The organism is Streptomyces uncialis, from assembly GCF_036250755.1.
In the GTDB taxonomy this organism is placed as follows: domain Bacteria; phylum Actinomycetota; class Actinomycetes; order Streptomycetales; family Streptomycetaceae; genus Streptomyces; species Streptomyces uncialis.
Window position 1 is genome coordinate 804955 of the sequence record NZ_CP109583.1, and the last position, 115343, is coordinate 920297.

Below are 115343 nucleotides of genomic sequence, written 5' to 3' on the forward strand. Positions count from 1 at the left end.
CCCACGATCCGCCACTTCATCGACGAATTCACCGGCGCATCGGCGGCAATTCCCCCCCGGGTCACCTGCTACGACCCCGACCGCCCGCGCACCGGCGGATCGAATTCCCGCCAAATGCTCCGCGGTGTGCGCGGCTTCAGCCATTTGGGGCAGGCGGTGGGCGTGGGGGCGCACGACTGTGCCTGTCGCGCTCTTCCGTTGCTCCCCCGTGCATCCGGCCACCAGTCAATTCCCGGTGAATCGGACAGTATTGGCATGGCACCACTGATGTGCTGGGGGTGAAGGTTGATCGAGAAGAGACCCGACGGGTACCGATCGGCGGGACTCACGGGAGATTGTGTCGAGGAGCAGCTCATGACGAAGGTTCTGCTGGTGCACACGGTGTCCCTGTGGCGGGCGTCCTTGGCTTCGCTGCTCAGCAGGGACCCTGGCCTCAAGGTGGCGGCCACCGACCTGGACGGTGTGCCCGCGGCCCTGGCGGAGTCACCCTCGGACATAGTTCTCACGGATCTCGACTGTCCGGATTCCCGGGACATCATGAGGCTGGTGGAATCCTTGCGCGGCGGCCGCCAGGGGCAGCACATCGCCCTGGCCGTGCTCGCCCGCCGGAATCGTATCGGGGATCTCCGTACCGCGTTCGAGGCGGGGGCCACCGGATACATCGACAAATTCGGTCCGGTGGATCACCTGTGTGAAGTGGTGCGGAAAGTCGGGGCGGGTGGCCGTCATATCGACGAATCCCTCGCTTTCACCCTTCTCCAGGCCTCGGAGGTACCGCTTTCCTCGCGTGAGTTGCGAGTTCTCTCGCTGGCCGCGGACGGTGAGTCGGTGGCGTCGATAGCGCGTTCCCTGTGTCTGGCGAGCGGTACGGTACGCAATTACCTCGCCGCGGCGATACGTAAGACGGGGGCGCGCAACCGGCTCGACGCGATAAGGCTCTCCAAGGAATGCGGGTGGTTGTGAACCGCCCTCGCGCGATGCGGCCCACCGGGGAACCGGTCGGGTCCGGGGCAGCCGTGGCACCCGGCCGTGAGCGGTCAGGGTGGCGGCCATGGCCAGGCTCCTATCGGGGTTGGGGAATCCGGTGGTCGGGTGCCCAGTGGCCCGCGAGGTCCCGGTAGCGGGCGGAGCGGGCGAGGAGTTCGTCCGGGGTGCCGTACTCGGTGGCCGCGCCGTCCATGAGCAGGACACGGTCGGCCCGCCGGGCGGACGCGAGACGGTGGGCGATGACGACGAGGGTCCGGGGGCGGCGGGCGAGCGCGTCCTCCGCCCGCGCCTCGGCCGCCGGGTCGAGATGGCTGGTTGCCTCGTCCAGGACGAGCAGCGGGACGGTGGTGAGATGTGCGCGCACCAGCGCCAGCAACTGCCGTTCGCCCTGGGACAGCCGGGCGGGGCCCACCGGTGCGTCGAGCCCGCCGACCCGCTCCGCGAGCCGGTCCGCGCCCAGCTCGGCGAGGGCGTCGGTGATCTCCCGGTCGGTGGCGCCGGGACGCAGATAGCGCAGATTGTCGCGGAGCGTGGCGGTGAAGATGTACGCCTGCTGCGGCAGCAGGGTGCGCAGGGCGGTGGGTTCCGGGCCGTCCGGGGACGCCGCGGGCCGTCCCAGCCAGCGCACCTCGCCCCGGGTCGGGGGCAGCACCCCGGCGAGGAGGGCGGCGAGCGTGGACTTGCCGCTGCCGCTCGGGCCCACCACGGCGAGCCGTTCACCGGGACGCAGGCCCAGGTCGAGCCCGTCGACGACCGGCCGGGCGGCGGGCCCGTACGCGAAGCTCACGGAGCGCAGTTCGGCGGTGAGCGGGGCTTCGGGCAGGGCGTGGCCGTGGCGGGGGTGCGCCGCGGGCGGGGACGGCAGGGAAAGCGGCCGGGTGAAGCGGTCGAGGACGACCACCAGTCGTCCTCCGGCGGTCCCGAGGACGGTCAGCAGCGCGTGCACGGCCGGTGCGAGCGACTGGGTGAGATAGGTGAAGGCGCCCAGCAGCCCGCCGGTGGTGAGTCCGTGGTCGAGCAGCCAGGGCGCGGTGAGCAGCAGCAGGATCGGGGGCAGCGCCCCGCAGAGTCCGAGGGCGACGATCCGGGCGGCGGCCCAGCGGGCGAGACTGCGGGCGGCCCGTGTCTGGTCGTCGGTGAGCCGGGCGGCCCGTTCGCGCACCTGCGGGGAGCCGCCCGCCGCCGCGATGTCGGTGAGGGCGCCAGCCGTCGTACCGGTATGGGCGGCGAACGCCTCGTCGGCGTCGAGGTAGGCGCGCTGATGGACGGCCATGGGGGCGAGGGTGACGGCGAACAGGGCGATCCCGGCGAGGAGCGGGGGCAGCACCACGAGCAGCAGCCGGGGGGACAGTACGGCCATCCCTGCCAGCGCGCCCACGGCGGTGAACACGAACGAGCGGAGGGACAGCACGAGTCCGCCCCATCCGTCGCGGGCGATCTCGCTCTGATGGGTCACCCGGGACACGGACCGGCTGTCGGCGGGGCCGCCGTCCAGGGCCTCCCCCAGCCCGCGGGTGACGGCACGTCGTACCAGGCCGTCCCGCAGGGGTTCGACCAGGTCGGCGAGGCCCGCGAAGACCCCCCGGGTGGCGAGCGCGGCGGGCAGCACCGCGAGAGCGGCGACGGCCAGCCACAGCAGTCCTACGGCCGGGGCGCCGTCAAGGAAGCCCCGGTCGAGGGCCTGGGCGACGGCGTATCCGCCGATGAGGGTCTGGCCGAACTCCAGCAGCGACCAGGCCGAAAGCCGGCCCATGGGTCCGGTGCGCGCGCGCAGGAACGGCCGGGCCTCACGGGTGACCCTGCGCAGGGAGCCTTTGGTGGCGGCGGTGGCGCTGACGGTGGCCGCGGTGGCGGGCCGCTCGGTGTCGGGGGCCGTGCCGGTGTCGGCGGGCCGCTCGGTACCGGGAGCCGTAGCCGCGTCGGGGGACGTGCCGGTGTCGGGAGCGTCGGCGGGCCGCTCGGTGCCGGGGGAGGTACCGGGAGCGGTGCCGCCCGAGGTATCAGGAGCGGTGGCGGAGGGGCTGCCGGAGGGCGTGCGGGGGGCGCTCATCGGGTGTCGTCCCCTGTTCCGGTCCGGAACACCGCCCGGTAGCCGGGGTCGGCCCACAGTTCGGTGTGCGGGGAGTGGGCGCGGACCCGGCCGCCGTCCAGCCAGATCACGCTGTCGGCGTCGGCGGCCGTCGACACCCGGTGGGCGACCACGATCCGGGTGCGGTGGCCGGTGCCGTGGATGAGCGCCCGCTGGACGAGCCGTTCGGTGACGGTGTCGAGGCTGGACGTCGCGTCGTCGAGGACAAGGAGCCGCCCGGGGTGGGCGAACGCCCGTGCCAGACCCAGGCGTTGCCGTTCACCGCCGGACAGCGGGGCCCGGTCGAGGGGGGTGCGGTAGCCGTCCGGGAGCAGGGCGATGAACTCGTCGGCCGCCGCGGCCCGCGCGGCGGCGCGGACGGCCGGTCCGTCGGGTGTGACGGCGCCGAAGGCGATGGTGTCGCCGACGGTCGCGCCGAGCAGGGCGGGGCGGGCGAACGCGAAGGTCACCTCGGTGCGCAGCAGCAGCGGGTCGACCCCGTCGAGGGGGACGCCGTCGAGGGTGACCGTCCCGGTGTCGGGGTCGAGGAGCCGTCCGGCGACCGCCGCGAGCAGGGACTTGCCGGAGCCGGAGGGTCCGACGACGGCGACCGTCGCGCCGCCGGGCACCGTGAGGTCGACCCCGGTCAGCAGGGGGCGGCCGTCGCGGACGACGCCGACGTCCCGCAGCCGGAGTTCGCCGGGGCCGTTCCCGGGCAGGACGCGGCCGTGGTGCGCGAGCGGGGGCAGCCCGCGCAGTTCGTCGAGACGGCGGTCGGCGGCCCGGCCCCGGGAGATGGCGCCGAGCGCGCCGGTCAGCGCGCCGAGGCCGACCGCGAGGACCGCGTACCGGGCGACGGCGAGCAGGTCACCGGTGGTGAGCGCGCCCTGGGACAGACGCAGTCCGCCGACCGCCAGGACCAGCAGGGTCAGCAGCGGCAGCAGCGCGGCGGCCCCGCCGACGGCCCGGCCCTGGACCTGCCAGGTGCGCCGTCCGTGGGTGGCGAGCCGGTCGAGGGGTTCGAGGGCGCGGGCCCGTTCACGGTCGGCGGTGGCGGCGGCCCGGACGGTGGCGATGCCGTCCAGCGCCTCGCTGAGCCGGGTCGCGATCGTGGACTGTTCGCGCTGGTAGTCGGCGGCGGCGGTGGCCGTGTCCCGGACCAGTGCGCGCAGCAGCAGGGCGAACAGCGGCAGTCCGGCCAGCAGCGCCAGCCCGGTCCAGGGGTCGATGAGGAACAGGCAGAGCGCTCCGCCGAGCGGGAGCAGGACGGTCCCGGCGGCGGTGGCGATGGTGACGGGGACGGCTCCGGCCTCACCGGCGTTGGCGGTGAGACGGGTGGTCAGGTCGCCGGGGCGGAAGCGGTCGGCGTGGTGCGGGGCGGCGTCCAGCACCCGGTCGAGCACACCGCGGCGCAGGAAGGCGGTGTGCCGTGCGGTGGTGGTCCCGCCGATCACGGCGACGGCGCTGTCGAGCAGGATCTCGGCCGCGGTCAGGGCGGTGGCGAGCAGCAGTCCGGCCCAGGGGACGCGACGGGTGGCCAGCAGGGTGTCGAGGGCGGCGCCCAGTACGGCCGGCAGGGCGAGGGCCGCTCCGGCGGCGGCCACGGAGCACAGCGTGACGGCGGCGAGCGGCAGCCGTCCGGCCCGCGTCCGGTCCTCCCGGTGCGGCCCGGGCCCGGTCGCGGGGGGCCCGGCGGGGCCGGGGTGGTGCTGGTGGCGGGGGCCGCCCGTGGTGGGTGGGCTGGTGTTCACGCCGGGGTCCTTCCGGGGAGCCGGTCGCACGCGACCGGTCCCGGGCCACGAGGGCCCGGGACCGGGGAATCACAGCCGGGAGTGACGGGCGGGTGCGTCGGCCGGACCGGCGCAGCGGCTCATCGAGCGGACTCCCGGCGGATCATCACGGGGTGCAGAGCAGCGCGCTCAGCGAGCTGTACTCACACACGATCAGGCTGACCTGGCTTCCCGTGGCGGTGTCGCCGAACTCCTCGGTGGGGGTGTCCAGGGCCTGAAGGTCGAGAAGAGCCATGATTGATCCTTTCTGGGGACGGATGGATCTCATTGGGTTTCGGCCCCTGGCTGGGGCCGGTCTGTGGGCCGCGTGAGCGGCGGGAGGAACGGCAGCGCGGCGGGTTCGTCGCCGAAGGCGCTGCCGAGGGCGAGCAGGCAACCGGCGGTGCCGGTGGCGAGGTCCATGGAGCGGCGCAGCATCTGCTCGCCGGGGAACGCGAGGCCGCCCGCGTAGGGCACCGCGTGCAGGGCGAGCAGCCGGCTGTGCCGGAGGATCACCCGCTGCCGTTCGGCGGGGTCGCCGAAGGGGGTGCGGGCGAGGAGCAGGACCAGTCCGGCGGCTCCGCGGAACAGACCGGGCTGGATGTAGAAGGAGGAGCGCAGTCCGGGCTCGATCCGCAGCCGCGCGTCATGCATCCCGGGGTCGTGGCGGTGCGCCAGGTAGTCGTCGAGGACGAGGGCGAGGCCCGCGCTGCCGCCGCCGAGATAGGGCAGGGTGCGTTTGCCGTCGAGGACGAGCAGGGCGTCCTCGGGGCCGGTGCGGCAGCGTGCCAGGTCCTGGCGCAGCGCGGTGGCGGCGAGGTCGAGGTACGCGGGGTCGCCGGTGCTCTCGTGGCGGCGCAGGAACAGCAGCGCGAGGCCCGCGGCGCCGTGGAGGAGTCCCGTACGGCGGATCGGGGTGGTGGAGTGCAGGGCGCGTACGGCGAGTTCGGTGCAGCGGTCGGCTGCCTCGGCGAGTTCGGCGGCCTCGGCGCCGGTGGCGGCGCGGGCCAGGTCGCCCAGTGCCAGGGCGATGCCCGCGTGTCCGCTGTGCAGGTCGGCGGATCTGCCGTCGAGCGGCTGGCGGGCGATCAGTCGCGCGGTGGCGAGTGCCTCTTCGGTGCGGCCGAGGCGGTTCAGGGTCCAGGCGATGCCGGCGAGGCCGTCGTAGAAGCCGATCGGGGTGCCGGAGGCCGGGTCCTTGACGCGGTCGAGGAGCCATTCGAGGCTCTGGGGGCAGACCGGGGCGCCGGTCTGCTGGAGGGCGTACAGGACACCCGCGGCGCCATAGCCGAAGCTCTGGCCGCCGACCGGGGACGCGAACTGGGCGATGTCGCCCGGGAAGCACCGGTCGTCGCGTTCGGGGGTGCGGGAGGCGAGGATGGCCTGTGCGATCGAGTCGCGGCTGCGCGGCCAGTCGGCGGGTTCGGGGACGTCCCAGTCGTCGGTGACCGCGTCCCGGGGTCCGGCCGTGTCGGCGGCGGTGTTCCGGGCGGCGGGCCGGGGCCCGGTGACGGGTGCGCCGTCGGGGTTGCGCAGGATCTCGGCGAGGGCGGGCGCCAGTTCTTCCTCGGTGACGGGGAAGGTCCGGGTGATCTGGCGCACCAGATGGCGTGCCTTGACCCGGTCGATGGCGAACAGCATCGTCAGCGGGGTCAGCAGCGCGATCCGCAGACAGGCCAGCGCGTACCGGTCGATGTCGACGCCGCGCCGGTCGGCGGGGGCGACGAAGGACGGGTTGGCGACGATCTGCCGCTGCCGCTCGTCGGCCTGGGAAGCGGCCTCGAAGTCCAGCAGGACGACCCGTGAGTCGTCGTCGCTGACGATGACGTTGGCCATGTGCAGATCGCTGATCACCAGGCCCCGGTCGTGCACGGCGTGCACCGCGTTCTCGACGAGGCCGTACATGTGCCGTGCCCACGCCGCGTGTTCGGCGAGTTCGGCTTCGGTGACCTCGGAGCGGGCCAGCGGATAGCGGCGGGCCAGTACGGTGCTGAGGGTGGTGCCCTCGATGTGTTCCAGCGCGAGGAAGCGGTGTCCGTCGATGTCGAAGGAGTCCAGCAGCGCGGGGACGCAAGGGAGCCCGGCGAGCTGTTCGAGTGCGGCGCGTTCCCGTTCGAGCCGGGCGACCGCGTCGGCGCCGTCGGCGGCGAGTCCGGCGTGCGGACGGCCTTCCTTGAGGACGACACGGTCACCGGACCGGTTGTCGCGGGCCAGGTAGACACCGCCGCCGTTGGAGAAGTGCAGGGCGCCCTCGACCGTGTACGGCATGACGCCGGCGGAGGCGGAGCGGGCCGCGACATGGGGTTCCAGGAAGGCGGGCACGGTGACCCAGGAGGGGACCCGGAAGGAGGGTCCGCGCAGATCGGGTACGAGGGTGCCCTCGGGGTCGGCCACGGCGGGTACGGTGCGGCCGTCCGTGTCGATGCAGAATCTGCGGGCGAAGGCGCCGTAGCGCACGTACACGGGTCCGTCGCCGCAGCGCAGATCGCTCAGTACGTACGGTCCCGGCTCACCGGCGAGCAGCTCCGTCAGTTCCTCGACGATCGCGGGGAACTGCTCCTCGGAGTGCGGGTAGACGGTGATGAACTTGCCGCTTCCGGCGCGGTCCGCGTACTTGGCGTTGCGCAGATGCAGCAGCCGGGGCCCGGGGACGAACTTCATGGGCAGCCGGTGGGTGACACAGACGGCGAGGACCCGGCGCAGCACGCTCTCGGCGTTGTCGAGCCCGGCGGAGACATGGATCTTCCAGCCCTGGGCGGGCAGTCGGACCCCGGGCGGGGTGAAGGACAGCCAGTCCCCCCGCGACTCGGCTTCCCAGCCGTCCGGGGCGCCCTCCCGGGCGGGGCCGAACAGCTCGGGCCCGCCGGTCGACCCGCCGCCGCTGTGGGGGGCGTCGTAGAAGTCGGGGTCCGTCTGGCAGTACGCGGCGTACTCGGGATTCATACTCGCTCCTCACAGGTTCCGAAGTTCCGGCTGGATGTTCCGACCGGCTGATGGGAGAAACGTTTCCACAGTGTTGCGGCGCGGCACAGTCGTCGTTGTCACCTCTCGCCGGCACGTCGCCGCCGTGCGAAGTGCACACGGTGGACGTGGACTTCACACCCTCCCGGTGTGCGTCATGACCGGGGCCGGGTCGAGTGCCACCACCCGCCGACGAGGGCGACCGTGACGCGATCCGTCCAGGTCAGCACCTGTCCGCCGACCAGGCGCGGCCCGACGGCCCGACCTGGGTGCCGGGCGGAACGGTGAGAAGGCACAGGCGGGAAGGGCGGCGAACGCGCGTCCGGGATGACGACGTGCACAGGGCGTTCCGCATGTCCGGGTGAGGTTCCGCGTCATCTCCATGACGTTCCGCGTCTCCGTGACCCGGGGCGGGTGGCCGGGGTGGCCCGGGGTGGCCCGGGGGACGGGGTCACCGCCGGTGGCGGGTGGCGGGTGGCGGGTGGCGGGTGGCGGGTGGCGGGTGGCGGGTGGCGGGTGGCGGGTGGCGGGTGGCGGGTGGCGGGTGGCGGGTGGCGGGTGGCGGGGAGAACGGCCCACCGAGGTCGCGGCGGAGGGCCTGCCGGGTCCGGGCGGCGACAAACCGGGTTCGCCGCCGACGCGGTCGCCGCCACGCGTCGGACGTGGATCACGTCGGACGGGATCGCGTCGGGTGTGGATCGCGTCGGGCCAGGGCGCGGGAACCGCCCGCTCGGCCGACCCACGGGTACCGGCTCGGCCGAGCGGCCGTGGGAGGCCAACGCAGCCGGGCGGCCGTGCGAGCCCCGCGCTACCGTGCGGAGGCTCGACGCACCGCCTGACCTGGTGTCACGAGGCGTCCGCAGTGCCTCGGCGCTGCCTGTCGCGGTAGCGTCGGGCCTTCACGATGCTGCCGCAGGCACGCATGCTGCACCACCGGGCCGTGCGGCTGCGCGACCCGTCGTAGAACAGCCATCGGCACTCCGGGTTGTCGCACGACTTCAGCCGCGTCCATGTCCCCGTGAGCACGGCCTCGTGCACGGCGGCCGCGAGCCGTGCGACAACACCCCCGGGGCCGTCCTCGCACGGCTCCAGCGAGGCGGCCGTCGCACCACTCCCCACGTCGAGGCGGACCGAGGCGGCGTGCCGTGCGGCGAGGCCGTTGAACGTGTCGACGGCCCCGTGGGGCGGCTGCTCGCCCAGGGTGTTGGCCGCGGCCATCGTCCGTAGCGCGTCGCGCAGGTTCCGCAGCACCGACAGGTCAGGTGCGGTCATCGACGGGCCCTTGTCCAGCATCCCCTCGGCGACCAGCCATTCGGTCGCGGCCGTCACGTCGGCCAGCGCGTCGCGGCCGTTGTAGATGTCGTCGGTGTCGACGAACCTGCGGACCGCTTCCAGCGCCCCGGGCGCCGCGTTGCTGGGGTCGTTGTGCATGTCGGAGCCGTTGTCCACGTCGAAGCCTCCTCGGTCGCGGGCCCCTCGTCGTCGCGTTCCGCTTGACGATGTCGACCCGCCCTCCTAGCGTCACCATCGTAACCCGTTTGATGGTGACGATCGAGAGGGCGCCGCGGGCACCGGCGGTGCGCGCGCGGAGGGAAGGTCTGCGATGACCCAGGACAAGGACACGCTCAGCGACGTGCGCGCCGACCGGTCCGCGGCACCGCCCACCCGTCGAAGGCTCGGGCTGCTGGTGATCTGCGCCGCGCAGTTCCTGGTGGCGCTGGATCTCTCGATCGCCAACATCGCCATGCCGCGTATGACCACCGAACTGGGCTTCGCGCCCGCCTCGGCAGGTCTCGTGCTGTCCACCTTCGCGCTGGCCTTCGCCTCGACCCTCCTGCTGGGCGGCCGGGTCGCCGACCTGTACGGGCGCCGGCGGGTCTTCATCACCGGCCTGCTGGTACTGGGCGCCGCGTCGGTCCTGGCGGGCGCCGCGTGGAGTCCGGCCGCCCTGCTCACCGGGCGGGTCCTCCAAGGGCTGGCCGCGGGGTTCATCGCGCCCTCCGCCCTGGGTCTGCTGACGGCGACCGTTCCCGAGGGACCGCGGCGGGAGCGGGCGTTGGGGATCTTCGGCGCGATCATGTCCGCGGGATTCGTCAGCGGCATGATCGGCGGCGGCGTGCTCACCGAGTTCCTGGACTGGCGCTGGACGATGTACATCAATGTGCCCGTGGTGATCGCGGCGGTGGCACTGGCGTCGCGTTTCCTGCCCGAGAGCCGTGTCGACGGAGCCGGGCGCCTGGACGTCCTGGGCGGTCTGCTGTCGGCGGGAGCGATGCTGTGCGTCGTCCACGCGCTCGAAGAACTCGGAGCCGGTACGGCGTGGGCGTCCACGTCGCTGTTCCTCGCCGTCGGCGTCTGCCTGGCACTGGCGTTCGTCAGGGTCGAGCGCCGGAGCCCCCACCCCCTCCTGCCCCTGTCGCTGTTCCGGACACGGGCCGTGGGCGCGGCGAATCTCATCGGTCTGGTGATGGTCGCCGCCTACGGCGGAATGCTCGTCATCGTGACCCTGTATGTGCAGGAGGTGCTGGGTTACGGCGCGCTGGCCACCGGAGCGGTGTTCGCGGTCTCGGGCGTCATCGGCATCGTCAACAGCGTGCTCACCGGCAGGCTCCTCCAGCGCCGACGGCTCGACCGGATGCTGCTGGCCGGCATCGTCATCGCGACGACCGGGCTGCTGCCTCTCGCCTTCCTGCCCGAGCGGGGCGGGTGGTGGCTGGTCCTCATAGCCACCTCGGTCAACGCCTTCGGCCATATCGTCGTGCTGGTCGTCTCCAGCGTCGCCGCGAACGACGGTGTGCCCGCCGACCACAAGGCCGTCGCCGGGGCCGTGATGAACACCGGCCAGCAGTTGGGCATCGCCCTGGGGGTGGCCCTGCTGACCTCACTGGCCGCCACGGTCACCGCCGCCCAGCCACGGCCCGAGACCGCGGCGGCGCTGGTCACCGGCTGGCGGTGGGCCCTGGCACTGAGCGCGGCCATGGCGTTGTCGACCGTTCCGATCGCCCTGGCCCTGCGCGGGAGGCTGCGGACATGACTCCTGTCCCGGTGCGGTCCCGGAAATGACGACTGGCAAAGGAGAGACACCCTCATGACGGATTTCACGACCCGCCCGCTCGCACCCGGGACCTGGAAGGACTTCGAGCGCGTCATGGGCTCGAACGGAGGCGCGCGCGGATGCTGGTGCATGCACTGGCGGCTCCCGTTCAAGGAATGGCAGGCCGGCGCGGGCGACGGCAACCGGGACGCGCTGCGCACCCGCTCGGCACAGCGGCCACCACCCGGGCTGGTGTGCTATCTGGACGACGAGCCCGTGGGCTGGGTGGGTATCGGCGCACGCCCGGAGTACCCGCGCCTGCGGCGTTCACCGGTCACCAAAGCTCTCGATACCACACCGGTCTGGGTGATCAACTGCTTGTTCGTCCGGCGCGACCACCGCCACCGAGGGCTCCAGACGAAGATGATCACCGCCGCGTGCGGCTTCGCCGCAGAGCACGGACAGCACACCGTCGAGGGCTTCCCTGTCGACCCCGCGTCAGGCAGGACCGCCGGCGCGGACAACACGATGACCGGCATCGCGTCCGCGTTCCGGGAAGCCGGGTTCACCGAGGTGGCCCGCCGCAGGAAGGACCGCCCGGCGATGCGCCGTACGGTCGACGGCACTTGACGGCCCTGACCGGGCAGCCTTGTGCGCACACCCGGAAGGGCCGCCTGGTCCCATGGGATTCAGGCCAGGACGACGGGGTTGCTGAGCGCGGCCATATGTCCTCCGGGGTGGCGTACCTCGACCCGGACGAACGCCGAGTCCGCCGCGCTGACGCGCCACTCCACCACGGCCGCTCCCGAGCCGGTGAGCGGGGCGCGGTGCGCCGTTCCCTGTTCGGTGTGGAAGCTGACGGTTCCGGACGGCACACCGCGTACGTCGACCCGGGCCACGACCGGCTCGCCGCCGGTTGCCAGCCGTTCACCGATCCCGGCGCTCCGGTCTCCCGCGGAGGCCGTGAACGACAGCTCGACCGCGGTGGATCCGGCGATCCAGCTCCGGCCCGCGCGGATCGCCGCGAGGATCTCGTCGGCGCTCAGTTCCTCGGCCAGCACGACGGTGTGCGGCACACCGAGCTGGCCCTTGAGGTGGGTGTCGCTGTTGCCTGTCGCGGGCCGCCACCGTCCCTGGTGGAGGTCCGCGGCCAGGCTTCGGCCCCATTCGGCCAGGGCCGCCTCGTTGTCCGCCTGCCATGGCACGTCCGAACTCCAGGGCCCGTTCCACACCTCGACCGCGTCGAACCCCTGGTACGGGTACATGAAGGTGCCCGAGGGGTAGGGCGCGTGCGGGTGGGCGGCGATACAGAGTCCCCCGGCCCGGTGGACCTCGGCCAGCTGCCGCTCGATCACGTCGTCCCGCACCCCGTAATGCCAGTCGACCACATGCCCCGGCGGGAGTCCCAGGGCGAGCCAGTGTCCGGTGCGGGTGACGACCTCCTGGCCCAGGATCACCAGCAGATCGCCGTCCGCCTGACGGCTCCAGGTGTCATGTGTGGCGGCGGTGTTGTGCTCGGTGGCCGCGAGGAAGTGGAGTCCCGCCGCACGCGCGTCGGCCACGACCTGCTCCGGTGTCAGCTCGCCGCCGCTCGACGCCAGCGAGTGCAGATGGCAGTCACCCCGGTACCAGCCACGCCCGGGGCGGACCGGCGCCGGTGCGGTCCCCGCTCCCGCCGCGCTCTTCGGGACGCGCATCGGTCACACCTCCCGGTCCGGCGACACGGAGCCCCGGGGCTCCCCCGCCGCGCTCAGCTCGCGCAGCGTCCGCGCGGTGAAGTCGTCGAGCGGGTAGAACAGCTCGATCGCCAGTTCTGACAGGGTGACGTCGGCCGGGGCACCGAATGTCGCCAGGGTGCCGAACATGGAGAGTTCACCGAGCGGGCTCCGTATCCGCAGCGGCACCTGGATGGGCCCCGGCACGGCGGCCGGGGGCGCGTCCGTGTCCTGGCCGGTGGGGTGCGGATAGCCCAGCACCTCCTCATGGAGGGCGCGCAGCTCACCGTCCCCGGTGGCGACGGCCTGACGGCGCAGCCGTTCGAGGAAGAGTTCCCGGACCTCGGTGCGGTTGGCGAGCCGGGGTGCCAGTCCGTCGGGGTGCAGGGTCAGCCGGAACACGTTCGGCCGGGGCTCCAGCACATGGGACGGGATGCCGTCCATGAGCACGCCCGTCGCGCGGTTGGCGTCGACCACGTTCCACCAGCGGTCGACCACCACGGCGGGAAAGGGCTCATGGGCCCTGAGCATGGTGTCGATCGCGGACCGCACCGACGCCATGTACGTGTCGTCCAACCCGCTCTCCCGGTACGCGGGGGCGTGACCGGCGGCCAGCAGCAGGGTGTTGCGTTCCCGCAGCGGGATGTCCAGTGCGGTGGACAGCCTCAGCAGCATCGTGCGGCTCGGGCGGGCCCGGCCGGTCTCCAGACAGGACAGATGCCGGGCGGAGATGTCCGCGAGCAGGGCGAGGTCGAGCTGGCTGTACCGGCGCCGGGTGCGCCATTCACGCAGCAGGACACCCGACGGGGAGGACTGGTGCTGTTCCATGGCCGCGAGCGTAGTCACGGGGGACGGTCGGGGCCCATGACCTGTGAGGTCATTGAGCTGATGAGGTGCGCGGTGCGATGGTCGGGGCCGGACCGGGCGGTGTCCCGTCCCGGCCCCGACCATCGACCCGGAGGAGTACCCCATGACCGTCCCGGCCACGACCGGCGCGCGACCGGTGCGCCCCGTCTCCGCCCCGGATCTGCTCCGTACCGGTCTGCGGGCCGACGCCTGGAGCACCGCCGTCCTCGGCGCGGTCCTGCTCTTCGGTGGCGAGCGGATCGGTGACCCGCTCGGCCTTCCGCTGCCGTGGTCGGTGGCGTTCGGGATCGGCATGCTGGCCGGGGCCGTCGTGCTCGCGCTGATCGCGCGGCGTCGGCCGATTCCGGCGGGGCTCGGCTGGACGGCCGTCACGGTCAACACGGTGTGCGCCGCGGCGATGCTCGTCCTCGCCTTCGTGGACGTCCTGCCGCTCACGGTCGCGGGGAAGGTGTTCATGGTCGTGGGAGCGCTGGTGGTGGGCGGCTTCGCTGGCGTCTACGTCGTCGCGCTACGGCGGTCGGCCCGCTCCGGCGGATAGGCCGGGCGGCCGTCCTACCCGACGGGCCGCCGCTTGCCCGGCACGGGCGGGAGGGGGATCAGGCGACCACCGGGGCGAACCTCGCGGATGCCGTGGTGCGCTCGGCGCGGGCGGGGCTCAGGCCGACCACGTCGGTGGTGTCGCTCTCGGCGTCCGACGCTCGGCGCGGGCGGGGCGTCAGGGAGAGCGCGGACGCGGACGACACGCTCGCCGAGTGCGCTCCGGGCGGGGGCGGGGCTCAGGCGGCGTGCGGCTCGGAGCCGGTCGGGGCGGCGGTGGCGGCGGGGGCCGCCCGGGTGGGGCGCGGCAGGGTGGCGGGGCGCGGACCCCGCGCGGGCGGACGCTGACGGGCCTCGGACCACTCCATGACCAGCCGCTGGTACTCGCGCCGCTGTTCGGTGCTCAGTCTGCCGCCCGCGCGTGTCCACAGCGCGCGGATGTCCTCGTTGACCTCGGCGGCCGTGCGTGGCGCCTCGGTCCGGTGGGCCGGGTCGGAAGTCGTGGACATACGGCGAATCATACGGTTTTGGTTGTGAGGATCTCGTCAGATTTACGCGGGTTCTTGATCTTGACGTACCGTCGGCCCGGCGTGAGCCCGGGCACCCGGCACGGTCACCCGCCCGGCCGGTTGCCTCCCGGCACGATGTGACCGTACGAGCCGGGGCCCGGGTCGGTCGCGTCCGGTGGTCCCTTCCGGAGAGGGCGGCCGGTGTCGTCGCGGACGCGCTACGGGAGCGGCCGACCGGGAGCCGCACCGGGGAGTGCGTCCCGGTACGGGTCAGGAGGCCGCTATACGGCGCAGCCGTTCCTCGTCGCTCGTGCGCGGACAGGTGGCACAGGCCTCCGCCGGGCGGATCGTGTAGTAGAGGCAGCAGCCGAGCCGGGTTCGGGTGGGATGGGTCCGGCCGTCGGCCGAGGTGAGATTGCGGAACGCGGCGCCCCCGGGGTAGGGGGAAACGGCGCCGGGAAGCACCGCGTCCGCCTCGCGGACCCCGCGGTCCTCCTCGTCGAGCATCCGGCCGAGGTACCAGATGGCGGAGACCAGGTCGTCGCTCACCATGCCCCACAGCGCGCGGGGACCGCGGCGTACCCGGGGACCGGTCGCCGCGAGCAGCGGTCGGACGTGGTCGGCGAGGGCGGCGCGCAGTTCGGCGCGCAGCGACTCCTCGTCGGGCAGCACCCGGACGCCGGGCAGTCCGGCGGCGGGGTCGCCGGGCAGGCAGGAGAAGCCGCCGGGGACGATCTCGTAGCGGTCGCTCGTCCGGCTGATCCGCAGATCGGCGGGGCGGACGCGGGGCACCCGCCGTTCGAGGTACCAGGGGCCGCTGATGAGCAGCGCCGCGGTCCACAGATAGCCGTGCAGCGCGCGGGAGGCGACGACATCGGGCCGGGCCTCGTGGTCGTAGCGCAGGCGGACACCCGCCGCGTGGTTGTCCAGCCAGGCGTGGAGGAAGTCCTCACGGCACGCCAGTTCCGCGCCGTCGAACCATCCCTGACGGACCGTCGCCGAGGGTTCGGCGGTGTGGACGTCGAGGGCGGGACAGTAGGCGATGAGGCGCTGGTAGGTCGCGGTCAGCAGGGCGGAACAGCTCACGGCAGGGGCGGGCGGGGCCGACGCCGGGGCCAGGAACACGGACACTCCTAGAACACCGTCAGGGAACGGGGGTGGGGGGCATGAGAAAATCGGGGTGACGGACGGCGGCAAATCCGTCGGGCTAAGGAAAGGCTCACCTTACTAGCACCGGTGGGGTGACACGCCAATCAACATGACGCCAGGACGAATTGACATTCTTAGGCATGCCTAACCTAAGCTCTCGGCTCGTGTTCCCGATCATGAGGATGTACCTGCTCGCGCTGAACCCCACCGACTCCGTCACCGAGGGGTTCCTCCCGGCCGCGCGGACCCTGGGTCTGGGGGTCACCGTGCTCACGGACCAGCCCGCCGCGCACCGCGCGCGGTACCCGGACACCGAGGTCCTGGAATGCGATGTACGGGACTTCCGGGCGGTGATCGCCCTGATCTCGGCCCGGCGTCCCCCGGACGCGGTGTTCACCAACAGCGACCATCTCCAGACCCAGGCCGCGCTCGCCGCCGAGTACTTCGCACTGCCCGCGAAGGACTGGCGGGCGGCCCTGCGCACCAAGGACAAGGCCCTGCTCAGACGGCATCTCGCGGCGGCCGGGGCGGACCGGGTGTTCTCCCTGGAGATCCCCGGCCGCACCCCGCCCGCCGAGGTCCTGGCCACCACCGGCGAGCCGCCGTTCCCCTGTGTGGTGAAACCGCGCGAGGGGGTCGCCAGCGAGGACGTCGTCATGGCCGGTACGGCCGGGGAGCTGCTCGCGCGCTGCGAGGAGATCCGGGCCCGCCGCCCCGGGGCCGCGCTGGTGGTGGAGGAGTTCCTGGAAGGCGAGCTGTACACCCTGGAGACCCTCGGTGACGGGCGGACCAGGCATGTGCTCGGCGGATTCCGCACGGAGCTCTCCCCCGCCCCGTACTTCATCGAGGAACGTCTGAGATTCGTCCCCGCCCATCCCCCGGACGTGGTGTCCCGGATAGTCTCCCAACTCGACGCCCTGGGTGTGGGCTTCGGTTCCTGCCACACCGAATTCGTGGTGGGTCCGGACGGCCGCGCCCGGATCATCGAGGTGAATTACCGGGCCATCGGGGACCAGTGCGACCTGCTGCTCGCCGAACTGCTCGGCATTCCGCTCTTCGAGCATGTCCTGCGCACCCATCTGGGTGAACCACTGCCCGCCGACCTCGGCGCCCGCACGGACGGCGCCGCGCTCCTCGACTATCCGTACGCGCGCCACCCCGGCACCCTCACCGCGGCCCCCGGCCCCGCCGATCTGACCTTCGGTGACGTCCGGCTGACGTACCGTCCGCTGCGGGAGACCGGTGAACGGCACGACCTGTACCACACCAACCGCGACATCCTCGGTGTCGTCCGGGCGACCGGCCGGGACCAGGGCTCCGTGGACACCGCCGTACGGGACTTCCTGGCCGCCCAGCAGTGGGAGATCACACCGTGACCGAACGGACCGCCACGGACGAGGACCGGCATCTCGTCCGGGTCCTGAGCGCCCTGCTCCGGGAGGACGTGGCCGGGCTGCGCACCCGGACCACCCGGGTGGAACGGGCCGACGGGAGCTGGCTGCGGCTGCCGCTGCCCGCAGGCGGCTCATTGACCCTGCCGGTGGAGCCGGACGGCTTCCAGTGCGAGCTCGCCGCCCGGCTGCCGCTGCTGCGCCACGAGGACGGCGGGGGCGTACCGGCCGACCTGACCACCACCGACGCGGTGCTCGGCGCGCTCAAGGACCTGGCCGACCCGCCGGACCGGCCCGGCTTCGACGCGTTCGCCGAGGAGTGCCGGCTGTCCCTCACCGCGGAGCTGCTGCACCGCGACACCCGTGACGAGATCGCCGCGCGGCTCAGCGGCACCTACGGTCCCGACCCCGCCCGCTGGACGGACCCGCTCCCCTTCGACGCGCTCGCCGCCCGGCTCGACCACCCCGTCTACCCCACCGGGCGCGGGCGCAGCGGGCTGACGCCCCGGCAGCTTCGCTCCTACGCGCCGGAGTTCCATCCGGCGTTCCGGCTGCGCTGGCTGGCCCTGCCCCGGACCGCCGTGACCGACGAGGGACTGAGCACGACACCCGGCTGGCCGTCACCGTCCGAGCTGGGGCTCGACCGCGCGCTCGACGACGACCATGTCGCCCTGCCCGTCCATCCCCTGACCCTCGGCCGCCCACTGGCGGACGCCCTCGCGCAGCGGGGGCTCACCGGCCGGGCGCGGCTCGCCGACCGGCCGCACACCGAGGTCGTGCCGACCCTGTCCATGCGGACCGTGGCCCTCACCGGCCGACCCGGGGTCCATCTGAAGCTGCCGCTGGCGACCGCCACCCTCGGACGGCTCAACCGGCGCACCATCAAACCCGGCACCCTGCTCGACGGCGCCGTCTGCCAGCGTCTCCTCGCGGCGGTCACCGCACGCGAACCCCGGTTCGCGGACACGGTGCTGCACGCCGACGAGACCCGGTACGCACACGCCGGGCATGAGCTGCTCGCCGTGCTGCGCCGTGGCTGGCCGGACGGACTGGACGGTTCGGTGGTGGTGCCGATGGCCGCGCTGACCGCCCCGGAGCCGGGCGGCGCCCTGGTGATAGACCGGCTCGCGGACCGCTTCCACGGCGGCGACCCGCTCGCCCTGCTCGACGCGGTCCTCACCCTGCTGTTCGACTGGCAGACCACCCTCTTCGGCTACGGCATAGCGCTGGAGTCGCATCAGCAGAACATCTCGCTGGCCTTCGACGACCGCCCCGGACGGCCGACGCTGCGTCTGCTGTTCAAGGACAACGACGGCCCGCGCATCCACACCGGACGGCTGCGCGCGGCGCTCGGCCGTGATGCCGGCGCTCTCACCGGCTTCGACGACGCCCGGATCACCGGCGGCGACGACCGTCCCGTGCTCGACCTGTTCACGACGATCACCGTCCATCTGTGCGCGGGTTCCTGCGCGTTCGGACTGGCCCGGCACGGGCGCGCGCCGCTGGAGCGGCTGCTCGCCCTGGTGCGCGACCGGCTCGGTGAGGCCGTCGAACGGCTGGGCACCCGGCCGGGCCAGCCCGGCGCCGCGCTGCGCGCCCATGTACTGGACGCCGCGAAGCTGCCCGTGAAGGCGATGGTGACGGCGGGAACGCTGCTCACCAAACAGCGCTCAGGGGCGTCCGACATCAACAAGCACTACACCACCGGTCCCAACTATCTTCTGCGAGGGGCGTAACCCGCCGATGCCCAGCACCATCCCCGGCCGGCCGGACGCTCCGGCCCCTGTCCCGGCGCTGCCCGGCGCGGATCTGGCCGTGGCGCACACCCTGCTCAACTGTCTGCTCCGCGAGGTGTCGGGGCCCGAACGGCAGGCCGCCGTCATCGGCGGTCATCTGCTGCTGAGACTTCCCCGCCGGGGCGTCCTGCTGCGGGTCGCGCTGCGCCGCACCTCGCTGCTGGGCTCCCACCGCTTCACCGGCCCGGTCACCGAACGGCTCGCCGGGCCCGGCACCGAGGAGGGCGACGGGTACGGCGCCTGGTCCGAGGTGGACTGGCTGCGGCTGGCCGAGTACACCCGCGCCGAACTCTCGCTGCGCACCGGGACCGACAACGACGAGTTCCTCGGCCAGGTCACCGCGAGCCATCGCGGGGTCAGCGCCGCGCTCGCCGCGCCCCGCCCAGGCGCCGCCACCCGGGGCGGCGACCCGCTGTCGGTGTACCTCGACTCCGAGCAGTCCCTGCTGTTCGGCCACCGGTTCCATCCCACGCCGAAGGCCCACAGCGGCGACCCGGCGAGCTGGGCGGCCTACGCCCCGGAGGCCGGTGCGTCGTTCCCGCTGCGGATGCTGGCCGTCCGGGACGCGCTGCTCGCCGAGGAGCGCGCCGACCCCGACGCCACCGGTCCCGTCGACCGGCTGCGGCCGGTCCCCGCGGGCTACCGGCTGCTGCCCGCCCATCCCTGGCAGTACGAGATGCTGGGCGGGCATCCGGCGCTGCGCGCGGCCCTCGCCCGGGGCGATGTCCTCGATCTCGGCGCGGGCGGCGAACACGTGCGGCCCACCGCCTCGGTACGGACCCTGCACACCGGCGACGCCTTCCTCAAGTTCAGTCTGAACGTGCGCATCACCAACTGTCTGCGCAAGAACGCCGCCTACGAGCTGACCGGCGCGGTCGCGCTGACCCGGCTGCTGGCCCCGGTGTTCGCGGACCTCGCCGCCCGTTTCCCCGGTACGGCGGTCCTGCGGGAACCCGCGTACCGCTCGCTGGCGCTGCCCGGCCCCGACGGGCGGCCCGACCGGACCCTGCTGGAGGGCTTCGGGGTCATCGTCCGCGAGGGGCTGGAGCGTCATGTCCGGCCCGGTGCGACCCCGCTGCTGGCCGCCGCCGTCGCCGACGAGTACGCGACGGGCCCCGCCCAGGTGTCCCGGCTGCTCGCGGGCGCCGGACCGGGCGCGGCGCTCGCCTGGTGGTCGGCGTATCTGCGGCTGCTGGTGCCACCGGTCCTGGCTGCCTATCTGGACCACGGGGTCGTCCTGGAGCCGCATCTCCAGAACGTGATCGTGTGCGTGGACGGCGACGGGACGCCCGTACAGATCCTGTTCCGCGACCTGGAGGGCACCAAGCTGCTCCCCGGGTACCACGCCGACGCCCTCGCCGCGCTGCCGCCCGAGGTCGCGGGTCCGCTGACCTACGACGCCCGGCGCGGCTGGGACCGGGTGGTGTACTGCCTGCTCGTCAACCACGCCGCCGAGATCCTCGCGGCACTCGCCGATCTGCACCCGGACCATGAACGCGAACTGTGGGCGCGGCTGCGGGCCACCATCGAGGAGTACGCCCGGGGCCACGGCTGCCCGCCGCCGCTGCGAGCGCTGCTCGCGGGGGTCCCGCTGCCCGCGAAGGCCAATCTGCTGGCCCGCTGGGACCGTTCCGCCGACCGTGACGCCGGATACGTACGGCTGCCGTCGCCGCTGGCGGAGGACGTCCTGTCCGGGGCCAGCCGTACCGACACCGACTGGAGTGCCCGGTGACCGCGCCCACCGAGCCGGTCCGCGCGCGGGCCCTCGCCCTGCCCGCCGACCGGCTGCCCGCCTATCTCTACGACCTCGACGCGCTGCGCGACCACGCGGCGGCCGTCCGGGACGCGCTGCCGGGACGCGTCGAGCTGTACTACGCGGCCAAGGCGAACCCCGAGCCGCCGGTGCTGGCCGCGCTGGCGCCGTTCGTGGACGGCTTCGAGGTGGCGTCGATCGGTGAACTCACCCATGTGGCCGGGGCCACCGACCGTCCGATCGCGTTCGGCGGGCCCGGCAAGACCCCGGCGGAACTCCTCGCGGCCCTGGACCGCGGGGCGCCCGGTACGTCAGCGTCCGAACGGCCCGTGCACCGGTTCCATGTGGAGAGCGGACACGAGCTGCGGATGCTCGCGGACCTCGCGGCCCGGGTGGCGCCGGGGGTGCGGGTGCCGGTGCTCACCCGGTTCAACCTGACGGTCGGCGGGGGCGCGCTCAGCGGCGGGGCGCTGGCGATGGGCGGCGGGCCGACCCCGTTCGGGATCGACCCGTCCGAGGCCGACGACGTGCTGCGGGACCTCACCGACGGTACGTACCCCCAGCTGGAGTGGTGGGGCACCCACGCCCATCTGGCGAGCGGGCTCGCCGCGCCGGAGCTGGCCTCCGTCGCCGGTGAGGTGGTCCGCTGGTCCGCCGCGCTCGCCGCCCGGCACCGGGTGCCGCTGCGTGAGGTGAACGTGGGCGGCGGGATGGCCGTGGACTACGCGCGCCCCGGGGACCGCTTCGACTGGGCGGGCTACGGCGCCGCGCTGCGCCGGCTGCTCGCCGCCCACCCCGGTCCGACGCTGCGGATCGAACCGGGACGGGCGCTGACGGCGTACTGCGGCTGGTACGCGACGGAGGTGCTGGACGTGAAGCGCAGTCACGGCGAGGACTTCGCCGTCGTACGCGGTGGCACCCATCATCTGCGGACCCCGGCGACCAAGGGCCACGACCAGCCGTGCGTGGTGCTGCCGGTCGACGAGTGGCCGCATCCGTGGCCGCGCGGGGCGGCGGCCGGGGAGCACGTCACCCTCGCGGGCCAGCTGTGCACCCCGAAGGACGTCCTCGCCCGCCGGGTCCCCGCCGCCGGGCTGCGGGCCGGGGACCGGGTGGTGTTCGCGATGGCCGGGGCGTACGCCTGGAACATCTCCCACCATGACTTCCTGATGCATCCCAGGCCCGGCTTCCACTTCCTCGGCACGGGCGGTGACCCCGGCGACCCGGGGTGACCCCCGGCGACGGCCGTCCGGGCCCACCGCGGCTCCGGACGGGCGGCCGCCGACGAGTGGCGCGGCCCGGGGCGTCCTACGATGGCGGCGACCGCGCCGACGCGTCGGTGACCCGGACCCCGGAGGGTTCTCGCCCATGAGCAAGCTCGGTCTCCCGGACACCATCACCGCCTGTCTGTTCGACCTGGACGGGGTCATCACCCGGACGGCCGTGGTGCACGCCGCCGCCTGGAAGGAGATGTTCGACGCCTTCCTGCGGGACCGTGACGGCGCCGGGTTCCGGCCCTTCTCCCAGGACGACTACGACCGGTACGTCGACGGTCTCCCCCGCGCCGACGGGGTGCGCGCGTTCCTCGCCGCACGCGGCATCGAACTGCCGGAGGGCACCCCGGACGATCCGCCGACGGCCGGGACCGTGTGCGGGCTGGGCAACCGCAAGAACGAACTGCTGCTGGCCCGGATCAGGGAGGGCGGCGTCGAGGCGTACGAGGGATCGCTGCGCTACCTCCACGCGGTCCGCGCGGCGGGCCTGCGGACCGCGGTCGTGTCGTCGAGCACCAACTGCCGGGACATCCTGCGGGCGGTCCACGCCGAGGACCTCTTCGACGTACGGATCGACGGGGAGGTCGCCAGGCGGCGCGCCCTGCCCGGCAAACCACGGCCCGACACCTTCCTCGCCGCGGCGGCCGACCTCGGCGTCACGGCGGGGCGGTCGGCGGTGTTCGAGGACGCGCTCGCCGGGATGGACGCGGGCCGTTCGGGCGGCTTCGGCTATGTCGTCGGCGTGGACCGGGTCGGCCAGGCCGACGCCCTGCGCGCGCACGGCGCGGACACCGTCGTCGAGGACCTCGCCGAACTGGGGGCACCCGCGTGATCACCCATTCGTCGTACACCGTCGAACCCTGGTCGCTGCGCGAGCGCGCGCTGAACCTGGAGGTGCTGCCGCAGAGCGAGTCCGTGTTCGCCCTGTCCAACGGGCATGTCGGCTGGCGCGGCAATCTGGACGAGGGTGAGCCGCACGGACTGCCCGGCTCCTATCTGAACGGGGTGTACGAGCTCCATCCGCTGCCCTACGCGGAGGCCGGGTACGGCTACCCGGAGTCGGGGCAGACGGTCATCAATGTCACCAACGGCAAGATCATCCGGCTGCTGGTGGACGACGAGCCGTTCGATCTGCGCTACGGACGGCTGGTGTCCCATGAACGCACCCTCGATCTGCGGACGGGACTGCTGACCCGTACCTGCGAGTGGGTGTCCCCGGCGGGCTGCCGGGTCCGGGTGCGCTCCACCCGGCTGGTGTCGTTCACCCAGCGGGCCATCGCGGCGGTCCGCTACGAGGTGGAGCCCGTCGACTCCGAGGTACGGATCGTGGTGCAGTCGGAGCTGGTCGCCAACGAGCAGCTGCCGGGCGCCGACGGCGACCCGCGCACGGCGGTGGCCCTGGAGTCGCCGCTGGACGCGGAGGAGGACTTCGCGTCGGGCAACCGGCTGAAGCTGGTGCACCGGACCCGCGCCAGCGAGCTGCGGGTGGCCGCGGCCGCCGACCATGTCGTCACCGGACCCCGCCCGACCACGACGAGCTGCGAGAGCCGCGCCGATGTCGCCCGGCTCACCATCGCCTCCGCGCTGGCGCCGGGCGACACCCTGCGGCTCGACAAGATCGTGTCGTACGGCTGGTCCAGCACCCGCTCGCTGCCCGCGGTGAGCGACCAGGTCGACGCGGCGCTCGCGGCGGCGAAGAGCGGCGGCTGGGACGGTCTGGTCACCGAACAGCGCGCGTATCTGGACGACTTCTGGGCGCGCTCCGACGTCGAGATCGACGGCGACGAGGAGATCCAGCAGGCGGTGCGGTTCGCCCTGTTCCACGTCCTCCAGGCGGGAGCGCGCGCGGAGCAGCGGGCGATCCCCGCGAAGGGGCTGACCGGCTCCGGGTACGACGGGCACGCCTTCTGGGACACCGAGATCTTCGTGCTGCCGCTGCTCACGTTCACCTCCCCGCACGCCGTGGCGGAGGCGCTGCGCTGGCGGCAGAACACCCTGTCGGCGGCCCGGGAGCGGGCCGCGCAACTGGGCCTCCAGGGCGCGGCGTTCCCCTGGCGGACCATCGAGGGGTCGGAGGGGTCGGCGTACTGGCCGGCGGGTACGGCGGCGTTCCATGTGAACGCGGACATCGCGGACGCGGTCGTCCGCTATGTGACGGTCACCGGCGACGAGCTCTTCGAACGGGACACCGGCGTCGAACTCCTCGTGGAGACGGCCCGGTTGTGGCGTTCGCTCGGTCATCACGACCACCATGGGAAGTTCCATGTGGACGGGGTGACGGGGCCGGACGAGTACAGCGCGGTGCAGGACGACAACACGTACACGAACCTGATGGCGCGGGCGAATCTGCTGGCCGCCGCCGACGTGGTGGAGCGGCATCCGCACAGGGCGGCGGAGCTGGGGGTGGACGACGAGGAGAGCGCGGCCTGGCGGGACGCCGCCGACGCGATGAACATCCCGTACAACGAGGAACTCGGGGTGCATGAGCAGTCGTCGGGGTTCACCCGGCACCAGGTGTGGGACTTCGCCGCGACCCGCGCGGACCAGTATCCGCTGATGCTGCACTTCCCGTACTTCGACATCTACCGCAAGCAGGTCGTCAAACAGGCCGATCTGGTGCTGGCGATGTACAAGTGCAGCGACTGGTTCGACGACGAGCACACCGCCCGCAACTTCGCCTACTACGAGCCGCTGACGGTCCGGGACTCGTCGCTGTCGGCGTGCAGCCAGGCCGTGATCGCGGCGCAGTCGGGGCATCTCGCGCTCGCCTACGACTATGTGGCCGAGGCGGCGCTGATGGACCTGGAGGATCTGGAGAACAACACCCGGGACGGCCTGCACATCGCCTCGCTCGCGGGGACATGGATGGCGCTGGTGGCCGGGTTCGGCGGGATGCGGCTGAGCGGCGGCACCCTGGACTTCGCGCCCCGGCTGCCGGAGCGGTTCAGCAGACTGGCGTTCACGTTGGAGGTGGTGGGGCGGCGGCTGCGGGTGGAGATCACCGGGGACTCCGCGTCGTACAGCGTGCTGTCGGGCGAGCCGCTGCGGGTGACGCACTACGGCAAACCGCTGCTGGTGACGCGGGGTTCGCCGGAGCGGCGCGGGATCAGGCCGGTGCCGGTACGGCCCGCGCCGGAACAGCCGCCGCACCGGGGCCCGGCGCGGCGGCACTGAGCGGACGGGCCACGAGGGCGCGGGGTGCGGGGTGCGGGGTGCGGCGGCGGGCCGGATATCCGGTGGACGGGGCGGGGCCGGAGTCCGTAGGGTGCGCGGCGTGAACAGCCCCGAGTCCGACAGAGGCTAGCCACCGGCCGTCCGGTGGCTTCCCCGCCCTTCCCCCGCGCCATCGGCGCCAGGGGTGTGCGCGCTGCCATGCGGACCGCCGACCGGTTTCCCTTGCTGGATCTCGAATCGGCTGTGGAGTTCCGCGGTGCCCTTTGCCCTTTACATGCTCGGACTGGCGGTCTTCGCCATGGGCACGTCCGAGTTCATGCTGTCCGGACTGATTCCGGACATCGCCCATGACCTGCATGTCACCGTCCCGGCCGCCGGGTCCCTGACCTCGGCCTTCGCCGTGGGCATGGTGATCGGGGCGCCCCTGATGGCGGTGATCGGCATGCGCTGGTCCCGTCGTGACGCGCTGCTGCTGTTCCTCGTCGTCTTCCTGGCCGCCCATGCGATGGGCGCGCTCACCGACAGTTTCGACGTGCTTCTGATGACCCGGGTGCTCTCGGCGCTCGCCAACGCGGGATTCCTGGCGGTGTCGTTCACCGCCGCCGCCGGGATGGTCCCGCCGAACGCGAAGGGCCGGGCCGCCGCCGTCCTGCTGGGCGGGGTCACACTCGCCTGTGTCGCCGGGGTGCCCGGCGGTGCGCTGCTCGGGCAGTACTGGGGCTGGCGGTCGGCGTTCTGGGCGGTCGTGGTGCTGTCCGCGCCCGCCGTACTGGCCGTGGCGCTCACCGTCCCGGCGGGCCGCGGGGACGGACCGGTGCCCACCCTGCGGGACGTCCGGGCCGAACTCGGGGTGCTGCGCCGCCGTCGACCGGTACTCCTGCTGGCGCTGTGCGCGCTGGTGAACGGCGGCACGTTCTGCACGTTCACCTATCTGGCCCCGCTGGTCACCGGGGTGAGCGGCATCCCGGACGGCTGGGTGCCGGGGGTGCTGACGCTGTTCGGGCTCGGCTCCTTCGCGGGGGTCAGCGCGGCCGGACGGCTGGCGGACACCCGGCCGGTGGCGGTGCTCGCCTGGGGCACGGCCGTCCTCGCGGTCGGCTGGGCCGTGTTCGCGCTGGGCGCGGCCCGTCCGGAGGTGGTGCTGCCGCTGGTGCTCCTCCAGGGGGCGCTGGCGTTCGCCATCGGTTCGACGCTGGTGACCCAGGTGCTGTACGCGGGCGCCGACGCGCCGACCCTGGCGGGGGCGGGCGCGACGGCCGCCTTCAATGTCGGCGCGAGCCTCGGACCCTGGCTCGGGGGTGTCGCGATCGCCGCCGGACACGGGTACCGCTCACCCGTGTGGGTGAGCGCGGGGCTGGTGTCGGCGGCGCTGGTGACGGGGGCGGTGGCCCTGGCCGCCGGGCGGCGGGGGCGGCGCGCGGCCGACCGGCCGCGTGAGGCGGACGAGGCGGGCCGCGAGGCGGGCGAGACGGCTCCGGCGGGCTGACCGGTCCACCGTCCGGTTCCTTCGGGGAGCCGGACGGGTGGCGGGTCCGGCGGGCGGGGTACGGCGGGCCAGGTAAGGGGCGGGTTCGGGCCGGGTGCCAGGTGGGCGGAGCGGGTCCGCCAGGCACCCGTTCCCGGCCCCGGGGACCCGGCGACAAGGGCCACGGAAGGGGCGGGAACAATGATCGGCGAGTGTTCGTTGTAGGGAACACGCTGATATCGACCACCTACAAGGAGTGGCCACTTTGTCCGCCCAGAAGACGGACCCTGATCCTCCGGGACATAGTCCCGGACCATCCCGCCCTCTTACGCGTGATCGCGGCATCCGGCGGGGTGGTGTTCGGTGAATGCCGCACTCGGCCTGGTGGCGGTCCTTCTGCTGACCGTCGGCACAGGCTATTTCGTCCTCCAGGAGTTCACCTACGTCTCCGCCGACCGGCTCGCGCTGGCGCGTGAGGCGGAGGCCGGTGACCGGCGCGCGGCGCGTGCCCTGAAGGTCATGGGACGGCTGTCCTTCATGCTGTCCGGCGCGCAGCTCGGCATCACGGTGACGGGCCTGATCGTCGGTTTCCTCACCGGGCCGTCCGTGTCGGCGGTGCTCAAGCCGCTGGTCTCCGGGGTCGGGGTGCCCGATGGTGCCGTCGACGGGATCTCGGTTGCGCTGGCGTTCGTCGTCGCGACCGTGATCCAGATGGTGCTGGGCGAGCTGGCGCCGAAGAACCTCGCCATCGCGGTGCCGGAGCGGCTCGCGAAGTCGCTCGCGGGGTCCACGCTGGCGTATCTGAAGGTCGTCGGCCCCGTGGTGCGGATCTTCGACAACGCCGCCGCGCGGCTGCTGCGGATGATCGGTATCGAGCCGGTCGAGGAGCTGCACCACGGCGCGACCCTGGAGGAGCTGGGACAGCTCATCGGGGAGTCCCATGAGCGGGGCGCGCTCCCCCGGGACACCGCCGAGCTGCTGGACCACGCCCTGGAGTTCTCCGAGCGGACCATGGGCGAGGTGATGGTGCCGCGCGCGGACACCGTCTTCGTCCGTGCGGACGCCACGGCCGCCGAGGCGGTGGAGCTGATCGCGCGGTACGGCCATTCGACGTATCCGGTGCTCGGTGACCATCCCGACGATGTCGCCGGGGTGCTCGGGGTGCGGGAGCTGGCCCGGCTGCCCGCCGAGCGGCTCGCCGTCGCCACGGCGGGTGAGCTGGCCCGCCGTCCCCTGCTGCTGCCCGACACGCTTCCGCTGCCCGGGGCCGTCGCGCGGATGCGTGAGCTGGACGACGAGTTCGCGGTCGTGCTGGACGAGCACGGCGGTATCGCGGGTGTCGTCACCTATGAGGACATCGCGGAGGAACTGGTGGGTGACATCGCCGACGAGACCGACCGGGTCACGGAGCTGGCGGTGCCCGACGGTTCCGGCTGGCTGGTCGACGCGGGCCGCAGGCTCGACGAGGTCGCCCAGGCCATCGGCGTGGAGCTGCCGCAGGACGACGACTTCGACACCGTCGCCGGACTCGTGGTCGACCGTCTCGGCCGTTTCCCGGCGATCGGTGACCGGCTCACGGTCACGCTGCCGGACGGCGGCTCCGCGCTCATCGACGTCCGCACCCTGAACCGGCATGTGCCGCGCCGGGTACGGATCGAGGCGCTGCCCGTGCCCCCCTCGGGGGACGGGGACGAGCCGGGTGAGCGGTCCGCCGGCCGCGGCGCGGTCGCGAAGCGCGCGGAAGAGGGGGCGCGGGTATGAGTCTGCCAGTGGCCCTGTTCCTGACCGTGCTCCTGCTGATCGGCAGCGGGTTCTTCGTCGCCGCCGAGTTCGCGCTGGTCGCGGCGAAGCGGCACCGGATGGAGAAGGCGGCCGCCGAGGGGCGGCGCGGTGCGAAGGCCGCGCTGTCCGGGATGCGCGAGCTGTCGCTGATGCTCGCGGGCGCGCAGCTCGGTATCACGGTGACCACGCTGGGCCTGGGGTCGATCTCCAAGCCCGCCGTGTCCCACGCGCTGGACCCGGTGCTGCGGCACTGGGGTCTGCCCGACGGGGTGAGCTACGGCGTGTCGTTCGCGGTGGCGATCGTCGTGGTGGTGTTCCTGCACATGGTCGTCGGGGAGATGGCGCCGAAGTCCTGGGCCATCGCGCACCCCGAGCGGTCGGCGATGCTGCTGTCACCGCCGTTCCGGGCCGTGGTGAAGGCGGTCCGGCCGCTGATCCGGGTGCTCAACGCGGTCAGCAACGTCCTGGTGCGGCTGTGCCGGGTCACCCCGCGTGACGAGCTGGTCCCGGTGCACGACCGGGAGCAGCTCACCGATCTCGTCGCGGAGTCGCGGCGGCTCGGGCTGATCAGCGCGGCCGACTCCGAGCTGATCACCCGCTCGCTGACGGAACCGCTGACGCCTGTCGCGGAGTTGCTCGTCCCGGCGTCCGACATCACCTGGGTCGACGCGTCCGCCGGACCGGCCACGATCCTGGGGGTGGCCTCGGCCGCCGACCGGACGAGGCTGCTGGTCCGGGACTCCGGCCGGGTGGTGGGGTCGGTGCACACCCGGGACGCCCTGGTGGCCCGGACCCGCTCGCGGGCGACGACCGCGCGTGAGCTGGCGAGGTCGCTGCCGGAGCTGACGGTGGACGACACCGTCGCGCACGCGGTGGAGCAGTTGCGCAGACGCCGGGCGTCGCTCGCGGTGGTCCGCGACGCGTCGGGCGGGCTCGCCGGGATCGTCTCGCTGGACGATCTGCTGGCGCGCTATCTCCAGCCGGTCGCGGCGGTGTGACGGCATGACGGACGAGGAGCCCGGTCCCCCCAGGGACCGGGCTCCTCGCGTTGTTCCGATGTCCTCCCCGAACACCGGGACCTGCGGGCGGAGCCGGTTCCTGGTGGGGTCCGGCTCCACCGGACCAGCGCGGGTGCCTGGTACGGCACGGCGGCGGGTGCCGCGCTGAGGTGGGGGGCGCGGCGCGGTCCGTGTTCACCGCGTCCGCGCTTCGGCGGGGATCCGCTGTGGGTCAGTCGTCGTACGACAGTCCGTGTCCGGAGCGGAACAGCACCTTCGTGGGGTCGTCGGCGCGCTGGATCGGCACCGGCAGCTTGCCGCGCGGTTCGGTCCGGCCGGCGATGACCCGGGCCGCGGCGCGCAGTTCGACCTCGGTCCAGCAGTAGGAGACGAGCGAGGCCCGTACCCCGGGGAGCTGGGCGATGTCGTACGGGTTGCGGACCGCGAGGTGGATGACGGGCACGCCCGTCTCCAGCAGGCGGGCCACCAGGGTGCGCTGGGCGCTGGTGGGGCCGACGTTGTCGGTGGTCACCACGACGGCGTCCCGGCCGTACGCGGCGGCGACGGCCTCGTCCACCTGGGCGGCGGTCGGGGCGCGGCCGGTGGCGAGGGCGGTCGTGGTGTAGCCGAGCTCACCGAAGACCTTGGTCAGCTCGGGGATCGACGTACGGGCGGCGTCCGTCGGGAAGGCGGGGCTCGCGCCGACCACGAGCAGCTTCTTCTGCTTGCGGCGCAGCGGAAGCGTCTCGCCCTTGTTGACCAGCAGCGTGGTGGTGCGGTCGGCGATGCGCGCGGCGATGGCCTGGTGCTTGCGGGCACCGACGACGCGGTCGACCTCCTTCTGCGAGATGTAGGGACTGCCGCTGAGCAGGCCCACCTTGTCCTTGAGACGGAGGATCCGCAGGACGGACTCCTCCAGCCGGGCGACGGTGATCTCGCCCGAACGGACCGCCGCCAGCACGCCGTTGAAGGCGACGTCGATGTTCGGCGGGAAGAGGAGCTGGTCCACGCCCGCCTTGAGGGCGAGGACGGGGACCCGGTCGTCGCCGTACTTGGTGCGCACACCGGTCATGTTGAGGGCGTCGGTGACGATGACGCCCTTGAAGCCGAGCTCTCCGCGCAGCACCCCCTGGAGGATCTTCGGGGAGAGGGTCGCCGGCTCGTTGCTGTCGTCGAGCGCGGGGACCTGGAGGTGGGCGGTCATGATCGAGTCGACACCGGCGGCGATGGCCGCGCGGAACGGCGGCGCGTCGATCCGGTCCCATTCCTCACGGGTGTGGGTGATCACGGGCAGCCCGGTGTGGCTGTCCTGGGCGGTGTCACCGTGGCCCGGGAAGTGCTTGGCACAGGCCACGACGCCGACGCTCTGATAACCCTTCACCTGGGCGGCGACCATCCGGCCGGCTGCCTCGGGGTCCGCCCCGAAGGACCGGACGTTGATGATCGGGTTCTGCGGGTTGACATTGACATCGGCGACCGGGGCGAAGTTCTGGTGGATGCCCAGGGCGGCGAGTTCGATACCTGATATCTGCCCGGCGGTACGGGCGTCGGACAGCGAGCGGCCCGCGCCGAGGGCCATGGCTCCCGGCAGCTGGGTGGCGCCGGAGCCGATGCGGACGTTGGCGCCGTGCTCCTGGTCGATGGAGATCAGGGACGGGATGGGGGTGGGCAGGCTGAGCGAGGCCTTCTGGACCCCGTTCGTCAACTCCGCCACCTGGCGGGGGTTCTGGATGTTGTTCGCCCAGCCGGAGAAGTAGATGACCCCGCCGACGTGGTACTTGGTGATCAGCTCGGCGGCGGTGGCGACGCCGAGTTCACGCAGATTGTCCTCCCGGTCATCCGCGCTGGGGTCGGTGGCCGACGTGCCGTAGAAGTACGGCACGAACAGCTGGCCGATCTTCGCCTCGATGCTCATCTTCGCGATGATCTTCTTGAGGCGCGCGTCACGGTTGTGGGCGAGTGCGGGGGTGGCCGTGACGCCCACGACGCCCGTTACACCGGCCGCCACCACGGTGGCGGAGGCGAGGATGGTGCGCCTGGTCAGACTCCGGTCCTGCATGCGGACATGCTCCTTCCAGCCTTGCTCGTCAAGGGAATTGAAGGAAACTTGAAGTACTTCGGAACGACCGGAAACGTAGCCCGCAGATCGCGGCCGGGGCAAGAGGTCTAGACAAAATAGGTCTAGACAAAATTACGAACACCGGTGCGACCAGCGCTCGTTCTAACCGCGCGGTAAGACGGGTTCCGGCCAGTTCGTTCCGAACCGCGCACACTGTCGGCCGCGCCCCCTGGCGGACGCCTCGACACGGGCGCTGACCTGCGTATCGTCCTGATCGTTTGAGGCGACCCGAGCATCGCGGACCCACCGGGGCGCGAGTTCGGGCGGCGCTCAAAACGGTGGCTTCCCGGCGCTCCGGACCCGCACCGGCCGACTCCCCCGGGAGGAGCGATCCGGCCGCGTCGGCAACCGCCGCGCGGGTGCCGGCGCGGAAGGCGCCGGTGGCGGAAAACAAGGCGCCCCGGCTGGACGGGGGGAGACCAGCCGGGGCGGTTCAGGGAGGACGCGGAAGGCGGTCGCCTCACGGCGGAAGGCTCCACGAGGCTTCAGCCGAACGATCGTCCTCGTGGGCGGAAGGTTGAGCCCGGGGACACTGTTCCCTCCGCGTCCACATATCCAAGAACGACCGGTCGGCCCGAATTGTTCCGACTCCTCTGTGAACTGCGGCACGCCGCTCCCACCTGCGGCTGTCACCCACCGTGCGCACACTGTCCAGATCTCCCCCGAACCCCGTCCGGGACCTCCGCACCGTACGGATCCCGCGCGGGGCCGCCCCGCGTCCGTCACCCACCGTGCGAACGCCGTCCCGGGCCCTCCCCGGGGGCGAGCCGCTCCACGACATCGGCCAGCTCGGCGACCGCCTCCTCCACATGGCGGCGGGTCTTCAGCTGCTCGGTGACCAGCGCGGCGAGCAGCAGCGCGGTCAGGGCGATCGCCCCGTTGAACGCCTGGAGATTGATCATCACTCCCAGCCGGGTGTGGTCCCGGAACGGCCCGTCGCCGTCCGCGGCGGAGACCGCCGTCACCACCGACACATAGAGCGCGCACAGGGTGGCGCCGGGGAGCTGGAAGCGCAGCGCGGCCCAGATCAGCAGGGGGTAGACCAGGAACAGCAGGCTGAGGGTGCTGTAGGCGACGAACGGGGCGACGACACCCGCGCAGACGGCCAGTACCAGTGCCTCGGGCCAGCGGTCCAGGGAGAGCGGCGGCCGGGCGCGCCACAGGATCAGCAGGACCGGGGCGACCACGAGCACCCCGAGCGCGTCCCCGGTCCACCAGGCCGCCCACACGGGCCAGAACTCCCCGCCGGAGATACTGCCGCCCAGCAGCAGCTGGCCCGCCCCTGCCGTGGCGCTGACGAGCATGCCCAGCAGCGCGCCGAGGAACACCAGCGCGAAGCCGTCCCGCAGCCGGTCGAGTTCGGTGCGGAAGCCGACGATCCGCAGCATCACGTAGGCGCAGAACGGGGCCAGGGTGTTGCCCACCAGGATGGCGAGGGCGCCGGGTTCCAGCGAAGGGCTGAGATGGTGGACGACGAGGAGGGCGCCGAGCGCGATGCCCGGCCAGACGCCCGGCCCGAGGAGCAGCAGCGCGGCCAGCGCGATACCGGTCGGCGGCCAGACGGGGCTCACGACGGAGCCCTCGACCACCAGCGCCTTCAGGAGCCCCAGGCGGCCCCCCAGGTAGTAGCAGGCGGCCACGGCGAGGTTCGCCAGGACGAGGACGGCGGCCCGGCGGCCCTTGAGCTGGATTCGCACCACGCCAGTCATCAGACACCGGCGGCCGCCGGTCGGCCCGTCGAGACACGCTCGGCGGCCCGCGCGAGGGCCGCCGGACCCGGGTCAGGTGTCCGGCCCGCGGCAGGCGTCCGACCTGCGTAGGCGTCCGGCCCGGGTCTGGTGTCCGACCCGGTCAGGCGTCCGGTGGACCGGAGGGCGCGCGGTGCGCGGGGGCGGGGTGCTCACGGGCGGCGTCGGGCGGCCCGTCGTGGGCGATGACCAGGACGGCCGCGTCGTCCTCGTGGCCGATCGAGTCGGCGATCCGCATCACCGAGGTGGCCAGCGGTTCCGCGCTCAGCGCCGCGCCGGTGCCGACCCCGGCGAGCCGGGCGACCTGCTGGAGCCCGTCCTCCAGCGGCAGCGAGGGGCCCTCCACGACACCGTCCGTGACGAGGACGAACACCCCCGGCCCGGAGAGCCGGTAGCGGGTCACCGGGTACACCGCGCCGGGCTGGACGCCCAGCGGCGGCCCGCCCTCGTCCTCGATGACCCCGGCGCGCCCGTCGGGGGTGGCCCGTACCAGCGGGACATGGCCCGCGCGGGCGCTGCGCAGCTCCCAGGCGACCGGGTCGAAGCGGACCATCGTGCAGGTGGCGAAGAGGGAGGCGCCCATGGACAGCAGGAGTTCATTGGTGCTGGCCAGCAGCTCGCCGGGGTCGCTGGTCACCGAACCGAGCGCCCGCAGGCCGACCCGCACCTGTCCCATGAAGGCGGCGGCCTCGATGGTGTGTCCCTGGACGTCACCGATCGAGTAGCCGATGCAGCCGTCGGGCAGGAGGAAACCGTCGTACCAGTCGCCGCCGACGTTCAGCCCGGTGAAGGCGGGTGCGTAGCGGGCGGCCACCCGCAGTCCCGGGACGACGGGCAGTTCCCCCGGGAGCATGCCGCGCTGGAGGGCCAGGGCGAGCTGTACCTGGGTCCGCTGGGCCTCCGCCCGGACCCTGGCCTCCGCGGTCAGGGAACCGAGTCTGGCCAGCAGGTCGTCAGGGGTGTCCGCGGGGCGGTTCGACGCCATCGACTCATCTCCGCCGCACGTCCGGTCCGGGCTTGTGACCTCGCCATTCTATGCCGATTGTCCGATTTCGCCCCTGGCGGGCGGCGAACGCGGCCCATGCCCGCGTGCGACGGCCCATGTCCAGGAACCGGTGCCGCACTCGGCCGTCCGGGTGACCCGACCGACCCGGACACCGGGGCCGCCCGTCCCGGGACGTCGATCTCGCCGTACGGCACACGGGCGCCCGCCGGGTCCGGCTAGTCTCATGATCATGGTTGGTGACTTCGAGCTGAGGAGCGCGCTCGCGGCGGCCGTCGGCTCCGGCGCGCCCGACCGGGCCTGGGGATTCGTCGAGCGCTTCGCCGCGCGCTGGGCGCGCCCCCTGGGGCCGGGCGACGGCAGCGACGAGAGCGAACTGCTGGCGGTGGAGGAGCGGTTGGAAATCGGTCTGCCCGCCGCCGTCCGCGACGCGTATCTGCTGTTCGGACGGCGCGACGATCTGGTCCGGGGCCAGGACCGGCTGGTGCGGCCCGCGCATCTGGACACCGACGAGACCGGCGGGAAGCTGGTGTTCCGGGTGGAGCACGGTTACGTCGTCGAGTGGGGCGTACCGCTCGGGGAGGGGGACGATCCCCCGGTGCTGTTCCGCCCGACGGACGAGGAGGAGTGGTCGCCGTTCCTGGACCGCTTCTCGCTGGCCTGTGTGGAGATGGTCCTGTCGGAGTGCGTGCTGGCCCCCGGCGCCCCGGGCGACAACCGCCAACTCGACCCGGTCACCCTGGCCGCGCTGGCGGACGCCTTCCCCCCGCTGCCGCTGCCCCGGTATCCGGTGTGGGCGGCCCCGGACGGCCCGCCGGTCCGCTGGTTCGGCGGGGACGAGGTGATCCTGCGCGCGGACGGCGAGGACTGGATGTGGGCGCGGGCCCGGGACGAGGCCGTGCTGGAGTCGGTCCGGGCCGCGCTGCCGGGTGTCTGGCTGGTCGGCTCCGCGCCCTGACCTGGGTGGGGCGGTCAGGTGCCGGACGCCCGTAGCGCCGCCGTGTGGGCGCGGACCTGCTCCGCGGAGAGATAGGCGTCCGTGTGTTCGAAGTCGCGCAGGGTGGCCGGGTTGCGGGCGAGGAAGCCGGTGCGGACGTAGTCGTCGCCCGCGACGGCGTTGAGCACCCAGTTGGTGAGCACCCGGGCCTTGGCGACATTGGTCCGCAGAGCCGACCAGTGGTAGCCCCGGGCGACGGCCTGCGCGGGCAGCCCCCGCAGTTCGACACCGAGCGGCTTGGAGACGGCGTCCCGGCCGCCGAGGTCGACCACCAGACCGAGATCCTGGTGTTCGTAGGGCTGGAGCGGCTGGTCGCGCAGGGACGCGATGACGTTGTCGGCGACCTTGCGGCCCTGGCGCATCGCATGCTGGGCGGTGGGCGGGCACACCGCGTCCCCGCCCTTGACCAGGTCGGGCACCGCGCCCGCGTCGCCGAGCGCGAACACCCCGTCGGCGCCGGGCAGGCTCATGTCCGCGCGGACGGCGAGGCGTCCGCGGACCGTCTCGGCGTCGAGCGTGGCGATCAGCGGACTCGCCACCACCCCGGCGGTCCAGATCAGGGTGCGGCACGGCAGGACCCGGCCGTCGGTGAAGGTGACCTTGTCGGCCGACGCCTCCGCGACGGACACCCCGAGCGAGACCTCGATGCCCCGACGGCGCAGGATCTCCAATGCGACCAGCCCGAGCCGGTCCCCCAGCTCGGGCATGAGCTTCGGGGCGATGTCGATGAGGTGCCACTTGATCTGCCGTGCGTCGAGCCGCGGATAGCGCCGGACGGCGTGGCTGGTGAGCCGCTGGAGACAGGCCGCGGTCTCGGTGCCCGCGTAGCCCCCGCCGACGACGACGAACTGGAGCCGGGAGGCACGTTCCTCCTGGTCGTGGGAGGCGTCCGCGAGGTCGAGCTGGGCGATGACATGGTCGCGTACGTAGGCGGCCTCGGCGAGCGTCTTCATCCCGCGCGCGTGGTCGATCAGGCCCGGGATGTCGAAGGTGCGGGTCACACTGCCGGGGGCCAGCACGATGATGTCGTACGGCTCGTCCACCAGCTCGTCGGTGATCTTGCGGATCACACAGACCTTGGCCGCCGGGTCCACCCCGATGGCCCCGCCGGGGATGATCCGGGTGCGGTGCTTGCGGCTGCGCCGCAGGGACACCGCGATCGACTGGGGGGTCAGCACGCCCGACGCGACCTGCGGCAGCAGCGGGAGGTAGAGCTGGTACGAGAACGGCGTGACGAGGGTGATGTCCGCCTCCCCGGGGGAGAGCCGGCGCTCCAGCCGGCGTACGCACTCCACTCCGGCGAAGCCTGCCCCCACCACGAGAATCCTGGGTCGCGCCACGGTGTCCGTCCTTCCCTGAGACCTCTCGTCCCTATCCGGCCCCGCCTGCCCGCATATGGGCGGCGCATCCCCCATCTTTCAGGGCGGTCCGCCGCCCCGCACCCGAAGCGGCACACGCTTGCCGCACCCGGGGTACGGGCGGGGCCGCGGACAGTACGTGTCAGGCGGCCGGACCGGCCGGTGAAGGCCCTGGTCAAAGGCACCGTGAAGCACACGGACCACCGGTCGGCCGTGCCCGGGACCCGCTCGTCCGGCGCACCCGCCACCCGGGCTCAGCGCAAGGTCTCGGCCCAGTTCGCCGGGACGCGTCCCACGGGTCCGGGCGCGGGCTGCTCCACCGGGTGGGCCTGCGGGGGCGCCAGGGCGGGACCGGACTCGTACATCTGCTCGCTGTCGTAGTCCCAGAACCACTGTTCGCCGGGCTCGAAGCTGCGGACCAGCGGATGTCCGCTGTCCTTGGCGTGGGCGGTCGCGTGTTTCGCGGGTGAGCTGTCGCAGCAGCCGATATGGCCGCACCGGGCGCACCGCCGCAGATGGAACCACCAGCCGCCCGAGGTCTCGCATTCGGCGCAACCGGTGCCGGAGGGCAGGGCCGTGGGGTCGATGCCGTCGGGAAGGCTCATGAGGACTCCTCGGGGGGCTGGGGGTCGGCCGGCGGGTCGGGGTCCGCCGGAGTGAGGGGGAGACGCACCTGGAACCGGGTGTCACCGGGCTCGGAGCGGGCCACCGAAAGATCCCCGTGGTGCTTGTTGACGACGATCCGCCAGGAGATGTCCAGTCCGAGCCCCGTGCCCTCACCGACGGGTTTCGTGGTGAAGAACGGATCGAAGATGCGGCCGCGGACCTCCGGGGGCATCCCGGGTCCCGTGTCACCGAACTCCACGAGGACGCGGTCCCCGTCCCGGGCGGTCCGCACGGTCAGCGTGCCCTGGTCGGGGTCGTCGGCGCGGTGCACGCTCTTCATGGCGGAGACGGCGTTGTCGATGAGGTTGGTCCACACCTGGTTGAGTTCACCGGGGTAGGCGGGGATGCGCGGCAGGCCGGTGTCGTAGTCCTTGACGACGGTCACCCCGGGGCCGATCTTGGCGGTGAGCATCATCAGGGTGGAGTCGAGGAGTTCATGGATGTCGGCGTCCTGGTGGGGGGCGCGGTCCAGCTGCGAGTACTGCTTCGCCGCGCCCACCAGATGGGAGATCCGCGTCGAGGAGTCCTCGATCTCGTTCATGAGGAGTTCCGTCTCGACCGTGTAGTTGAGCCAGCGGACGGCGCCTTCGAGGGTGTCCTGGTCGACGGTCGCGGCGACCTGGTCGAGCCATTCGGTATCGAGTCCGGCCTGGACGAAGGTGGGGGCGAGCCGCCAGCCCTCGGCGACGCCGTGGTCGTCCAGCCAGTCCCCGACGGCGTCCTCCCGGTCGCTGGCCTCCAGCGGGCTCAGACCCGGCGCCTTGGCGATGCGTTCGGCGGTGCGTTCCTGGAGTTCCACCAGGGAGGCGAGGGTGTCGCGGTGGTAGGGGCCGGAGGCGATCACGGCGAGCTTGTGGCGCATCCCGGCGACGCGTTCGCGCAGCGACGCGGTGGCGCGGACGGCCGCCGCGGCCGGGTTGTTCAGCTCATGGGTGAGCCCGGCGGACAGCGATCCGAGGGCCAGGAGCCGCTCCCGCTGGCCGACGGCCTGCTGGGTGGAGCGGTTGCCGAAGAACAGGCCCTCCAGGAGGTGGACCGCCATCGGGAACCACTCGCGCATGATCATGGCGAAGGTGTCGGCGGACAGCACGAAGAAACGGGAGGGCTCGGTGACCCGCAGCGAGCTGTTGTAGCGCTGCGGGACCCGGTCCCCGAGGTAGGCCTGGAAGGCGCCCGCGTACACCCCGGGGTCGGAGGTGCGGTTGATCTCGATGTCGTCGGCGCCGACCCGTCTCGACATCACGACGGTGCCGTCGAGCAGGACGTAGAAGCAGGTCGCGGGCTCGCCCTCGGTGTACACGGGGCCCGTGTCGTAGCGCTCGACGGCGCCTTCCCGGCAGAGCCGGTCCAGCTGGTCGGGTGCCAGCTTCTCGAAGAGGAACAGGGTGCGCAGTTCCGCCGCCTCGCACGGCAGGGGGGTGGGTCGCCCGTTCATGACTGCTCCAGGTAGCGGTGCACCAGCATGACGGCCATGGCGCCCTCCCCCACCGCGGACGCGACCCGCTTCGCGGACTCGGAGCGGGCGTCCCCGGCGACGAACACGCCCGGCACATTGGTCTCCAGGTGGTACGGCGCGCGGTCCAGCTCCCATTCGGGGGGCGGCGCGCCGTCGGCGGAGAGGTCGGGTCCGGCGACGATGAAGCCGCGCGGGTCCCGCAGGACCGTCCCGTCGAGCCAGTCGGTCAGCGGCGCCGCGCCGATGAACACGAAAAGCCACTGGGCGTCGACGAGTTCGGTGTGTCCGGTGGTGGTGTCCCGCAGGGTGAGCTGTTCGAGGTGGTCGGCGCCGTGCGCGGACTCGACGACGGTTCCGGTGCGGACGGTGATGTTCGGGGCGTCCTCGACCTGCTGGACGAGGTAGTGCGACATGGAGGCGGCGAGCGGACCGCCCCGGACCAGTACGGTGACGGACTTGGCGCCCCGGGACAGATACATGGCGGCCTGGCCCGCGGAGTTGGCGCCGCCGACCACGTACACGTCGTGGCCCTGGCAGGAGGCGGCCTCGGTGAGCGCGGAGCCGTAGTAGACGCCCCGGCCGGTGAGGTCCGCGACGCCCGGCGCGTCGAGCTGCCGGTACGACACACCGGTGGCGAGGAGCACGCTGTGCGCGGCGATGGCGTGACCGTCGGAGAACCGCACAGCCTTGGCGGCGCCGTTGATCTCCAGCCCGGTGACCTCGCGGGCGGTGAGGATCTCGGCGCCGAACTTGGCGGCCTGGCGGCGGGCCCGGTCGGTGAGCTGGGAGCCGGAGACCCCGTCGGGGAAGCCGAGGTAGTTCTCGATACGGGAGCTCTGGCCGGCCTGGCCCCCGGTGGCGGAACGTTCCACCAGGACGGTCCGCAGGCCCTCGGACGCGCCGTAGACGGCGGCGCCGAGACCGGCCGGACCGCCGCCGATGACGATCAGGTCGTAGAAGTCGGCGGTGGGGGTCGTGGCGAGGCCGACCCGGGCGGCGAGGTCCTGGTCCCCGGGCTCGATCAGGGCGGTGCCGTCGGGGGTGATCACCAGCGGCAGCCGCAGCGCGTCGGTGTCCGCCGCTTCGAGGAGGCGGCGCCCCTCGGGTTCGTCGGAGGAGTACCAGCGGTAGGGGACCTGGTTGCGGGCGAGGAACTCCCGGACCTCGGAGCACCGCGCCGACCAGCGGTGTCCGACGACCTTGGTGGTGGGAACGGCCCGGTGGTCGGTGTGCCGCCAGGTGTCGAGGAGCTCGTCCAGGACGGGGTACAGCTTCTCCTCGGGCGGGTCCCACGGTTTGAGCAGGTAGTGGTCGAGGTCGACGACGTTGATCGCGTCGATCGCGGCGTCGGTGTCGGCGTAGGCGGTGAGCAGCACGCGCCGGGCGCCGGGGAAGATGTCGAGTGCCTGTTCGAGGAACTCGATGCCGTTCATCTGCGGCATCCGGTAGTCGGCCAGCAGGACGGCGACCTGTTCACCGCGGAGTTTCAGCTCGCGCAGGGCCTCCAGCGCCGCGTCCCCGGACTCGGCGCGCACCACCCGGTGCTCCCCGCCGTAACGGCGCCGCAGGTCCCGCGCGACCGCGCGGGACACCCCCGGGTCGTCGTCCACGGTGAGGATCACTGTGCGTGCAGCGACGGAAGCTTCCGGCATACGTCTCCCGCCCCCCCGGTCGGTGAGTACGGCGTCGTACTCGGCGCTCCGGTCCATCGTATGGGGCGGTGGCGCGGCTCGCCGGGTGAACTGCGGGGGCCCGGTGCGGGCGGGCTGGGGGACGGCGGTCCGGGCGGCCGTTCCTCTGTACGGCCGTTCCGATGGACGGCCGTACGCGGCGGCGATCGCGTGACACCGGTCCCGCCGCCGTGCGACCGTCCGGCGCGCACCGACCTCGCGGCCGTTCCGGTGGCACCGCGGCCGGTTACCGAAAGACCTCGCCCGGCCACCGGGACACCGCGGCCGATTACCGAGACACCTCGGCCGGCCACCGGGACTCCGTGGTCGGTTCCGGACCAGCCGGAACCAGCAATGATGAATGCCAGGAAAGGAACTGACGAATCCTCATCAATGCGACAGACAAAAGGGGGTAGCGCCAGGTCAGCCGGGGCGGTGGCACCGGGGGCCGGGCGAGGGGGGTGGCTGGTTCCCGGCCATCGTCATTGGTTCAACCTCTTGACCGGTCTGGTCCAGACCAATAACTTCCCGACATGCGTCGAAGAATCCTCGCCAGGCTGGCCATAGCCACCTGCGCCGCGTCTCTTCCGGTTTCCCTGATGGTCACGGCTCCCGCCTCGGCCGACACCAGCAGCTCGCAGAAGGACAAGAAGAACCAGCCCGATCTCAGGCGGATCGGGTACTTCACCCAATGGGGTGTCTACGGCCGGGACTTCCAGGTCCAGGACCTCGACAAGAGCGGCGCCGCGGCGCGGCTCACCCACATCAACTACGCCTTCGGGAACGTCAATCCCGAGGGCAAGTGCTTCATCGAGAGCATCCCGGGCGAGGGCGACCCGTGGGCGGACTACGTCCGGCCCATCGACGCCGCGAACTCGGTCGACGGCGTCGCGGACAACGACACCCAGCGCCTCGCGGGCAACTTCAACCAGCTCGCCGAGCTGAAGAAGAAGCACCCCGGCCTCAAGGTCATGATCTCGCTCGGCGGCTGGAGCTGGTCCACCCACTTCTCGAACGCGGTCAGCACCCCGGCCAAGCGCACGGCACTGGTCAAGTCCTGCGTCGACCTGTACATCAAGGGCAACCTGCCCGTGGACGGCGCCCGCGGCGGCGAGGGCGCGGCGGCCGGTGTCTTCGACGGCATCGACGTGGACTGGGAGTGGCCGGGCTCCTCCGGCGACGACGACACGCCTTACACCCCCGCGGACAAGAAGAACTTCACCGCGCTGATCAGCGAGTTCCGTACCGAGCTGGACGCGTACGCGAAGTCGCAGAAGAAGCGCCAGCGCTACGAGCTGTCGGCGTACGTGCCGACCGCCCCGGCGAAGATCGACGCGGGCTTCGAGGTCCGCAAGATCATGCGCGACTTCGACTTCGTGAACCTCCAGGGCTACGACTTCCACGTGTCCGGCGAGAGGACCACGAACCAGCAGTCGGCGCTCTACGCCAAGAACGACTTCAGCGTGCACCAGACGGTCAACGACTGGCTGCGGCGCGGCGCTCCCGCCCACAAGCTGGTCGTCGGGATGCCGCTCTACGGACAGGGCTGGACCGGGGTCACCGGCGGCGGCGACGGTCTCCACCAGCCGAACACGGGCCCGGCGCCCGCGACCTTCCAGGCCGGTTTCGAGGACTACAAGGCCCTGAAGAAGCTGGCCGAGTCCGGTACGTACAAGCTCCACCGCGGCACGAAGAACGGCGACGCCTGGCTGTTCGACGGCAAGACGCTGTGGACGTACGACGACCCGACCGTCCTGCGCGCCAAGACCAAGTACGTCCAGGACCGGGGCCTCGGCGGGGCCATGGTCTGGTCGCTCGACGGCGACACCGCCGACGGTGAGGCGATCCGCGCGATCGACCGGGGTCTCGACGACTGATCCCGGGCGCGCGCACCACGCCGGTGCCCGGTGGGACGGGGTCACACGTCCCACCGGGCACCTTTCCGTTCGCCGCCCCGGCACACCGCCCTCCCGGGCCCGCACCGGCCACAACCCCCTCGACCGCAAGGAATGCCTGCTCCGGGTGACCCGCAAGGTCACCACCCGCTCCACCGCCTGACCGCCCGCCCCGGGCACACATGTGCGCCGCGAAGCCCGGATCACCCAGGACGGTGGTCCTGTCGGCCGACGCTCCCTCGTCCTGGGTGGGGAGGCGGATACGCCTGGCGGTCGATGTCTGCGGGCGCGCTCCGGACCGAGGCTTGAACTCCGTTTCCTGAGAGGGGAGTTCCGGTGGATCGTTGGGATCGGGTCGGGCGGTTCGCGGCATACGGGGCGGCGCTGGCGTTGACGCCGTACTTGCTGATCAAGGTGTCGTGGGTGGTCGGTTCGCTCCTGGGGCTGCTGCCGGTCGGGGCCGGGTTCGGCAAGGCGGAGTGGGTGCTGCTGAACAGCGCCACGATCGGTATGGCGGGCATCGGGATCGCGATGGCGCTCGCACTGGTGAGGCCATGGGGAACCCGCATACCGGGAGCGCCGCTGGTCTTCTGCGCCTGGGTCGGGACGGGGTTCCTCGTCCCGGTGCTCCCGTACGCCGTTCTCGGTTCGCTGCTGGACGCTCCGGAATCCGGGAGCGGCACCGACCCGTCGATGCCGGTCTGGGAGGCCGTGCTGGTCCAGATCGGATTCGTGGGTACGGGGCTGGGTCTGGCCCTCGCGCTGCCGATGTATTTGCGGCGGCGCTGGCCGGAGGCGCTCGCCGGGCGGCTCGGGGACGGCGGAGGGGGCTCACCAGGGCTGCCGCCGTGGACGGCCGCGGTCGGCGCCGCGGTCGGTCTCGTCTGGCTGTACTGGGCGGTGGGCGGCACCGCGGGTGTCGCCCACCGCGACGATCGGGACCTCGTCTGGCACACGCTGTCCGGAGTCTTCGGACTCTGGGCCCTGGCGGCTTCCGCCGCTGTCTGGGCTGCCGTCCGGGGCCGGCCCGCGCGTGTCCCTCGATGGGGTCCGACGGTGCTCGGCTGGCTGGGCTCGGGCTCGTTGTTCGCCTGGAGCGGCTGGAAGTTCCCGTTTACCCTGTACCTGGCGGTCGCACGACCGGCCGACGCTTCCCTCCCGGAGAACCTCGCGCTCGCGGCGGTCCTGCACCTCGCGGCGGTGGCGACGGGCGCCGCGATGCTGAGGACGCTCGTCCGCGCGCGGCCCGCGTCACGGAACGCGTAGGCGCTCCCTCCCGCCCGTCCGGTGCTCCCCCTCCCCCGGCAGGGGGAGCCGGTCCCCTCGCGTGGGGGATCTTCCAGGTGCCGCCGCCCGATGTACTTGAGGCGGTCGGCACAGGAAGGACCCGCATGCGCGCCCCCACGAGACGACGTCTGCTCACCTCCGCCGCGTCGGCGGCCTCGGCGGCCGGCCTGGCCGCGGCCCCCGTGCGGGCCGCGGAGCGGAAGCCCGTAGGCACCGTTGATCCGATGGACGCCCTGCGGGCGCTGCCAGGCCTGCGTGTCATCGAGGAACGGCCGGGCGCCGAGCCCGGCTACCGCTTCTTCGTGCTCGGGCTGCGCCAGCCGGTCGACCACGGCGCGCCCGGGGCCGGGACCTTCGAGCAGCGGCTGACCCTGCTCCATACCGCCGCCCACCGCCCGACCGTCCTGTTCAGCACGGGATACGAAGTGCCGCTCGTGCCACGGCGGACCGAACCGGCTGTCCTGCTCGGCGGCAATCAGATCGGTGTGGAGCACCGCTTCTTCGGCACCTCGCGTCCGGCGGCTCCCGGTTTCGAGACGTTGACGATCCGGCAGGCCGCCGCGGATCATCACCGTGTGGTGCGCCTCTTCCGCCGCCTTTACCCGGGTGCGTGGATCTCCACCGGCGGCAGCAAGGGCGGTACGGCCAGCGTGTACCACCGCCGCTTCCACCCGCACGACGTGGACGGGACCGTCGCCTACTCCGCCCCGAACAATGTCGACGACCGCGAGGACTCCGCCTATGTGCGGTTCCTGGAGCATGTGGGCACCGCCGCAGCCCGTGACGCGCTCAGGACGGTCCAGCGGGAGATGCTGCTGCGCCGCGGCCACCTGGTCGCCCGCTACGAGACCTGGGCCGCCGCCACCGGCGACACCTTCCGCGTCATCGGCAGCGCCGACAAGGCACTGGAGACCGCGGTGCTACGGGTGCCGTTCATGTTCTGGCAGCGCCACACCGCCGAGGACGCCGCGGGCGTCCCGGGCCCCGACGCCTCCACCGACGCGCTGTACGCATGGCTGGAGCGGACCGCCGCCCTGCCCGCCTACGCGGACTCCACGGCGAGGGACTTCATCCCCTACTGGTACCAACTCGGCACACAGCTCGGCTATCTCGACGTACCCACCGCCCATCTGGACGGACTGCTGCGCTACCCGGACGCCGTCGAGCCCCGCAGTTTCGTGCCGCGGGACATCCCGATGCGGTTCGACACCGAGGCCATGCCCGACATCGACAGCTGGGTGCGGCGGCGCGCCTCCCGGCTGCTCTTCGTCAACGGCACCCAGGACCCTTCCGTCGCGGAGCCCTTCCGGACCGGCCGGGGCGACGCGCGCGTGCTGTGGGTGCCGGGCGGCAACCACCACGTCACGATCGCGGATCTGTCGCCCGGCGACCGCGCGGAGGCCGTCACCGCACTGCGCCGGTGGGGCGCGGGCGGGCGAGGCCGGGGTTCGCGGGACGAGTGAACCTGGCCGGACGGACGCCGAAGGCGACCACGACACACGGGGTCACGGAACCCTCGTGGGCGCGGAGTCACCGGCGGCCGGCACACGGATGCGGGGGTGGTCCGGAGGCGGGTGCCTTCCGGACCACCCCCGGTGGGGGCCACGGGGTGCCGTGGGGGGATCGGCGACCGCGTGGCTCGGGGTGGTGGCTGATGCGCTCCGCCGGGTGCGGGCTACTCGGCGAAGACCTGGGTGTTCTGACTGGCCGTCAGGACCCAGCGACCGTCCTCCTTGGACATCACATGGAGCGGGGTGCCCTCACCTTCGCTCTCGATGAGCTCGCCGTCCGGGGTGACGTACCGCTGGCGGACCTTGACCGCGGCGACATCGGGGCGGACGAACAGGATGTGCACCACCTCATAGGTACCCAATCCGTGCTTCGACGAGCCGGGAAGCACTTTGCGGGTGAACTCCGCGATCTCGTCCCGTCCGATGAGCCGTTTGCCGTGGCCCGTCGTCCAGATCGCGTCATGGCGGAACAAGGCAGCGAATCTGTCGGGGAGTTCGTTGCGCTGCGCGTACTGGATCTCGGCGACGACCTGCTCGATCGCCTCGGTCTCGGCCGCGCGGGTCCTGTCGTCCATGCTCGTCGCGTTCATGGGAGCAGCATCCGGCCTCAACCATGATTGAGGTCAAGCGCTGTTCCCCGGTGGCCGCGAAGGACGCCCGATGGCGGTCCGGCCGTGCTGCCGGGACGGCCGGACCGCCCGCTTCGGGGGCGCGTCAGTCGTCGTCCTCACCCGGCGCGCCGTCCTCGGGCGGGGTCGTGGTGCCGTCCTGCGGGGGCGCTGGGTCGGTGGGCGGCTGCTGGCCACTGCCGCCGTCGCCGAGGGTCGCGCCGAAGGCGGTCAGCGCGGTGGTGACGGGCTGGAAGAAGGTGATGCCGCCGCCCGCGCAGTCGCCGCTGCCGCCGGAGGTCAGACCGACGGCTCCGCCGTCACGGGTGAACAACGGGCCGCCGCTGTCGCCGGGTTCGGCACACACATCGGTCTGCACGAGTCCGCTGACGGTGCCCTCGGCGTAGTTGACGGTGGCGTTCAGACCGGTGACCCGCCCCTCGTGCAGCCCGGTGGTGCTGCCCATCCGGGAGACCTCCTGGCCGACGGTCGCGTCGAGAGCCTGGCGGATCGCGACGGTCCGGCCCTGGCCCACGGCGACCACGCTCGGCGCCTGGGCCGCCGGGTCGTCGTACGACGCGACGGCGAGGTCCCCGGAGCCGGGGAAGGTCGCCTCCTGGATCGTGCCGAGCGGGGTGCCGTTGGCCTCGGTCCAGCGGGCGGTGGCGACCCCGCAGTGGCCCGCGGTGAGGAAGCCGGGGGCGCCGTCGCGGGTGGTGACGTTGAAGCCGAGTGAACAGCGCGCGCCGCCGCCGAGGATGGCGTCACCGCCCGAGGCGAAGGGGGTGAACTCACCGGCGGCCCGTTCGATCCGGGCCATGTCCGCGCCGAGTCCGGCGACGGTGGCCTTCAGCCGGTCCCAGTCGGCGCCCTTGACGGTCCGGTCGGCGGTGACCCGGATCTCGTTGGTGACGGGGTCGACGGCCCAGGACGTTCCCGGGATGGTGGCCTCGGCCTTGAGGGTGCTGGAGGCGGCCTTCAGTTCGGTGACGCTGTGCTCGACGCTGCGGACGACGGCTCCGGCCGCGCGGACCTGGTCCGCGGCCGTGTCGTCGTTACCGGCGACATTCACGACGACACGCCGCTCGTCGCTGTCGTAGTAGGCGCCGCCGAAGTTCTGGCCCAGCCGGTCGGCGAGCCGCGCGGAGAGTTCGGAGGCGGCCGGCGGGGTGAACTGCCGCAGGGCCGGGGTGTCCGGGCCGCTCTGCGTCGCACCGGCGTTCGGCAGGAGGACGGCCGCGGTGCCGAGGGCGACGACAGCGGCGCCCGCCACAGCCGCCTTGCGCTTGGGTATGCGTTGGTGTTTCAACGGGGTGACCTCCTGGGGAGCGGTGCCGCCCGTGGCGGCGAGCCGTGGAGCGGCCGAACGGCGTTGAGTACGGGCGAGCCGCGCCCCGCGTTCAGACCACCGCGCGTCGCTCCGGGGCGGCTGGCCGAAACCCGTCTCCCCCGCACCTCGTTGACCTGCGGTCCCGTCGAGCGGCCCACGGACGGGCGGCTTCCGTCCGACGGGAATTCACCGGACCGCCATCGACGGCCGTACGCGCTACGGCACAGAACTCCGCGCCGTTCCGGGCATGTTCGCGCCCCACCGGTACGACGCGGGGAACAGGCGCACCGGGCGGTCGGTGGCCGCTCACACCCGGGTGCCGACGGCTATCCGCCCGTTCCCGGACAGCCGGACCAGGGCCCGCAGGACGATGGCGAGCCGGGCCTCGTCCAGTTCCTGGACCCTGGACAGGGCGGTCTGATGGGAACCGGCCATGGACAGCACGAAGCCGAGGAACACCCGCTCGGCGGCGGACAGTTCCAGGACGTACAGCTGGCGGGCGAGCGCGGACCAGTCGCAGCGGAGCCCGGTGGCCGTGTCCTCCCTGACGAGGACGAGCCGTATGTCGTCCCGGCCGAGGAGCCCGGCCTCCTCGGTCAGCGCGCTGACGGCGGCCTGGTCGCGGGCGGTGACGGCCCAGCGCCGGAGCCGTTGCGGCAGCGCGGGCGGCGGGGCCGCGCCGCCGGGGTCGGACGAGGTGAGGTCGGTGTCTCTGCTGATGGGCATGCGGGGCCTCCGCGGGGGCGCGGCCACCCTGGACGGTCGCCCCGGCGGCCCCGGGGGCGGTTGCGCCGCCCCCGGGGCCCGGCCGGGGCGGTCGGACCCGGGTGGGCAGGTTCGCCGGTACGTTCCGGTTTCACCTGCTCATACGCTCCCGGCCGCCGCTTGGTTCAGCCTGTGACGGTTCACACGCCGAGCGGCCGAACGCACGAACGGGCGCACCCCGGCGCACGACGCGGCGCACGCCCCGGCACACGGTCGCCGCCGGACGGGCCGGGGATCATCCCCGTACGGCTTCCAGTTCGGTGACGACGAACTCCTCCGCCGCGGCCTTGGCGACCCCCGCGGCGGAGAGCACGCCCCGGCCGTCCTCGAACTCCAGCAGGGCGAGCAGGAGATGCTCGGTGCCGACGTAGTTGTGACCGAGCCGCAGCGCCTCACGGAAGGTCAGTTCCAGCGCCTTCTTCGCCCCGGCGTCGTACGGCACCAGGTCCGGTACGTCCTCGGCCGCGGGCGGCAGGGCGGCCCTGGCGGCCTCCTTGAGGGCGTCGAGGCCGACGCCCTGCGCGGTGATCGCGCGGGTTCCGAGGGATCGCGGTTCGGTGATCAGCCCCAGGATCAGATGGACGGTGCCGACCTGGTCGTTGTCGGCGGCCCTGGCGTCGTTGTGGGCGACCGTGACGACATTGCGCGCGGGGACGGTGAAGCGGCTGAAGCCCTGACCGGGGTCCAGGGCCGGGGGCTCCCCCGGATTCTTGGGCACGAACCGCTTCTGGGCGGCCTGGCGGGTGACCCCCATGCTCCTGCCGATGTCGCTCCAGGACGCTCCGCCCCGGCGGGCCTGGTCCACGAAGTGGCCGATCAAATGGTCGGCCACCTCACCGAGATGGTCAGCGGCGACTACCGCGCTGGTGAGCTGTTCGAGGGTGTCGGGATGCGCGGTCTTGATGGCGTCGATCAGATCGTCGAGGCGGACGGGTGGCTTGATGTGCTGCGCTTCGGTCATGAGGCAACCCTAGGTTGACACTCCAGCTGCCGTCAACCCGAGGTTGACACCTTTCGGCCTTCATCCCCACAGCGCCGATCCGGCCGCCGCGCCCGCGAACGCCGCCCCCACCCCGGCGGCCACACTGCCCACCGCGTTCAGGGCCGCGCGGACCCCGGCGCCCTCCTCCGCCAGCCTCAGCGTCTCGTAGGAGAAGGTCGAGTACGTGGTGAGCGCCCCGCACAGACCGGTGCCGAGCAGCAGATACGTCCGCGAACCGACCGCCCCGGCCAGCACCGCGCCCGTCAGCACCCCGAGCATCAGACAGCCCGCCACGTTGACCACGAAGGTGCCCCAGGGGAACAGCGAGTCGTGCCGGGTGCGGACCGCGCGGTCCGTGAGGTACCGCGACGGCGCGCCGACCGCCGCCCCCACGATCACCAGCAGCCAGTCCACGGTGGCGCTGCCCGGGGTCATCCGGCCCTCCGGCGCAGCGTCCGGCGGGTGACCCGGGCCGCCGCCCAGACCGCTGCCAACGCGACGACCGGGGTGAGGACGAGCGCCCAGACGGCCGGACCCGGCCGTCCGTGGTGGACGAGCTGCCGCACATCGAGGGCGTAGGCCGAGAAGGTGGTGAACCCGCCGAGCACGCCCGTACCCAGGAACGGCCGGAGCAGCGTATGCGGGGCCCGGGCGGCGGCGAGCGCGGCCATGAGCACCCCGATCAGGGCGCATCCGACCGCGTTGACACCCAACGTGGTCCAGGGGAAGTCCCCTTCGGTGGTCGGCCACAGCAGCACCGCCCCGTACCGGGCGCTCGCCCCGAGCGCCCCGCCGACCGCCACGGCCCCGAGCACGGGCCACTGCCCGTCCGGCGCCCGTCCGGCGCCGCCGGGCACATCGGGGTCGACCGGTTCGCGGGGTCTTGCGGAAGCCGGTGCGGGCGGCCCACCCGGCGGCGGCACGGGCGGCTCGGTCACGGTCGGGTCCTCCCCCACAGGTACGGGGACCCGCGCGCGGTCAGCGTAGAACGACGTGCCCACCCGGGCGGACCCGGGTGGGCACGTGGTCGCGGCGGAGGTCCCGGAGGTCAGCTCTCGCCGTCCGGCGCGGGTACCCGGCCGGGTTCCTGCGGTTTCGCGTCGGCCTCCGTCAGGAACGGGCTGATGAGGAAGCGGTAGGCCGCGGCCCCCAGCACACCGCCGACGAGCGGTCCGACGATCGGCACCCAGAAGTAGATGTTGCCGTATTGATCTCGCCATGCGTCGTGATAGCCGGTGATGTAGCTGGCGAACCGGGGGCCGAGGTCACGGGCCGGGTTGATGGCGTAGCCCGCGTCGGTGCCCCACGCCATCCCGATGGCGACCACCAGCAGACCGATGATCAGCGGTCCGAGGTTGGCGCCCGGCGGTGTGTTGAGGAGGTCGGTCACCGCGAAGATGACGAACAGGAGGATCGCCGTACCGATGATCTGGTCCCGCAGGGCCCCCCACTCACTGATCGGGAGGCTGCCGTTGCCGGGCAGGGTCGAGAAGACGATCTGGGTCTTGAAGGTGTGCCCCGGGTCCGCCATGGCCAGGACTTCGCTGTAGTTCCAGCGGACGAGCAGCGCGGCGAGAAAGGCACCCAGTGTCTGCGCGAGCGCGTACGGGAGCACCTTGCGCCACGAGAAGCCCTTGAACACCGCGAGCGCCAGCGTCACCGCGGGGTTGATGTGGGCGCCGCTGATCCGGGCCGCCACGTACACACCGAGTGTCACGCCGAGGCCCCAGGCCCAGGCGATGCTGTCGTGGTCACCGATACCGGCGGCGACCACCTGCGCGACCACTCCGCATCCGAAGAGGATGAGGATGAAGGTTCCGGCGAACTCGGCCGAGAGCTCCCCGGCCATACTGTTCCGCCACCCACGTTTCGTCATGAGTACCGGCCTCCTGACCTTGGGATTCGGCTGCCCTCCGACGATATGCACGAAAGGTCGCCTTTGACGCCTGGAAGGGCGTGAAGTGAGGCCATTCGGGGCGCGATCCGGCACACGGCACAGCTGTTCGGGACCGGGGTACGGGGGCGATGCCGGGCCCGGGGCCGCGCGGCCCCGGGCAGTGGAGCGCGGCAGGGGCCGGGCCGCGACCGAAGCGCGGGTCGACGGCGACCGCGGACGGGCACCCGGGGGCGGGAACGCGCGGGGGCGGGGCGGGGGCATTGCGAGCGGGAAGGCGGAGCCGGGGCCCGGCCCCTCGCCGCGCGCGACGCCCATCGCGGCGCCCCGGCCGGCCGTGGGTCCGTCACGCCGACTTGTCGGTCCGGGTGTTCCGTTTCGTGGTGGACGCGGACGCCGACTTCTTCGCCGACTTCTTCGCGGTGCTCGCCGGACTCCGGACCTTCTTCGCCGCACCCTTGGCCGCACCCGACTTCTTCGCGGGCGCCTTCTCAGCAGCCGCCTTCTTCGTGGGTGCTTTCTTGGCGGCGGCCTTCTTCGCGGGTGCCTTCTTGGCGGCGGCCTTCTTCGACGTACCCCGAGCGGCCCCGTCCCCCGTCGCGCCCTTCGCGCTGCCTCGCCGGGCCGACCTGCGGGGCAGTTCATGGACGGTGGCCTCGCGGCCCGCGGGGGCCTCCTCGCCATGGGTCCGTTCGAGGGACTGCCGCAGGGCCGACATCAGATCGAGCACCTCGCCGCCGGGCTCCTCGTCCGGCACGGCCTCGGGCGGTGCGGTGCCGGAGGACTTCGCGGCGATGACCTGTTCCAGCGCTTCGCGGTACTCGTCCTTGAACGCCGAGGGCTCGGTCGCGGGCATGCTGTCGACCAGGGTGACGGCGGCCTCGATCTCCCGTTCGCCGACCTCGACGTCACCGGGCACCAGCGCGTCGGGGGACCGCACCTCGTCGGGCCACTTCATGGCGTGCAGCACCAGGACATCGTCCTTCACCCGCAGCAGCCCGAGCCGTTCCCGGCCGTGCCAGGCGAACTTGGCGACGGCGACCTTGGCATTGCGTTCGAGCGCCTTGCGCAGCAGGACGTACGGCTTCGCCGCGACCTGTCCGGCGCCCTCCAGGTAGTAGCCCTCACCGATCCGGATCGGGTCGATGCTCGCGGCGGGCACGAACCCGGAGATCTCGATGGCCTTCGCGGTGGGCAGCGGGATGGCGTCGAGCTCGTCCTCGGTGATCTCGATCGTGTCGCCGTCGGGGGTCTGGAAACCCCGGCCGATCTCGTCCACGGAGAGGGTCCGGCCGTCCGTCTCGCACACCTTCTTGACCCGGACCCGGGCCATGTCCGTGCGGTGGTACTGATGGAAGGAGATGCTGTGGTTCTCGGTGGCGGGCACCACCTTGACCGGGATCGTGACCAGGCCGAAGGTGATGGCCCCCGACCATACGGGACGCGGCATGACGGACCTCCCGATCCCCTGGGACTGCCGTCAGCCTAGGTCGGCGCACCGGGCCCGGCACCCCGGGGCGGAGGTACGGCGCCCCCTGGACGACGGGTCCGGTCACCGTCCCCGTCCGGGCGGCCCCGCCAGTTCGACCGCCCGGGCGCCCGCGTGGCCGATCGGGTCGGGGAAGAGCCCCAGTCCATGGGCGACCAGAGCGCCCTCGTGGAGCAGCATCACCGAGCGGGCCACCGCGTCGGCCCGCCGTCCCGTTCCGGCGCCGCCGCCCTCGTGGACCAGCCGGGTGAAGAGATCCAGCATCCAGCGCTTCTGACCGCTGATCACGGCGAGCGCCGGATGCCCGGGGTCGCTGATCTCGGCGCGCGCGTTGACCATGCCGCAGCCGCGCGGGCTGTGCTCGGTCATCCAGGCGGCGGACGCGTCGAAGACGGTCCGCAGCCGGTCGGCGGGCGCGGCGGCGCCGAGCCGGTCCAGAAGGTAGGCGCGCCAGCGTTCGTCCCGGTCGGCGAGGTACTCCACGACGAGCTGGTCCTTGGAGCCGAAGCGGTCGTACAGGGTCTTCTTGGTGACTCCGGCCTCGGCCGCGATGAGGTCGACGCCGACCGCGTGGATGCCCCGGTCGTAGAAGAGGCGCTCGGCCGCGGCCAGTACGCGGCGCCCGGCGGGCGTCATGGCGACCCGGCGGAGTCCGGCCGCCGGAGCCTCCGGACCACCCGCGCCTGGCGGACCACCCGAGCCGGTCGAGCCGCTGTCGTGGTCCCTACCCCTACCACTGCCACTGCCACTGCCACTGCCACTGCCACTGCCACTGCCACTGCCACGGTCGCTGTCGCTGTCGCTGTCGCTGTCACGGTCCGAAGAAGTACTCACCTCCCCATAGTAGACCGATCTGTATAGTGAGCCGGGTGCCGAGGTAAACAGATCGGTATACCCGGAACGGAGACGGCCCACGGGTGATCGGGTCGTGGGAGGTGAGGAACCGTGAACGTCCTGCTCTCGGCGGCATTGGTGGTGTGCTGGAGTTCCGGGTTCATCGGGGCGAAGCTCGGGGCGGGGACCGCTCCCGTGCTGACGGTGCTGATGTGGCGGTTCGTGCCGCTGGCCCTGCTGCTGTTCGCGTTCGCCGCGCTGCGGGCGCGGGGCGCCTGGCGCGGACTGACCGCGCGGGAGGCCGCCCGCGAGATCGTGATCGGCGCGCTGTCCCAGAGCGGGTACGTCCTGGCGGTGTACTACGCCATCCAGCTGGGCGTCTCCAGCGGGACGACGGCGCTGATCGACGGCATCCAGCCACTGGTCGCCGGAGCGCTGGCCGGACCGCTGCTGCGGGAGTACGTGTCGGGGCGGCAGTGGGCGGGACTGTGCCTGGGGGTCGCGGGTGCGGGGCTGGTGGCCGCGGCCGACGCGGCGGGGACCACGGCGCCGTGGTGGGCGTACGCGATACCGGTGCTCGGCATGCTGTCCCTGGTGGCGGCGACCGTGCTGGAGGCCCGCTCCCCCACCCGGGTCGCCCCGGCGGTGTCGATGACGCTGCACACCGGGACCAGCGCGGTGCTCTGCGCGGCGGCGGCGCTCGTGAGCGGTTCCGCCGTCCCGCCGGCCGACCCGGACTTCTGGGCGGCGACGCTCTGGCTCGCGGCCGTCGCGACACTCGGCGCGTACGGGCTGTACTGGCTGATGCTGCGGCGGGTGGGTGTCACCCGGGTCAACACCCTGATGTTCCTGATGGCTCCGGTGACGGTCGTATGGGGCGCCCTCGCGTTCGGTGAGCCGCTGGGCCCCTGGACGGTGGCGGGGCTGGCCGTCGGACTGATCGCCGTGGCCGTGGTCCAGTACGGCGCGCCCCCGCCGCGACCGGCGGCGGTGGCCCCGCGTCGGCATCGGGGCGGACGCGCGACGGGGACCCGTGTCCCGGGCCGGGGGTGAACGGGTCCCCGGGGCGGCTCAGCCCCGCGGCCGGGCGGCCGACAGCAGGTAGCCCGCCATATGGACCGGGGTGGTCGCCTTGCGGTCCATGTCGTGCGTGAGGTGCGCGGTCTCCTTCCTGAGGTCGACGGACCGGCCCTGGTCGTTGCTGTCGGTGGTGACGGACGCGGCCGCCGCCTGGGCGGTGGCCGCGCCGCACATCATCAGCGCGCCGGCGGTGGCGGCGAGCGTGGCGTGACGGAGGTTCACTGGCTGGTCTCCCGGATCGTGTCGTCGGTCGGATACGCGCCTTGTCAACGAAAGACGCGCCCGTTCGTGGCGGTCCGGGGCCACGCGGTTCAGTCCGGCACCGCGCCGGGGACGATCACGGTGAGATAGGTGCCGGTGAGACGGAAACCGAGGGTCTCGTAGCGGCGGCGCGCCGGATTGCCGTCGGTCACCGCGAGTTCGAGGGAGTCCAGCCCCCGCGCGGCGGCGTCCGCGAGCACATGCCGCAGCAGCGCGTCGCCCACCCCGGCGTAGCGGGGACCGGGCTCCCGGAACACGTCCGCGATCCATGGCTGGCCCTCGCGGTCCGTGACGATGACGCCCGCGACCACCCGGTCGCCGCCGTCCACGGCGAGCGCGCTGCACGGCAGCACCGGCCCGAGCACCCGTCCGCCGAGCAGCGGCGCCAGCCGTTCCCGGAACGCCTCCTCGTCCCCGCCCGGATGGTGGTCGGGGTGTCCCGGGCCGAACGCGGCACGCCAGGCGGGCAGCAGCGCGCGCGGGTCCCGGTCGTACGGCACCACCGACGGCGGGCCGTCCGGGCCCGCCGGGAAAGGGGCCAAGGGTGGCAGATCCCCCGTCAGCTCGCGGCGCATCCCGTGGGCGTGCCGCAGCACCCGCGCGCCCTCGGCGAGCAGCGCCCGCCCCAGTTCCACCCCGCCGGACACGGCCCAGCCGGGCATACCGGCCAGCACCGCCGGTACGGCGCCGGGGCCGGTCACCTCCGCGAGATCCGCGCAGGGGAGCCCCGCGCGTTCACCCCTGACATAGGTCATCACCGGTATGCCGTCGGCACCGGTGAGCACCTGCCGTTCGTCGTCTTTCCACGTCACTCGTCGTATCCGTCCCTCGTCCGACCGGTCGCGTCGCATGGTGCGGTGCGGTGCACGCGGTCCGCAACGCGATTTCCCGGCACGTGTCACATGGCCGGACGTGACCTTCGTACGGGTGTCCGACGCCTGCGCTGGACCGGGACGGCGGCCGGGCCGGGCGGACGCGGAGTGCCCCGCCGTCCGGGGGACGGCGGGGCACCGGTACGGCTGTCAGGGGCGTCAGTCGCTGGCGCCGCGCCGCTTGCGGGTGGCGATCAGGATGCCGCCGCCGGCCAGCACGACGAGCGCCGCGGCACCGGCGATCACCGGGGTCGCGCTGGAGCCGCCGGTCGCGGCCAGGTCCTCGTCCGACGGCGCCGTGCTGGACGCCGGGGTGGGCACGGCCGGGGCCGTGGAACTCCCGCTCGCCGCGGGCTCGGACGGCTCCGGCGAACCGGTCCCGCTCGGCTCGGGCGAACCGGGCTCCGAGGGCTGCGCCGGGCCCGAGGACGGCGGCTCCGACGGCACGGGGGTCTGCGTCGGGGTGCCCGGCCCGGACGGCTCCGGGGTGCCGGACGGTTCGGGTGTCCCCGACGGCTTCGGGGACTCGCACACCGGAGCGGTCTTCGTCTCGTCCACGTCGAACTGGTCGCCGTCGCCCGCCTCGACGACCAGCCGGACCTCCAGCTCCTCGCTGTGGCCGGGCAGCGTCAGCTTGTCCGAGAACGCGGCTCCGAACTTCTTCGTCGGCAGCAGGTCCTTACCGTCGACCGTGATGGTCACCGTGTTGGTGACCTTGTCGTTCTTGTCCTGGTATCCCTTGAGGTCGACGGTCACCTCGGAGCAGGTCACGGACCACACCGGGGTGTGGGCGGACGCCGGGAGGGCGCAGAGGCCGAGCCCGACGAACCCGGCGGCCGCGCCCGCCACGAGGACGCCCGAGCGCTTCCACGCACGGGGTGTTCCCTTCATGAATCCTCCACGAACTGTCGTACTTCCGTACGGGGGGTCTGACAACCAGCGCACAGTACTCCCCCGGTCCCCCTGGTCCGCAGCCGTACCGGGAACCCCGACGCCCACTCGTTACCCGGAGTTGGCACCGGGTCCCTCGACGTCCCACCCGATCCCCTCGCCGTCAGGCCCACTTCACGCCCTGATGGCGAGGCGCACGCCCATTTCGCCTGCGTACACGGGCCGTTCAGCTCGAACGAGCCCGGAACCCCGCCCGTGGCCGGTCAGAGCGGCCGGTACGCGGCGGCGGGCGGGCCGGGGACCTCGACGCGGGCCGTGAAGACGGCGCCGTCGTACGGGCCCGGGTCCGCCAGACCGCCCCTGGCGCTGGTCACATGGAGCGTGTCGCCGTGCAGACAGACCCCGGCGGGCTGGGCGGCGGGCAGCCGCAGCAGATGGCTGCGCACCCCGTCGGGGCGATACCGGTGGACGGTGCCGGTTCCCCACACGGCGACCCACAGCGCGCCCTCGTCGTCCACGGTCATCCCGTCGGGCAGCCCCTCGGAGAACGTCACGAAGAGCTGCGGAGTACCGAGTTCACCGCTCGCCGGGTCGACCGGATAGCGGCGCACCACGCCCTTCACACTGTCGGCGAGGTACATCAGGGTGCCGTCGGCGCTGAACGCGGGGCCGTTGGGGACCGTCAGTCCGGTGACCGCCCGGGTCACCGTGCCGTCCCGGTCCACCCGGTAGAGGGACGAGGCACCCGCCACCGCGTCGTACGCCATGCTGCCCGCCCAGAACCGGCCGTGCGGGTCGGCGCTCCCGTCGTTCATCCGCATCCGCTCGGGCGCGTCGTCCTCGGGCCGCGCCAGCCAGCGGGTCCCGCCGTCCGGACCGAGCAGGCAGATCCCGGTGCCCGCCGCGGCGATCCAGTTCCCCGGACGCCCGGCGACGGGGGCGACCGCGCCCAGCGGCACCCCGGTCCGCAGCACGGTCTCCAGCGGGGCGGCCGGGTCGGCGGGCGCCGCGAGGAGGCGGCCGGTGGGGATGTCGACCAGGACGACCCGGCCGTCGACGGACCGGACGCCCTCGCCCAGTTCGAGTCGGTCGGCGTACCGGGGCATGAGGTCGGTGGCCATGTGCGGGACTCCTGTGGTGGCGGGCGCGGTGGGCGACCGGGGCGTTCCCCGGCGGGGCGGGACACGGGGACGGATCGCGGCCGGCGCGGAACGCGGTCGCGCGCCGGGCCGGACATGATCGATGCACGCTACATGGACGATCGTGGGGGTTGTGCCCGGGGCCGGTCACGGAAGCCAGGCGGCACCAGGGCAGGGGCTACGGGCCACCGGGCGGTCGGGCGGTCGGGCCACCGAAGGTCCGGCGTCGCGCGCGAGGTGAGGGGCTAACCGCCCGCCCGCTCCAGCATCCCCCGGACGAACGCGGCCTGCCCCACATGCTGGAGGTCGTCGCTGAGCACGCTGATCAGCCGGACGCCGAGCGTCACCGCCGGGGACCAGCCCTCGTCCACCACCCGGTCCAGGTCGGTGTCCGCGAGTTCCCGTACGTAGCGCACCGTCCGGTCGTGCACGGCGTCGTGGTAGCCGGTCAGCAGCCGCGCGGACCCGACGCGCATCCGGCCGACCTGACGGGCGGAGTGCCCGTACCCGGTGGCCAGCCGGGCGTACGGCAGCCCGAACCGGGTCACCCAGTCCCCGGTGACCCATTCCTGAGTGGTGCCCGCCGCGTCGGACACATGGTCGTCCTGGACCCGGGTGAGGTGCCAGACGAGCCAGCCGACGCTGTTGGCGTCCGGGTCGACCCGGGCCGTGAGGTCGTCCGGGGTGAGTCCCCCGACGACCGCGTGCACCTCCTCCCGGACCCGCCCGAAGGCGTCCACGAGCAGTTCGGCACTCCGCGCACCCGCCATACCCGGCACTCCTGATCCGTCTCGTCCACGCCCGCGCCGCGCCCCGGCCCGGGCCCGGTCTCCCGTCCGCACCTGCCCCGTCAGGATCGCCGACGCACGTCCCCGTGTCCTGCGGAGCACCCGCGGCGAACCGGACCCGCCGATTCCGACCGGCGGCCCGGTACAGCCGATCCCGGCGGATCAGGTCCGCTTGTCGGACCTTGCCGTTATCGTGCGTGCATGATCTTCCGCAGAGCCCGGTTCACCACTGCCGTGGCCGGATTCGAGGCCGCCGTGCGGCGCAGGGACCCCCGGACCTCGCAGGAGGCGTTCGCCGCGCTCCACGAGCACTTCGAGCGGGCCGGTGAGGGCGAGTTCGCCGACGCGGCGCCCCGGCTGGCCGCGCTGCTGGCGGAGTTGCCGCCCGGCCCCCGCGCGGTCACCGCGCAGCTGATCGGGGCGTGCGTGGAGCGGGGCGCGGACCCGCTGGTGTGCGCGCCCGCGCTGCTGGCGGGGCTGGCCCGGACGCTGGAGGCGGCGGCGGAGTTCCCGGCCCGCTGGCGCGCGGCCGGCGGGGGCGAGCTGCCGCAACCGGACGCGGGGGAACCGCACTCCGGGGTGGTCGCACGGGTCGGGGAGGACGTTGCCCGGGGCTGGTGGAACCTGCCGCTGTGGGAGACCGCGGCGCTCGCGGTGCTCAACCACCGGGCGGTACGAGGCGTGGTCCCGGACCGGCCGGGGCTGCTCGCGACGGCCGGCCGGATAGCCGACGCGGCCGACGGCCATCTCCAGTGTCTGATCCACGCGCTGCTGGTGCTGGACGACGAGCCGCTGGTCGTCCTGCACCGCGACACCCGCACGGGATACCGGATGCGGATGACGGGGATAGCGGACAACTTCCAGCTCCACACCCTGCTCGCGGCGGAGCTGGCCGGTGCCGGGCACGTCCCCGGCGAGATCCCGGCGCCGGAAGCCGTGGCCGTGTGCCGGGACGCCCCCGGCCAGGTGCCCACCACGGGCACGTTCCAGCTGACCGCGCCGGACGGCGGTGCGATCTGGAACGAGGGCACGCCGTCGGACATCCCGGTGGTGGACGGGGTCCGGCTGCTGGTCCTCGATCCGCCGCCGTACGCGCGTGGCTGGCCGACGGGCCGCTTCCTCGCCGGGATGCCCGGTGATCTGCGGCTGGAGCGTGTGCTCGACGCGGCGGAGACCGGCCGCTGGTTCGGCTCGGTGGCCGACGAGGCCAGACGCTGACGCACGGCTGGTCCGAGGCCGGGCACCCGGTCCACGGATGGCCGTTCAGGGGCGGGCCGGACCGGTCACGATCTCGGCCCAGACCTGTTTCCCGCCGCTGACCGGTACGGTCCCCCAGGCCGCCGTGACCGCCTCGACCATCAGCAGGCCCCGCCCGCCGGTCGACTCCCAGGGCGTCGCGACCGGTTTCACGGGGGACCGCGGCGAGGCGTCACCGACGGCCACCCGCAGCCGGTCGCGTACGAGGGTGAGATCGAGCCGGACCGGGCCGGTGGTGTGCAGCAGCGCGTTGGTGACGAGTTCGGTGACGACGAGGAGCACGGTGTCGGCGGTGTCGGCGCCGCCCGTGTCGCTGCCGTCGGTGCGGGTGCCGTCGGTGCCGGGGCGCCAGTCGTCCAGGGTGCGGCCGGTGAAGTCGCGGGCCGCCCGGACCGCGTGGGGCTCTCTCCGCACGGTCAGGCCCGCGCGGCGCGGGCGGACGGCGGTGCCGTCGTAGCGCATCAGCAGCAGCGCGACGTCGTCGTTGCGGTTGGCGCCGTCGAGGAGGGCGTCGGCGACAAGGCCGAGATGCCCGGGGTCGGAGCGGGCGAGCGCGTCCCCGAGCGCGGCGATCCCCACATCGATGTCGCAGCCCGCCGACTCCACCAGGCCGTCGGTGGTCAGCGCGACGAGCGTGCCCGGTTCCAGTACGAGTTCGGTCATCGGGAAGTCCGCGTCGGGGACCACGCCGAGCGGGGGGCCGCCCGCCGTGTCGACGGTGTCGACGCGCCCGTCGGGCAGCCGCAGCACCGGCGGCAGATGGCCCGCGCGGACGCACAGCACGGACCCCGACTCCATGTCGACGTCGAGGTAGCAGCAGGTGGCGAAGAGGTCGGTCTCCATCCCGACGAGCAGCCGGTTGGTGTGCGAGATGACGACGTCCGGTGAGTGGCCCTCGATGGCGTAGGCGCGCAGCGCGGTCCGCATCTGGCCCATCAGGCTCGCGGCCACGGCGTTGTGCCCCTGGACGTCACCGATCACCAGGGCCACATGCTGGTCGGGCAGCGGGATCACGTCGTACCAGTCGCCGCCGACCTCCAGTCCGGCGACGGTCGGCAGATAGCGGGCGACGGCCCGGCCGCCGGGGATGTCGGGGAGTCTGCGGGGCAGCAGGGACCGCTGGAGGGTGCCGACGAGTTCGTGTTCGGCGTCGCTGGCGCGGACCCGGGTGAGGGCCTGTCCGGCGAGGCCCGCCGCGGCGGTGAGGAAGGCGCGTTCGTCGGCGCCGAAGGCGTGCGGCTCGTCCCAGCCGATCAGACAGAGTCCGGCGGTGCGGCCCCCGGCGGGCAGCGGCAGTACGGCCAGGCCGCCGGGGCCGACCTCGGCGACGTCCGGTTCGAGCGGGGTGCCGGCCTCCAGGATCGCGGGGCGGCCGTCGCGGATGGCGGCGGAGAGCGTCGGCATGGCGCGCAGCGGGGCGTCGGGCCACTCGGAGCGCCATTCGGTGCGCCAGGTCCCGGGCCACAGTTCGGGGTCGGGCGGGTCGAGGACGGTGACGACGAGGCGTTCGCCCTCCAGTTCGGCGAGGGCGATGCGGTCGGCGTTCAGGGGTCCGCGCAGTCCGGCGGCGACGGCCTGGCTGGCCTCGCGGACGGTGGAGGTACCCGCGAGGACGGCGGCGAGGCGCTGGACCCGGGTGACGTCGGTGACGCCGGAGCGCAGGTCGGAGGTGTCGGTGACGGTGCCGAGGAGCCGGGTGCGGCCGTCGGCGTCGGCGACGACCTGGCCGCGCAGCCGCAGCCAGCGCGGTTCACCGGAGGGCCGCTGGATGCGGAAGTCGAGTTCGCGGTCGCCGATGGCCATGTGGTCGGCCTCGACGACGGACATCAGGGTGGGCAGGTCCTCGGGGACGGTCTGGGCGAGCAGGGTCTCGACCCGGCCGTCGAAGTCCCCCGGGGCCATGCCGAAGAGGGCGAGGAGCCGTGCGTCGGCGTCGATGCGGCCGGAGTCCATCGCGAGGCCGAAGGAACCGGCGTCGTCGTGGTCGCCGGGGCAGGTGTCGCGGGCCGGGGCGGGGACGGTGCCGCCGAGGGCCGCGGCGAGCAGCACGAGGACATCCTGTTCGCCGGTGCCGAAGCCGCCGGGGCGTTCGGTGACCGCGAGGAGGCATCCGGCGTGCCCTGCGGCGTCACCGAGCGGCAGCGCGGCGACGGAGATGTCCTTGGCCCGCGACTGGTCGGGCGGCGGGCAGCCGTCGAGGGCGTCGGGGGTGAGCCACAGCGGGGCGCGTTCCCTGCGTGCGGCGGCCATGGGTGAGTCGCCGTCGGCGGGGTAGGTGTCGCGCAGTCCGTACAGGCTCCGGGGTACACCGGCGCTCTCGACCAGGGCGAGGGCGGAGCCGGTCGTGTCGGGGGTGTAGACGGCGGCGAGGGTGGCTCCGGAGAAGACGAGGGCCTGTTCGATGACGGAGCGGAGCCTTCCGGCGGGTTCGCGTGGTCCGGGGAGGGCCGCGATGGCGCGTTCGGCGCTCAGGGCGCCCGCGGTCGCCGTGACCCGCGGCGCCCCGGTCGCCTCCGCGGCCGTCATGCCCTGTTCTGACCCGCCCTCGCTCGCCACATCCGTCATTACAGCGCTTCCGGGGCGTGGGCGCAGCCCTTGCCGGGTTCCGTGTCCTGCGCGTCGTGGGGCGGCCCGCGGGACACGGCACGTCCGGGTGACCAGCGGTACAGATGTGCGGTGGACGGGGTCGTACGGATGTCCGGCGCGAGGTGACGGGTGCCGACGTGTGCGGGGCGGGTGTGGCTCGCGGATGGGGCGAAGGGGGTTCAGGGGAGGGGCTGTTCGGTCCAGATGACCTTGCCGCCGCTGGTGTAGCGGGTGCCCCAGCGTTCGGCGACCTGGGAGACGAGGAACAGTCCCCGGCCGCCCTCGTCGGTGATGGCGGCCTGTCTGAGGTGGGGTGAGGTGCTGCTGTGGTCGGACACCTCGCAGATCAGGGCGCGGTCACGGATGACCCGGACGCGGATGGGGCCCGCCGCGTAGCGGATGGAGTTGGTGACCAGTTCGCTGAGGATCAGTTCGGTGGTGAACGCCTCGTCGGCGAGGCCCCATTCGGTGAGGGTGCGGGCGACGTCGGAGCGGACCTCGGCGACGGCGGCGGGGTCGGAGGGCACTTCCCAGTCGGCGACCCGGTCGGGTCCGAGGATGCGGGTGCGGCCGACGAGCAGGGCGATGTCGTCCCGGGGGGTGTCGGGGACCAGGGCGCTCAGGGTGGCCTCGCACAGTCCGTCGACGGTTCGGTGGGTGTTGGCCTCCAGGGTGGTGCGCAGCAGTTCGAGTCCTTCGTCGATGTCACGGTCGCGGTCCTCGACGAGTCCGTCGGTGAACAGGACGAGGCGGGTGTGCTCGGGGAGCTGGAGTTCGAGGGTCTCGAAGGGCAGTCCGCCGAGGCCGAGGGGCGGGCCGCCGGGTACGTCCGCGAACCGGGCGGTGCCGTCGGGCAGCAGGAGGGCGGGCTGGAGGTGTCCGGCGCGGGCCATGGAGCAGTGGCCGGTGACGGGGTCGTAGATGACGTAGACGCAGGTGGCCCCGGTGACCCGGAGGGTGGGGCCGGGGACGGCGATGTCGTCGCCGCTCTCCTCCTGGTCGAGGCGGGTGACGAGTTCGTCGAGGTGCCACAGGAGCTCGTCGGGGGGCAGGTCGAGGGTGGAGAAGTTGTGCACGGCGGTGCGCAGCCGGCCCATGGTGGCGGCGGCGTGCAGTCCGTGGCCGACGACGTCCCCGACGACGAGGGCGACCCGGCCGCCGGGCAGCGGGATGATGTCGAACCAGTCGCCGCCGACGCCGCCGAGTCCGGCCTGGGCGGGCAGGTAGCGGAAGGCGGCGGCCAGCGCGCTCTGCTCGGGCAGGCCGTGCGGGAGGAGGCTGCGCTGGAGGGTGACGGCCATGGCGTGCTCGCGGGCGTAGCGGCGGGCGTTGTCGACGCTGACGGCGGCGCGGGCGACGAGTTCCTCGGCCAGTGAGCGGTCGTCGTCGTCGAAGGGTTCCCGGTCCCGGGAGCGCCAGAAGATCGCGACGCCGAGGACGACGCCCCGGGCCCGCAGGGGGACGGCGATCATCGAGTTGAGGCCCGCGGCGACGACGGTGCGGGCCCGTTCGGGCGACTGGAGCTCCCAGCCGGAGTAGGCGCTCAGGTCGGCGTCGAGGACGGAGGTGCCGTCGGTGAGGACGGCGCCGAGCGGGGTGGTGCCGACGAAGCTCATGTGGTGGCCGACGGGGAACAGCGCGCCCCCGTCGTCGGGGCCGCTGTAGGCGGTGCGGCGCATCTCGCGTCCGGTGCCGGTCGCCTGGGGTTCCTCGCCGCGCAGGACGGCGGTGACGAGGTCGACGGAGGCGTGGTCGGCGAACTCGGCGGTGGCGAACTCCGCGAGTTCCTCGCAGGTGCGGACCATGTCGAGGGTGGTGCCGACCTTCGTCCCGGCGTCGTAGAGCAGCCGCAGCCGGCCGCGGGCGAGGTCGGCCTTGCCGGTCAGGGACCGCAGATCGGTGGTGTCACGGAGGGTGGCGACGCTGCCGGGGGGTCCGCCGTGCTCGTCGGTGGGGCGCTGGTTGAAGGCGAGGAGCCGGTCGCCGACGGCGAACACCTCGTCGTTGGCGGGGCGCCCGGACTCCAGGAGCTCGGCGGCGCGCGGGTCAAGGCCGAGGTCGGCGACGGGGCGTCCCTCGACGTCGGACGGCAGGTCGAGCAGCCGTCTGGCCTCGTCGTTGGCGAGCAGGAGCCGTTTGTCGCCGCCGACGATGAGGACGCCTTCGCGCACGGCGTGCAGAACGGCGTCGTGGTGTTCGTACATCCGGGTCATCTCGGTGGGGCCGAGGCCGTGGGTCTGGCGGAGCAGCCGGCGGTTGACGACGGCGACACCGGCCGCCCCGAGCAGCAGAACACCGGCGGCGACGCCGAAGACCAGGGGGAACTGGGCCTCGATCACGCTCTGCACCTGGGAGACGGCCATCCCGGCGGAGACGGCGCCGATGACCTGGCCGCCGGCGCCGTAGATCGGGACGGTCGCCTGGACGAGCTGGCCGATGGAGCCCTCGGACTTCTCGGTGACGACCTGTCCGGCGAAGACGGGGCCGAGGTCCCCGACGAACCGCAGACCGATGCGCTGCGGTACGGGGTGCGTGTAGCGGATGCCCTCCCGGTTGACGACGACGATGAAGCCGACGTCGGAGCGGCGCTGGGCCTCCAGGGCGCGGGGCTGGAGCACGGCGGACGGGTCGCGGCTGCGCAGGGCGGCCTCGATACCGGGGGAACTGGCGAAGGTCTCGGCGACCGCGATCGAACGGTTGCGCGCCTCTTGTTCCGCGTCCGCCCGCGTCTGGAAGATGAGCGCTGCGAGCGCGGTCGCGACGAGCAGCACCACGATCGCCAACTGCACGAGGAAGACCTGACCGGCGACAGTTCGCATGCTCGGAACCAGGCGCGGGCGGCCGTAGCGGGCGGCCATGTCCTCATTACTACACCCACCGCCAACGGCCCGCATGGCGCGCCGACGCGGCCGCGCGACCGTACGGAGTGTTTTCCTCCGACTGGAACTCAAGTTAGGCTGGCCTAACTTTTCAGCCATGGGTCGCCACCCGGTCCGCACCCGCGGGGCCTCTTCCGCCCGCCGTGTACGTCCCGGTCGGCCGCCCATGGCCGTATCCCGTTCCACGCTGTTCCCGCCGCTCCCGAAGGACCCCGCCAGATGCCGCCACTCCGCAAGCGTCTCTCCACCCGCTTCGCCGCCGTAGCCGCCGGTACGGCCCTGCTGGCCGGAGCCGCCGCGGGCTGCGGCTCGCCGGACCGGGACGGTGAGGACTCCGGGAGCACCGGCCGGTCGGGGGCCGTCGAGAAGGGCGCCTTCCCGGTCACCATCGAGCACAAGTACGGATCGACGAAGATAGCCGAGGAGCCGGAGCGGATCGTCACGGTCGGTCTGACCGACCAGGACGCGGTCCTCGCGCTCGGCAAGGTCCCGGTGGGCACCACCGAGTGGCTGACCAGCGGTTACAAGGGCAACATCGGGCCCTGGGCCGAGGACGAGCTGGGCTCGGCGAAGCCGCCCGCCGTCCTCAAGGACACCGGCACCGGCCCCCAGACGGAGAAGATCGCCGCGCTGGACCCGGATGTGATCCTCGCCCTGTACGCGGGTCTCACCAAGGACCAGTACCGCACCCTGTCGAAGATCGCGCCGGTGGTCGTCCAGCCCCAGGGCTACAACGACTTCGGTCTGCCCTGGCAGCAGCAGACCGAGGCCATCGGCACCGCGCTCGGGCAGCCCGCGAAGGCCAGGAAGCTGGTCGCGGCGACGGAGAAGCACATCAGCGACGCGGGTGCCGCCAACCCCGCCTTCAAGGGCCGCACCGCCGTGATGGCCACCCCCTACCAGGGCATGTTCGTCTTCGGCCCCGAGGACCCGCGTACCCGGCTGCTGGCCAGCCTCGGCTTCACCCAGCCTGACGGGCTGAAGGAGGTCGTCGGCGACGAGTTCGGCGCCAACATCAGCAAGGAGCGCACCGACCTCGTCGACACCGACGCCCTCGTGTGGACGGTCCCCGACCTCAAGAAGGACGCCGCGAAGCTGCACGCCAACAAGCTCTACAACGGCCTGGACGTCGTCAAGGAGGGCCGTGAGGTCTTCGTCCAGGACGGCACCCCCTACGGTGACGCGGTCAGCTTCGTCACCGTGCTGAGCCTGCCGTACACCACCGACCGGCTGGTTCCCCAGCTCAAGGCCGCGGTCGACGGCAAGCCGGGGACGAAGGTGGGCGGACCCGAGTCCTGAGCCGGGGGCGGCCCGGCGCGTGACGCGCCGGGCCGCTCCGGCCGGAGCCTTCCATGCTGACGAAGAAGACGACACCACCCCACGGCGCCCAGTCGGGCCCACCGCTCCCCGCTCCCCCGGCCTCCCGGGGCCGGGCCGTCCTGCTCACCACCGTCCTGGCCGGCGGACTGCTGGCGCTGTGCCTGCTGTCACTGGGCCTCGGCGCGCTGAGCATCCCGCCCGGCCAGGTCGTCGACGCCCTGCTCGGGAACCCGGTCGGCGAACGGGTCGAGAACATCGTGTGGTCGGTCCGGGTGCCCCGGACGGGACTCGCGCTCGCCGCCGGGGCCGCCATGGGGCTGTCCGGCGCGGTGATGCAGGCACTCACCCGCAATCCGCTGGCCGACCCCGGCATCCTCGGGGTCAGCGCCGGGGCGTCCTTCGCGATCGTGCTCGCCGCCGGGGTGCTCGGCCTCGGCTCGCTGCTCGGACAGGTGTGGTTCGCCTTCGCGGGCGCGCTGATCGCCGCCGTCGTGGTGTACCTCCTGGGACAGCTCGGGCGCTCCGGGCCCACCCCGGTCAAGCTCGCCCTCGCCGGGATCGCCGTCACCTCCGTACTGTCCTCGCTGACCAGCGCGATCGTGCTGACCGATCCGGAGGCCCTGGACCGGTTCCGGTTCTGGTCGGCGGGCTCGCTCGCCGACCAGGACGGCGCCACCGTCGTACGGATGCTGCCGTTCCTCGCGCTCGGGGCGGCCCTCGTGCTCGCGGCGGCTCCCGCGCTCAACAGCCTGGCCCTCGGCGACGATGTCGCGACCTCGCTCGGCCGCCGCCTCGGTCTGATCCGGCTCCAAGGGGTCGTCGCGATCACCCTGCTCACCGGGGCGTCCGTCGCCGCGATCGGACCGGTCGTCTTCCTCGGCCTGGTGGTGCCGCACGCCGCACGCTCGCTCGCGCAGTACACCGGGCGCGGTCCCGACCAGCGGCTGCTGCTGCCGCTGTCGGGGGCCCTGGGCGCGGCGCTGCTGCTGGCCGCCGATCTGCTGGGCCGTCTCGTCGCCCGCCCGGCCGAGGTCCAGGCGGGACTCATCATCGCCTTCATCGGCGGACCGTTCTTCATCGCGCTGGTCCGTCGGCGCAAGCTCGCGGAGGTATGACCGTGTCGAGTGCTCCACCGGCCGGCACGGTCGGCGAGACGGACAAACTCCGGCCACGGCGGCCGTTCGGCGGGCCCCGCCCCTTCCGGCTCACCCTCGTACCCGTCTCGGGAACGCTGCGCCCCCGGCTCGTCGTGGTGACGGTCCTGCTGGCGGTGGCCGTCCTCGCCGCCCTCAGCCGCCATGTCTCCGTCGGGGAGTTCGCCGTACCGCTGCCCGAGGTGATCGCCGCCCTCACCGGCTCCGGCGACCCGGGCACCACGCTCGTCGTCACGGAACTGCGGCTGCCCCGGGCCATGGTCGGGCTGCTCGCGGGCATCGCGTTCGGGGTGTCCGGCGCGCTGTTCCAGACGATGACCCGCAATCCGCTCGCGAGCCCCGACATGATCGGCCTCACCCAGGGTGCCGGCACCGCGGTCGCCGCCGGGCTGGTCCTGGGCTGGGACGGCGGCCTCGGCACCCAGGCACTCGGCCTGCTCGGCGCGCTGGCCTCCGCGTTCGTGGTGTACTCCCTCGCCTGGCGGCGCGGCACCACCGGCTACCGGATCATCCTGGTCGGCATCGGGGTGTCCTGGGTGTGCACCTCCGCCACCGACTATCTGCTCGCGCACGGCGGCCGGATGCAGGCCCAGGCCGCCTTCGGTTGGCTCGTCGGCAACCTCAACGGCCGCGACTGGCAGCAGGCCGGACCGCTCGCCGTCGCGCTGCTCGTCCTGCTGCCCACCGCGCTGCTGCTGGGACGGCTGATGCGGACCCTGCTCCTCGGGGACGACGTGGCCGCCGGACTCGGCACCCGGGTGCAGACCGTACGGCTCGCGGTCCTGCTGTGCGGGGTGGGCCTCGTCGCGTTCGCGACGGCGGCGGCCGGTCCGATCGCCTTCGTGGCGCTGGCCGCCCCGCAGATCGCGCAGCGCCTCGCCGGTACCGCCTGGCCGCCACCACTGGCCGCCGGGCTGACCGGCGCCCTGCTGATCCTGGTGTCCGACATCGCCGCCCGGACCCTGATCGACGGCACCGAACTGCCCGTCGGCATCGTCACCGGCGTGCTCGGCGCGCCCGTCCTGCTCTGGCTGCTCATCCGCGTGAACCGCGCGGGTTCAGGAGGCTGACCCCATGTCGACAACCCCGCCCCCGGCGGCGCCGGACGACGCGCCCGATCTGCGCGCGGAGAACCTGCGCCTCGCCTACGACGACCGGATCGTCGTCGACGGCCTGGACCTCGTGGTGCCGCCCGGCCGGATCACCGCCGTCGTCGGCGCCAACGCCTGCGGCAAGTCCACCCTGCTGCGGGCCCTCGCCCGGCTGCTGACCCCCCGGGAGGGCGCGGTCCGGCTCGACGGACAGGCGATCCACAAGGTCCCCACCCGGCAGCTCGCGCAACGCCTCGGTCTGCTGCCGCAGTCCCCGGTAGCCCCCGAGGGACTGACCGTGGCCGATCTGGTGACCCGGGGCCGCTCCCCCCACCAGACCTGGTGGCGGCAGTGGTCCACCGGCGACGAACAGGCGGTACGGGAGGCCCTGGCCGCCACCAGCATGACCGAGCACGCGGACCGCGCGGTCGACGAGCTGTCCGGCGGACAGCGCCAGCGGGCCTGGATCGCCATGGCCGTCGCCCAGGGCACACCCATCCTGCTGCTGGACGAGCCGACCACGTATCTGGACCTCGCCCATCAGATCGACGTCCTGGACCTCGTCACCGATCTGAACCGCAACGAGGGCCGCACGGTCGTCATGGTGCTCCACGACCTCAACCAGGCGTGCCGCTACGCCGACCACGTCGTCGCCATGAAGTCCGGCCGGATCGCCGCCGAGGGCCCGCCCGGCGAGGTCATCACGGCGGAGTCGGTGGCGGACGTGTTCGGGCTGCGCTGCCAGGTGGTCGCCGACCCCGTGAGCGGGACCCCGATGGTGATCCCCGTGGGACGGCACCACACGGGCGACCCGGCGGTCACGGCCGACGACGCGGTCAAGGTACTGGGCGCGCCCCGGGGTTCCTAGGTACGGGTCGCCGCCGGTGGTCAGCGCGGAACGTGATGCGTCGCGGGTGGGGAGTCCGGACTCGGCACCAGGGTGGGTCGGCGGCGGGGGCGGGGCGGGGCAGCGGGCCCAGGGCGTCGCCGGCGGGGGCGGGGCGGGGCAGCGGGCCCAGGGCGTCGCTCGGCGGGGGCGGGGCGGGGCAGCGGGCCCAGGGCGTCGCCGGCGGGGGCGGGGCGGGGCAGCGGGCCCAGGGCGTCGCCGGCGGGGGCGGGGCGGGCCGTTCGCCCGCCCGGACGATATTCCGTGGGAAGCGGGGCCGGGCATGCGTACCGTACGCGTATGCCAGAGATCCAGTTGCTCCGCGCCGACCACGCCGCCGCGCTGCGTGCCTTCGAGTGGGAGAACCGCGCCTATTTCGCCGAGTCGGTGCCCGACCGGGGTGACGCCTACTTCACCGGCTTCGCCGCACGGCACGAAGCGCTGCTGGCCGAGCAGGCCGCCGGACTCGGCTGGTTCCATCTGGTCGTGGACGGGGACGGCGAGGTGCTGGGCCGGGTCAATCTGATCGATGCCGCGGACGGCGAGGCCGAACTGGGCTTCCGGATCGCCCGCAAGGCCACCGGCCGGGGGCTCGCCACCGACGTGGTGCGGCGGATCTGTGCCCGCGCTGCCCACGAATACGGTCTGACCTCGCTGCGGGCCGCGGCGACCCTCGACAACGCGGGCTCGCGGGCGGTGCTGATCCGCACGGGCTTCGTACCGGCGGGCGAGACCGTGCTGGACGGGCGTCCGGCACGGTGCTTCAGCCTCGCGCTCGCGGTACCGGACGGCGAAGGCCGCCCGGTGCGGGTGTCCTCAGTGTGACGGATGGTGGGCGAGCGTGAGATGCGGATCGGGTCCGCCCGGCTCCGGCGCGGGATCGGCGTGGACCAGCGCGGCCGTCAGCCGGGGTACGGAGTGCAGCAGCGCGTGCTCCGCGTCCACGGCCACCTGATGTGCCTGCCGGACCGTCAGATCCCCGTCGACCACGACCGAGACCTCGGCGCGCAGCCGGTGCCCGATCCAGCGCAGCCGCAGCTCGCCCACGGACCGCACCCCGGGAGTCGCGAGCAGGGCGTGTTCCGCCCCGTCGACCAGCGCCGGGTCCACCGCGTCCATGGCCCGCCGGAACACCTCGCGGGCCGCGTCGCGCAGCACCAGCAGGATCGCGGCGGTGATGGCGAGACCGACCAGCGGGTCGGCGAGCCCCCAGCCCAGGGCGGCTCCCCCGGCGCTCAGCAGCACCGCCAGTGAGGTGTACCCGTCCGTGCGCGCGTGCAGTCCGTCCGCTACCAGCGCCGCCGAGCCGATCTCCCGGCCGACCCTGATGCGGTAGCGCGCGACCGCCTCGTTGCCGAGGAATCCGATGACCGCCGCGACGGCGACCACCGGCACATGGGTCATCTCCCGGGGTGACAGCAGCCGCTCGACGGCGGACCACGCGGCAAACGCCGCCGAACCGGCGATCACCAGCAGCACGGCCAGTCCCGCCAGGTCCTCCGCCCGTCCGTAGCCGTAGGTGAACCGGCGGTTGGCGGCCCGCCGTCCGAGCAGGAACGCGACGGCCAGGGGGACGGCGGTCAGTGCGTCGGCGGTGTTGTGGACGGTGTCCCCGAGCAGCGCGACGGAGCCCGACAGCACGACGACGACCGCCTGGGCCATGGCGGTGGCACCGAGCACGGCGAGCGAGATCCACAGCGCCCGCAGACCTCGCGCGGACGCCTCCATGGCAGCGTCGACCTTCTGCCCGCTGTCGTGGGAGTGCGGCCGGAAGCGGTGGGCGAGGCGGTCCGTGAGGCGGCGCGGCCGGGACCGGTGACTGTGATCGTGGCCTTGTCCGTCACCGTGATCGTGGCCTTGTCCGTCACCGTGACCTTGGCCCTGGCCGTGGCCCTGGCCCTCGTCGTGCTGGTGCTGGTGCTGGTGACCCGGTATGTACGGGTGTCCGTGACCTTGGCGGTGCTCCTGGCCGTGCTCGTGGTGATGACCCTGGTGCGGGTGGGGGTCGGGACTCATCCGGGGACGTCCTCCATGGCGGTGGGCGGGGTCCGGCCGCGGCCGGGGGCCTCTCGGGGCGGGCGGTTCCTGGCCCGCACGGTGGACATGCCCCGCCCGGCGGCCCATCATGTGCGTATGAGCGCACGCACGCACCTTTCATCTGCGCAGGATGCGCACCCGCGCCCCCCGGGCGACAGCGACGCGTACGCACGCGCGGCGGAGGTGCTCGCCCTGCTCGGGGATCGCACCCGGCTGATCCTGCTGAAGCGGCTGGCCGGGGGCGAGGCCGATGTGAGCACGCTGACCAGGGCCTCGGGCGCCGCCCGGCCCGCTGTGAGCCAGCATCTGGCGCGACTGCGGCTGGCGGGGGTGGTGAGCACGCGCAAGGACGGCCGCCGCGTCGTGTATTCCCTCCCGGAGGGGCCGGTGCGACGGGTGGTGGACGAGGCGCTGCGCCTCACCGACCGGTAATCGCCGCGGGAACGGGCGGCGGCGGGTCGGAAGCGCCTCCCAAGAATTCAACTGCTCTGCTTCGTAGTACGGTTGGGCATCCGGGAGCCCCGGGCCGCCCAGGCCCGGACCGGGGCCGGAAACCGGTCCGTGTCGTCCGCGCGGCGATCAGGACCATCCGCCGCCACCGCGTGGTACTTTGAATGTGGCACATGTGTACGCCGCTCTCGGCGCCGTTGCCGTATCTCTCCCTATCACCTCTTCGCCACCCCGCCCACGGGGTGCGCCACCGCTCGTCCTTCCCGGGCCGGCGGACGTCGAGGAGTGTGTGTTTCTCCGTTCTGTTCCGGTCGCGGGCCTCTTCCGCCCGCCGCGGGGGCGTGGTCGTGCCGCCCCTTGCCCCGACACCGGGTCCACCCCTTGCCAGTTCACTCACCCGCCGTCCGCGAAAGGACCCCGTCCCCATGACCAGCATCCTCGAACACCCCACCACGCGAGGCACCACCGTCCGGCCCGCCGAGGTCACGGTGGCCGGGGTCCTGGACCTCACCCCGCAGGGCCACGGGTTCCTGCGGCCCCCCGACCTCATGCCCACCCCCCAGGACCCGTACGTCCCGGTCACGCTCGTGCGCCGGCTCGGGCTGCGCACGGGTGACGCCGTCTCAGGAACCCTGAGCACGGGCGCCGACGCGAAGCGGGGCGTCAAGCGGACCGTCGGCCGGGTCGACCTGGTGGAGGGCCTGCCCCCCGAGCAGCTGGGCCTCCGCCCGCACTTCGGTGATCTCACCCCGCTGCACCCCCGGGAGGCGCTCCGGATGGAGGGCGGGGCGAGCGGGCTCACGATGCGCGTCACCGATCTCGTGTCGCCCGTCGGCAAGGGACAGCGCGGGCTGATCGTCGCCCCGCCGAAGACCGGCAAGACCGTGCTCCTCCAGCAGCTCGCCGCCGCCGTCGCCCGCAACCACCCCGACTGCGTGCTCATGGTCGTCCTGCTGGACGAGCGGCCCGAGGAGGTCACCGACATGCGGCGCACGGTCCGCGGCGAGGTGCTGGCCTCCACCTTCGACCGCCCCGCGAAGGACCACATCGCCCTCGCGGAACTCGCGGTGGAGCGCGCCAAGCGGCTGGTCGAACGCGGCAAGGACGTCGTCATGCTGCTGGACTCGCTGACCCGGCTGTGCCGCGCGCACAACAACGCGGCCTCGTCCGGCGGCCGTACGCTCAGCGGCGGGGTCGACGCACGGGCCCTGTCGGGATCGAAGCGGCTGTTCGGGGCCGCGCGCTGCGCGGAGGAGGGCGGATCGCTGACCATCCTCGCGACGGCCCTGGTCGAGACCGGTTCCCGCGCGGACGACTACTACTTCGAGGAGCTCAAGGGCACCGGCAACATGGAGATCCGGCTCAGCCGGGAACTCGCCGACAAGCGGGTGTACCCGGCGGTGGACATCGTCGCCTCGGGCACCCGGCGGGAGGAATTCCTCGTCCCCGCACCGGATCTGGCGGTGGTCCGGGGCCTGCGGCGCGCGCTGATCGGCCAGAGCGTCCAGACCGCGTTGGAGACCCTGCTGGACCGGATGCGCAGCACCCCCTCCAACGCCGACTTCCTGCGCAAGGCGCGGGCCACCCTGCCGCCGTCCTGACACGCGGCGACGACGGCGAAGCGCCTGGTCACCAGGGGTTGTCAGTGGTGGCGCCTAGGATCGCGCCATGGATGAGAACAGGTGGGCGGGGGTCCGCGAGCGGGTGCTGGCGCTGGCTGGACACCCGGGTGCGGAGCAGGTGTTCGGCCTGCCGGACGGTGAGCCGCTGCGGGCTCCGCTGACCCGGGCACAGCTCGCGGAGCTGGAGGGCCAGATCGGTACGCGGCTGCCGGAGGAGTACCGCGGATTCCTGCTCCAGGTGGGCGCGGGCGGAGCGGGCCCCTCGTACGGCGTGTTCCCGGTGGTCCTGGACGCGGACGGCCGCTGGGGCTGGGAGGGGGACGGCGGTGACATGACGGATCCCGCCCGGCTCGGGGAGCCGTTCGCCACGGTCCGTGCGGACGCCGCCGAGCTCGCCGCGCTCCAGGCGAGGACTCCCGAGGAGGAGGACTTCCCGGACGCCCCGGACGCCTTCGAGGCCGCGTACGACGAGTGGGACGAGCGCCATTCCGAGGTGCTGTTCTCCGGGGAGCGGACCATCGGCGCGATATGTCTGTGCCATAAGGGGTGCTGTCTGCGGCAGTGGCTCGTGGTCTCCGGTCCGGAGGCGGGCACCGTCTGGGACGACCCCCGGGCCGACTGGGCCGACATCGAGCCCCTCACCGGCCCGGACGGCCGCTCGCTCACCTTCGCGCAGTGGTACATGAGCTGGCTGGAGGAGGCCGAGCGCACGGCGGAGCGGTACGGGGAGGCGGCCTGACGGCCCCGGACGTAGCCGGTGCACGGGTCTGGCGTGGCCCGCGCGGGTGCACGATGATCATCGGATGCCGGGTGTCCGGGGTCGAAACCTCCGGGCCCACGCGTACCGCCCTGACGCCCGACGGGTCCGCCGCGCCGCCGTGACGCCCCGTCAGCCGTCCACCGACCATGGGAGAAGCACGCCTTGACCCCTTCCGTTCCGTCCTCCGCCGCGGCCCCCGCGCTCGCCGATCAGCTGGTCCAGCAGTCCTGGGGGTTCGTCACCGACCGGGCGCTCCAGACCGCCGCGGAGCTCGGGATACCCGATCTCGTCGCCCGGGGTCCGGTTCCCCTGGCGGCGCTCGCCGAGGCGACCGGTTCGCTGCCCGATGCCCTGGGCCGGCTGCTGCGACCGCTCGTCGCCACCGGGGTGTTCACCCTGGACGGCACCGGTGGTTACGGTCCCACCGGGACCAGCGTCCTGCTGGAGTCGGCGCATCCGCAGACCCTGCGCCCATGGTTCAGGCTGATGTACCGGGTGACGTTCCGGATGTTCGACGATCCGCTGTTCACGCTGCGGACGGGACGGCCCGCGTTCGAGGAGCGGTTCGGCAACACCTACTTCGGCCATATGGCCGAGCACCCCGACGACAACGACGTGTTCCACGCCGCCATGGCGTCCTTCACCCGCCGGACCGCCCGCGCGGTCGCCTCGGCGTACGACTTCTCGGACGCCGGGTCCCTGGCCGACATCGGCGGCGGGCTGGGGACCCTGATCTCCGAGATCCTCTCCTCCGCCCCGGCGGCGACCGGAACGGTCTTCGATCTTCCGCACATGGCGGAAGCGGCCCGTGGCGCGCTGGACGCGGCAGGGGTGGGCGAGCGGGCCACGGTGGTGTCCGGGGACTTCTTCGCCGCTGTCCCCCGGGCCGACACGCTGCTGCTGTCCTGGATCCTGCACGACTGGGACGACGAGAAGTCGCTGGAGATCCTGCGCGCCTGCCGCAAGGCCCAGGAGAGCGGACAGGGCCGCCTGCTGATCGTGGAGGCGGTGCTGCCCGAACTGCCGGGCCCCGGGCAGACGACGGCCCTGGATCTGGTGATGCTCTTCGGCCTGGGCGGACGGGAACGCACCGAAACCGAGTACGCCGCGCTGCTGGACACCGCGGGCTACGAGCACATCCGTACGCTGCCGCTCGAAGCACCCGGGATGCATGTCATCGAGGCCCGCACCCGCGGCTGAGCCCCCCGTCCCCGGCGTTCCGGCTGTGCTGCTGGGTCCGGTGTTTCCGGCGGGGCGGCTGGGTCCGCCGGGGCGGCCGGGGACGGGTGCGGCCCACCTCGCGGACACCGACTGCCGGTGCCCGCGCCGGTGCGGCGGGCCCGGGTGCGGGTGATGCTGGTGGGGCGGGGGCAGCCGTGCGCGAAGGAGGCTCCATGCCCGACGACGAGCCCGGCGAACGTGACGGCGAGCCCGGTACGCGCCACGACCACGGCTCGAAGCGCGACAGCGGCACCGAGCACGGCGGCGGCACCGAGCAGGGCGGCGTACCCGGCGGGGAACTGCGCGCGTACCACGCCAAGCGCCGTTTCGACCGGACCGGGGAGCCCCGGGGCCTGCCCGCGTCCACCGAGGACGCGGCCGTACCGGCGGACGGCGAGGCGGCGGAGCCCGGCGCCGGACACCGGTTCGTCGTACAGATCCATGCCGCGAGCACCACGCACTTCGACTTCCGGCTGGAGGTCGACGGTGTCCTCAAGTCCTGGTCGGTGCCCCGGGGGCCGTCCACCGACCCCGGGGACAAACGGCTGGCGGTGCCCACCGAGGACCACCCGCTGGAGTACCGCGCGTTCGAGGGAGTGATCCCGCCCGGCGAGTACGGCGGCGGCACTGTCATCGTCTGGGACCACGGCACCTACCGGCCGACCAGCCATGACCGGCGCCACCGGCCGGTCCCCTTCGCCCGGTCCCTGGAGCTGGGGCACGCGACGTTCTGGCTCGACGGGACGAAGCTGCGCGGCGGCTACGCGCTGACCCGGTTCCGGGACGGCGAGGGCGGATCGGGGCGGGCCGCCTGGCTGCTGGTGAAGTCCCGGGACGAGCGGGCGCGCCGGGACGGCCATGGCACCCCCGACCCCCGCCGGGCCCGGTCCGCGCGCAGCGGCCGGACGCTGCGGCAGGTCGCGGAACGTCCCGAGGCCGTCTGGGAGAGCGACCGGGGCGGGCGGCGGGCCGGGCGGCCGGGGAGCGCGCGGGGATGAGCGGGCTGCTCGGTTCGCTGCCGCCGGAGCAGGTGCGGCTGCTGTCCGTGGCGCGCCCCGGCCGGGAACTCGCCGCGCGTCCCATGACCGCGACGCTCAGCGACCGCCGGGAGTTCTCCGCGCGCTGGATCTTCGAACGGAAGCTGGACGGCGTGCGGATGCTCGCCGTCCGGGAGGCCGGCACGGTCACTCTTGTCTCCCGCAGCGGGCGCCGGGTCGACGGCAGTTACCCGGAGATCGCCGCCGCGCTGGCCGCGCAGGAGCGCGCCGATTTCACGGTCGACGGGGAGATCGTGGCGTTCACGCACGGCCGGACGGACTTCGGGCTGCTCCAGCGGCGGATGGGGCTGACCCGGGCCGCGGAGGTGGCGGCGAGCGGGGTGGCGGTGACGTACTGCGTGTTCGACGTGCTGCGGCTCGACGGGGCCGACACCACCGGGCTGCCGCTGCGGACCAGGAAGTCGCTGCTGCGCCGGGCGCTGACGTACCGGACGCCCCTGCGGTTCACCCCGCACCGCAACGCGGGCGGCACCGATCTGCTGGCGCAGGCGTGTGCCCGGGGCTGGGAGGGCCTGATCGCCAAGCGGGCCGACAGCCGGTACCAGCCGCGCCGGTCCCCGGACTGGCTGAAGCTGAAGTGCTCGCGCGGCCAGGAGTTCGTGATCGGCGGGTTCACCGAGCCCGCCGGGGGCCGGACCGGGTTCGGCGCGTTGCTGCTGGGCCACTACGCGGACGGGGTGCTGCGGTACGCGGGCAAGGTCGGCACCGGCTTCCCGTCCCGGACGCTGACCGTGCTGCGGACCCGGCTCGACGGACTGCGCCGCCCGGACTCCCCCTTCGGCGACCGGGTCACGGAACGGCACCCCCGGTGGGTGGAGCCGAGCCTGGTGGCGCAGGTGGAGTTCGCGGAGTGGACCCGGGACGGGATGCTGCGGCATCCCCGCTTCACCGGACTGCGGGACGACAAACGCCCGCGGGACGTGGTCCGGGAGGAGGCCGGTCCGCCACCGTGAGGAGCCCGGGGGGCGGGCCCGGTCACACGGGACGCGGCATGCCGGATGCGGCGAGGGACTGCCTGGTGGTTACGCCCTGGTGGTTACGCCACGGTCGGTCGCTCTCCGTGGCGGGTCGCACTCTCCGCGGTGCACGAGCCGCCCCGGGGCCGGGGAGCACGGCGTCCGAGAGGCCCACGCACCCCTCACATCAGAACGAATCATCTGAGAAGCGTATGAAATATCCCGAACCATCCCCTCGCCGCTGTCCTCCGGACGCCTGATGACGGACCATGGAGGTACCGGCCGAACCGGCCGTGCGTGGTGGCGGCTGTGCCGCCCTGCGTACGGGGACGGCCGGAAGCGGCACCCTGACCACCGGGGAGGTGGGCCCATGCGAAGCCGTTTCGAGCCCGACCGGCGCCTGACCGCGCGTATGGCGCTCACGATGTTCCTGCTCGGCCTGTTGTACGTGGTCTTCGTGGGCGTACTGATCTTCCTGCTGAAGTCCTGGGTGCTGGTCGTGGTGATCGCCGCCGCGGCGCTGTGGGCGCAGTACTGGTTCTCGGACCGTATCGCCCTGTACGCGATGCGCGGCCGGATCGTCACCGCCGAGGAGGAACCGCGGCTGCACGGTGTGGTGGACCGCTTGTGCGCCACGGCGGACATGCCGAAGCCGGAGGTGGCGGTGTCCGCGCTGGATCTGCCGAACGCGTTCGCCACGGGCCGCAACGCCGACCACGCGGTGGTCTGCGTGACCCGGGGGCTGATGCGGCGGCTGGAGCCGGACGAGCTGGAAGGCGTCCTCGCGCACGAGCTGTCGCATGTCGCGCACCGGGACGTCGCCGTGATCACCGTCGCGTCGTTCCTCGGGGTCCTCGCCGGGCTGGCCGTGCGCTTCGCGTTCTATTCGGGGGCGTTCGGCGGGCGGCGCGACCAGAACGCGTTCGTCGTGCTGATGAGCGTGGTCGCGGTCTCGGCCGCGGTCTACGCGATCAGCTTCGTACTGATCAGGGCTCTGTCGCGGTACCGGGAGCTGGCCGCCGACCGGGCCGCCGCGCTGCTCACCGGCCGTCCCTCGGCGCTGGCGTCCGCGCTGACGAAGCTCACCGGGGACATCGCGCGCATCCCCACCTCGGATCTGCGGACCGCGCAGGCGTTCAGCGCGTTCTACTTCGCACCGGCCATCAGCGGCGAGACGAACCGCAGTCTGTCCCGGCTGCTGTCGACGCATCCTCCGCTGGAGAAGAGGCTGGAGCAGCTGGCCGCGATCAGCGCGCAGCTCGGCCCGACGGCCGGACAGCGGGGCTGACGGCCATGGGGTTCCTGGACACCCTCCTCGGCCGGACCCGGCCGGTGCCGCCCGATCTGGACCGGCTGTTCGGACTGCCCTCGGCGGCGGTGACGCTGGAGGCGGCGGCCGGGTTCACCGCGACCGGGGTGGGATCGGTGTGCTTCTCCAGCGTGGAGGGCGCCGAGTTCTCCCGTATCCAGGACGAGGTCCGTGAGCTGCTGGCCGCCGACGAGCAGCGCACGGGTCCGCCGGTCGGGTCGGAGCGTGACGCGTTCGGGTACTCCTGGCTGGTGTCCCACCGGGACGCGGACGATCTGCCCGCCCTGGTGGGTGATCTGCACGCCGTGAACTCGGCGCTGGAGGAGAGCGGCTTCGGCCCGCAGCTGCTGTGTTCGCTGGTCGGTTTCCGGGACCCCGAAGGGCGCCGTCTCGGGCTGGTCTATCTGTACAAGCGCGGCACCTTCTACCCGTTCGCCCCGGTCGCGGCGGACCGTCGTGACAACGCCCTGGAGCTCCAGGTGCGGGGGGTGCTCACGGACGATCTGCGGATCGAGCCGGATCTCTCGCGCTGGTTCGCCCTCTGGGGCGCCCCGGGGCTCTGACCCTCGGCCGCGTGTACCGCACCCGAGGTCCGCCGTGCGCGGCCGTGCCACGGGGGTGAAGCTGGAGTACGGGGCCGGGACCCGGGCGGGTGGAGGTGGCGATGGAGCCGGTGGCGGCGCTGGAACGGATCGCGTTCCTGCTGGAACGGTCGCTCGCACCGCCGTACCGGGTGCGTGCCTTCCGTACGGCGGCCTCGGTGGTGGCGGGAATGCCGCCGGAGGAGGTCGGGAGGCGGGCGGCGGCGGGCTCGCTGGAGAAGGTCAAGGGCATCGGTCCCAAGACCGCGAAGGTGGTCCACGAGGCGCTGGAGGGGCGGGTGCCGGAGTATCTGGCGACGGTGGAACGTGAGGCCGGGGGTCCGCTCACCGAGGGCGGGCAGGAGCTGCGGCGGCTGCTGCGCGGGGATTGTCACACGCATTCCGACTGGTCGGACGGCGGCAGCCCGGTCGAGGAGATGGCCCGTACGGCCGCCCGGCTCGGGCACGAGTGGACGGTACTGACGGATCACTCGCCCCGGCTGAAGGTGGCCCGGGGACTGTCGGCCGAGCGGCTGGCGGAACAGCTCGCCCTGGTCGACGCGCTCGCCCCCGGGCTGACGCCGTTCCGGCTGCTCAAGGGCATCGAGTGCGACATCCTCGACGACGGCTCGCTCGACCAGGAGCCGGAGCTGCTGGACCGGCTCGATCTGGTCGTGGTGTCGGTGCACTCGAAACTGCGGATGGACGCGGGCGCGATGACCCGCCGGATGGTCGCGGCGGTGCGTGATCCCCGTTCCGATGTCCTCGGGCACTGCACCGGCAGGCTGCGGGGCGATCCGGGGCGGCCCGAGTCCTCGTTCGACGCGGACGAGGTGTTCGCGGCCTGTGCGGAGACCGGGACGGCCGTCGAGATCAACTGCCGTCCCGAGCGCCTCGACCCGCCGCTGCGGCTGCTGCGGCGGGCGGTCGACGCCGGGGTGCTGTTCGCCCTCGACACCGACGCCCACGCGCCGGGCCAGCTCGACTGGCAGCCGTACGGCTGTGCCCGCGCCGAGGAGTGCGGGGTGCCGCCGGAGCGGATCGTCACCACCTGGTCGGCCGAGGAACTGGTGGCCTGGACCGCGACCCGCCGCACCCCCGTGCGCGCGGGCGCGGGCTGAGGACGGGCCGGGGCCGGGTGGCGCATCGTCCGGTACGGGTCGGGAATACGCGGGAAAGGACCGGAGCTGACCGGGAAGCACCGGATCGTCCCGTGGCGGGCCCGGACGGTACGGACGAGCAGAGCGAAACACAGTGGACAACACCACAGCACACAGTGGACACCGGGACCCGTGCGGGAGACGGACGGGCACCGGACAGAGAGGGGAATTCCGATGAGCCCGAGCGACGACGGCAACGCGGCGTACGGCAAGAAGAAGTTCAAGCGCTCGCGCAGTCACTTCGCGGACCGGATCACCGCCGACGGGCGGGACGGCTGGCCGGTGGAGGCGGGCCGGTACCGGCTGGTGGTGAGCCGCGCGTGTCCCTGGGCGAACCGGACGATGATCTCCCGGCGGCTGCTCGGTCTGGAGGACGCCGTGTCGCTGGCGATCACCGACCCGATCCAGGACGACCGCAGCTGGCGGTTCACCCTCGATCCCGACGACCGGGACCCGGTGCTCGGCATCAAGTACCTGAGCGAGGCGTACGACGCGCGGGAGACCGGATACCCCGGCGGGGTCAGCGTCCCGGCCGTGGTGGACGTACCGAGCGGCAAGCTGGTGACGAACGACTTCCAGCAGATCACCCTCGACTTCGCCACCGAGTGGACGGCGCTGCACCGCGAGGGCGCGCCCGACCTGTATCCCGAGGCGCGCCGGGACGAGATCGACACGGTGATGGAGGGCATCTACCAGGATGTCAACAACGGTGTGTACCGCTCCGGTTTCGCGACCGGCCAGGAGGAGTACGAGACGGCGGTGCGGGGACTGTTCCGGCGGCTGGACGAGGTCACCGAACGGCTCGTCGGGCAGCGGTACCTGGTCGGTGACACCCTCACCGAGGCGGACATCCGGCTGTTCACCACGCTGGTGCGGTTCGACCCCGTCTACCACGGCCACTTCAAGTGCAATCTGTGGAAGATCACCGAGAACCCGGTGCTCTGGGGATACGTCCGTGATCTCTACCAGACGCCCGGGTTCGGTGACACGGTCGACTTCGACCACATCAAGCGGCACTACTACCAGGTGCACACGGGCGTGAACCCGAGCGGGATCGTCCCGGTGGGCCCGGATCTGTCGCAGTGGCTGACCCCGCACGGCCGCGAGGCGCTCGGCGGCCGTCCGTTCGGTGACGGGACCCCGCCGGGCCCGGTGCCGCGCGGCGAGGAGGTCCCGGCGACGGGGCGTCCGCCCGTACCGGCCGGCTGAGCGCGCGGCCCGGCCCCGTGGCGCCCCGGTGTCACGGGGCCTGTTTCGGCGGGAGCGCCGGGACGGGGGTGGGGCGTCCGCCGATGAAGTAGTTGACCCGGCGGCGCAGCCCGTTCCAGCGGCGGTCGTGGTGGTAGGCCCGGGTCCAGGCGCGGGCACGGGCCCGGGGCCGTTCGCGGTACAGGCGCCGGGCCCACCAGGAGGCGGGGCGGGCCAGCCGGACGGCGCCGACCAGGGCGACGAAGGGGACCAGCACCCCGATGACCGCGATCCTGGCCTTGCCCTTCAGCAGGGCCAGGACGGACATCAGCAGGTTCCCCACGACGGTCGCGACGACGTTGGCGCGCCCCTGGACATCGGCGTCGGAGAGTCCGTCCACCCCGAACGGCGCGAAGCCGCACAACAGGAGCAGCGCGAGCGCCACGGTGATCATGACGGCCTCGACGCTCTTGGTGCCCTCCTGGGTCCAGTACACATCGCTGAGGTAGAGGACCAGCGCGAACTCGTCCAGCACCAGGCCCGTGCCCGCCCCGAACAGGACGGCCGCGATGCCCGAGCCGACGCCGTGCCGGGCCCCGGCGAGCAGCAGGAATCCGCCGACGACCATCAGGATGATGCCGGGCACCACATGGTGGACGTGCATCCCGCCCGGGGTGACGTTGCGGAAGGGGCCCTTCCCGGCGCGGATCATCCGGGTCACGACCCGGGTGACGGCGAACGCGACCACGAACGACACCAGCGCGAGCAGCAGCGGGAGCTTCCCCGGTTCCACGATGTTGCGGTACCACCAGCCGCTGTCCATCCGCCCATCGTCGCCCCGTCATGGGGGGCCGGACCCCTGGGGCGAAGCCGGACGGGTGAGTGCGGTCGCCGGACGCCCCCTCGGGCGGCTCAGCGGCGCGGGACGTCGGAGGTGAGGGTGAACAGTCCGCCGTCGGGGTCGCGCAGGGTCACCTCGGGGCCGTACGGGGTCGTCTCCCGGGAGACCTCGGCGCCGCCGTGCCCGACGGCCGCCCGGGCGCCGTGCTCGACATCCGGCACCGGGAAGTACACCTGCCAGTGGGGGCGGATGGTGGGGTCGACGGCCGCTTCCACCGCTCCGGAGCTGAGGCGGGCGACGACATGGCCGCCGCTGCGCAGCACCACCTCGTCGTCCTCGTAGTCGACCTCGCAGCAGCCGGGGCGCTCGGAGGCCCATTCGAGGACCTCGCCGTAGAAGATCGCCGCGTCGAACGCGTTGCGGGTGCGCAGCCGCAGCCAGGCGGGGGCGTCCTTGTGCCAGACGTCCCAGCCCGAGTACAGCTGTCCCTCCCAGATCCCGAAGACGGCGCCGTCCCGGTCGGCGGCGAGGACCCCGCGCCCGCCGGCCAGCGCCAGCGGGCCCACGGCGACCGTGCCGCTGCGTTCGCGGATACGGGCGGCGGTGGCGTCCGCGTCACCCACCGCGAAGTAGGGGGTCCAGGCGACCGCCATCCGCAGGGTCCGCGCGAGTGCGCCGATCCCGGCGACGGGCACCCCGTCCGAGAGCGCGACGGAGAACTCGTCGCCCAGGCGGCCCTTGCGGAAGGTCCAGCCGAGGACATGACCGTAGAAGTCCTGGGCGGCGCCCAGGTCGCGTGCCATGAGGCTCACCCAGCACGGGGCACCGAAGACGGTGTCGGTGGTGAGGGGCTGTGCGGCGCTCGCCGCCGGGGTTTCCTTGTCCATCGCAGGCAGTGTCCCGCTCGCAGGAGGGCGCCGCCGACAGCGGCCGGAACCGGGCCCGTCGTGGTTGACGGCCGTCCGCCCCCCGCCGGGTCCGCCAGGACCCGGGGGGCTGCGTCCCAGACTGCCAGCGTTCACACCCGTCCGCAGGGCGGGCGCCACCCGCGCGACCTGCGGACCCGGTCCTTCCCCAGGCCCGGGGCGCGCGGCGGCCCCTCGAGCGGCCCCGGGTGGCGGGGGCCGTTCGGGTGCCCCGGCATGTCGTCAACATGGCGCGAACACGGAAACCCGTTCGGGGACGAGGGGCGCGTGCGGGACAATGAGGCGGGCCCGACCGGCCGTCCTCGCCCCGACGGCGGTTGTTCCCTTCCGGTCCCAGGAGAGTGGGGTTTCGTGTCGCCCCAGCGGGATGCAGTCCCGGCCGAGGACCCACAGGACCCACGTGCCGGGACCGGTGCCGGCCAGTCCCCCGGAGCCGGTCCCGGTCCCGGTCCGGGTCCTCGGACGGCTGTCGGTCCGGGCTCCCCCACCGTCGCGGGGCCCACGGCTGCGGTCGCGGGGCCCACTGCTGCCGCCGGGGGGCCCGCGGCGCGGGACGCCCGCGCCCGGCCCTCGGTCGCCCTGCCGATGCCCGTGCTCCGCTCCCCCGGGCCGGTGTCCGACATAGCGGTCGGCGCCGGGGCCGACGCGGCGCCCGAGGTCCGGGCGGACTGCTCCCGGTGCTTCGGGCTGTGCTGTGTGGCGCTGCCCTTCGCCCGCTCGGCGGACTTCGCGGTGGACAAGCCGGCGGGAACCCCCTGCGGCAATCTGCGGCCGGACTCCCGGTGCGGCATCCATGACCGGCTGCGCGACCGCGGTTTCACGGGCTGCACGGTCTTCGACTGCTTCGGCGCCGGACAGCAGGTGTCCCAGGTGACGTTCGGCGGACGGGACTGGCGGGGCGACCCCGGCGTCGCGGGGCCGATGTTCGCGGTGTTCCCGGTGATGCGGCAGCTGCACGAACTGCTGCGGTACCTCGGTGACGCCCTGGCCCGGCCGGAGGCGGCGCCCGTCCACGCCGAACTGCGGGTCGCGGCCGGTGAGCTCTCCGCGCTGACCCGCGCCGACGCGGACACCCTGACCGGACTGGACGTGCCGCCGCTGCGGCGGACGGTGAGTGATCTGCTGCTGCGCGCGAGCGAGCTGGTCCGGGCCGGGAGCCGGGGCCGCGAACTGCGGGGCGCCGACCTGTTCGGGGCCCGGCTGCGGGGCGCGGCACTGGGCGGGGCGAGCCTGCGCGGCGCGCTGCTGGTCGCGGCGGACCTGTCGGGTGCGGATCTGCGCCGCGCCGATGTGATCGGTGCGGATCTGCGGGACGCGGATCTGAGCGGGGCGGACCTGACCGGGTGTCTGTTCCTCACCCAGGCGCAGCTCGACGGGGCGCGGGGCGACTCCGCGACCGTCCTGCCGGACGGGTTCACACGGCCCGCCCACTGGGCGGACGCCGACGGGTCCCGTGCGTCCCGTGCGGCGTCCGACCCGTCCCGGCCGCGGGGCGGGCGGGACCGGCGCGGGGGCCGGGGGCGGCGGGGTTCCCGGAGGGCGGGCTGAGGTTTCCGGCGTGCTCGGCAGTGCCGGTTGCCTGTGGGTGTTCCGCCCTGGCGTTGCTGGGGCTGTGCGGGTTGCGCGTGCGCGTTCCGCCCTCTGGCGTCGCCCGGCTGTGCGGGTTGTCCGTCGGGTTCTGCCCCTTGGCGTTGCTGGGGCTGTGCGGGTTGTCCGTGGGGCGCAGTTCCCCGCGCCCCTGGGTTGCTCCCTGTGGGCGTACCTGTTGTGTGCGGGTACTTACGTGGGTGGCCGGTGGGCTCACTTGACCGGTGCGCAAGCCGGATGGTTGCGCACCGGTTCCGCTCCGGAGTCAGTGGGCTCCGCCGCCTCCGCCTCCGAAGGAGCCGCTGTGACCTGGGGTCCAGCGCCTTCGGCGCTGGTCCTCGCTGCGTTTGTTGGGGAGGTTGCCGTGGAGCTGGTACGGGTTGAGGCCGCCCTGTTTGTCGAGCGGGAGCTCGTCCGGCTCGCGGCGCTCGCTGACCTCATGGACGGCGCCGCCCTCGGGAAGGTGCGGCTGTTCGTCGGCGCTCGGGGGGCCTGGTTCCCTGCTGCGTACCCCGATGCCGAGCCAGACTATCCAGATCAGGGCCCCGACGATGACCGCCCCGACCAGCAGGGGGATCAGGATGAGGGCTCCGTCGGGGGCTGCCATAAAGACAGTGTTTGGGGTCATATGACTGGAATACCCGTTCCCGGGGCCACCAGTCCTCCGATGTCCGACTATCGCGACGAGAAGCCCCCATGGTCACGGCGCGACCGCACTCAGTAGCGCCGAGCGCACAGGTCCCGCACCTGTTTCATGGGAGAAAGCCGACTCGCCCGGCCGACCCGGACACACCGCGACCATGAAGACGAGCCCGCCGCGGACCGAGGTGCGGCTCACCGGGCCCTCCCCGCACCCCCGCGGTGCGGGGGTCACGCGTTGCTCACTCACCTGTCCGCCGCAGGCGGCTCCGCGGCGAGTCGCCCGGCCAGTTCCGTGCGTCTGCGCACGCCCAGCTTGCGGAAGCTGTTCGTCAGATGGGTCTCCACGGTGCGCAGCGCCACCCGCAGCAACCTCGCGATCTCGGGGTTGGAGTGGCCATGCGCGGCGAGCCCGCAGACTCGCAGCTCGGCGGCGGTGAGGGCCCGGGCACCGGTCCGAGGGGCGGTGATCCGGCGTGCTCCGGCGGCGGCGAGCAGGTCGGCGACCACGCCGCGCGATCGCTCGGCACACATCCGCTCGGCATGCTGGGCGGCCTCGCGCAGCACCTGGCGGGCGGCGGTGGGACGGCCTGCCTCGGTCAGCATCCGTCCGTGGGCGACGAGCGCGGAGAGCAGTTCAGGGGTGGTGGCGGTGTTACGCAGGAGGCCCACCGCCTGCTCTACGGCGGCCAGCCCCGCCCGGCCGCCGGTCGCTGTGCCGAACGCCCGCATGGCCCGCCCGATACAACGGGGGGTGCCCCAGTGCCGGGCCGCTTCCAGTTCCTCGGAAGCGAGGGTGATGGCCGGGCCGGTTCGGCCGAGGAGCAGCTGGCAGTCCGCGGCGGCGGACCGCCACGGAGTGACGATCGGGCTGATCACCTGCCGTTCGCTCTGCCGGCGCCCGCACTCCAGCAGGTCCTCAAGGGCGGCGGCCGGGGAGCCCTCGACAAGACTCAGCAGCCCTCGGGCGTATAAGAGTTCGTTCCACTCCCAGGATCCTCGGGACGCCTCGGCGGTGACCGAATCGGCCAGTCGACGGGCCTCGGTGGTGCGGCCCGTCTCGGTGAGCGCGATGACGGCCTGCGCGACCAGATGAGCGTTGGGGTGGCCGCCGGGGGCGCGGCGCGTCGACGGCTCGATCAGGATGCCCCAGTCTCCGCACGCCTCCAGCAGTTCGTGGTACCGGCCGCGCATCACCAGGGTCTCGGCACGCACACTCAGCAGGCTCTGATAGCCGGGGTCGGCCGACGGGCCGGGGTGTCCGGTGATGCCGTTCGCCACCAAGCGGTCGGCGAGCGCGAGTTCGTCGGCCCACTGGGCGAGTGTGGCGGCCGAGGCCAGCACGTAGGTCCGGGAGAACGGCTCCAGCGGTTTCGCTGTCACCTCGCGGGCCACCTCGGCGGCCTGCGCCGCGGACAGCCGTCCGCTGGTGGAGTCGAATTCGGCGAGCAGCGCGCTGACGGCCGGTGCCGGACGCTGGGAGGTGCGGGCGGCCAGGCCGCGCAGTCGGCCCACCGTTTCCAGCCAGCTGTGCCCGTCGTGCGAGGCGATCAGCGCCGCGGCGCCCTGAACGGCACGGGCGAGTTCCGGGTGGCCGGTGAACCGCTCCGAGAGTTCCTCCATGACATCCAAGGCGATCGAGGTCTGGCCCCGGGCCGCGAGCGTCGCGCCCAGAGCGTTCGCCGCCTTGAAGACCCCCGCGTCGGACTGCTCTTCCAGCCGTATCGATTCGGCGAGGTGCCGTACGCCCGAGGCCCGGTGCTCCGGACCCAACGTCACCTCCAGACAGCCCAGTTCGGTCAGCGCGCCACCGCGCCGACCGGGCGGCAGCGGCTCCGCCAGCGCCCGGCGCAGGATGTCCACGGCCTGTCCCGGTCGCCCTTTGCGGCGGGCGGTGTGGGCGGCGGACAGCAGCGTCTCGGTGGCCCAGCCGGGCCCGCTCCCTCCCGCCGCCACCAGGTGCGCGGCCACCTCCTCGTCCGGTGCGCCTCGGTGATGCAGCAGTTCGGCGGTGGCCCGGTGCGTCCCGGCCGGGTCGAGCGGCGAGCACCAGGTCGACAACTCCCCGCCGGGCGGGCCGAGTTCCGTCCCGCCTCCGGCCGACTCCTCCGTCGGCGATCCCCACGCGATCTCCCAGCGGTTGCCCTCGGGGTCGGCGATACAGGCCGACCGGCCCCCCGAGGGGCGATCCGCTGGAGCGGCCACGGCGGCGGCGCCCACGTTCACCGCGGCCGCGAAGACGGCATCCACCTGCCGGGAGCTGTCCACGGCACAGGTCAGTGTGACGCCGGACCAGCCCGGCACCGCACCTGGTTCACCAGGGGCGCCGCTCGTCACTTCGGCCATCGGGCGCAGCGCCAGCAACACCCCACCGAGCAGGAAACCGGACGGACCGTCCGCTCCGGGTGGCAGCTCCGTCCATCCCAGTCTGCGGTAGAACCCACGCAGCCTCGGCATGTTCCACGCACCGAGCGTGATGACAGAGAGACGGGGAGGCAGCTTGTTCATGATCAAAAGCTTGCCGCCCCGGTACACCGGCCGACAACAAAGCGAACGCGTCAGTGGCTGAGAGTGCCACCGTACGAGGCCACCCGGTTGCTCGGGAGCGACCGGCGTACTTCCGCGGAAAGGCCGCGGTCCGCACCGAACTCGTGGTGTTCCACGATGGTCGGCCGGAAACCCGCACGGCAGGCTGGTTCCTGATCGACGACCGGTGCGCCGCGGCCCCTCGACCTGGCCGATCGGCGCCGGACCGCATCGCGGCACGTACCGAAGGAGCCTTGTGCAGACCATCAATTCCACCGCGGGGTGGACAGCGGCGGCCAGAGAGCTGGAGAACGCGCGGGAGGACCGGTTCCTGGCGGATCCGCTCACCCTGTGCACGGAGGCGGAACGCCGTCAGTGGCACGACGTGGTGGTGTCCGTGCTCGGATACTCACCCCCGGTCGTGTCCGTACGTGCCCGGCTGGGCGACGAAGTGGTGCGGGCGGCCGCCGCCGACGGCATACGTCAGGTCGTCTCGCTGGCCGCCGGCCTGGAGTCACGGGTCTTCCGGCTCGACCTGCCGGCGGACCTGCTGTACATGGAGGTCGACCTGCCCGCGCTGCTGGAGGCGAGGAGCGAGCGTCTGGCCCGGGCCGGGCGGTCCTTACGCCCGACCTGCCGCCGGGCCGAGGTCTCCGCAGACCTGAGCAAGGACTGGAACGGCCCGCTCGAAGACGCCGGATTCGACCCACGGGCCCGCACGATGTGGGTGGTCGAAGGGCTGCTGCCCTACCTGGAAGCCGATGTCTGCCGCACGCTGCTGCGTACCGTACGGGACCTGTCGGCCCCCGGGAGCCGGTTGTGGTGCGACCACATCCACCCCGACGTGCTCACCGCCGAGCACTACGCGCCGGTCCTCCAACGCCTTGAGGAACTCGGGGTGCTGTGGGCGAGCAGCTGGCCGGATCCCGTGGCACAGCTCAGGGCCGGCGGCTGGGAGGCCGGTGCCTGGACGGTCAAGGAGCTGGCGTACCCCCGGCCCGGTAACCCTCCGGCGGCGTGGATGCCACCGGTCCCCGCCAGGGCGGACACCTCCGACTCCGGATACCACTGGCTGATCTCGGCGCGCACCGACTGATGGCGTCCTCGGTTGCCCCGCGCAGCGGGAACAGGCCGCAGGCCACCGGTGCGCCGGCCCGCCCCGAAACGACGACGACCCAGCACCAGGAGCTGCTGTCCGGGCTGACCGCCCGGCCCAAGCACCTTGCCACCAAATGGCTTTACGACGCCTGTGGCAGCGCGCTCTACACGGACATCACCCGGCAGCCCGAGTACTACATCGACGACGCCGAACGCGAGATCATCGGCCGGCGCGGCGCCGAGATCGCCGCGCTGACACGTGCCCGGGTCCTGGTGGACCTCGGTGCCGGTTCCGGCCGCAAGACCCGCCTGCTCATCGATGCCCTCCTCAGCACCGGCTCGCTGGAGCAGTACGTGCCCGTCGATGTCAGCGGCGCCGCGCTGCGGACCGCGGCGCGAGCTCTGGGCTCCGACTATCCAGGTTTGCGGATCCTGCCGTACGCCGGTGAATTCACCGATCCGCTCGGCCTGGATCCACAGGACGCCCCCGTCCTGCTGACCTTCTTCGGCGCCACCTTCGGGAACCTCCGCCCCCCGGAGCGGCGAAGGTTCCTGGCCGCCCTCCGGGCTCGGATGCGCCCCGGCGACGGGCTGCTCCTGGGCACCGACCTGGTCAAGGACGTGGCCACCATGACGGCCGCGTACGACGATCGCGCCGGGGTGACCGCGGCCTTCGTCAAGAACGGTCTGACCGTGCTCAACAGGGAACTCGGCGCCACCTTCCGCCCGGGCGACTTCAGTCACCGCGCCACCTGGAACCCCCGCCTGGAGCGCGTGGAGAACACCCTGGAGGCCCGGCGCGCACACCGCGTCGGCCTCACCGCGCTGGGCCGCAGCATCTCCTTCGACCGCGGGGAGCCGCTGTACGTGGGGGTATCGGCCAAGTTCCGTGAGCAAGGTGTCCGTGACGAAGCCGCGGCCACGGGTCTACGGGTGAGCCACTGGTGGACCGACGCCGCCCGGCGCTACGCCGTGTCCCTGATCACGGTCGCCGGCCACGCCACCGCGCCCAGCGCGTAGGCGGCCCACAGCTCGCACCCATCAGGCGGGGAGATCCGCGGCGGGCGGCCCGTGCCCGTCCGAGCCCGTCCCGCAGGTCGCACGCCCCGGAATCCGCACCCCGGGCCGGGGCGTGCCGCCACCGGGATTCCTCCGTCCGGCGCGGTACTCCGCCCGGATGGCCCCCGCCGGGCGGCGCCGGGCCCGCGCGGCTCCTAGCGTCCAAGCCAGCAGGGACCTGCGCGACAAGCGACTGCTCCGCGACGGCCCCCGGGCACGCGGAGGACGGGAGTGGTGAGATGCGGGCGATCGTACGGGCCTCGGGTGCCGTGAGCGCGGCGGTGGCCCTGGCAGCGGCCGGCGTTCCGGCGGCCGTGGCCGAGGAGGGCGCACCCTCGCAGGAACAGCCGCCGGCGTGGGAGGTGGGGGTCTCGCCCGGCACGGTCCGGCCGGGGGAGACGGTGACCCTGTCCTCCAAGGGGTGTCAGGTGCCCGCGGTGGCCGTGGACTCGGGGATCTTCGACGCGGTGGAGCTGGACGAGGGGCGTTCGGCACCGGCCGAGGTCTTCCCGGACGCGCTGCCCGGTGCCGCGCACGAGGTGACCTTCACCTGCGACGGCCAGGCGAAACGCGTCAAGGTCACCGTCGCGGAGGCCGGGGACGGCCCCGTGGCCGAGGACCGGGAGCGGGAGGACGACGGGACGGAGCGGCTGCGCCCCGGGGAGCACGAGCCGGTGGAGCACCCGCCGGAACGGGAACATCCGCAGGAGCGCGAACCGGCGCACGAGCCCGAGCAGGTCCATCCCGAGGGGCACGAACCGCAGCCCCCGGGCGGGCACCGTGAGGAGCACCCGGAGCGGAAGGGGGTCCGGGCCGGGAGCGGCGGGGACCTCGGCGAACCGGGCCCGGTCCAGCTCGTGCTCGGCGGCGCGCTGATCGCGGGTGCGCTGGGCGGCGCGGGCTACTTCCTCTGGCGCCGCCGCGCCTGACCCACGCCTGACCTACGGCTGACCCGCGTCTGACCTGCGGCTGACCCGCGCATGCCGGACCGACCGCCTGGCGCACACCCGACCGCCTCACCCGTGCCCGGCCCGACGGCACCCGCCCGGTCACCGGCGTCCCCGGATTCCGCATACCGCGGGCCCGGGGACGCGGGCATTCCCCTGGGCCCCGTCGGACCCCTTCCGGTCCCGGTGCGGCCCCGTGCGGCACCGAGCGGCCCCGTGCGGCCCCGGGTGCGACCGATGGCAGCACCTCCGGAATAGAAATCAACGTCCGTACAGTTTTCCGGATGCCGTAGGACAGGCCCCCTGCCCTTGAGCGCACGTGCCCCCGCACGGCGGCCCGGCGGACCCCCGACCGGCACCCCTCATATCTGTACTGGAGACACCATGCCCCCCAGAGTCGTGATCATCGGTGGCGGATACGGCGGCAGCGCCGCGGCCAAGGCACTCGACGACGTCGCCGAAGTGACGCTCGTGGAACCCAAGGACGCCTTCCTGCACAACGTCGGCGCCCTGCGGGCCGCGGTCGACGCCGACTTCGCGCCGCGGATCTTCCTGCCGTACGACAAGCTGCTCAGCAGGGGCCGTGTGCTGCGCGACCGAGCCGTCCAGGTCGAGCCGGGAACGGTGACCCTCGCCTCGGGCGCGACGCTGGACACCGACTACCTCGTCCTGGCCACCGGCTCCGGTTACCCCTTCCCCGCCAAGAGCGACCTGGACGACTCCGCCGCCTCCCTGGCGAAGTTCGGCGCCACCCGCGAGCAGCTCACGGAGGCGGACCGGGTGCTGCTCCTCGGGGCGGGCCCGGTGGGACTGGAGTTCGCGGGGGAGATCAAGGCGCGGTGGCCGCGGAAGCAGGTCGTCCTCATCGATCCGTCGCCGGGCATCCTGAGCGGCTACTCGGAGCCGTTCCGCGCGGAGATCCTGCGTCAGCTGGACGGCCTCGGCGTCGAGCTGCTGCTCGGTGACTCGCTGGCCCAGGACCCGCCGACGGAGGTCGGTACGGCGGGCGCGTTCACCGTCACCACCCGGGCGGGCACCGAGGTGAGCGCCGGGCTGTGGTTCCGCACCCATGGGGTCACCCCGGCCACCGGTTATCTCACCGGGGCGCTCGCCGGTGCCCGGCTGAGCGGCGGGCAGGTGGCGGTGGGCCCCACCCTCCAGGTGAAGGGCCAGAGCACGGTCTTCGCGCTCGGTGACATCACCGACGTGGCCGAGCCCAAGCGCGCCGGGGCCGCGATGCGGCACGCCGAGGTGATCGCGGAGAACATCACCTCCCTGATCGGGGGCGGGACGCAGCTGGCCCGCTACGAGCCCGGGCCCGCCGCCCTCCTGCTGCCGCTCGGCCCGCACGGCGGCGCGACGGAGCTGCCCGGCGGACAGTTGCTCGGCCCCGGGACGACCTCCGAGTACAAGGGCGCCGATCTGATGGTCGGCCGCTTCTCCGAGACCTTCGGCCTCACCGGGAAGGACTGAGCGGGGCCGCCCCGAAGAGGCATCCTCACCACGGACGGCCCCGCCCCCGCAGATCGTGCGGGGCGGGGCCGTTCGTCCTGTGCGGCGGGCAGCGGCCGCACAGGAGTCCCGGACCGCGGCGGGCCAGGGACAGCGCGCCGGTCAGAGCGGGTCGTCCTTCCGGCGGCGGTCAGGCGAGGTGCATCCCCGCGTCGACGACGAGGTTCGCGCCGTTGACGCCCGGGCATTCGAGGAGGAACAGCGTCGAGGCGACGATGTCGTCGGCGGTCGGCAGCCGCTTGGCGGGGGTGCGCTGACGCATCGCCTCGAACCAGTCGGCGCGGACGTCGTCCGCGTCGTCCACGGCCGCGGTCCCGGCGACGACTCCCGGGGTGATCGCGTTCACCCGGACCGGGGGCACCTCCACCGCGAGGGAGTTGACGAGGCCGATGATGCCCGCGTTCGCCATGGAGATCGTGGTGGAGCCCGGCACCGGGCGCCACATGGACAGTCCGCTGAACATCACGACGGACGCGTCCGCGGTGAACTTCGGCAGCGCCTCATGGACGGCGGTGGCGTACCCGACCGTCTTCATCAGGGTCGTCCGGGCGCAGTCGTCCGGCCGGAAGTCCGCGATGGTGTTGAAGTCGCGGTCCAGGGCGGTGAGGACGATGTGGTCGACGGTGTCCATACCGGCGAACAGTTCTCTGATGGAGTTCCAGTCGGTCAGTTCGCAGACGGCGCCGCCCGCGAGATCGCCGAGTTCCTTCGCACGGGCCTGCGCGGTGGCCAGGTCACGACCGGTGAGGGTGACCCGCGCGCCGCGCGCGACACACGCGCGGGCCACCTCGTATCCCAGTCCCTTGGTACCGCCGACGACCACGACGTGACTGCCTGCTCCGACCATGTGGGGTGCCTTTCTAGTTGCGGGGGGGGTGGGGAAGGGTGGGGCGTCATGGGCGCTACGCGGTCCGGCGGCGGCGTTCACGTGCCGCCCGCGCGACGGCGACCAGTCCGGTGAGCAGTCCGAGGGCCACGGCCGCGCCGCCCCAGCCCGCGCCGGACAGCTCCGTGAGTCCGAAGGCGTGGTCCAGCGACCACTCCCCCGGTCCGGTGAATCCGAGCCCCACGGCCAGACCGCCGTACACAAGGGGGAGTTCGTAGCCGCCGCTCTGGGCCCAGAGCCCCTTGGAGACGTTGACGGAGCCCGCGACGAGCATCGCGCCCAGGGCGATCGCCGCGCCCAGCGGGGTCAGCAGCCCGGTCACCATCGACGCGGCGGCGATCAGTTCGCACAGCGCGGCCAGGACGACCAGCGGTTTCCCGGGCCGGAAGCCCCAGGTCTCGAAGACCGTGCCGGTGCCGTCCGGGCCGTGCCCCCGGAACCACCCGAAGAGCTTCTGCGCGGCGTGCCCGAACAGAAGCCCGCCGAGCAGCAGACGCAGTACGAGAAGGCCGATTTCCATGGTGGTTCTCCTTGGGGACGCATCGTGGGGAGGGGCGCTCGCCGCAGGTCGAGCAGCTGCCGCATGACCTGACGCAGGGTGCGTACCAGGTCGGCGGCCATGTCCTGGGCGCGCCAGGCGATGTGCTGGTCGGGGCGTACGAGCAGAGTGCCGCCGTCCTCGGCCTCCCGCAGCCGGCTCCGGTCGCCGTAGACGTCGTCGTAGGTCAGCCGGTGGCCCACCGCGCGCGGGAGGACGGCGACGTGGGCGAGCACGGCTGACGGCGTGGTCATGAGTTCTGGTGGGAGCCGGTCATCAGCGCCGCGAGATCATCGGGACGCAGGAAGGACGGGGGCGGCGGCGGTCCCCAGCTGAAGAGGCCCTTGGCGCCCTCCAGCGTCTGAGGGGTCCACAGCTGGTCGTCCACGATGCTGTCCATGTCGGAGTAGTACTCGGAGAAGTTGCCCGCCGGGTCCTTGAGGTACCAGAAGAAGTTCGAGCCCGCGTGATGGCGGCCGAGCCCCCAGACATGGCGCTCCGGGTGGCCCTCCAGCATGGTGAAGGCGCCCCGGCCGACCTCGTCCACGTCCTCGACCTGCCAGGACGTGTGGTGCGGGAAGTTCACCGGGGCGGCGAGCACCAGGACGTTGTGGTGGTCGGTGGAGCAGCGCATGAAGGTGCCGTGGTCCTTGATGGCGTCGCTGGTCCTGAAGCCGAGCCCGTCGGTGAAGAAGCGGCGGGTCGTCCCGTGGTCGGTCGAGCCGACGACGACATGGCCGAGTTTGCGGGGTCGGCGCAGCACCCCGGGGGCACGGCCGGGGCCGCGGTCCAGCCGGCCGGGGCCGTTGTACGGCGTCGGCGGCTCCTCGGGCTGCCGGAGGCGTTCGGCCACGGATATCACGGCGCGGAATCCGGCGACGGGCTCCCGGGTCACCAGGGCCGCGCCCTCGCGCCAGGACGGGATGTCCAGCCTGGCGAGGCGGCCGGCGATCCGGTCGAGGTCGTCGGGGTCGTCGGCGCCCATGCCCACCTCGACGAGGCGGCGGGTCGGAGCGTGCACGATCTTGAGCTGCCGACCGGCGTCGCGGGTGGTGAACCATCCCGCGTCGTCCTGGGCCAGGCCGAAGTCCGCGTAGTAGCGGGCCGTTCCGGCGACGTCGGGCACTCCGATGACAAGGGAGTTGAGGCGGTGGAGCGGCATCGTTCCACACTCCTTACGGATGACTGAGGTGATCTCGCGGACCCGTTCCGCCGGGCCGGCGGCGCACCGTTCGCGGATGTCCCGTATGTGGCTGGCGGGGCCGCCGGCTCGCGCCGGGCGGGGGCGGGTCAGCCGCCGGTGGCGGCCGGGACGACGCTCGCGGGGCGATGGTGGCGGCTCCTGCGCCGGACGGCCTCCGCATCGGCGGTCATCCGGATGTCATATGTCTACGGCACCACATTCGTCGAGTCAATAAGGTTTCGAAAGTTTCAGGCACTTTCGCCAAATGCTCGATCGGAGGTGCATTCCCCGGCGCCAACGCGCGAGGAACCGGCACGGAACGAGCCACGGGACCGGTACGCGATCGGGTACGGGTCCGGGTACCGAACCGGCACGGGAGGGGTACGGAACCGGGCACCGGATCGGCCGGAGAGGCCTACCGCCGAGAGTCCGGTTCACCGGCCGTCACCTTGAGCGCCACATCGACCCGGCAGCTGTGTTCGCCGAGCGACACATCCATCCCCTGCGCCAGGAACCGCACGATGCCGGTGCCGCGCCCGTGCTCGTCGGGGTCGAACCCCTCGGGCGGCCGGTGCGGTACGCACGCGCCGGTGTCGGACACGGCGATCAGCAGCACACCGTCCTCCAGCGCCATGACCAGCGTGGTGTCGGCGTGGCCGTGCTGGACCGCGTTGACGGTGAGTTCGTCCACGATGAGCACCGCGGACTCCCGGTCCTCGTCGGCGACCTTCCAGGAGCGGAGCAGATCCGTGGTGAAGCGGCGGGCGGCCCCCACCCATTCCCCCTGCGAGGGAAGCGCCAGAAGGGCGCGCGGGCTCGTGAGCCGGGGACAGCGGACGGTGGAGGCGGAACGGGCCGGGGTGTTCACATCGCCGGAGGAGAACATCGTCGTCCTCTCGCAGAGGGTTGACCGACGAGAGAGGGCAGCCGCCGTACGGCACTGAAGGCTGCCGCGATCCGGGGATGGGAGGGCTGTTCCGCCGTCCCGGTGGAACGGGCGTCGCACGCCGGCACAGGCCGACGGCGCTGCGGGGACACCCCGTGATGTCGCTGCCCATGTGCCGCTCCGGGCAGTTCCCAAGCGAATCCTTTTGTTTGCGCACGAATGTAACACGGGGGACTTTCGCGGTATTCCCGCCCGAGTTGCGAGGGTGCTCCGGATGTGCTGGGCACCCCCGGACGCGCTGACCCGGCGACCTGGTGGCGGGTCGCGCGAGGGCCCGGCCCGGTCCTCGCCATGCCGTGCGCCGCCCACCGCGCCATGCCCTACCAGCGGTGCGGGTGGTGCGCGGGTGGCGTCAGACCGTCATGGTGAGCGGTGCGGTGACTGTGTCCGCTCCCGGATGTCGTCGGTGGTGACACCCGGCGTGAGTTCCCGCAGCGTCAGTCCCTCGGGGCCGACATCGAGGACCGCCAGGTCCGTGATGATCCGGTGGACCACGCCCCGGCCGGTGAGCGCCGGGCCGCCCGTCCGGCCGGTCATGAGCGGGTGCGAAGGGGCGGTGCGGCGGCTCGGTCCCGGACCATCCGGTGGCGCATCTCGCCGATGCCCTCGACGTAGCTGACCAGTTCCTCGCCCTCGGCCAGGAAGCGCTGCGGCCGTCGGCCGAGTCCCACCCCGGCGGGGGTGCCCGTGAAGATCACGTCCCCGGGGAGCAGCGGCAGTACGGCGGATAGCCGGGCGATCAGTTCGGGTACGGAGAAGACCAGGCTGGATGTGCGGCCGTTCTGGAGTTCCTCGCCGTCGACGGCGCAGCCGAGTCCGAGGTCGTCCGGGTCCTCGAACTCGTCGGGGGTGACCAGGTACGGGCCGAGCGGGGCGAAGCCCGGGTGGGACTTGCCGAGGCTGAACTGGGGGACGGGGCCGGTCAGCTGCTTGTCCCGTTCGGAGATGTCCTGTCCGACGGTGAGGCCCGCGACATGGGCCCAGGCGTGTTCCCGGCTCACCTGCCAGGCGCGGCGGCCGATGACCGCGACGAGTTCGACCTCCCAGTCCACGCTCCCGTCCGGGAGGGTGATGTCGCCGTGGGGTCCGGTGATCGAGGAGACGAACTTCGTGAACACGGGCGGGTGTTCCGGGACCGCGAATCCCGACTCGTCCGCGTGGTCGAGGTAGTTCAGCCCGATGGCGAGCACCTGGCGCGGCCTCGGCACCGGGGGGCCCAGGGTGGCCGGGGTCGGCACCACATCGCCGCCCGGCGGCGCGGTGGCCGCCCAGTGCCGGAAGTCCTCCCAGCGCTCGTACAGCTCCTGGGGGTCGGCCGCGAAGAGCCCGCCGCTGGCCCGCTCGACATCCGTCCACCCCTCGGCGGTGAGCAGCGCGGCCCGTCCGGCCGCATTCGCAATACGCATGGCACGCTCCTGGAGCGGTCGTCCCCGGTGCGGTCACCGGGGATACAGCACCGTTGTAGGCCGGATATATTCGATGAGTCAATAGACTTTCGAAAGTTTCGGACCTATTCGATCGATGTGTACAATGACGCCCATGGCGACCAAGGCCGGGAAGCAGACGCTGAGCGACGACGTACGGGGGCAGTTGCGCGCCGACATCCTGAGCGGTCGGCTGCTGCCCGGCCACCGGCTGAAGTTCCCCGTGCTCAGCGCCCGCTACGACGTGAGCGTCAGCGTGCTCCGGGAGGCCTTGGTCCGGCTGGCCGAGCAGGGTCTCGTACGGTCCGAGCCCCATCAGGGCTTCCTGGTGACCCCGCTCTCCCGGGAGGACCTCACCGAACTGACCGAGGCGCGTATCGAGCTGGAGACACTCGTCCTGCGACGCTCCGTGACCGAGGGCGACCTCGCCTGGGAGTCCCAGCTGGTCGCGGCCCATCACACCCTGGAACGGACCCCTTACACCGCCCAGGGCGACCACGACCGTGTCGACGACTGCTGGTCCGCGGCCCACGCCGACTTCCACCGGGCCCTGCTGAACGGCTGCGCCAACCGCCGGCTGCTGCACATGGCACTCGGACTGCGCGACGAGGCCGAGCTGTACCGCCGCTGGTCGCGGCCGCTCGGTGACGAGCCGAGCCGGGATCTGGCGGGCGAGCACCGCGCCCTGCTCGACGCCGCCCTGGCCCGCGATCCGGAGGCGTCCGCCGAGGCGCTGTGCGCCCATGTCCGGCACACCACCGAACTGCTGCTGTCCGCCGCCGACCGCCTCGACCAGCAGCAGCCGTCGGACTCCTGACCACTCCCCCGCAGACCGGTCGCACCCCCGCACCCCCACCGACCGGGGAGAATGTGCGGATGGACGACTATCCCCTGGTGCACCGGGAACCCGCCTCCGAACGGTACGGACAGCTGCGGGTGCGGACCACCGATCTGAGCCCGGCCCGGTGGCTCACCGAACGGACCGCGGGGCAGGGGGACTTCGGAACGGTGGCGGGTGTCGCCGCCCCCGGGTTCGCCGCCTACGCGCGTGTGCTGCATCCGGCTTCCCTGGACGAACGGCCGGTGCGCTGGTCGACCGTGGCCGCCGCCCACGACCGGGAGCCGGCGCCGCTCAGCAGATGGCATGAGCTGATCGGCGTGGACGCCTTCTACCAGAACGACTCGGAGTACGGCCTGGCCGGCGTCTGGGACGAGCACCCGGTGGAAGGCCCGACCCCGCCCGATGTGGCCCGGGCACTGATCCCCGTGCTCGCCCGGCACACCTGGACCCCCGAGCACTGCTGGTTCGGCCTGTGGCACGGCTACGGGCACCTGGACTTCGACCACTTCCCCACGTTCGCGACCCCGGGCCGGGACGAGATCCTGCTCTCCGGGCCGCTCACCGAGGCCCTCTCACCGGCCTCCCTCGACGAGTTCGTGGAGCTGCCCGACCTGTGGTGGCCGCAGGACCGTGCCTGGTGCCTGGGCGGGGACGTGGATCTGGTGAGCACGTACATCGGCGGCTCTCCCGAGCTGATCGCCGAGCTGCTGGCCGCCACGGAGTTGGAGGCCCATCCGGTGTCGCCCGGCGACCCGGTCGGCTGAGCCGACGACCGCGTACGGGTGCCCCCAGCAGCGCGCCCCCGGTACAGCGGCCGGGGGCGGCGAGGCGGCCGGGACGGCGAACCGGCTCGGGGGCGGTAAGCCGATCGGGGACGGTGAACCGGCTCGGGCGGTGAGCCGACCGGGGGCCGTACGCCGACAGGCCGGCGGTGAGCCGCGAAAACCATTCCCGTGTCGGCCGTCCGCCCCGCTACGATGCTGACGACCGCGCACGAGCGATCCACGACCAGGGAGCAGACATGGCGGGTGACGACGACATCTCCGGGTGATACCGGACATGCACGGCCACGGCTTTGAGCGCGGGAAGCGCCGCTGGGGCTGTTTCGTCGTTCCGTCAATCGACCGTCTCCGGCGGGCACCCTTCCGCGTGCCCGCCCCACGCGCGAGGTCTCCCGTATGTCCGACGCATTCATCGTCTGCTCGAATCTCTCCTTCTCCTGGCCCGACGACGACCCGGTCTTCCAGGACCTGTCCTTCACCGTCGGCGGCGGCCGGACGGGCCTGGTCGCACCGAACGGAGCGGGCAAGAGCACCCTGCTCAAGCTGATCGCCGGTGAGTACCGGCCGAGTCGTGGTTCCGTGACCGTCCAGGGCGAGCCGGGCTATCTGCCGCAGACCCTCGCCCTGGACGGCGGCCTCGACGTCGCGGAGGTCCTGGGGATCGCCCCGGTCGTCCGCGCGCTGGACGCCATCGAGTCCGGGGACACCGGCGAGGAGCACTTCGCCACGATCGGCGACGACTGGGACATCGAGGAACGCACCCGGGCCCAGCTCGACCGGCTCGGCCTCGGTGACCTGTCGTTCGACCGGCCCCTGCACACCCTGAGCGGCGGCCGGATCGTTTCCCTCGGCCTGGCGGCACAGCTGCTCAAGCGGCCCGCGGTACTGCTCCTGGACGAGCCCACCAACAACCTCGACCTGGACGCGCGCCGCAAGCTCCAGGACGTGCTGGACGACTGGCCCGGCTGTCTGCTGGTGGTCAGTCACGACCGGACGCTGCTCGACCGGATGGACCGTATCGCCGAACTCGACCGGGGCGCGCTCCGCTTCCACGGCGGCGGCTTCACCTCGTACGAGGAAGCGGTGCGCGCGGAACAGGAGGTCGCGGAGAAGAACGTCCGCCACGCGGAGCAGGAGGTCAAGCGGCAGAAGCGGGAGATGCAGCAGGCACGCGAGCGGGCCGAACGGCGGGCGGGCAACGCCGCGCGCAACCTCGGCGACGCGGGCCTGCCGCGGATCTTCGCGGGGAACATGAAGCGCGGCGCGCAGGAGTCCGCCGGGAAGTCGCGGCAGACGCACACCGCACGGGTCGACGAGGCCAGGACCCGGCTCGACCAGGCGGGCCGCGCCCTGCGCGACGAGCAGCGCATCGCGCTGGAACTGCCGGGGACCGCTGTCCCGGCCGGACGGACCGTCTTCCTCGGCGAGCGGATGCAGGTCCGGCACGGCGATCGCGCGGTCTTCGCCGGAGAAGGCGTCGACCTCACGATCCGGGGCCCCGAACGGATCGCCCTGACCGGCCCCAACGGCGCGGGGAAGTCCACGCTGCTGCGGGTGATCAGCGGTGATCTGACGCCGGAGGCCGGTCCGGCGAAGCCCGCCGTGGGCCGGGTCGCGTATCTGTCCCAGCGACTGGACCTGCTCGATCCGGAGCGTACGGTGGCGGAGAACCTGGCCGACTCCGCGCCCGCGATGCCGCAGGCGGAGCGGATGAACCTGCTGGCCCGCTTCCTGTTCCGGGGCTCCCGCGTCCAGCTGCCCGCCGGGGTCCTCTCCGGGGGCGAGCGGCTGCGGGCCACCCTGGCCTGCGTCCTGTACGCCGAACCGGCCCCGCAGCTCCTGCTGCTGGACGAGCCGACCAACAATCTCGACCTGGCGAGCGTCGGGCAGCTGGAAAGCGCCCTCACCGCCTTCCAGGGGGCCTTCGTGGTGGTCAGCCACGACGAACGGTTCCTCACGGAGATCGGGGTGGACCGACGGCTGCGGCTCAGCGACGGCCGACTGACGGAGGGCGAGCCCCCGGCGGTGACCGGCCCTCACGACAGCGGGACGGGCCGGTAGAGCCGGTAGGGCCCACGCCGTTCCCCCGTCCTCCTCTCCCCTCCCCCTCGGTGGTGTCCCCATGTCCCCCTCCCCCCTGCTCGCCCACGACCTCGTCCGCACGCTCGGTACCCGGCGGGTGCTCGACGGTGTCTCCCTCACCGCGGCCCCGGGCAGCCGGATCGGGCTGATCGGTGAGAACGGCGCCGGTAAGTCCACCCTGCTGCGGCTCCTCGCCGGAGCGGACCAGCCGGACTCCGGCACCGTCCACCGCCCGCCGGACCTCGGGTATCTGCACCAGGAGATGCCCCACGACGCCACATCGACCGTCTCCGACGTGCTCGACGACGCCCTGCGTGAAGCCCGTGCGGACCTCGCGGAACTCGACAGGCTCGCCCGGGCACTCGACGCCGCCGCACCGGACTCCCCCGGTCACACCGGCCTCCTGACGGAGTACGGCGAGCGGCTCGACCACGCCCGGGACCATGACGTCTGGGACGCCGACCGGCGGGCGGGGATCGTCCTCGCGGGCCTCGGTCTCGGCCGGACGGCGCACGAGCGGGTGCTCGGCTCCCTGTCCGGCGGTGAACGCACCCGGCTGGCGCTGGCCGCGCTGCTGGTGCGACGGCCCGCCGCGCTGCTGCTCGACGAACCCACCAACCATCTCGATGACGATGCCGCGGCCTTCCTGGAGGAGCGGTTGCGCGAACTGCCCGGGGTGGTCGTGGTGGCGAGCCACGACCGGACGTTCCTCGACGCGGTCTGCACCGATCTGATCGACCTCGACCCGGCCGTGGACGGCCCGGTCCGCTACGGCGGCGGGTACACCGCCTACCAGGCGCACAAACGCGCGGAACGGGAGCTGTGGCAGCGCCGCTACACCGAGGAGCAGCAGGAACTCGGCGAACTCGGCCGGGCGGTCGCCGTGACGGCCCACCGGGTCGCGGCCGGTGGCTGGCGGCGCGACAACGAGAAGATGGGGTTCGGCCGCACCGGGGGCCGGGTGGAGAAGCAGGTGTCGCGGCGGGTGCGCGACGCCGCCCGCAGGCTCGACCGGCTGGAGCGCGAACAGGTCCCCGAGCCGCCGCGGCCCCTGCGGTTCCACGCCCCCGCGCTCGCGGCCCCGCCCGCCGACGGGATCCTGCTGGCCCTGCGGGACGTCCGGGTGGCCGGTCGGCTCGCACTCGACCGGCTCGATGTGACGACGGGCGACCGGCTGCTGGTCACGGGGCCCAACGGAGCGGGGAAGTCCACGCTGCTCCACGTGCTGGCCGGGCGTCCGGCCCACTCCGGTGAGGTGCTGCGGCGGCCCGGTCTGACGGTCGGGCTGCTGGCCCAGGACACGGTGTTCGACCGGCCGGACCGTACGGCGCGGGACATCTACGCACGGGTCCTCGGCGCGGCGCGCGCCGATTCCGTGCCGCTGGAGTCGCTCGGTCTGCTCGGCGCCCGCGAGCTGGAGCAGCGGGTCGGGGAGCTGTCGGTGGGCCAGCGCCGTCGGCTCGCCCTGGCGCTGCTGGTGGCGGACCCTCCGGGGTTGCTGCTGCTCGACGAGCCCACCAACCATCTGTCGCCGCTGCTCTGCGACGAGCTGGAGGAGGCGCTGGGCAGCGGTCCCGGGACTGTGGTGGTCGCCAGTCATGACCGGTGGCTGCGGTCGCGGTGGCGGGGCCGCGAGCTGCGGTTGTGAGTACCTGGCAGGTCCGACCGGCCCGGCCCGGCCCGTTGCGTGGCGCGGCCCGGACGGTGGCCCTCCCCGTGGGGCCGCCGTCCGGGCCGGGTGCGTGCGGGGAGCCGTCCTCAGTGGCGGCCCGCCCGTGTCCGACGCCGTATCACCAGGCCCGCGCCCACCACCCCGGCGACGAGGAGGCCCACGCCGACGGTGACCTCGGAGGGGGTCGGGTGACCGCCGAAGGTGCCGCCGAGTCCACCGCGCACCCCGCCGACGGTCGCGCCGCCGCTCGCCGGGGGCGCCGTGCTCCGGCTCGTACCCGGAGCCCGGGTCACCGTCGCCGTGGCTCCGGCGGTGGCACCGGCGGACGGGACCGGTGACGGGGTGGGGGATGCCGTCCCGGTGGTCGCGGTGGTGCTGACGAGCATGCTGGCGATCCAGCGGCTGTCCGGGCCTCCGCAGTCACCGTCGATGCCCACGGCGGTCGCCCCGGCAAGGTCCCGGGAGAGGCGTCCGGCCGCCTGGAAGCGACCGCCTCCGGCCGGGGTAAGCGTCAGCGGAGCCGCCAGGCCCTCGCTGTTGCCGGTCCTCGGGGCGGGATCGTCGACCGCCGAGCAGTCGACGATCAGGGTGAAGGACCCGCCCGGGGCCACCACGGACGGCGTCACGGCGGCGCTCGCGCCGTCGGCGGCCGTCGCGGTGGACGTCCCGACGAGCACCGGCAGCAGGGCGGCACCCGCCACCACCAGCGTGTCGCGTATACGGACCCTCCGGCTGTCCATCCAGGGCATGAGCCCGTCCTCTCCGACCGCAGGACCGGTCACGCTGGCTGGTGCCCGACGAAGCCCTGAAGCCACGTCAGCCCATATCACCCGATTTTCCGCCCGCTAAGCGCAATGCCCGCGTTGTCCCCGATTCGGCCCACCAACCGTTACCCGCACAAGACCGAGCACACCCGAGCGCTCACCCCAGCGGCGCGGGGAACCAGGTGCGGGGAGTCACGCGCCCATGGACCACCCGTACCGGAACGACCGGCCCACGAGCGGCGACCCCGGCGCGCCGCGGTCCCGCCCGGCCCACCGGTACGGTGCGATGCTGCGACGACATGACGACGCCGCGGCGCGACGACACCGCGCCGCCGACCGAGCGAGGAGCGACGACCATGGCCGACTACCGCGTCGAGACCGTCCGCAACGGCCACCGGGACTGGACCGCCCGTAACGACAGGGGAGCCGAGGTCCGGATCGGCGCCGCCGACGATCCCGGTGTCCAGCCCTCGTTCACCCCCGTGGAACTGCTGCTCGCCGCCCTCGGCGGCTGCGGCGGACTCGTGATGGACCGCACCGCGCGGTCGGTCCCGCACGACGGACTGGTCGTCCGGGTGGAGTCCAGGTCCCGACCTGAGGATGAGGGCCGGGTCGGGGTGCTCCGCGTAACGTATGAGATCGATCTGCCCGAGGGCGACGACCGGGCCGCCGAGGTCTTCGAGCGCGGCGTCCGGCTGACCCATGAGAAGTACTGCACCGTGAGCCGCACCGTGGAACACGGGGCCAGGGTCGAGGCCGTCCTGCCGGACGGCACGGTCGCGTTCGCGGCGGGCTGATCGCCGTCCCGGGTCCCCCGGGGCGACGGACGGACGACCGATCTCAGCTCCGGGGGGACCCGTGGACACCTCATCGCACGACGGCATACCGACCGCCGCACCGCCTCCCCCGCAGGCCACGGCCGACGGGGACGCCGGAGTGCCCCCGTGGCGGCTGCTGCTCGACTACGCCCGGCCGCACCGCTGGGCGCTGCTCGCCGGCGCGCTGCTGGGTCTGCTCACCGGGGCCACCGGGCTGGCGCTGCCCCTGGTCGCGAAGGCCCTGATCGAAAATCTGGCGGACGACAAGGGCATCGCCGGACCCCTGATCCTGATGTCGCTGCTGGTCCTGATGAACGCCGTGATCGGCGCGCTCGGCGGCTACCTCCTGCGGCGGACCGCCGAGTCGGTGGTGCTCGGCGCCCGCCGCCGGCTCACCTCGTATCTGCTGCGGCTGCGCATCACGGCGATGGACCGCAGCGAGCCGGGTGATCTGATGGCCCGGGTCACCTCCGACACGACACTGTTGCGCGAGGTCACCACCGAGGCGCTCGTCGGGATCTGTACGGGCGGTCTGACCCTGGTCGCGACGCTCGCGATGATGGGCTGGACGGACCCGGTGCTGATGGGCGTCACCCTCGGGGTGATGGTCCTGGCGGGCTCGCTGCTCGGGGTGATCGTGCCCCGGATCAGCAAGGCGACCAAGCGGGCCCAGGAGTCGGTGGGGCTGATGGGCGCCGCGCTGGAGCGTGTGCTCGGTTCGCTGCGGACCGTCAAGGCGTCCGGCGCCGAGCTCCGGGAGGAGCGCGCGGTGCACGCGGCGGCCGAGGACTCGTGGCGGCAGAGCGTCCGGGCCGCCAAGTGGGAGGCCATCGCGGGGAACACCGCCGGGCTGGCGATCCAGATCGCCTTCCTCACGGTGCTGGGTGTCGGTGGCGCGCGGGTGGCCACCGGGTCCATCGGGATCGGCACGCTGGTGGCGTTCCTGCTGTACGTCTTCTATCTGATGGGCCCGATCCAGCAGGTCGTCGGCGCCGTGATGCAGTACCAGACCGGGTCGGCGGCGGTACGGCGTATCCAGGAGGCCCACCGGCTGCCCGCCGAGCCCGTCGGGGAGCCCGCGCCGCTCCCGGGCCCCGACCAGCCGCCGCTGTCACTGGCGTTCGACGGGGTCCACTTCCGGTACGCGGACGATCTGCCGCCCGTCCACCACGGGGTCACGTTCCAGGTTCCCGCGCGTGGCATGACCGCGTTCGTGGGGCCGTCGGGCGCGGGCAAGACCACGGTGTTCTCGCTGATCGAGCGCTTCTACGAGCCGACGGCGGGCCGGATCGAGGTCGACGGCCGGGACCTCGGCGACTGGGACCTCGCCCGGCTCCGCGCGTCCATCGGGTACGTGGAGCAGGACGCCCCCGTGCTGTCCGGGACGCTCCGCGACAATCTGCTGCTCGGCAACCCGACGGCCGGTGAGGACGAGGTGCGCCAGGTGGTCACCACGACCCGGCTCGGCCCGCTGGTCGAGCGGCTGCCCGACGGACTGGACACCCTGGTCGGGCACCGGGGCACCAAGCTGTCGGGCGGGGAGCGGCAGCGGGTGGCGATCGCCCGCGCCCTGCTGCGCCGCCCCCGGCTGCTGATGCTGGACGAGGCGACGAGTCAGCTGGACGCGGTCAACGAGGCGGCGCTGCGGGACACCGTGGCGGAGGTCGCCCGGACGACGACGGTCCTGGTCGTCGCGCACCGGCTGTCGACGGTGACCCTCGCGGACCGGATCGTGGTCATGGACGCGGGCCGGGTCCGCGCGGTGGGCACGCACGGGGAACTCGTCGCCCAGGACGCGCTGTACGCGGAGCTGGCGACGACGCAGTTCCTCGCGGCGGCCGACTCGGGGGTTTCCGGGAGCAGCACGCCCGAGCCCGTCGGCTGAGCGGCGGTCGTTCCCGGCCAGCGGGAACGGAGACGCGCCATGACTCCGCGTCCGGGCTGTTCTACTTCTGGCGATGTCAGGTTTCTTTGACATCGCCAGAAGTTAAGAAGTCGGGAGCCAAGAATGGCGCCGCTCCGTTCCTGACAGGCCGGGCCACGGGGAGCCGCGCGGGCTCCGGTACCGTACCGACAGGATCGCGCGGGTCAGCCGGTCCAGGTCCAGTCGGCGACCTCCGGCAGGTCCGTACCGTGCTCACGGATCCAGGCGTGATGGCGGGTGCGGACATCGGCCATCGCCTGCCGCAGGGCGACCGCCCTGACCCCGAGCCCCGGTACCCGGTCGATGACGTCCATGACCAGCCGGTAGCGGTCCAGGTCGTTACGGACGACCATGTCGAAGGGCGTGGTGGTGGTGCCCTCCTCCTTGTAGCCCCGGACATGGGTCTGCGCGTGTCCGGCACGGCGGTAGATCAGCCGGTGGATCAGCCAGGGATAGCCGTGGTAGGCGAAGACGACCGGCTTGTCCGGGGTGAAGAGGGCGTCGTACTCGAAGTCGGTCATCCCGTGCGGATGTTCCCCGTGGGGCATCAGCCGTGCCATGTCCACGACGTTGACCACGCGTACCGCCAGCTCGGGCAGATGATGCCGCAGCAGTTCGGCGGCGGCCAGTACCTCCAGGGTCGGTACGTCACCGGCGCACGCGAGGACGACATCGGGTCCGTCGTCGCCGTCCACGGCCTCCTCCGTACCGGCCCACTGCCACACCCCGGCGCCACGGGCGCAGTGCGCGCGGGCCTCGTCGAGGGTGAGCCAGTCGAAGGACGGCTGCTTCCCGGCGACGATGACGTTGACGAGGTCGCGGCTGCGCAGGGCGTGGTCGGCGGTGGCGAGCAGGGTGTTGGCGTCCGGCGGGAGGTAGACGCGGACGACCTCGGGGCTCTTGTTCAGCACATGGTCCACGAAACCGGGGTCCTGGTGCGAGAAGCCGTTGTGGTCCTGGCGCCATACATGGGAGGTGAGCAGGTAGTTGAGCGAGGCGATCGGGCGCCGCCACGGCAGCCTGCGGGCGGTCCTGAGCCATTTGATGTGCTGGTTGACCATCGAGTCGACGATATGGGCGAACGCCTCGTAGCTGGAGAAGAGGCCGTGCCGGCCGGTCAGCAGATATCCCTCCAGCCAGCCCTGGCAGAGGTGTTCGGAGAGGACCTCCATCACCCGGCCGTCCCGGGCCAGGTTCTCGTCGGTGTCGAGGTACTCCCCCTGCCATGCCTTCGCGGTGACCTCGTACAGCGCGTCGAGCCGGTTGGACGCGGTCTCGTCGGGTCCGACGACCCGGAAGTCCCGCCGCCGGGCGGTGTCCCGCATGATCCCGGCGAGCAGCCCGCCGAGCACCCGGGTGGGTTCATGCAGGGCGTTGCCGCGTTTGTCGACGGGCACCGCGTGTTCCTCAAGGGGCGGGATCGGCAGATCGCGCAGCAGCAGCCCGCCGTTGGCGTGCGGGGTGGCCCCGAGGCGGTGCTCGCCCTCGGGCAGACAGGACAGCACCTGCGCGGTGGGACGGCCGGTGGGGTCGAAGAGTTCCTCGGGGCGGTAGGAGCGGAGCCACTGTTCGAGCTGGCGCAGATGCTCGGGGTTGTCACGGACCTGGGTCAGGGGCACTTGATGGGAACGCCAGGTGTTCTCGACGGGCAGTCCGTCGACCACGGCCGGTCCGGTCCAGCCCTTGGGGGTGCGCAGCACGAGCACGGGCCAGCGGGGGCGTTCGGGGCTGCGGCCCTCGCGGGCCTGGCGCTGGAAGGTGTCGATGCGGTCGAGGGCGGTGTCGAGGGCGGCGGCCATCGCCTGGTGCACCGCGAGGGGTTCGTCACCGGTGACGTGGAGGGGCTCGTGGCCGTAGCCGCGCAGCAGGTCGTCCAGTTCGTCCTCGGGGAGCCGGGACAGGACGGTCGGGTTGCCGATCTTGTAGCCGTTGAGGTGGAGGATCGGCAGCACGGCCCCGTCGCGGACCGGGTCGAGGAACTTGTTCGAGTGCCAGGAGGCGGCGAGCGGCCCGGTCTCGGCCTCACCGTCACCGATGACGCAGGCGACCAGCAGCCGGGGGTTGTCGAGGGCGGCGCCGTACGCGTGGGTGAGCGAGTAGCCCAGTTCGCCGCCCTCGTGGATGGAGCCGGGGACCTCGGGCGCCACATGGCTCGGTACCCCGCCGGGGAACGAGAACTGTTTGAACAGCCGTGCCATGCCGTCCGCGTCGCGGGTGATGTCCGGGTACGTCTCCGAGTACGTGCCCTCCAGCCAGGAGTTGGCGAGGACGGCCGGGCCGCCGTGTCCGGGGCCCCAGACGCACAGGGCGTCCAGGTCCCGGTCCCGGATGGCGCGGTTGAGGTGGGTGTGGACAAGGTTCAGACCGGGTGAGGTGCCCCAGTGGCCGAGCAGCCGGGGTTTGATGTGTTCGGGCCTGAGAGGTTCGGTCAGCAGGGGATTGGCCATCAGATAGATCTGACCGACGGCCAGGTAGTTCGCGGCCCGCCAGTGGGCGTCCAGAGCGGCTGCTTCGGTGTCGGTGAGTACGGGGGAAGCCGGGATTCGGACGTCCGGCATGTGCCTCATCTCCTGATGCGTCGGCTGTTCGTCGTACGTGGTGTCTGCTCCGACCCTGGCTGTGGTGGGGCCGTCACGCAACGCGAAGGGCCCCGCCGTACGCGCGGGTACATGTTTTCGCACGTGCCCCGACTGGCCGGGAACGATTCCTCTGCGTAGGAACCCTGCGTGAGCTGCGGTACGCGCGCCTGGCCACCGGGCCGTAGCGGCGGGGGCCCGAGCGGTGGCAGAGGGTGCCTCAGGTGGGCTCGGCTCGCCCCGGGGGCGGCGCGGGGCGAGCCTGGAAGGGACGGCCGTCCCCCGGTGGCCGACCGGTTCAGCACCTGAGGTAAGGGGATGACCCATCGTGAACACCACAGCACACCCCGCGGCCGAGGTCGTGGTGGAACTGAGCGACTGCACCAAGGACGACGCGGGCGCGGTCTTCGGTGTCCTGCGGTCCGTCTTCGACTGCGACCGCGCGCCGGACGATCCGCCCCGCGACACGGCGGGGAGTCGCCCGGCCGTCTGGTCGGCCACGTACGACACGACGCAGATCAGGGGCGCTCCCCCGGCGACGGTCCTCGGTGACACGGTGACCGCGGAGGTCCAGGGCGGCTATCTGGCGGTGGACCGGCTGCGCACGGCACTCGCCGCCGCGTTCACGGTCGCCGAGGAGGGCATGGCGGCCGGCGATCAGGAGAAGGAGGTGGAGCTTCTCCTGAGGAGCGGTTGACCGGCGGCGGAGGGTCGGCGCGCGTATCCCCACGCTCGGGTGGGGGCGCGTGCGCCGTTGACATTGCGTGCGCTCCGGAGTGCGGTGGGTGCGCGGTCGCGTACGGGCACGCCCCGCGCGCGTACGGGTTTGGGCGCTTGGCCAGGGGCGCTCGGGGCGGGGGGCGCTACGCGGGTGCGCCGGGGGCGGCGTGCGCGCGGGGTATTCCTTCGCGCGGTGCGTTTCGTGCGTGGGCCGGGGTCGGGTGGGACGAGGGGCGGCCTTGTGGGTGGGTCGGGGGCGCGGAGGTCGGGCGGGGGAAGCGTGAACGCGGCACGGGGATGTGGTGACGTCCGCCCGTCGGGACGCACGCGTGCTCGTGATAGGCCGCCCGGTGGGCTGTTCCGTTTCCGCGCGATTGCCCCCGTATCGGCGAGGCGCCAAGTACCCCAAGGGCGACAACCTTGAGCATTCCCGTACGGCCAACTCCCCTTTCGCACAGCCCCCTTGACGCCTCTCCTGCCATCTGTATGGTCTAGGCCAAGAAGCAAACGCGTAGCAAATCCTTCCGGATGCCCGTGGCTTTCGCCACGCACCCCGTGCGTGGACGGTCACGGCTCTTGGCCCCACCCGAGTGGCCGCCCGTCGTGCCGGAGTCCCCACACCCCGGCAACGCCGACGCGGCGGCCGATGCGAAGGAGAGATCATGCACACGAGCAGGAAAACCGCCGCGATCATCGGCGCGGCGCTCGCCCCCGCACTCGCCCTGACCCTTCCGGCCAGCAGTGCCAGCGCGCACGGGTACATCTCGACCCCGCCCAGCAGGCAGGCGCAGTGCGCCGCCGGGACCGTCAGCTGTGGTGACATCAAGTACGAGCCGCAGAGCGTGGAGGGTCCCAAGGGGCTGCGGAGTTGCAGTGGCGGCAACTCCCGCTTCTCCGAGCTCGACAACGACGGCAAGGGCTGGACCGTGACCCCGGTCAGCCGGACCACGCAGTTCCAGTGGAAGCTGACCGCGCGTCACGCGACCAGCACCTGGCAGTACTACGTGGGTGGGCGCAAGGTCGCCGAGTTCAACGACGGTGGCGCCCAGCCTGGTTCGACCGTGTCCCACTCGGTGAACCTCGGCGCGTCCGGCAAGCAGAAGGTGCTCGCGGTGTGGAATGTCGCGGACACGCCCAACGCGTTCTACGCCTGCATCGATGTGAACGTGCGCTGAGTCGCCGGCGCTGAGCCTTTTCGGGGACGCCCGGGACCCGGCTCAGTGAAGTCCCACGCGTACGGCGGCGCCGTGTCCCTGGTGGGGGCACGGCGTCGCCGCGGGTCGCCTTCGCTTGCGCCTCCCAGGTCTGTCCGGCTGGACGCACTCCGGTCCTGTGCCGTCGCTCGGTGGTTTGCGCAGTTCCCCGCGCCCCTGGATGCTGCCCTGTTGCGGTCGCTCTTCGGGTGCGCGACGGTTCTCGTCCTTGCGCAGTTCCCCGCGCCCCTTTGGGGCGCGTTCTGCTGTCTTTCGGGTCGGTGCCGGTCGGGATTCTCCGTCCTCGATCCGACACGCTCGGTACGACGTTCAGCTGCTCGACTGAAGAGCATCGGAGTCTGCGAGCAGAGATTCCCGCCCACCCCCGCAGACTGAGAACAGCCCCAGGTAGGCGCCCCCAAAGGGGCGCGGGGAACTGCGCGAGCAACCAAGGACCATCCGCAGCCGAACGGAAACCGTAAGGGGCGCGGCCCCAGGGGCGCGGGGAACTGCGCACCCACGGACGAGCCGCACGGGGACAAGTGCGCCCGGCACAGGAAACCTGAAGGCGCAAGCGAAGGCGATTACGCTGTGAAGGGCAGGCGTTCGCGTAGCACGGGGTGGGCGAAGCCCTCTCCCGCCGCCCACCGCGCGACCTCCCCCACCGCCACCTCCGCGAGCCGTCGCCACTCATTGCCCTGCGACCCCGCGAGATGCGGGGTGATCAACGCGTTGTCGCACTCCCACAGCGGATGGTCCGCGGGGAGCACCTCCGGATCGGTGACGTCGAGGACGGCCCGCAACCGGTCGGCGAGCAGGAGTTCGGTGAGGGCGTCCTGGTCGACGACACCGCCGCGCGAGGTGTTGACCAGCACCGCGTCCTGCCGCATCGAGGTGAGCAGGCTCCGGCTGACCAGACCCTGGGTGGCGGGCAGCAGCGGGGTGTGGACGCTCACCACATCGCTGTTCGCGAAGAGTTCGACGAGCCCGACGGGCCGGGTGCCGAGCGCCGCGGCCTCCGTGTCGGTGACGTACGGATCGTGCAGCAGGATCTCCAGGTCGTACGGGCGCAGCAGGTCGATCACCCGCCGTCCGATGAGGGAGGCGGAGAGGATGCCGACCGAGCGGCGGTAGTTGCCGTCGGTGCGGGGGACGCCGAAGCCCTGGTCACGGGCGCGGGTGCCCCGGTAGGCGCGGGCGCGTTCCACGACGCGTTTGCCGGAGAGCAGGATCATCGCGACGGTGTACTCGGCGACGGGCAGTGCGTTGGCGGCGGCGGCCGAGGAGACGACGATGCCGCGTTCCCAGCAGGCGTCGGTGATGTGGTGCCGGACGGAGCCCGCGGTGTGCACGATCGCACGCAGCCCCGGTGCCGCTTCGAGTGCGGCGGGATCGAGCGGCGGGCAGCCCCAGCCGGTGACGAGGAGATCGGTGTCGGCGAGCGCGGCGCGGGCGTGGTCGGTGTCGAAGTCGTCGAGGACGGGCAGGGCCTGGAGGTCGCAGACCCGGCCGAGCGCGGTCAGCGTCTCCGGTTCGAGGAGCGCCGTCGCGGCCTGCTGGGACATGGCGACAGCGGCACGGGGCCGGCCGGGGCGGGGGACGGGGTTCTCACCGGTCGGGGTCACAGGGTCGCTCGCCTCTCAGGTCCGGGGCGCCGGGGCGCGTCCGCCGCCCACCCGTCATGGTGCGGGTAGGGGCATCTTGATCGGCCGACCGGAATCGGTCAAGACGGCGGCCGGGGCGGACGGGAACCGGTCAAACAATCGATTCCGGGCCATCCGGACGGAGTCCGCCGGTCCGGATCGACCCACATGTCGGGGTGGACGGCTGCCTGTGTCCACACAGGTCACCGCTGGGTCGTCGATGTGCTCGCCCGAGTTCATGCGGGCATCGTCGCGTTCGTCGTCCCGGGCTGCCACCGCACAGGGGACTCCGCGTCGGCGGGCCGCCGTGGGCCGCCTGCGCGGCGGCCCGCCGCGTTCCGGCGTGGGGCGGTCGGAGCGTTTGTGGTCTCCTCAGGCCTGGTGGACGATCTGGATCAGGTTGCCGCAGGTGTCGTCCAGTACCGCGGTGGTGACCGGGCCCATCTCCAGCGGCTCCTGGGTGAAGCGCACACCGAGGCCGCGCAGCCGGTCGAACTCCGCGTGGACGTCGTCCACGGCGAAGGCGGTGGCGGGGATGCCGTCCTTGGCGAGCGCGTCCCGGTACGGCTTCACCGCGGGATGGCCCGCGGGCTCCAGGAGCAGCTCGGTCCCGTCGGGCGCCTCCGGGGAGACCACGGTCAGCCAGCGGTCCTCACCGATCGGGACCTCGGTCTTCTTCACGAAGCCCAGCACCTCGGTGTAGAAGCGCAGGGCCTTGTCCTGGTCGTCGACGAAGACGCTGGACAGATGAATCCTCATGGTGTGCTCTCTGATTCGTCGGGCATGGTCCACCGCTCCGCGATGCGTTTCAGGGGTGCGGTGTTCAGGTCATGGAATTTGTAGCGCCCCTCCCGCCGGCTCTCGACCAGACCGGCGGCCTCCAGCACGGCGAGATGCTGGGAGACCGCCTGGCGCGAGATGCCGAGCTGATGCTTCATGCTCAGCCGCGCGCAGATCTCGAAGAGGGTCTGCCCCCGCTGCTCGGTGAGCTCGTCGAGGATCTTCCGGCGGGTGGGGTCGGCCAGGGCTTTGAATATGTCGTCGGCCACGCCCCATCATAGGCAAGTGCATGCTTGCCTATCAAGTCGTGACGTGCCGTTCCGCGAGGGGCCGCTTGGCCGACGGCCGGTCCGGGTCAGCTGTCGGACCAACCGGTGATGTCCAGCGGCCGGGCTCCGTCACGCCCGTACGGGAACCCGCAGGCATGGCCCCCGGCTCGCGGGGCAGGCGGACCTTACAGGGGTGACACCCGAGAGCGCCGTATCTGGTCCTTCGGCGCTCGCCGTGGACCGGGCCGCCCCGCTTTCCCTGGGACGGGGGCGCGGGCGGCCGGTCCTTACGGTTCCATGGGGACATGACCGACGCGATCGACGACAACCACCGGACAGGCCCTGAGCGCCTGGAAGAACGGGGTGACGGTTTCGTGACCAGGGGTGAGTCCATGGACAGGGACAGGGACAGCACGACGGTGAACGGCGGTGCCCCGGACAGGGGGACCGGTGCGGTACACGCGGGTGGTTCCGGGGAACTGTCCGGTGCGGCAAGGCGCATGATGGGTTCGAACGAGGCCAATTGGGACGCCCGTACACCCGTCCATCTCGCCAGCGGATTCTACGGGCTGGCCGACGGGCTCGATCCGGCCCGCTGGTTCGCCCCGTTCGAGTGGGACGACCTCGGGCCGCTGGACGGGCGGGATCTCGTGCACCTCCAGTGCCATCTGGGCACGGAGACCCTCGCGTTCGCCGAGCGGGGCGCCCACGCGGTGGGGCTGGACCTGTCGGGCGCGTCGGTGCGCGCCGCGCGGGACATCGCGGCCCGCGCGAAGGCCGACATCCCCTATGTCCAGGCGAATGTGTACGACGCGGTCGAGGCCCTGGAGGGGCGGCGGTTCGACGTCGTGTACACCGGCAAGGGCGCGCTGTGCTATCTGCCCGACCTCGACCGCTGGGCCGGGACGATCGCCCGGCTGCTGCGGCCCGGCGGACGGCTGTACGTGGTGGAGTTCCATCCCCTGCTGAACGCGCTCGGGCCGAAGCCCGGTGCGGACGAGGGACCCGAACTCCTGCTGCGGCACGACTATCTGGGCGGCCGGGGCGCGGTGCTCCGGGACGCCCGGTACACGTACACGGACGGCCCGGCCGTCTCGGGGGCGACGGACAGCTACGAGTGGATGCACGGCCTCGGTGAGATCGTGGACGCGGTCGTCGGCGCGGGGCTGCGGATCGAGACGCTGCGGGAGTACGACGAACTGCCCTGGCCCCGCTGGCCGGACATGGCACGGACACCCTCCGGCTGGTGGCGGCTGCCCGAGGACGCGCCGCGCGTCCCGCACATGTTCGCCCTGCTCGCCTCCGCTCCCTGACCCGCCTCCGGACGTGTCCCCCCGCGATGCCGCGCGCCGGGGGCACGTCCGGTGGCCCGTACACCGGTCGCTACGATCTTCCCCGGCGGCCGGGCCGCACGAACGGCCGGCCGGAACCACGGGCCGCGGGTCCGGCGTCCTGGCGGGGGAACCCGTGGGGTGGCCCCGGCCATCCGCCCGGTGACCGGGCTCGGGGCGAACGGTGAGGGGACACACGGGGTGACCGAGGGGCTGGGGCGGTTCGGCGAGGACGGCCGGGAGCGGGCGGCGGAACCCGGTGCGCTGGGCCGCCGGATCAGCGCGCGGCGCCGACGGCGGGCCCTGTTCGCAGGAGGCGTGGTCGTGGCGCTGCTCATCGGCTGGGGCGCCGCGGAATGGGTGCGGGACGGCGGGCCGTTCGGCACCGAGGCGCGCCACTGCTGGGATGCCTGGGCACCGGACGACGCGCCCTTCCTCTCCGACGCGTG

General features: G+C 73.0%; 98 protein-coding genes and 1 pseudogene (1 of these 99 running past the window's edge). 49 read left to right on the plus strand and 50 right to left on the minus strand.

Going from position 1 to position 115343, the window contains the following annotated elements:
- Positions 1-354 precede the first annotated feature (354 nt).
- Positions 355-963 carry a response regulator transcription factor gene (locus OG711_RS02980; RefSeq protein WP_073786163.1) on the plus strand — a complete coding sequence of 203 codons (609 nt, stop codon included), beginning with the start codon at positions 355-357 and terminating at the stop codon, positions 961-963.
- 100 nt (positions 964-1063) lie between these two features.
- Here the strand turns inward: OG711_RS02980 and OG711_RS02985 are convergent, their stop codons facing one another.
- The 5 genes from OG711_RS02985 to OG711_RS03005 form a co-directional block, all read right to left on the minus strand.
- Positions 1064-3037: an ABC transporter ATP-binding protein gene (locus OG711_RS02985; protein WP_329558294.1), complete on the minus strand. Its 1974-nt coding sequence runs from the start codon at positions 3035-3037 to the stop codon at positions 1064-1066.
- A complete protein-coding gene (locus OG711_RS02990) occupies positions 3034-4806 on the minus strand; it encodes an ABC transporter ATP-binding protein (RefSeq protein ID WP_329558295.1) in 1773 nt (590 codons plus the stop codon). Before OG711_RS02990 ends, OG711_RS02985 begins: the two co-directional genes overlap by 4 nt.
- Positions 4807-4951: 145 nt before the next feature.
- The gene (locus OG711_RS02995) at positions 4952-5080 is read right to left on the minus strand and encodes a SapB/AmfS family lanthipeptide (protein ID WP_073786186.1); all 129 of its coding nucleotides are present in this window, start codon (positions 5078-5080) and stop codon (positions 4952-4954) included.
- Between the two features lie 29 nt (positions 5081-5109).
- A complete protein-coding gene (gene lanKC, locus OG711_RS03000) occupies positions 5110-7767 on the minus strand; it encodes a class III lanthionine synthetase LanKC (protein WP_329558296.1) in 2658 nt (885 codons plus the stop codon).
- 864 nt (positions 7768-8631) lie between these two features.
- The gene (locus OG711_RS03005) at positions 8632-9234 is read right to left on the minus strand and encodes a CGNR zinc finger domain-containing protein (RefSeq protein WP_329558297.1); all 603 of its coding nucleotides are present in this window, start codon (positions 9232-9234) and stop codon (positions 8632-8634) included.
- A 154-nt stretch (positions 9235-9388) separates the two neighbouring features.
- Here OG711_RS03005 and OG711_RS03010 point away from each other — a divergent pair, with 154 nt between their 5' ends.
- Positions 9389-10819 (plus strand): MFS transporter, encoded by a 1431-nt coding sequence (locus OG711_RS03010; protein ID WP_329558298.1) that lies wholly within the window; start codon positions 9389-9391, stop codon positions 10817-10819.
- A gap of 54 nt (positions 10820-10873) precedes the next feature.
- Positions 10874-11449 (plus strand): GNAT family N-acetyltransferase, encoded by a 576-nt coding sequence (locus OG711_RS03015; RefSeq protein WP_329558299.1) that lies wholly within the window; start codon positions 10874-10876, stop codon positions 11447-11449.
- A 59-nt stretch (positions 11450-11508) separates the two neighbouring features.
- Here the strand turns inward: OG711_RS03015 and OG711_RS03020 are convergent, their stop codons facing one another.
- Both OG711_RS03020 and OG711_RS03025 read right to left on the minus strand, forming a co-directional pair.
- A complete protein-coding gene (locus tag OG711_RS03020) occupies positions 11509-12516 on the minus strand; it encodes a CehA/McbA family metallohydrolase (RefSeq protein WP_329558300.1) in 1008 nt (335 codons plus the stop codon).
- A gap of 3 nt (positions 12517-12519) precedes the next feature.
- Entirely contained in the window at positions 12520-13362 is an 843-nt protein-coding gene (locus OG711_RS03025; protein ID WP_329558301.1) for a helix-turn-helix domain-containing protein, read from the minus strand.
- A gap of 142 nt (positions 13363-13504) precedes the next feature.
- Between OG711_RS03025 and OG711_RS03030 the strand changes: the two genes are divergently transcribed.
- Positions 13505-13939 carry a hypothetical protein gene (locus tag OG711_RS03030; protein ID WP_329558302.1) on the plus strand — a complete coding sequence of 145 codons (435 nt, stop codon included), beginning with the start codon at positions 13505-13507 and terminating at the stop codon, positions 13937-13939.
- A gap of 58 nt (positions 13940-13997) precedes the next feature.
- On the opposite strand, the gene OG711_RS03035 is transcribed toward OG711_RS03030, so the two are convergent.
- The 3 genes from OG711_RS03035 to OG711_RS03045 all read right to left on the minus strand — a co-directional run bounded on the left by OG711_RS03035 (position 13998) and on the right by OG711_RS03045 (position 15572).
- The gene (locus OG711_RS03035) at positions 13998-14144 is read right to left on the minus strand and encodes a hypothetical protein (protein ID WP_329558303.1); all 147 of its coding nucleotides are present in this window, start codon (positions 14142-14144) and stop codon (positions 13998-14000) included.
- 33 nt (positions 14145-14177) lie between these two features.
- Entirely contained in the window at positions 14178-14447 is a 270-nt protein-coding gene (locus OG711_RS03040; protein WP_073786198.1) for a hypothetical protein, read from the minus strand.
- A gap of 270 nt (positions 14448-14717) precedes the next feature.
- Positions 14718-15572 (minus strand): (2Fe-2S)-binding protein, encoded by an 855-nt coding sequence (locus OG711_RS03045; RefSeq protein ID WP_073786200.1) that lies wholly within the window; start codon positions 15570-15572, stop codon positions 14718-14720.
- A 200-nt stretch (positions 15573-15772) separates the two neighbouring features.
- On the opposite strand from OG711_RS03045, the gene OG711_RS03050 reads away from it, so the two are divergent.
- The 9 genes from OG711_RS03050 (at position 15773) to OG711_RS03090 (ending at position 29229) form a co-directional block, all read left to right on the plus strand.
- Positions 15773-16972: an ATP-grasp domain-containing protein gene (locus tag OG711_RS03050; protein ID WP_329563582.1), complete on the plus strand. Its 1200-nt coding sequence runs from the start codon at positions 15773-15775 to the stop codon at positions 16970-16972.
- Positions 16969-18723, plus strand: a complete 1755-nt coding sequence (locus OG711_RS03055; RefSeq protein WP_329558304.1) for an IucA/IucC family protein — start codon at positions 16969-16971, stop codon at positions 18721-18723. Before OG711_RS03050 ends, OG711_RS03055 begins: the two co-directional genes overlap by 4 nt.
- A gap of 7 nt (positions 18724-18730) precedes the next feature.
- Positions 18731-20515 (plus strand): IucA/IucC family protein, encoded by a 1785-nt coding sequence (locus OG711_RS03060; protein ID WP_329558305.1) that lies wholly within the window; start codon positions 18731-18733, stop codon positions 20513-20515.
- Positions 20512-21768: a type III PLP-dependent enzyme gene (locus tag OG711_RS03065; protein ID WP_329558306.1), complete on the plus strand. Its 1257-nt coding sequence runs from the start codon at positions 20512-20514 to the stop codon at positions 21766-21768. The genes OG711_RS03060 and OG711_RS03065 overlap by 4 nt, the downstream gene beginning before the upstream one ends.
- A 136-nt stretch (positions 21769-21904) precedes the next feature.
- Positions 21905-22642, plus strand: coding sequence for an HAD family hydrolase (locus OG711_RS03070; RefSeq protein ID WP_329558307.1), 738 nt, complete (start codon positions 21905-21907; stop codon positions 22640-22642).
- Positions 22639-24984: a glycoside hydrolase family 65 protein gene (locus tag OG711_RS03075; RefSeq protein WP_073786209.1), complete on the plus strand. Its 2346-nt coding sequence runs from the start codon at positions 22639-22641 to the stop codon at positions 24982-24984. The genes OG711_RS03070 and OG711_RS03075 overlap by 4 nt, the downstream gene beginning before the upstream one ends.
- Before the next feature lie 256 nt (positions 24985-25240).
- On the plus strand, positions 25241-26470 hold the full coding sequence (locus tag OG711_RS03080; protein ID WP_329558308.1) for a Cmx/CmrA family chloramphenicol efflux MFS transporter: 1230 nt from the start codon (positions 25241-25243) through the stop codon (positions 26468-26470).
- 342 nt (positions 26471-26812) lie between these two features.
- Positions 26813-28210, plus strand: a complete 1398-nt coding sequence (locus tag OG711_RS03085; protein ID WP_079184479.1) for a hemolysin family protein — start codon at positions 26813-26815, stop codon at positions 28208-28210.
- The gene (locus OG711_RS03090) at positions 28207-29229 is read left to right on the plus strand and encodes a hemolysin family protein (RefSeq protein ID WP_073786212.1); all 1023 of its coding nucleotides are present in this window, start codon (positions 28207-28209) and stop codon (positions 29227-29229) included. The genes OG711_RS03085 and OG711_RS03090 overlap by 4 nt, the downstream gene beginning before the upstream one ends.
- A 232-nt stretch (positions 29230-29461) precedes the next feature.
- Here OG711_RS03090 and OG711_RS03095 read toward each other — a convergent pair whose 3' ends face one another.
- From OG711_RS03095 to OG711_RS03105, 3 genes are all read right to left on the minus strand, one after another.
- Positions 29462-31288: a glycoside hydrolase family 3 protein gene (locus tag OG711_RS03095; RefSeq protein ID WP_329558309.1), complete on the minus strand. Its 1827-nt coding sequence runs from the start codon at positions 31286-31288 to the stop codon at positions 29462-29464.
- A 782-nt stretch (positions 31289-32070) separates the two neighbouring features.
- Positions 32071-33057, minus strand: a complete 987-nt coding sequence (locus tag OG711_RS03100) for an MASE1 domain-containing protein (protein WP_073786216.1) — start codon at positions 33055-33057, stop codon at positions 32071-32073.
- A gap of 142 nt (positions 33058-33199) precedes the next feature.
- Positions 33200-34081: a PP2C family protein-serine/threonine phosphatase gene (locus tag OG711_RS03105; protein ID WP_073786217.1), complete on the minus strand. Its 882-nt coding sequence runs from the start codon at positions 34079-34081 to the stop codon at positions 33200-33202.
- A gap of 250 nt (positions 34082-34331) precedes the next feature.
- On the opposite strand from OG711_RS03105, the gene OG711_RS03110 reads away from it, so the two are divergent.
- Entirely contained in the window at positions 34332-35057 is a 726-nt protein-coding gene (locus tag OG711_RS03110) for a hypothetical protein (RefSeq protein ID WP_073787628.1), read from the plus strand.
- Positions 35058-35071: 14 nt separating this feature from the next.
- Here the strand turns inward: OG711_RS03110 and OG711_RS03115 are convergent, their stop codons facing one another.
- The 4 genes from OG711_RS03115 to OG711_RS03130 form a co-directional block, all read right to left on the minus strand.
- Positions 35072-36436 (minus strand): NAD(P)/FAD-dependent oxidoreductase, encoded by a 1365-nt coding sequence (locus OG711_RS03115; protein ID WP_073786218.1) that lies wholly within the window; start codon positions 36434-36436, stop codon positions 35072-35074.
- A 272-nt stretch (positions 36437-36708) separates the two neighbouring features.
- On the minus strand, positions 36709-37059 hold the full coding sequence (locus tag OG711_RS03120) for a UBP-type zinc finger domain-containing protein (protein WP_099281437.1): 351 nt from the start codon (positions 37057-37059) through the stop codon (positions 36709-36711).
- Positions 37056-38555 carry an ATP-binding protein gene (locus OG711_RS03125; protein ID WP_073786220.1) on the minus strand — a complete coding sequence of 500 codons (1500 nt, stop codon included), beginning with the start codon at positions 38553-38555 and terminating at the stop codon, positions 37056-37058. Before OG711_RS03125 ends, OG711_RS03120 begins: the two co-directional genes overlap by 4 nt.
- Entirely contained in the window at positions 38552-40228 is a 1677-nt protein-coding gene (locus OG711_RS03130) for an FAD-dependent oxidoreductase (protein WP_329558310.1), read from the minus strand. Before OG711_RS03130 ends, OG711_RS03125 begins: the two co-directional genes overlap by 4 nt.
- 551 nt (positions 40229-40779) lie before the next feature.
- On the opposite strand from OG711_RS03130, the gene OG711_RS03135 reads away from it, so the two are divergent.
- The 3 genes from OG711_RS03135 to OG711_RS03145 all read left to right on the plus strand — a co-directional run bounded on the left by OG711_RS03135 (position 40780) and on the right by OG711_RS03145 (position 44891).
- Positions 40780-42123 carry a glycoside hydrolase family 18 protein gene (locus OG711_RS03135; RefSeq protein WP_073786222.1) on the plus strand — a complete coding sequence of 448 codons (1344 nt, stop codon included), beginning with the start codon at positions 40780-40782 and terminating at the stop codon, positions 42121-42123.
- Between the two features lie 354 nt (positions 42124-42477).
- Positions 42478-43407, plus strand: coding sequence for a hypothetical protein (locus tag OG711_RS03140; RefSeq protein WP_329558311.1), 930 nt, complete (start codon positions 42478-42480; stop codon positions 43405-43407).
- A gap of 125 nt (positions 43408-43532) precedes the next feature.
- The gene (locus OG711_RS03145; protein ID WP_329558312.1) at positions 43533-44891 is read left to right on the plus strand and encodes a S28 family serine protease; all 1359 of its coding nucleotides are present in this window, start codon (positions 43533-43535) and stop codon (positions 44889-44891) included.
- A 212-nt stretch (positions 44892-45103) separates the two neighbouring features.
- Here the strand turns inward: OG711_RS03145 and OG711_RS03150 are convergent, their stop codons facing one another.
- The 9 genes from OG711_RS03150 to OG711_RS03190 all read right to left on the minus strand — a co-directional run bounded on the left by OG711_RS03150 (position 45104) and on the right by OG711_RS03190 (position 52643).
- Positions 45104-45529 carry an SgcJ/EcaC family oxidoreductase gene (locus tag OG711_RS03150; RefSeq protein ID WP_329558313.1) on the minus strand — a complete coding sequence of 142 codons (426 nt, stop codon included), beginning with the start codon at positions 45527-45529 and terminating at the stop codon, positions 45104-45106.
- 124 nt (positions 45530-45653) lie between these two features.
- Positions 45654-46856, minus strand: a complete 1203-nt coding sequence (locus OG711_RS03155) for a S1 family peptidase (RefSeq protein WP_329558314.1) — start codon at positions 46854-46856, stop codon at positions 45654-45656.
- A gap of 327 nt (positions 46857-47183) precedes the next feature.
- A complete protein-coding gene (locus OG711_RS03160) occupies positions 47184-47603 on the minus strand; it encodes a hypothetical protein (RefSeq protein ID WP_073786233.1) in 420 nt (139 codons plus the stop codon).
- A 274-nt stretch (positions 47604-47877) separates the two neighbouring features.
- On the minus strand, positions 47878-48603 hold the full coding sequence (locus OG711_RS03165; protein WP_073786236.1) for a Clp protease N-terminal domain-containing protein: 726 nt from the start codon (positions 48601-48603) through the stop codon (positions 47878-47880).
- A 60-nt stretch (positions 48604-48663) separates the two neighbouring features.
- Positions 48664-49038 carry a fluoride efflux transporter CrcB gene (gene crcB, locus OG711_RS03170; RefSeq protein ID WP_329563584.1) on the minus strand — a complete coding sequence of 125 codons (375 nt, stop codon included), beginning with the start codon at positions 49036-49038 and terminating at the stop codon, positions 48664-48666.
- Between the two features lie 17 nt (positions 49039-49055).
- A complete protein-coding gene (crcB, locus tag OG711_RS03175) occupies positions 49056-49562 on the minus strand; it encodes a fluoride efflux transporter CrcB (RefSeq protein ID WP_405672640.1) in 507 nt (168 codons plus the stop codon).
- A gap of 110 nt (positions 49563-49672) precedes the next feature.
- The gene (locus OG711_RS03180; protein WP_073786237.1) at positions 49673-50500 is read right to left on the minus strand and encodes an MIP/aquaporin family protein; all 828 of its coding nucleotides are present in this window, start codon (positions 50498-50500) and stop codon (positions 49673-49675) included.
- Between the two features lie 364 nt (positions 50501-50864).
- The gene (ku, locus tag OG711_RS03185) at positions 50865-51968 is read right to left on the minus strand and encodes a non-homologous end joining protein Ku (RefSeq protein ID WP_329558315.1); all 1104 of its coding nucleotides are present in this window, start codon (positions 51966-51968) and stop codon (positions 50865-50867) included.
- A gap of 102 nt (positions 51969-52070) precedes the next feature.
- Positions 52071-52643, minus strand: a complete 573-nt coding sequence (locus OG711_RS03190) for a TetR/AcrR family transcriptional regulator (RefSeq protein WP_329558316.1) — start codon at positions 52641-52643, stop codon at positions 52071-52073.
- 309 nt (positions 52644-52952) lie between these two features.
- Here OG711_RS03190 and OG711_RS03195 point away from each other — a divergent pair, with 309 nt between their 5' ends.
- Positions 52953-53894: a DMT family transporter gene (locus OG711_RS03195; protein WP_329558317.1), complete on the plus strand. Its 942-nt coding sequence runs from the start codon at positions 52953-52955 to the stop codon at positions 53892-53894.
- An 18-nt stretch (positions 53895-53912) separates the two neighbouring features.
- Here OG711_RS03195 and OG711_RS03200 read toward each other — a convergent pair whose 3' ends face one another.
- The 5 genes from OG711_RS03200 to OG711_RS03220 form a co-directional block, all read right to left on the minus strand.
- The gene (locus OG711_RS03200) at positions 53913-54143 is read right to left on the minus strand and encodes a hypothetical protein (RefSeq protein ID WP_073786243.1); all 231 of its coding nucleotides are present in this window, start codon (positions 54141-54143) and stop codon (positions 53913-53915) included.
- Positions 54144-54232: 89 nt separating this feature from the next.
- The gene (locus OG711_RS03205; RefSeq protein ID WP_079184482.1) at positions 54233-54994 is read right to left on the minus strand and encodes a GNAT family N-acetyltransferase; all 762 of its coding nucleotides are present in this window, start codon (positions 54992-54994) and stop codon (positions 54233-54235) included.
- Positions 54995-55213: 219 nt separating this feature from the next.
- The gene (locus OG711_RS03210; RefSeq protein ID WP_329558318.1) at positions 55214-55945 is read right to left on the minus strand and encodes an LAETG motif-containing sortase-dependent surface protein; all 732 of its coding nucleotides are present in this window, start codon (positions 55943-55945) and stop codon (positions 55214-55216) included.
- A 263-nt stretch (positions 55946-56208) separates the two neighbouring features.
- Positions 56209-57066: an SMP-30/gluconolactonase/LRE family protein gene (locus tag OG711_RS03215; protein WP_329558319.1), complete on the minus strand. Its 858-nt coding sequence runs from the start codon at positions 57064-57066 to the stop codon at positions 56209-56211.
- A 263-nt stretch (positions 57067-57329) separates the two neighbouring features.
- Entirely contained in the window at positions 57330-57854 is a 525-nt protein-coding gene (locus tag OG711_RS03220) for a mycothiol transferase (RefSeq protein ID WP_266505099.1), read from the minus strand.
- 219 nt (positions 57855-58073) lie between these two features.
- On the opposite strand from OG711_RS03220, the gene OG711_RS03225 reads away from it, so the two are divergent.
- On the plus strand, positions 58074-59090 hold the full coding sequence (locus OG711_RS03225) for a hypothetical protein (RefSeq protein ID WP_329558320.1): 1017 nt from the start codon (positions 58074-58076) through the stop codon (positions 59088-59090).
- A 45-nt stretch (positions 59091-59135) separates the two neighbouring features.
- Here OG711_RS03225 and OG711_RS03230 read toward each other — a convergent pair whose 3' ends face one another.
- Positions 59136-61655, minus strand: a complete 2520-nt coding sequence (locus tag OG711_RS03230) for a SpoIIE family protein phosphatase (protein ID WP_329558321.1) — start codon at positions 61653-61655, stop codon at positions 59136-59138.
- 239 nt (positions 61656-61894) lie between these two features.
- The gene (locus OG711_RS03235) at positions 61895-64573 is read right to left on the minus strand and encodes a SpoIIE family protein phosphatase (protein ID WP_266505108.1); all 2679 of its coding nucleotides are present in this window, start codon (positions 64571-64573) and stop codon (positions 61895-61897) included.
- Between the two features lie 240 nt (positions 64574-64813).
- Here OG711_RS03235 and OG711_RS03240 point away from each other — a divergent pair, with 240 nt between their 5' ends.
- From OG711_RS03240 to OG711_RS03260, 5 genes are all read left to right on the plus strand, one after another.
- Positions 64814-65893 carry an iron-siderophore ABC transporter substrate-binding protein gene (locus OG711_RS03240; RefSeq protein WP_329558322.1) on the plus strand — a complete coding sequence of 360 codons (1080 nt, stop codon included), beginning with the start codon at positions 64814-64816 and terminating at the stop codon, positions 65891-65893.
- Positions 65894-65946: 53 nt separating this feature from the next.
- Positions 65947-67029 (plus strand): FecCD family ABC transporter permease, encoded by a 1083-nt coding sequence (locus OG711_RS03245; protein ID WP_405672647.1) that lies wholly within the window; start codon positions 65947-65949, stop codon positions 67027-67029.
- Positions 67026-68138, plus strand: a complete 1113-nt coding sequence (locus tag OG711_RS03250) for a FecCD family ABC transporter permease (RefSeq protein WP_329558323.1) — start codon at positions 67026-67028, stop codon at positions 68136-68138. Before OG711_RS03245 ends, OG711_RS03250 begins: the two co-directional genes overlap by 4 nt.
- A 4-nt stretch (positions 68139-68142) precedes the next feature.
- Positions 68143-69027, plus strand: a complete 885-nt coding sequence (locus OG711_RS03255; protein ID WP_329558324.1) for an ABC transporter ATP-binding protein — start codon at positions 68143-68145, stop codon at positions 69025-69027.
- A 318-nt stretch (positions 69028-69345) separates the two neighbouring features.
- Positions 69346-69870 carry a GNAT family N-acetyltransferase gene (locus OG711_RS03260; RefSeq protein WP_329558325.1) on the plus strand — a complete coding sequence of 175 codons (525 nt, stop codon included), beginning with the start codon at positions 69346-69348 and terminating at the stop codon, positions 69868-69870.
- Here OG711_RS03260 and OG711_RS03265 read toward each other — a convergent pair.
- The gene (locus OG711_RS03265) at positions 69862-71061 is read right to left on the minus strand and encodes a cation diffusion facilitator family transporter (RefSeq protein ID WP_329558326.1); all 1200 of its coding nucleotides are present in this window, start codon (positions 71059-71061) and stop codon (positions 69862-69864) included. The two genes, OG711_RS03260 and OG711_RS03265, sit on opposite strands and share 9 nt — an antisense overlap.
- Before the next feature lie 117 nt (positions 71062-71178).
- On the opposite strand from OG711_RS03265, the gene OG711_RS03270 reads away from it, so the two are divergent.
- From OG711_RS03270 to OG711_RS03315, 10 genes are all read left to right on the plus strand, one after another.
- On the plus strand, positions 71179-71514 hold the full coding sequence (locus OG711_RS03270; RefSeq protein ID WP_329558327.1) for an ArsR/SmtB family transcription factor: 336 nt from the start codon (positions 71179-71181) through the stop codon (positions 71512-71514).
- Between the two features lie 443 nt (positions 71515-71957).
- Positions 71958-73133 (plus strand): transcription termination factor Rho, encoded by a 1176-nt coding sequence (rho, locus tag OG711_RS03275; RefSeq protein ID WP_073786254.1) that lies wholly within the window; start codon positions 71958-71960, stop codon positions 73131-73133.
- A 67-nt stretch (positions 73134-73200) separates the two neighbouring features.
- Positions 73201-73893 carry an SMI1/KNR4 family protein gene (locus OG711_RS03280; protein ID WP_073786255.1) on the plus strand — a complete coding sequence of 231 codons (693 nt, stop codon included), beginning with the start codon at positions 73201-73203 and terminating at the stop codon, positions 73891-73893.
- A gap of 183 nt (positions 73894-74076) precedes the next feature.
- On the plus strand, positions 74077-75114 hold the full coding sequence (locus OG711_RS03285; protein WP_266505126.1) for a methyltransferase: 1038 nt from the start codon (positions 74077-74079) through the stop codon (positions 75112-75114).
- A 194-nt stretch (positions 75115-75308) separates the two neighbouring features.
- Positions 75309-76133, plus strand: coding sequence for a DNA polymerase ligase N-terminal domain-containing protein (locus tag OG711_RS03290; RefSeq protein WP_329558328.1), 825 nt, complete (start codon positions 75309-75311; stop codon positions 76131-76133).
- Entirely contained in the window at positions 76130-77146 is a 1017-nt protein-coding gene (gene ligD, locus OG711_RS03295) for a non-homologous end-joining DNA ligase (protein ID WP_073786257.1), read from the plus strand. The genes OG711_RS03290 and ligD overlap by 4 nt, the downstream gene beginning before the upstream one ends.
- Positions 77147-77519: 373 nt before the next feature.
- Positions 77520-78437: a zinc metalloprotease HtpX gene (gene htpX / locus OG711_RS03300; RefSeq protein ID WP_073786258.1), complete on the plus strand. Its 918-nt coding sequence runs from the start codon at positions 77520-77522 to the stop codon at positions 78435-78437.
- Between the two features lie 5 nt (positions 78438-78442).
- A complete protein-coding gene (gene pspAB / locus OG711_RS03305; RefSeq protein WP_073786259.1) occupies positions 78443-79021 on the plus strand; it encodes a PspA-associated protein PspAB in 579 nt (192 codons plus the stop codon).
- A 101-nt stretch (positions 79022-79122) separates the two neighbouring features.
- Complete coding sequence (locus tag OG711_RS03310; RefSeq protein WP_329558329.1) at positions 79123-80160, plus strand: PHP domain-containing protein; 1038 nt, start codon at positions 79123-79125, stop codon at positions 80158-80160.
- Between the two features lie 213 nt (positions 80161-80373).
- Positions 80374-81408 (plus strand): glutathione S-transferase family protein, encoded by a 1035-nt coding sequence (locus OG711_RS03315; RefSeq protein WP_329558330.1) that lies wholly within the window; start codon positions 80374-80376, stop codon positions 81406-81408.
- Positions 81409-81439: 31 nt separating this feature from the next.
- Here the strand turns inward: OG711_RS03315 and OG711_RS03320 are convergent, their stop codons facing one another.
- Together OG711_RS03320 and OG711_RS03325 are read right to left on the minus strand one after the other, a co-directional pair.
- Positions 81440-82210: a hypothetical protein gene (locus OG711_RS03320; protein ID WP_073786261.1), complete on the minus strand. Its 771-nt coding sequence runs from the start codon at positions 82208-82210 to the stop codon at positions 81440-81442.
- 89 nt (positions 82211-82299) lie between these two features.
- Positions 82300-83115 carry a VOC family protein gene (locus OG711_RS03325; RefSeq protein WP_073786262.1) on the minus strand — a complete coding sequence of 272 codons (816 nt, stop codon included), beginning with the start codon at positions 83113-83115 and terminating at the stop codon, positions 82300-82302.
- 624 nt (positions 83116-83739) lie between these two features.
- On the opposite strand from OG711_RS03325, the gene OG711_RS03330 reads away from it, so the two are divergent.
- Positions 83740-84702 carry a pentapeptide repeat-containing protein gene (locus OG711_RS03330; RefSeq protein WP_405672651.1) on the plus strand — a complete coding sequence of 321 codons (963 nt, stop codon included), beginning with the start codon at positions 83740-83742 and terminating at the stop codon, positions 84700-84702.
- A gap of 304 nt (positions 84703-85006) precedes the next feature.
- Here OG711_RS03330 and OG711_RS03335 read toward each other — a convergent pair whose 3' ends face one another.
- Both OG711_RS03335 and OG711_RS03340 read right to left on the minus strand, forming a co-directional pair.
- Positions 85007-85348: a DUF6479 family protein gene (locus OG711_RS03335; protein WP_079184485.1), complete on the minus strand. Its 342-nt coding sequence runs from the start codon at positions 85346-85348 to the stop codon at positions 85007-85009.
- A 278-nt stretch (positions 85349-85626) separates the two neighbouring features.
- Entirely contained in the window at positions 85627-87888 is a 2262-nt protein-coding gene (locus OG711_RS03340; RefSeq protein WP_329558332.1) for a LuxR C-terminal-related transcriptional regulator, read from the minus strand.
- A 274-nt stretch (positions 87889-88162) separates the two neighbouring features.
- Between OG711_RS03340 and OG711_RS03345 the strand changes: the two genes are divergently transcribed.
- The 4 genes from OG711_RS03345 to OG711_RS03360 all read left to right on the plus strand — a co-directional run bounded on the left by OG711_RS03345 (position 88163) and on the right by OG711_RS03360 (position 92483).
- Positions 88163-89002 carry a class I SAM-dependent methyltransferase gene (locus OG711_RS03345; protein ID WP_329558333.1) on the plus strand — a complete coding sequence of 280 codons (840 nt, stop codon included), beginning with the start codon at positions 88163-88165 and terminating at the stop codon, positions 89000-89002.
- Entirely contained in the window at positions 89002-90024 is a 1023-nt protein-coding gene (gene egtD / locus OG711_RS03350) for an L-histidine N(alpha)-methyltransferase (RefSeq protein WP_329558334.1), read from the plus strand. The genes OG711_RS03345 and egtD overlap by 1 nt, the downstream gene beginning before the upstream one ends.
- A gap of 278 nt (positions 90025-90302) precedes the next feature.
- Positions 90303-90992 carry a hypothetical protein gene (locus OG711_RS03355; protein ID WP_266505157.1) on the plus strand — a complete coding sequence of 230 codons (690 nt, stop codon included), beginning with the start codon at positions 90303-90305 and terminating at the stop codon, positions 90990-90992.
- Positions 90993-91394: 402 nt separating this feature from the next.
- On the plus strand, positions 91395-92483 hold the full coding sequence (locus OG711_RS03360) for an NAD(P)/FAD-dependent oxidoreductase (RefSeq protein WP_266505160.1): 1089 nt from the start codon (positions 91395-91397) through the stop codon (positions 92481-92483).
- 169 nt (positions 92484-92652) lie between these two features.
- Here the strand turns inward: OG711_RS03360 and OG711_RS03365 are convergent, their stop codons facing one another.
- From OG711_RS03365 to OG711_RS03395, 7 genes and pseudogenes are all read right to left on the minus strand, one after another.
- Positions 92653-93369 (minus strand): SDR family oxidoreductase, encoded by a 717-nt coding sequence (locus OG711_RS03365; protein WP_073786269.1) that lies wholly within the window; start codon positions 93367-93369, stop codon positions 92653-92655.
- A gap of 55 nt (positions 93370-93424) precedes the next feature.
- The gene (locus OG711_RS03370) at positions 93425-93928 is read right to left on the minus strand and encodes a DoxX family protein (RefSeq protein WP_329558335.1); all 504 of its coding nucleotides are present in this window, start codon (positions 93926-93928) and stop codon (positions 93425-93427) included.
- Positions 93929-94044: 116 nt separating this feature from the next.
- Positions 94045-94200, minus strand: a pseudogene (locus OG711_RS03375) (hypothetical protein); the annotation flags it as partial.
- Complete coding sequence (locus OG711_RS03380; protein ID WP_329558336.1) at positions 94197-95108, minus strand: VOC family protein; 912 nt, start codon at positions 95106-95108, stop codon at positions 94197-94199. The pseudogene OG711_RS03375 and the gene OG711_RS03380, both read right to left, overlap by 4 nt.
- Positions 95109-95544: 436 nt before the next feature.
- Positions 95545-96015 carry an ATP-binding protein gene (locus OG711_RS03385; RefSeq protein ID WP_079184488.1) on the minus strand — a complete coding sequence of 157 codons (471 nt, stop codon included), beginning with the start codon at positions 96013-96015 and terminating at the stop codon, positions 95545-95547.
- 420 nt (positions 96016-96435) lie between these two features.
- Entirely contained in the window at positions 96436-96612 is a 177-nt protein-coding gene (locus OG711_RS03390) for a hypothetical protein (RefSeq protein ID WP_329558337.1), read from the minus strand.
- A complete protein-coding gene (locus tag OG711_RS03395; RefSeq protein ID WP_329558338.1) occupies positions 96609-97481 on the minus strand; it encodes a fumarylacetoacetate hydrolase family protein in 873 nt (290 codons plus the stop codon). Before OG711_RS03395 ends, OG711_RS03390 begins: the two co-directional genes overlap by 4 nt.
- A gap of 133 nt (positions 97482-97614) precedes the next feature.
- On the opposite strand from OG711_RS03395, the gene OG711_RS03400 reads away from it, so the two are divergent.
- The 4 genes from OG711_RS03400 to OG711_RS03415 all read left to right on the plus strand — a co-directional run bounded on the left by OG711_RS03400 (position 97615) and on the right by OG711_RS03415 (position 102852).
- Positions 97615-98316 carry a GntR family transcriptional regulator gene (locus OG711_RS03400; RefSeq protein ID WP_329558339.1) on the plus strand — a complete coding sequence of 234 codons (702 nt, stop codon included), beginning with the start codon at positions 97615-97617 and terminating at the stop codon, positions 98314-98316.
- A 59-nt stretch (positions 98317-98375) separates the two neighbouring features.
- The gene (locus OG711_RS03405; protein ID WP_329558340.1) at positions 98376-99104 is read left to right on the plus strand and encodes a hypothetical protein; all 729 of its coding nucleotides are present in this window, start codon (positions 98376-98378) and stop codon (positions 99102-99104) included.
- 414 nt (positions 99105-99518) lie between these two features.
- Positions 99519-101183, plus strand: a complete 1665-nt coding sequence (locus tag OG711_RS03410; protein WP_329558341.1) for an ABC-F family ATP-binding cassette domain-containing protein — start codon at positions 99519-99521, stop codon at positions 101181-101183.
- Between the two features lie 61 nt (positions 101184-101244).
- Complete coding sequence (locus OG711_RS03415; RefSeq protein ID WP_329558342.1) at positions 101245-102852, plus strand: ABC-F family ATP-binding cassette domain-containing protein; 1608 nt, start codon at positions 101245-101247, stop codon at positions 102850-102852.
- Positions 102853-102962: 110 nt separating this feature from the next.
- Here OG711_RS03415 and OG711_RS03420 read toward each other — a convergent pair whose 3' ends face one another.
- Complete coding sequence (locus OG711_RS03420; protein WP_329558343.1) at positions 102963-103625, minus strand: hypothetical protein; 663 nt, start codon at positions 103623-103625, stop codon at positions 102963-102965.
- A 314-nt stretch (positions 103626-103939) separates the two neighbouring features.
- Between OG711_RS03420 and OG711_RS03425 the strand changes: the two genes are divergently transcribed.
- Together OG711_RS03425 and OG711_RS03430 are read left to right on the plus strand one after the other, a co-directional pair.
- Complete coding sequence (locus tag OG711_RS03425; protein WP_329558344.1) at positions 103940-104437, plus strand: OsmC family protein; 498 nt, start codon at positions 103940-103942, stop codon at positions 104435-104437.
- Between the two features lie 85 nt (positions 104438-104522).
- The gene (locus OG711_RS03430; RefSeq protein WP_073787660.1) at positions 104523-106343 is read left to right on the plus strand and encodes an ABC transporter ATP-binding protein; all 1821 of its coding nucleotides are present in this window, start codon (positions 104523-104525) and stop codon (positions 106341-106343) included.
- A 203-nt stretch (positions 106344-106546) separates the two neighbouring features.
- Here OG711_RS03430 and OG711_RS03435 read toward each other — a convergent pair whose 3' ends face one another.
- Positions 106547-108940, minus strand: a complete 2394-nt coding sequence (locus tag OG711_RS03435) for a phosphoketolase family protein (protein WP_329558345.1) — start codon at positions 108938-108940, stop codon at positions 106547-106549.
- Between the two features lie 346 nt (positions 108941-109286).
- On the opposite strand from OG711_RS03435, the gene OG711_RS03440 reads away from it, so the two are divergent.
- Together OG711_RS03440 and OG711_RS03445 are read left to right on the plus strand one after the other, a co-directional pair.
- A complete protein-coding gene (locus OG711_RS03440) occupies positions 109287-109655 on the plus strand; it encodes a hypothetical protein (RefSeq protein ID WP_073786286.1) in 369 nt (122 codons plus the stop codon).
- 685 nt (positions 109656-110340) lie between these two features.
- Positions 110341-110853 (plus strand): lytic polysaccharide monooxygenase auxiliary activity family 9 protein, encoded by a 513-nt coding sequence (locus OG711_RS03445; RefSeq protein ID WP_073786288.1) that lies wholly within the window; start codon positions 110341-110343, stop codon positions 110851-110853.
- Between the two features lie 602 nt (positions 110854-111455).
- Here the strand turns inward: OG711_RS03445 and OG711_RS03450 are convergent.
- The 3 genes from OG711_RS03450 to OG711_RS03460 all read right to left on the minus strand — a co-directional run bounded on the left by OG711_RS03450 (position 111456) and on the right by OG711_RS03460 (position 113563).
- Positions 111456-112436: a hydroxyacid dehydrogenase gene (locus tag OG711_RS03450; protein ID WP_073787663.1), complete on the minus strand. Its 981-nt coding sequence runs from the start codon at positions 112434-112436 to the stop codon at positions 111456-111458.
- 450 nt (positions 112437-112886) lie between these two features.
- Positions 112887-113273: a VOC family protein gene (locus OG711_RS03455; protein ID WP_073786290.1), complete on the minus strand. Its 387-nt coding sequence runs from the start codon at positions 113271-113273 to the stop codon at positions 112887-112889.
- The gene (locus tag OG711_RS03460) at positions 113270-113563 is read right to left on the minus strand and encodes an ArsR/SmtB family transcription factor (RefSeq protein ID WP_099281386.1); all 294 of its coding nucleotides are present in this window, start codon (positions 113561-113563) and stop codon (positions 113270-113272) included. The genes OG711_RS03455 and OG711_RS03460 overlap by 4 nt, the downstream gene beginning before the upstream one ends.
- 500 nt (positions 113564-114063) lie before the next feature.
- On the opposite strand from OG711_RS03460, the gene OG711_RS03465 reads away from it, so the two are divergent.
- Positions 114064-114876: a class I SAM-dependent methyltransferase gene (locus tag OG711_RS03465; protein WP_329563590.1), complete on the plus strand. Its 813-nt coding sequence runs from the start codon at positions 114064-114066 to the stop codon at positions 114874-114876.
- A 159-nt stretch (positions 114877-115035) separates the two neighbouring features.
- On the plus strand, positions 115036-115343 hold the 5' end (the start) of the coding sequence (locus OG711_RS03470; protein WP_329558346.1) for a hypothetical protein. It continues 886 nt past the right edge of the window; the window shows 308 of its 1194 coding nt (coding positions 1-308); it begins with the start codon at positions 115036-115038; its stop codon lies off the right edge, out of view.

Coding starts and splice junctions, on each gene's coding strand:
- OG711_RS02980 (WP_073786163.1), top strand. CDS start 355: ATGACGAAGGTTCTGCTGGTGCACACGGTGTCCCTGTGGCGGGCGTCC.
- OG711_RS02985 (WP_329558294.1), bottom strand. CDS start 3,037: ATGAGCGCCCCCCGCACGCCCTCCGGCAGCCCCTCCGCCACCGCTCCT.
- OG711_RS02995 (WP_073786186.1), bottom strand. CDS start 5,080: ATGGCTCTTCTCGACCTTCAGGCCCTGGACACCCCCACCGAGGAGTTC.
- lanKC (WP_329558296.1), bottom strand. CDS start 7,767: ATGAATCCCGAGTACGCCGCGTACTGCCAGACGGACCCCGACTTCTAC.
- OG711_RS03010 (WP_329558298.1), top strand. CDS start 9,389: ATGACCCAGGACAAGGACACGCTCAGCGACGTGCGCGCCGACCGGTCC.
- OG711_RS03015 (WP_329558299.1), top strand. CDS start 10,874: ATGACGGATTTCACGACCCGCCCGCTCGCACCCGGGACCTGGAAGGAC.
- OG711_RS03020 (WP_329558300.1), bottom strand. CDS start 12,516: ATGCGCGTCCCGAAGAGCGCGGCGGGAGCGGGGACCGCACCGGCGCCG.
- OG711_RS03025 (WP_329558301.1), bottom strand. CDS start 13,362: ATGGAACAGCACCAGTCCTCCCCGTCGGGTGTCCTGCTGCGTGAATGG.
- OG711_RS03030 (WP_329558302.1), top strand. CDS start 13,505: ATGACCGTCCCGGCCACGACCGGCGCGCGACCGGTGCGCCCCGTCTCC.
- OG711_RS03040 (WP_073786198.1), bottom strand. CDS start 14,447: ATGTCCACGACTTCCGACCCGGCCCACCGGACCGAGGCGCCACGCACG.
- OG711_RS03050 (WP_329563582.1), top strand. CDS start 15,773: ATGAGGATGTACCTGCTCGCGCTGAACCCCACCGACTCCGTCACCGAG.
- OG711_RS03060 (WP_329558305.1), top strand. CDS start 18,731: ATGCCCAGCACCATCCCCGGCCGGCCGGACGCTCCGGCCCCTGTCCCG.
- OG711_RS03070 (WP_329558307.1), top strand. CDS start 21,905: ATGAGCAAGCTCGGTCTCCCGGACACCATCACCGCCTGTCTGTTCGAC.
- OG711_RS03090 (WP_073786212.1), top strand. CDS start 28,207: ATGAGTCTGCCAGTGGCCCTGTTCCTGACCGTGCTCCTGCTGATCGGC.
- OG711_RS03095 (WP_329558309.1), bottom strand. CDS start 31,288: ATGCAGGACCGGAGTCTGACCAGGCGCACCATCCTCGCCTCCGCCACC.
- OG711_RS03100 (WP_073786216.1), bottom strand. CDS start 33,057: ATGACTGGCGTGGTGCGAATCCAGCTCAAGGGCCGCCGGGCCGCCGTC.
- OG711_RS03105 (WP_073786217.1), bottom strand. CDS start 34,081: ATGGCGTCGAACCGCCCCGCGGACACCCCTGACGACCTGCTGGCCAGA.
- OG711_RS03110 (WP_073787628.1), top strand. CDS start 34,332: ATGGTTGGTGACTTCGAGCTGAGGAGCGCGCTCGCGGCGGCCGTCGGC.
- OG711_RS03120 (WP_099281437.1), bottom strand. CDS start 37,059: ATGAGCCTTCCCGACGGCATCGACCCCACGGCCCTGCCCTCCGGCACC.
- OG711_RS03125 (WP_073786220.1), bottom strand. CDS start 38,555: ATGAACGGGCGACCCACCCCCCTGCCGTGCGAGGCGGCGGAACTGCGC.
- OG711_RS03130 (WP_329558310.1), bottom strand. CDS start 40,228: ATGCCGGAAGCTTCCGTCGCTGCACGCACAGTGATCCTCACCGTGGAC.
- OG711_RS03135 (WP_073786222.1), top strand. CDS start 40,780: ATGCGTCGAAGAATCCTCGCCAGGCTGGCCATAGCCACCTGCGCCGCG.
- OG711_RS03145 (WP_329558312.1), top strand. CDS start 43,533: ATGCGCGCCCCCACGAGACGACGTCTGCTCACCTCCGCCGCGTCGGCG.
- OG711_RS03150 (WP_329558313.1), bottom strand. CDS start 45,529: ATGAACGCGACGAGCATGGACGACAGGACCCGCGCGGCCGAGACCGAG.
- OG711_RS03160 (WP_073786233.1), bottom strand. CDS start 47,603: ATGCCCATCAGCAGAGACACCGACCTCACCTCGTCCGACCCCGGCGGC.
- OG711_RS03165 (WP_073786236.1), bottom strand. CDS start 48,603: ATGACCGAAGCGCAGCACATCAAGCCACCCGTCCGCCTCGACGATCTG.
- OG711_RS03180 (WP_073786237.1), bottom strand. CDS start 50,500: ATGACGAAACGTGGGTGGCGGAACAGTATGGCCGGGGAGCTCTCGGCC.
- ku (WP_329558315.1), bottom strand. CDS start 51,968: ATGCCGCGTCCCGTATGGTCGGGGGCCATCACCTTCGGCCTGGTCACG.
- OG711_RS03190 (WP_329558316.1), bottom strand. CDS start 52,643: ATGACGCCCGCCGGGCGCCGCGTACTGGCCGCGGCCGAGCGCCTCTTC.
- OG711_RS03210 (WP_329558318.1), bottom strand. CDS start 55,945: ATGAAGGGAACACCCCGTGCGTGGAAGCGCTCGGGCGTCCTCGTGGCG.
- OG711_RS03215 (WP_329558319.1), bottom strand. CDS start 57,066: ATGGCCACCGACCTCATGCCCCGGTACGCCGACCGACTCGAACTGGGC.
- OG711_RS03220 (WP_266505099.1), bottom strand. CDS start 57,854: ATGGCGGGTGCGCGGAGTGCCGAACTGCTCGTGGACGCCTTCGGGCGG.
- OG711_RS03225 (WP_329558320.1), top strand. CDS start 58,074: ATGATCTTCCGCAGAGCCCGGTTCACCACTGCCGTGGCCGGATTCGAG.
- OG711_RS03230 (WP_329558321.1), bottom strand. CDS start 61,655: ATGACGGCCGCGGAGGCGACCGGGGCGCCGCGGGTCACGGCGACCGCG.
- OG711_RS03235 (WP_266505108.1), bottom strand. CDS start 64,573: ATGGCCGCCCGCTACGGCCGCCCGCGCCTGGTTCCGAGCATGCGAACT.
- OG711_RS03240 (WP_329558322.1), top strand. CDS start 64,814: ATGCCGCCACTCCGCAAGCGTCTCTCCACCCGCTTCGCCGCCGTAGCC.
- OG711_RS03245 (WP_405672647.1), top strand. CDS start 65,947: ATGCTGACGAAGAAGACGACACCACCCCACGGCGCCCAGTCGGGCCCA.
- OG711_RS03250 (WP_329558323.1), top strand. CDS start 67,026: ATGACCGTGTCGAGTGCTCCACCGGCCGGCACGGTCGGCGAGACGGAC.
- OG711_RS03255 (WP_329558324.1), top strand. CDS start 68,143: ATGTCGACAACCCCGCCCCCGGCGGCGCCGGACGACGCGCCCGATCTG.
- OG711_RS03260 (WP_329558325.1), top strand. CDS start 69,346: ATGCCAGAGATCCAGTTGCTCCGCGCCGACCACGCCGCCGCGCTGCGT.
- OG711_RS03265 (WP_329558326.1), bottom strand. CDS start 71,061: ATGAGTCCCGACCCCCACCCGCACCAGGGTCATCACCACGAGCACGGC.
- OG711_RS03270 (WP_329558327.1), top strand. CDS start 71,179: ATGAGCGCACGCACGCACCTTTCATCTGCGCAGGATGCGCACCCGCGC.
- rho (WP_073786254.1), top strand. CDS start 71,958: ATGACCAGCATCCTCGAACACCCCACCACGCGAGGCACCACCGTCCGG.
- OG711_RS03280 (WP_073786255.1), top strand. CDS start 73,201: ATGGATGAGAACAGGTGGGCGGGGGTCCGCGAGCGGGTGCTGGCGCTG.
- OG711_RS03290 (WP_329558328.1), top strand. CDS start 75,309: ATGCCCGACGACGAGCCCGGCGAACGTGACGGCGAGCCCGGTACGCGC.
- ligD (WP_073786257.1), top strand. CDS start 76,130: ATGAGCGGGCTGCTCGGTTCGCTGCCGCCGGAGCAGGTGCGGCTGCTG.
- htpX (WP_073786258.1), top strand. CDS start 77,520: ATGCGAAGCCGTTTCGAGCCCGACCGGCGCCTGACCGCGCGTATGGCG.
- pspAB (WP_073786259.1), top strand. CDS start 78,443: ATGGGGTTCCTGGACACCCTCCTCGGCCGGACCCGGCCGGTGCCGCCC.
- OG711_RS03310 (WP_329558329.1), top strand. CDS start 79,123: ATGGAGCCGGTGGCGGCGCTGGAACGGATCGCGTTCCTGCTGGAACGG.
- OG711_RS03315 (WP_329558330.1), top strand. CDS start 80,374: ATGAGCCCGAGCGACGACGGCAACGCGGCGTACGGCAAGAAGAAGTTC.
- OG711_RS03320 (WP_073786261.1), bottom strand. CDS start 82,210: ATGGACAGCGGCTGGTGGTACCGCAACATCGTGGAACCGGGGAAGCTC.
- OG711_RS03325 (WP_073786262.1), bottom strand. CDS start 83,115: ATGGACAAGGAAACCCCGGCGGCGAGCGCCGCACAGCCCCTCACCACC.
- OG711_RS03330 (WP_405672651.1), top strand. CDS start 83,740: ATGCCCGTGCTCCGCTCCCCCGGGCCGGTGTCCGACATAGCGGTCGGC.
- OG711_RS03335 (WP_079184485.1), bottom strand. CDS start 85,348: ATGGCAGCCCCCGACGGAGCCCTCATCCTGATCCCCCTGCTGGTCGGG.
- OG711_RS03340 (WP_329558332.1), bottom strand. CDS start 87,888: ATGAACAAGCTGCCTCCCCGTCTCTCTGTCATCACGCTCGGTGCGTGG.
- egtD (WP_329558334.1), top strand. CDS start 89,002: ATGGCGTCCTCGGTTGCCCCGCGCAGCGGGAACAGGCCGCAGGCCACC.
- OG711_RS03355 (WP_266505157.1), top strand. CDS start 90,303: ATGCGGGCGATCGTACGGGCCTCGGGTGCCGTGAGCGCGGCGGTGGCC.
- OG711_RS03360 (WP_266505160.1), top strand. CDS start 91,395: ATGCCCCCCAGAGTCGTGATCATCGGTGGCGGATACGGCGGCAGCGCC.
- OG711_RS03365 (WP_073786269.1), bottom strand. CDS start 93,369: ATGGTCGGAGCAGGCAGTCACGTCGTGGTCGTCGGCGGTACCAAGGGA.
- OG711_RS03370 (WP_329558335.1), bottom strand. CDS start 93,928: ATGGAAATCGGCCTTCTCGTACTGCGTCTGCTGCTCGGCGGGCTTCTG.
- OG711_RS03380 (WP_329558336.1), bottom strand. CDS start 95,108: ATGCCGCTCCACCGCCTCAACTCCCTTGTCATCGGAGTGCCCGACGTC.
- OG711_RS03385 (WP_079184488.1), bottom strand. CDS start 96,015: ATGTTCTCCTCCGGCGATGTGAACACCCCGGCCCGTTCCGCCTCCACC.
- OG711_RS03390 (WP_329558337.1), bottom strand. CDS start 96,612: ATGACCGGCCGGACGGGCGGCCCGGCGCTCACCGGCCGGGGCGTGGTC.
- OG711_RS03395 (WP_329558338.1), bottom strand. CDS start 97,481: ATGCGTATTGCGAATGCGGCCGGACGGGCCGCGCTGCTCACCGCCGAG.
- OG711_RS03400 (WP_329558339.1), top strand. CDS start 97,615: ATGGCGACCAAGGCCGGGAAGCAGACGCTGAGCGACGACGTACGGGGG.
- OG711_RS03405 (WP_329558340.1), top strand. CDS start 98,376: ATGGACGACTATCCCCTGGTGCACCGGGAACCCGCCTCCGAACGGTAC.
- OG711_RS03410 (WP_329558341.1), top strand. CDS start 99,519: ATGTCCGACGCATTCATCGTCTGCTCGAATCTCTCCTTCTCCTGGCCC.
- OG711_RS03415 (WP_329558342.1), top strand. CDS start 101,245: ATGTCCCCCTCCCCCCTGCTCGCCCACGACCTCGTCCGCACGCTCGGT.
- OG711_RS03420 (WP_329558343.1), bottom strand. CDS start 103,625: ATGCCCTGGATGGACAGCCGGAGGGTCCGTATACGCGACACGCTGGTG.
- OG711_RS03425 (WP_329558344.1), top strand. CDS start 103,940: ATGACGACGCCGCGGCGCGACGACACCGCGCCGCCGACCGAGCGAGGA.
- OG711_RS03435 (WP_329558345.1), bottom strand. CDS start 108,940: ATGCCGGACGTCCGAATCCCGGCTTCCCCCGTACTCACCGACACCGAA.
- OG711_RS03445 (WP_073786288.1), top strand. CDS start 110,341: ATGCACACGAGCAGGAAAACCGCCGCGATCATCGGCGCGGCGCTCGCC.
- OG711_RS03450 (WP_073787663.1), bottom strand. CDS start 112,436: ATGTCCCAGCAGGCCGCGACGGCGCTCCTCGAACCGGAGACGCTGACC.
- OG711_RS03455 (WP_073786290.1), bottom strand. CDS start 113,273: ATGAGGATTCATCTGTCCAGCGTCTTCGTCGACGACCAGGACAAGGCC.
- OG711_RS03465 (WP_329563590.1), top strand. CDS start 114,064: ATGATGGGTTCGAACGAGGCCAATTGGGACGCCCGTACACCCGTCCAT.